Consider the following 115343-nt stretch of genomic DNA (forward strand, 5'->3'; position numbering starts at 1 on the left):
TTCAGGTAAACTTGCAAAGGCAGCAATGGGTCATAATTTCGTTTTGCTAAAAGCGGGTACAGATGTTGCGGCATTTGGTTCTAAGGCTGCTGCTGCAAGAGAAACTGAATACATTCCTAAATCAGAAGCTGCAAGCATCATCGCCCACACAAAACTTGTAGGTGGCGGCGAAAGCGATACCATTACATTTACAGCTCCTAAAAAAGGATCTTACACTTACATCTGTAGCTTTCCAGGGCATTACGCTTTGATGAAAGGTACTTTCATTGTTGAATAGTCTCAACTGGTCAAAAAGTAAAACGGCAACCGGAAGCTCCGGTTGCCGTTTTACTTTTATAATACTTAGTGATTTTATATCTCAGCAAGATTTTTATCGATCAGTTCAACGATCTCTGGTCTATCCCATTGAGACGCACCAACTTCCTGTGCCAGAATCTTTCCCTTGTAGATTATGTAAGTTCTTGGAATCGCATTTCCGTCCAGAGCGGTTGGATATGCTCCTGTGAATCGATAAAAAGGAAGCTGATAACCTTTTCTTGCAATAAACGGATTAACAGTTTCGGAGTCTTCGTCAGAAACAATATAGAAAGCTACCTTTTCATTGGTTTTATATTTGTCATAAAGTTTCTGAATCCCGGGCATTTCCATATTACATGGGCCGCACCAGGTCGCCCATACATTCAGGAAAACCAATTTTTCCTGATCCATAGCAATCTGCTCACCATCCAGAGTACTCATCCCTGAAAGATAAACGCCTTCTGGTTGCTCCGTTGCAGTTGCACTCTGTCCCTCAATCTGCTGACTATCTGTCTTGAAAAAAGCAATGTAAACAGCAAAAGCTGCTACAATGATCAATCCTGAAATCAGTACTTTCTTTGAAACATTTGCCATGATCGATACCTATTATAAATTTTGCATAAACTAATTCGTGCAAAAGTAGGGATAATTCTAAACATGCGATCTCGTCAGTTTCAGAACTATCACTGTTTGTTTTTTGATGCTCCGTCAAATTTTGGATACATTTATAGCACAATTTAAAACAAACCCAGATTTGAGGAAACGGTTTACATTCATGAAAAGTTTATTTTTGATTACCTTCATTGTGGCTTCCTTTTGCCTGCCTCATTCCAGTTTTGCCCAACGTTCTGCCGCTGAATTTTTTGAAGATGGAAATACCAAAGCCGGAAAGGGCGATTTCCCTGGGGCCGTGCAAGCCTACACTACAGTTATTTCAATGAGTCCGCAACATGCTCCAAGTTTTTTCAACCGCGGACTAGCCAAGGCCAACCTTAAGGATCATCGGGGAGCCATTGCTGATTATGACCAGGCCATTGAGCTGAGTCCTGCTTCGGCCATGTATTTCCAAAGCCGGGGTGTAAGTAAGAGTTTGCTGGAAGATTACCGATCGGCCATTCTCGACTATACCAAAGCCGTGGAACTTAACCCGGAAGACCCGAAATCTTACTACAACCGTGGTGTGAGTTACGCTAAAATCCAGAATCACCGTAATGCGCTAAACGACCTTGACCAAGCACTTTCTTTGCGTCCTGACGATCTTGCTTCATTGTACGCACGAGGAAGCTGTAAGCAGGATTTGCAGGAATATGCAGGAAGTCTTGCCGACTTTTCCAGGGTAATTGAGCTAAGTCCAAAACGCACAGGAGCTTATGTTGGACGCGGGCTTGCGAAAATCGAACTTGGAGATTTCCAGGGAGCTTCCGCAGACTTTACCCGTGCCATTGAGTTGAACCCCGACGATCCGACTTTTTATAACAAAAGGGGATTTGCAAAAAATAAAATTGAAGACTTCAAAGGGGCTATTTTCGATTTTGACAAAACGATACAATTAGATCCAGAAAGCTACGAAGCATATTACGGCAGAGGTTTTTCAAAAGGTAAACTTAATGATCAACGTGGTGCAATTGCCGATCTTACGAAAGCAATTGAAGTTAAAAATCTGTATGTAGGTGACCCTAAAAAGATTGTTTATGCCGGTAAAATAAACCGCGAGATTCTTGATGGTTTACGTGATCAGGTAAAAGATCGTGTTAAAATAGAAAACCTTACCAATGAGCGTGCAGAAGCTTATTTCGTAAGGGGCATCAATAAGTCTGCGATAGGCGACAGAAAAGGCGCAATTGAGGACTTTACCACTGCCGTTGAACTCAATCCTACCTATTCCAGTGCGTATTTCGCACGAGCTATGTCACGATCCTCCAATGGAGATCAAATGGGTGCTGTACTCGATTTTACAAGTTCCATTAAACTGCGCTCCGATTTTTCAGAAGCATATTATCTGAGAGGAATTTTAAAAAACAGCCTGGGAGCTATCAATGATGGCTGCCTCGATCTGAGCAAAGCGGGCGAGCTGGGCTATTTGCCAGCATACAAAGTAATAAGCAGCTACTGTACGGTTCCTGCCTCAAAAGAATGAAAATGAAAACGGCCAGGAAATATATCCCGGCCGTTCATTTTTTTATCAAGCTTTTTTAAGATTTTCGGCAACCTTATCCCAGTTTACCACATCCCAAAATGCTTTGATATAGTCAGGGCGTTTATTTTGGTAATGCAGGTAGTAAGCATGCTCCCAAACGTCCAGCGCCAAAAGCGGCGTTCCTTTAATATCAGAAACGTCCATCAACGGATTATCCTGATTTGGAGTTGAACCAATGGAAAGTTTACCTCCCTTGGCTACAAGCCAGGCCCATCCGGAGCCGAAACGCGTAGCTCCCGCTTTTGCAAATTCTTCTTTAAACTTTTCAAATGAACCGAATTGTGCTTTAATGGCATCAGCAACAGCACCTTTTGGTTCGCCGCCTTTCTTTGGCCCCATCACTTCCCAGAAGAAAGTATGATTCCAATGACCTCCACCGTTATTTCTGATTGCCGCAGGAGCTTTGCTGATCGTTTTAAGTATGTCTTCCAATGACTTCGTTTCAAAGGGTGTTCCTTTCACCGCGTCATTTAAATTCTTCACATATGCTGCATGGTGTTTTCCGTAATGGATTTCCATCGTCATTTTATCAATACTTGGCTCTAACGCTGCAAAGTCATAGGGCAATGGAGCTTGCTTAAAAGGCGCAGTCTCCACTAAAGTACCGGTTGAAGTTTCAGCAAACACCTGATTACCCAATGCACTCACGGCAAAAGTGCTGCCAGCTAGCGTGCGCAAAAAATCGGTTCTATTCATAATTTCTGCATTATTTAAATATATAAATCAATCGTAAGCCACCCGGCTCACGATGCTTCGTCCCAGTGTAATTTCATCTGCATATTCAAGATCGCCGCCAATAGGCACTCCCCTGGCAATGGTACTTACTTTAACGCCGGTTGTTTTTAATTTCTTTTGAAGATAAAAAGCAGTTGTATCTCCCTCCATTGTGGGGCTCAACGCCAGTATCACCTCCTGAACTTCGGGCTGATCCCCTTTCTTTTCAACCCTGTCTATCAGCGATTCGATCTGAAGATCAGAAGGACCTATTCCTTCCAATGGGGAGATTATCCCTCCCAAAATGTGGTATAGTCCCTTATACTGACTGGTTGCTTCTATCGCAAGTACATCACGCGTATCTACAACCACACAAATAATGGAGGCATCCCTGTTAGGATTGCTGCATATATTGCAAAGCTGATTGTCGGCAATGTTGTGACATTTGATGCAATATGAAGTTTTGATCCGCATGTTTACGATTGCTTCTGCGAGCGAACGGGATTGTTGTTCTTCTCTCTTTAGCAAATGCAATGCCAGACGTAATGCGGTTTTTTTCCCAATCCCCGGCAAACGGGAAATTTCTCCAACGGCATCCTCAATAAGGCGTGAGGGATAATTCATGTGACCTGATAAATGATGAGGCAGAAAAATGAGCAATTAGCCCCAAATCTTAATAGTAACGGAAAACTGGGTAATCCGGTTCGGACAAACTGGCGAATGTCTAATGGATTTCTGCGGAAATACCTCTGCGGCATATTTCGTTACGCATGGTGGCAAGTTCGTCAAATTCTCCTTCTTTGACAGAGCATTTACCCTTATAATGTATAATGAGCGTACATTGCTCAGCTTGTTCATTGGTATGGCGGCAAACCTCTATGAGCGTATCAATTACCCAGTCAAAAGTGTTTACATCGTCATTATAAATAACCAATCTTTTTATATCGGTTTCAATGGTTTTTTCCAGAATTTCAACCTCGGTATCTGTAAGCGCTTGCATAACAACCAAATTTCTGTTTGATTAGCAAAACTAATTAAAAAGGTACATTATCAGAAGATTTTCCCGTCTTTTGTTGTCCGTCTCTAGTTCTTTAACAAATAATCATTTTAATGAATCCGTACATATCCCTGATTATACTAATCTTTTATTTCGGAATGCTGATCACTGTTTCGATCTACACTTCCAAAGGAGCGGATACAAATACTTTTTTTACTGCAAACCGACAGTCTCCCTGGTATCTGGTGGCATTCGGGATGATCGGAACTTCGCTCTCAGGCGTTACTTTTATATCGGTTCCGGGAGCAGTAGCCAACATTCAATTCTCTTACTTTCAGGTAGTAATTGGTTATATCCTTGGTTATCTCGTCATCGGAACGGTCCTTATGCCACTGTATTACCGGCTCAACCTTATTTCGATTTACTCCTATCTGGAACAGAGATTCGGATTCTGGTCTTATAAAACCGGATCAGGATTTTTTCTATTGTCACGCACGGTAGGTTCAGCCGTAAGGCTTTATGTAGCTGCTCAGGTATTACAGCTTGCTCTCTTTAAGCCACTTGGCATACCGTTCGAAGTTTCTGTCGCGATTACAATATTCCTGATCTGGATCTATACATTTAAAGGTGGCGTTAAGACGATCATCGTTACAGATACACTCCAAACTTTTTTCCTGATCACAGCTGTAATCCTCACAATCGTACTTGTTTCTCAGGAGCTTAACCTGGATGGTATATCAGGAATATGGAAAACGGTACAGGAAAGTAAGTATTCCAAAATATTTTATTGGGAAACAAACGATCCTAAAAACTTCTTTAAACAGTTTTTAGCGGGTGTTTTCATTGCCATTGTTATGACCGGGCTGGATCAGGATCTTATGCAGAAAAACCTTACCTGCAAGAACATTGGCGAAGCACAGAAAAATATGTTTTGGTTTACGATTGTATTGGTAATTGTAAACTTCCTTTTCCTATCGCTGGGAGCCCTGCTTTACGTATATGCCGAAGCGCAAGGTATACCTGCAACTGCCAAAACGGATGAATTCTACCCGATGCTGGCTCTTAATCATTTGGGCGTTGTTGTTGGTATCACATTCTTACTGGGTATTACAGCAGCAACCTACGCTAGCTCGGACTCTGCTCTCACTGCGCTTACAACTGCTTTCTGTATTGATTTTATGAATATAGAAAAGCAGCCCGAAGAGAAACGCTCGTCAATTAAATTCTGGGTTCATGTGGGTTTTTCCGTAGTATTCTACATTGTAATACTCATATTCAACAGACTTAATAGTAAGGAAGTGATCACAGCAGTTTTTGATCTCGCTGGTTATACCTACGGTCCGTTGCTGGGACTATTCTCTTTTGGAGCCTTTACCAAACGTTCAGTAAACGACAGATTAGTACCTTTTATCTGTATCGCTGCTCCTATTATCACTTATATACTTAATGAGAATTCTGCGGAATGGTTTAATGGCTACAAATTTGGCTTTGAAAGGTTGATTATCAATGGGCTCATTACCTTCGTCGGCTTATGGCTATTGAAAGGCTCTAAATCATCTTCGTATGAAACATTGAAGTAATGCGTGAAGAACCAGGTTTCAGTGAAGCTAAGGACGATCTCATTAACATAAGGGATATTATTGCCTACTTTCTGGTGGCGGCCACAGGCGTTGTTATACAATTGCTTGTAGGTTCGCTGTCTCAGGAGTGGTTTCCTGTTACTTTCAAGGAATCGCTCATTCTTGGATATGTAATGGCATCCATTTCGGGCTTCTTTCTGACCAAATTATTTGCTTTCAGTAATAAAAGTCCCAACAAGAGCCGGAGGGAAATGGTCAAATTTACGATGGTGACCCTGCTTTCCTTTGCAATAACTGTGTATGGCTCAGATGCTCTTTTCAATATTTCCGAGTCGATATTCGGACTTCATACAATACTTCTTCCTTTTTCAGTAAAGACAATCAATGTGAATAAACTGCTCAGTCAGCTTTGCTGCATGGGCATTAGTTTCATAAGTAATTACACGCTTCATAAAAAATTCACCTTCCAGAATACCGGCTTCTACGAAAGATTAAAGAAACTTCTGTTTTAAAAAACTTTACCTCAATTATTCCCACCTCTCCGGATTTCACAGCCGGTTAAAGCCTGTGTATTTATCTTAAGATTTTTCTTTTTTAAATCCAAAAATATCTTAACTTTCTGATGAAAACAGAATGAAAATAAGTGGATTTCTTGCAAGCGTAAAATGGATGTTGGAATTAGTGATTTAACTTTTTTAAACAAACTAACCTTTTACCAATATGAAAACATTAGCATTGATTCTGATCGTTACGTTGGTTTCGTTTTCCTGCTCTAATAAAGAAGCGGACGAGAAAAAGATCGAAGCCAACATGGAAAATGAGAAAAAGGCCATCTATGCTACCATAGAAAATGAAACCAAGGCTTTTTTCGACCGTAACTACGATGCCTGGAAAAATACCTACGCACAAACAGATTACGCATTTCAGGCATGGAGCAACCGGGATGGCACTTTTGATTCGAATGTAGGCTGGGATGATATCGATAATCAAATAGGTAAATACATTACCGACAACCCCGAAAAAAGCCATCCAAAAGTCGAACGCAAAAACATCAAGTACAAGTTTTACGGTGACAATGTGGCCTATCTTACCTGGGACCAGTTTAACAGCGACGGAGCAGAAAAGAACTTCCACCACAGCAAAGAAGTGAGACTAATGGAAAAAATAAGCGGACAGTGGAAAATCGTATGTGTTTCGGCATTTTGGGATTATAAGAACATTATTCCAAGCAGCAAACTTCCTATGATTCAGAAAATAGCGAACGAAAGCCGGGGTAAAAACAAGATATAGGAGGAATGTCAATGTTCGGTTTCAAACAAATTCGTTCGCTTCTGAACATTTTCAAATAATATAAATTTCGAGGATTATTTTTAAAATTTATATAACTAACTTAAAATCAAATATTTAAAATACATATGCCAGCTCTGGAACACAAGGTTCCTGAGCTGGCATATCCTTTTTTATAATGATTAATAACCGGACAACCGGAAGTTTAAATTATAAAAACAAAATAGCCATGAAAATCGCAATCATTTCAAAATTAGCTCTGGCATTCGTGCTAACGTTCTCACTTGTATCATTTACAGCTGACAAAAAAGAATCAATGAAAAAAGTAGAGGCTGCAAGACGCGATGGATTTGACGCTTCTTTGTTCCAACTGACCAACACACACAAGGTTAAACTTGCAGTTGACAAAGGCAGCGATTCCCACTTACGAGTGATCTTACGCGACGATTCAGGTAGAACCTATTATAACGAACTGTATGGTAAAGGAAAAATTGACTACCGCAGAACCTTTGATCTGGCCGACATGATCGATGGTACTTACCACTTCGAACTTTTCTACAAGGATCACAAACTTACAAAAACAGTTCAGCTGGATACCACCAAAGACCGGGTTATCTCATTACAGTAACAAACAACAAAAGGGGGCTGAATCGTTAATTCAGCCCCCTTTTGTTGTTTTATGTCAGTTCCTTTTCAGGATCCCAGAAATATTTATTCCAGTTTTGAATTTGGTCATCCTTTACCTCTACTCCTTCTGCTTCTAACTTCTCCTGCATTGTAGTTGGCGTTTCAAACAACTGTCTCGCTGTGAGCACGCCTTCTTTGTTCACAACCCTGTGAGCGGGAATATTAGGTACATTGTAACTACTTCCCATAGCCCAACCCACCTGTCTGGCACCTCTTTTTGAGCCAAGATAACTTGCAATGGCTCCATAAGATGTAGCTCTGCCCGCTGGTATAAGCCTCACTACATCATACACATTCTGGAAAAAGTCGTTGTTACTTTCCCGCTTCTCTTCTTGCTTCCTGGCGCTCATCAATTTCATCTGTTAACTGACCATACCAATTTTCACCATAAGCGCGTATGAGCGGCTCCTTCAAAAACTTGTAAACAGGAACTCCCAATTCTTTACCAAAGTCACATGCAGGACTGCAAATATCCCAACGATCATAATTGAGGGCGTGATACTGCTCGTATTTGGTTACTCTAATCGGATACAAATGGCAGGAAATAGGCTTTTTAAATCCAATTTTTCCATCGTTATACGCTTCCTCAATTCCGCACTTTAAAATTCCTTTCCCATCGTATATTGCATAGGCACATTCACGGTTGTTAATAACGGGAGTCACATAATCACCTTCAAAATCGGTGGTGTATGTTCCTTCCTTAGCAATAACCTGTTTACCTGCCTCAGTAAGATAAGGTTCAACCATTGGGTAAATCTCATCCATAATAGCAAGCTCATCCTCATCCAAAGGAGCACCTGAATCACCTTCCACACAGCATGCTCCTTTGCACTTGTCCAGATTGCAAACGAACAACTGGTCTTCTATATCATCACTGATGCATGTATTGTCGATGAGTATCATTTTATGCCTGCCTTACTATTTTTGTGGAACTTTAAGTTTCTGCCCTACGACAACATTGTTGCCAGACATATTGTTCAATCTCTTTATTTCTTCAATCTCTACTCCGTAATTCTGAGAAATGCGGAATAGTGTTTCTCCTGATGCAACTGTATGCGTTTTAAAACCCTGTGGAGTGCTACTCGTTCCGGTCGCGTTTCTTCCCGCTCCCGTTCCAACTTTAAGCTGTTGCCCTGACACCAGACCTTTTGGAGACGTCATGTTGTTCAGCTTCATCAGTTCACTTAAACTGATACCATAAGTTCTTGCAATACCGTAATAGGTCTCGCCCGGTTGAACTGTATGGTATTTCCCTCCCGTCGAACCACTTTCATTTCGTTCAGCAGCAATTTGCTCTGCCTCTCTTTCAATACGAGTAGGTCCTGTTGGAGTAGCAGACGCCACCGGAGCCGATGTTTCAGCTATTGCTCCTGTCATATCTTTAACACGCAGTCTTTGTCCGACAAGCAGACTTTTTCTACCACCAGTGCTGTTCATTTCGCTCAGTGCAGTAACATCCATTCCGTACTTTCTTGCAATACTGAAATACGTTTCTCCCGACTTAACAATGTGAAAACCTTCCCGGCCTTCACTAACAACCGGACGGACCACCTCTTTCACAGCAGTTTCGGCGCTTGCTTTTTCACTGGCGGCCTTTTCCGCAGCAGCTCTTTCAGCAGCTTCTCTTTGCTTTCTTGCATACACGGAGTTCGCAGCTGTTGTAGTAGTTGGTTTTGTTTCCTCACTTGCTACTCTTTCCGTTTTTTTGCCCTCTGATGTGTTTCCATCACCCGATTTGAAAGTGTTTTGATTATCATCCTGAGTAATAATCACAACCCTGTCATCCGGATCACTTACAGTGGTACTCGGTTTTGTTGTAACAACAGGGATGGTTACCTGAGGCGTTACAGCCGGTTCAAATTGTTTATCTTCTTTTGCAATACTACTTTCAGCCTTGTCTACCAAAACTGGTGTGTATTTTTTACGTCCGGCCGCGTTCGCAGGAATCTCTCCGCTTGTTGCTACCGGCGTTGTTGCCGATGGAGTTGACGCAACTACCGGACTTTGTGGATCAACAGGAGCCGGAGTTGTTGGTTTTATAATTTCAATTGGTTGCTTCTTCGGACGCTTTTTTGTTAGAAATAAAACTTGTCCTGTTTGAATCGGATAGTTCCTGCTAATGGTGCGGTTATAGTTAAGCAAACTTACAAGCCTCAAACCATATTGCTGAGAAACGCTATGCCATGTGTCACCGGGTCTTGCTGTATGAAATGGTGTTGCAGCTTTTTTATTCTTTTTAGACAAATAATATACATTGCCGGGAATGAGCGGCATGTCTTTTACCATATCGTTATTACGCATGAAGCGAGGCGTTCTGAGTTTACCTGCTTTTGCCAACGTTTTTGGCTTATCACCCGGTCTTGCTTCTATACCCGGCAATCCGTTGATCTCATAAAAAGCAGGAGCATTTTTATCATTGGACTGCACTTTAGATTTCTTCAAGATTGGATAACCCGATTCGTCATAATTAGCAGCCACGGTGGTTGTCTCAACCGGCAATGCAAGTTTTTCTCTAACCGACGCCACCAGATCCAGAGGAACAGGAATTGTGATCAGGTATTCACGATCCGTTGGGATACGGCCATTTGAAACCCATTTATTGTACGATTCAAGCTCCTTTGAACTAATGCCAAGGTTTTTCGAAATGTCATCGAACGATTGCCCTTTGCCATATTCCGATTCAAACAAAACAATTTTGTTGGCACTTCTGAATCTTTCAATACCTGCCTCCAGCGCAATTTTATGAGCAAAAAAGCGAAGCATGTATCGATCCGTTTTCCCATTTAAAGTAACTTCTCTTGCATAAGCCCAATTCGCCGGAACGACTTTTTTCACGCCTCCTGCACCTAAGTAATAGGAATACAAGGAAGAGACCCAGTTATTAAACTGTTGATTATTTTTTTTGAGATACCATGCAGCTGCATGTGTAGACGAGCTAATATTCTTTCTTTCATCAATCTCATCGTCAACGCGCAAATTCAGTTCCCTTGCCGTTTCCGGTTTGAACTGCCAGTATCCAACCGCGTTGGAACTCGAAACAACGTCCGGCTTAAATGAGCTTTCCTGAACTGCCAGATATTTGAAGTCAATCGGCACTTCCTCGTCCATAAGGATACTTTCTACGATGGGAAAATAAAGAATGGCGCGCTCCATTTTCTCCTCCCAAAATTTCTTATTCGACATAAGATTTTTGACATCTTCCTCAATGAGATTCTGAGCTGTTCTGTCAAACTTTACTGTAATACCTCCAAAAGAAACACTCGTCGGTATTTCGGGATTCTGTGCCTGAGCATTAAATCCAACTGTCGCCATCACAGCCCACAGCAAAAGGGTAACCTTATATTTTTTGATGAAAATTCTGGCCATAAATGTCAAAGCTTGTCCTATTAATATATGTGTGACTTACAATTTTTGAAGAATCATTAATCCATCCCGGACCGGCAGAAGAAGATTGGAAACCCTTTGGTCCTCATGTACCATCCGATTAAATTCAATTAACAGTTGAGTGTCTTTGTCAGATTTTTTCAGTTCTGCCTGCGCTACCTTGCCGCTCCACAATACATTGTCGGCGATAATGAAGCCCCCTTTTCTTACCTTCTCCAGACAAAGATTAAAGTAAGAAATGTAGTTTATTTTATCAGCGTCAATGAAGGCGATATCAAAGGTGTCTTCTAATAACGGAACAATGTCCAGCGCATTACCTATTCTATAGTCAATATTTGAAGCATAGGGCGAATCGTCAAAGTACGCCCTGGTCATCGTCTCAAGTTCCTCGTTGATATCAATCGTGACAATCTTACCTTCATTCTGAAGACCTTCGCAAAGGCACAATGCCGAATATCCCGTGTAGGTACCGATTTCAAGAATACGCGCGGGTCGTATCATCCTGGAAATCATGGATAAAAATCTTCCCTGAAGATGACCCGAAAGCATTCTGGGATTAAGGACCTTAGCATGTGTCTCCCTGTTCAGCTTCCGAAGCAATTCACTTTCTTCTTCGGTGTGCGCCTCGGAATAGTCCTCAATACCTTCTGCCAAAAATTTCATTCAGTATCAGTGAAAGTAATTTTAAGCGGTTTTATTTCAAAAGAAATTACCGCAATTATAAATGGGCAACGATTTGTTCGAGATACGTGCCATAGCCACTTTTAACCAAAGGCTTAGCAATTTCTTTAAGCTGTTCGGCAGTGATGAAGCCCATTCGATAGGCTATTTCTTCAATGCAACCAATCTTCAAACCCTGACGCTCTTCAATAACCTGAACATACTGGCCAGCCTGCATTAAAGACTGAATTGTACCAGTATCCAACCATGCCGTTCCGCGGTTCAATACTCCTACTTTTAATTTACCGCGTTCCAGGTAAACTCTGTTCACATCTGTAATTTCCAGCTCGCCGCGTGGAGAAGGAGGAATGGTCTTGGCTATTTCAACAACATCGTTGTCATAAAAATAAAGCCCTGGAACTGCGTAGTTCGACTTGGGTTTCTGAGGTTTTTCCTCAATGGAAATAGCCGTTTTGTTTTCGTCAAATTCCACTACACCATATCTTTCAGGATCCTGAACCTGATACGCGAAGATAACACCGCCATCAGGGTCGTTATTAGATTGCAACAATTGCGAAAGTCCTGAACCGTAAAATATATTATCACCCAAAATAAGGGCTACTTTATCTTTACCAATGAATTTCTCACCAATGATAAATGCCTGAGCCAGTCCATCAGGACTTGGCTGCACTTCGTAAGTAAACGTACATCCCAAACGGCTGCCATCTCCGAGAAGCTTCTCGAAATGAGGCAGATCGTGTGGTGTAGAAATGATCAATATTTCACGAATGCCGGCAAGCATTAAAATTGAAAGTGGGTAATAGATCATTGGTTTGTCATAAACAGGCATAAGCTGCTTACTAACTGCCAATGTAAGTGGGTGTAGTCGTGTGCCAGAACCGCCGGCTAAAATAATTCCTTTCATAAATGGGATAATTGGCCGTCAGCTCCAAGCTTCCTGCCTTTATATTTGTTTGTAATGATATGTTGAAAAACAGCAGCGAATTATCTTGCTGCGTACATGTCAGCATAATATTTCTGGTAGTTTCCGGAAGTTACGTTTGCCAGCCAGTCCTGATTGTTCAGATACCAGTCTACGGTTCTTTCCAGACCCTCTTCAAATTGCAGGGATGGTTTCCAGCCCAGTTCTTCCGAAAGTTTGGTTGCATCAATAGCATAACGAAGGTCATGCCCTGCTCTGTCAGTCACATAAGTAATCAGTTTCTCTGTTTCGCCTTCCGCACGATCTAATTTTTTGTCCATTAAGCGACAAAGCAAAAGAACCAGATCCAGGTTTTTCCATTCGTTATGACCACCAATGTTATAAGTCTCTCCATTTTTACCATCATGGAAAATAACATCAATCGCAATAGCATGATCCTCTACAAAAAGCCAGTCTCTTACATTTTCACCCTTTCCATATACGGGAAGCGGCTTATTTTCGATGATGTTGTGAATCATCAACGGGATAAGTTTTTCAGGAAAATGGTTCGGTCCGTAGTTGTTTGAGCAGTTTGAAATAACAACCGGCAAATTGTAAGTGTTCTGATATGCCCTTACAAAGTGATCAGAAGATGCCTTCGAAGCTGAATAAGGCGAACGGGGATCATAACTTGTTTCTTCTGTAAAGAATGTTCCGGGATCGTGTAACTCTCCGTACACTTCATCCGTAGAAACGTGGTAAAAACGACGTCCTGCGAAATCATCTTTCCATACTTTTCTTGCTGCATTAAGAAGATTCACCGTACCAACCACATTTGTCATCACAAATGACATTGGGTCAGAGATAGAACGGTCCACATGACTTTCAGCCGCAAGGTGAACAATGCCATGGAAATCTTCTTCACCGATCAGTTTGTCAATAAACGCTGCATCGACGATATCGCCTTTAACAAATGTGTAGTTAGGAGCATTTTCAATATCACGCAGGTTTTCAAGATTCCCGGCGTAAGTAAGCGCATCAAGATTGTAAATATGGTATTCAGGATGGTTGGTTACAAAACGTCTTACAACGTGTGATCCTATAAAACCTGCCCCTCCTGTAATTAAGATTTTTTTCATTTTTTCGGTGTGATTTTTAATTGCCAATTCCAGGCGTCGCGCAATGCTTCCGCCATCGTTTTTTCAGCTTTCCATTTCATTATATTGTTGACTTTATCGGATTGCGCATATATCTTTTCCACATCTCCTTCTCTTCTCGCCCCGATCGTATAGTTAAGCTTAACGCCATTTACTTCCTGAAAAGTATTGATGAGCTCCAGAACAGTGTAACCTTCGCCTGTTCCAACATTGAACACATCATAATAGTCGGCCTGTTTCTGTTCATCCAGAAGCTCAAGAGCTTTCACGTGTGCTTTTGCAAGGTCAACAACGTGAATGAAGTCTCTCACGCAAGTTCCGTCGGCAGTGTCATAGTCGTTTCCGAAAACCGTAAGCGACTGGCGCAAACCTGCTGCTGTTTGTGTTATAAAGGGCACCAAGTTACTCGGAACTCCATTTGGCAGCTCTCCGATCAATGCGGATTCGTGCGCGCCAATCGGATTAAAGTAACGTAAACAAATTGCTTTTATACCCGGTGCCGAATGCACATGGTCTCGGATGATATCCTCTGCAATCGCTTTGGTATTTCCATAAGGTGAAGTAGCAGGCTGCCTTGGTGTCAATTCAGTCACCGGAAGTTGCTCCGGCTGCCCGTAAACTGTGCAAGACGAAGAGAATACGAAATTTTTCACATCAAACTCCTTCATTACTCTTAGCAAAACGAGCAGTGAAATCAGGTTGTTTTCGTAGTAATCAAGCGGTTTATCTACGGATTCACCAACAGCCTTATATGCTGCGAAATGAATTACCCCGTCGAATTTTTCCGTTGCAAACAAATTCCTTACCTTTTCTATATCATTACAGTCGATGTTATAAAATGGAAAATCTTTCCCGGTAATTTCTTTTATTCCTTTAAGTACGTTGAGATCAGAATTATAAAGATTATCAACAATAACAGGTTCAAATCCGGCTCTATCCAGTTCAACTACTGTGTGGGAGCCAATGAAACCCACACCGCCAGTTACAAGAATTTTCATATAATGTGCTGTTACTTTCTCAGATTTTGTGAAACATCAATTTTAGACTGGATGATACTTTTGAAAGCTAAAAAAAGGTTTTTTTGATATTTTCGCCGGTACACAGTGACAATTCAGGTCACTTTTTTTCCCCGCAAAAGTAGAAAATTTGACGTCCATAAAAAAAAAATGTTTTTATTTATCCGTTGGTTGTAAAAAGCAGATTTGAGGAAAATGAACCAGAGAGAAATTAAAGCACTAATATCCCTACTTGATGACGATGATCATGAAGTAACTCAACACGTTGAAGATAAAATACTATCACTCGGGGGCAATGTGATTCCGTTTCTTGAATCGGAGTGGGAAGAAAGTTTCAATCCAATCATTCAACGCAAAATTGAAGAACTCATTCATGAACTTCAGTTAAGTATTATGATTGAAAGACTGCAAAGCTGGAAAAACGGAGGAGGGCTCGATTTGCTGGAAGGCATGTGGATACTCGCAACCTACCTTTACCCAGACCTTTCACTTGAAAAGCTGAAAGCTACTGTGGAGCAACTTCATTACGATATCTGGATACAGTTTCAGGACGAAATGAATGCCGTGGAGCAGGTTAAAAGGATCAACAGCCTCTTCTTTGGATCGATGAATTTTGCTGCAAATACAAAAAATTTCCATTCTCCTTCCAATTCCATGATCAACGTCGTACTGGAAAGCAAGAGAGGAAATCCCATTACACTCTGCGTAATCTATTTGTTGGTTGCAAGAAAACTAGGCATGCCCGTTTACGGCGTTAACCTGCCTAATCTTTTCGTGCTGACATATAAAGACGAATCAACCCAATTTTATATCAATGTGTTCAACAGGGGAATTATTTTTTCCAGAACCGACATTGACCATTACATTGCCCAGTTGAACATTAAATCAAAAGATATTTTTTATCAGCCGTGTACAAACCTGGAAATTATCCAGCGTGTGCTTCGGAATCTTATTCTTTCGTACGAAAAAACAAGTGATGAAGAAAAAAGTAAGGAGATAGAAAAGATCTTAAAATCAACACTGGAAGACAATCAGGAAGATTAAACAGTTATAAAGCAATAGCCAGGCAGTAGTCGTCAAACCAAAGAAGCCGGATCCGGGAAGTAACTAATTTGTCGTCGTCCAGTAACGTGCCTGCTATTTCGCTATCGGTAATTGAAAACGGTTTTATTCGTATAGAATCTTTGAAACTGATTTTCTTCTTACCATATAACTTATACAAAGCCTCCTTGGCACACCAGTACACACAGAGCGTTGCCACATCGTTTCCGGCTTCTTCGTACTCATGTCCTGACAAAAACTTCCGGGCTGTACGGAGCAATTTCTCACTTTTCTTCTCCATATCTATCCCTACGGACGATTGGAGGTTGATAACCGCGGCTACGTAATCAGCCGTATGAGTTAACGAAATATGGGAATCGTTGTTGACAAGGAACGCCTTTCCATGTTCGTCTTTATGAGTGCCTTCATAAAATATGCCGGATTCCTCGGCCAAGGTTTTGATAAGCAAGCGGCTTGCAAGCCATTCTCTTATTTTTTGAGGATGACTTATTGTTTCAAGATCAATGAAATTATATGTTGAACCCAAACTACTGCGCAGTTCGGATTCACTCTCCGTTAAGCTCCACAGCAACAGCGTACTGTTGGCATCAACCTTTCCGGAATGAACGAGGGGCATAGTTATTCTGTTTAAAAATTCCGTTCAGGATCGTAATTTAGTCTTTAGTAAAAGGGTAACCTGATTTAAACTTTTCGCTTACCCTAAAATATCACCATGAATATTCGCAAAATTGATACTTTTTCCGGTCACCGGGACAGTGTTTATACAATTATTTCTGACGGCACAGCAAGCGGATTCTATTCTGCGGGCGCAGATGGCTTTGTTATTCAATGGGATCTTGAAAAGCCCGACCTGGGAAAACTCGTTGCGCGTGCAGGAACGTCTGTATATGCTTTGTGCTTTGATGAAGTCCATAAAAAGTTGTGGGTTGGCCAGAACTTTGAAGGCATTCAACTGATTGACATTACGACAGGAACCATATCGGCTACTGCAAAAATTACCACAGCCGCCATTTTTGATATTAAAATTTGGGAAGATAAAGCATTGATTGCTCTGGGAGACGGTGTAATTGTAATTATGGATGTAAAGAACTTTGCAGTACAAAAGCATATCAAAGTATCTGAAAAAAGTATCCGTTCTATTGCCGTCAATCCACTCACAAGGGAGTTTGCTACCGGAGATAGCGGCCACAACATTCACATTTTCGGTCTGGATGATTTTCAACTGAAAAAGACAGTTCAATCTCATACTAATTCGGTATTTTCTGTTCAATATTCGCCAGACAACCGACTGCTGTTCAGCATGGGTCGCGACGCGCATCTCAAAATATGGAATGCGGACAAAAACTATGAAGCAGTAGCTGATATTGCTGCTCATATGTATGCTGTAAATCATTTAAGCCACAGCCCGGATGGACAGTATTTCGCAACCTGCAGCATGGATAAATCCATAAAGGTGTGGGACGGAGCGACCTTTAAGCTTAAGAAAATAATTGACCGGTCACGGCATGCGGGACATGGTACATCTGTGAACCGACTGCTTTGGACAGATTACCAGAATCTATTAATATCCTGCAGTGATGATCGTATGATATCGGTCTGGGAAGTGCAGGCGTAGCATACTTTTAAAATGGTAAAATTGGCAAATACTTTGAAAAGTGATTCATATATCTTTAACTTACGCCGCCATTATTCAATACATAAAAAAGCAGATATCACATCATGAAAATTTCCGCAATAGACATACGTAAGCATACGTTTGAAAAGATTTTCAGAGGTTATGACCCGGACGAGGTAGATGCTTTTCTCAACTCACTATCACAGGAATGGGAGCGTTTCTCAAGCGAAAACGGTCTGTTAAAGATGCAGTTGGAATATGCAGAAAAAGAGCTAAGTAAGCTAAAAGATATAGAATCAACACTTTTCCGCACCTTGAAAAGTGCCGAGGACGTAAGTAAGCAAATTGAGAAGGAAGCAAATGAAAATGCCGAGAAAAGGATTGCTGAGGCTCAGGAAACGGCTAACAATCTTGTAGAAGAAGCTGAGCGACGTACCACACAAGTTATTAAGGAAACCGAAGATAAACTTGAACGTTTTAAGAAGGATTTTGCAGCTGAGGTTAAATTACAGGAAAGAGATTTCAGAGCTATCGAGAATTTTAGAGATAATCTGATAGTTCAACTTGCTTCTTTGGCCAACAATACGATTGAAACCGTAGAACGCTTCGAGCAGAAATATGATAAAGAATCTGTTTTGAATAAAATGGACGAGATAAAACAGCATATTTCTGAAATTGAGATACCACGCAAACCTAGCTTCGCTTCTGAAATTAGAGAATCGGAAAATATCGAAGAAGAAGCTACGGTAATTCTGAATGATGAAAAACCAGAAGTTGCTTTTGAGGTAATTGATGTAGAAGAGGAAGACGAAGTTTTAGTAACAGAAGAGGTGGAAGAGGTCGTTGAACCAATTGCTGAAACAAAACAGGAAACCGTAGCAGAGGAAGTTCGAAGTGCTGCAGACGAAGCGAATGAAGCTTTGGCAGAATTGCAAAAATCGCGTGAGGAAGCTCCTGCAGTTAACAAACCAAGAGTTCACGAAAGTAACCAGGCTCCGAAAGGCGGAGGAGGTTCATTCTTTGATCAAATATAATTTACATTGGGAACCATTGCACTGGAAGGGCTGGAATTTTTCGCTTATCACGGTTATTATCCGGAAGAGCAGCTGATAGGAAATAAATATGCCCTGGACATCACCGTGGAAACGGATTTTCACGAAGCAGCCAGGCATGACAAGTTGAGCGAAACGGTAAATTATGCCACGCTTTATCAAATTGCAACCAAGGTGATGAAAGAGCCTGCAAAACTATTGGAACACATTGCTTTCAAAGTTATTGCAAATATTCGGGAGCATTATCCCAATGTGGCAAACATTACAGTGAGAGTATCCAAATTCAACCCTCCTGTGGGCGGCGTCTGTGCAAGATCCGTGATCACAATGCAGGGATAATGAAAAAGAGGCCACAGCGAACATGCTGCGGCCTCTTTTTCATTACATGGTCTGTTTGTTATTGCTCCTCCAATTCTCTGAAAGCCAAAATACCTCCAACCACATTTCTTGCATTGGTAAATCCGCGTGATTCCAGGAAACTTACCGCCTTACCACTTCTTGCTCCTGAACGGCAATGAATGATAATTTCTGAATCTTTAAGATCTTCAAGTTCATCCAGATGATCAGGCAACTCTGCCAATGGGATCAGGATTGCACCCAGATTATCCTCCTCGTATTCATGTTCTTCTCTTACGTCATAAAAATGAAGATCCTCTCCTTTTTCCAAACGTTCCTTTAATTCCGCTACTGTAATATCCATGACAAGTGATTTTTTATTAGAATAAGCTATTTTACGATTACTACCTTCTGTGTGAAAGATCGCCTCCCATCAGTTGATTTCAATATGTACATCCCATTAGGAACATTCAATGTTTCAGAGCGTTGCCCTGACTGAGGCACCACAGTTCTCATTAAACGCCCTTCAACAGAATACACATCAATTTTTTTCAAATTGTTACTTTTCCAATTGATCACACCATTTCCGGGATTTGGAAAAAGAACCATTCCCCAATCATCCGCCGGCTCTAACCCACCTGTTACCTTGGGACCTTTAACTCCCAAATAAGGACGAATCATAATGTTTCCTTTCAGTTCGTCCGCTGTCGCCCATGTAGTAGACAAGCTGGAAAAAATGCGCCCATTGGTAGTCGAATTCCTGTCCAAACCAATAGATACCGGCAGCTCATTCAATTGAAGCCATCCCACATAAAAGGTTTCTGGCACCAACACTCCTTCCTCGAACTTACAATCCAGAAATCCATTGCGTGAGTCTGGGTATTTTACGGCAATTGCCTGTTGTTTCAAAAGAGCGCCGGGCACGCCATTGTTGTCATCATAAAGCTGTACTACAAAACCCTGCCCTGTAACATCAGTACCAAATGGAACCAACGCCAATCGCACGCCGCCAATATAATCCGACTTAGCGATTGTGAATTTAACAGCTGCCCTGGCGAGTTTCTGGGTTATCTGAACTCCATATTCTGCACTACCATCATCATATGCATAATAATCATCTAGATTCGTAACCGCGCTCACACTGTCATTCCTGCTCAAATCCCCAATTGGATTTTGATCATCCGTTGCTAACAGTTGAAACTTATAACGTAAACTTATTCGTTTCGAAGTATCGGCAGGCAATGGCGCTATTGGAATATTAACTCTCTGCTGTTGACTCCCTTTTATATCGTCACCGGGGTAGTTTGAATCAGCAAATACCGTTTTACTTCTCTCATCCTTTACAGAAAAAGTGTAGGTGAATTTATTGGGACCCTCATTCCGGTTAATCACATCGGTAGCCACAGAAGCAGCCGTATACTTCGCTGCATCCAGCCTGTAATGCGCCAACGGCATTGCACTATATCCTTTTAAAAAGCTCGTCAACGGATTCCTAACCGTGATATCGGCCATAAATTGATCCTTCGAAGTTCGCTTAGCATTGAGGTATACATAATCCAGATGCCACATATCATACATACCCGAATTACGTCCGAAAGACCGGAAGCGAAATTGAAACTTATCATGAAAATACTTTTGCTCCGTTATTTTTACGAATTTCTGTTGAAAAGCAGTGTCAATGATGTCACCTTGCTGCTTCCAGGTTTCCTCCCAGTTTCCCTGGACATCCAAAAATTCCAGACTCATAAAATCAGATGAGTCAGGTCTTTCGCCCAATCCTCTTCCCAGCCAGTAAAAACTAATGTAAATCGAATCTTTCGCTGCTCGGGTGGATAAATTGATAGGCTGTGAAGTTAGCGTATCGTTGTAGTCTTCACGCAAAGGGCTGGTAGAATTATAAGGTCTGCCAGATGCATTCAATCCGTCAAAAGTTGCAATATTTATTGACGGATGATTGTTGGTCAGCGTATTATTAATAAACACTCCGCTACCCGACATCCAATAAGCCGTATCCGGACGAGTTCCCTTTGCAGTGGAAAAATCATCAAAAAATGGCAGGTCTAATGCCGCAGCAGTTCTCGCTGCGGATTTATGCAGTATTTGTTCGTTCTGAAAATTACGGCTTTCATTAGGTACAATTCTCAATTGAGCCCATGCTTCCCCGGACTGAATTAACACCAGCAAAAACAACAAACATAATTTTAAAGAACAAGTGAGCCCGTTGTCACTTCTATTCCGGGAGGGTACCTTCATTTTCAATAGATTCAGCTGCCTGAGGTGTTACCCACAAATCGATTACATCACCAATTCTTACATTACTGCCTCCTTCGGGATTTTGGCGGACCACTGCTCCCGCAGTCTGGCCTTCTTCCAAAGGAACTGTCATGATCTGACCAATTTTAAGACCAGCTCCGATAATCACAATTTTGGCTTCGTCCAGCGGCATATCGATTACCGAGGGTGCCTCAAATTGTGCGGTACCTAGTCCTTCTCCCAATTCCAAATCTATTCTCGAACCTTTGGCAATAGGCTGCCCTGGTTCAATTACCCGCCCGTTATACATTTGGCGTAAAACAGCATTTTGAGCCATGTCTGGCACATACGAAATATTCCCTTCTTCAAGCCCCGCACTTTTTAAGAGCTGTTGCGCACTTCGGTGCGTCATGTCTGTCAACTTGGGCATCTTGATAAGTGGAGCCGTACGCGAAACTACGGTAACATATATTTTCCTTCCCTCTTTAACCTTTTCTCCCGGCAACGGATATTGAGCCAGAATGGTTAAAGGAGCTATATTAGCCACGAAAGTACAGTCACTAACTTCATAGCGTAAATCCCTGGAGTCAAGAAAATCTTCCAACCCTTCTACACTTTTCTTTTTCAGGTCAGGAACAGTAATGGCTTCGCCGTGATTTGTTGTAAAAGGCAAATAGATAAAGAAGAAACCAAGAAAAAACACAAGGATCAGTGAAATAACGATTCCGATGTGAATAAAAAGGTCACTCCGGGATTGTGTACTAATTTTTGCCATGGAGGTTCGTGAAACAGATATTTTTTAGAAAAGTAAAAATAGAAGTAATATTTAAGTATGCCAATAGTCTGTTATTGATACCCTCCCAGAATACGCTTGATGTACTTACCTAAAATATCAAATTCGAGGTTTACCCTATCACCGACTTCCAGGTTATGAAAATTGGTAAATGAGTATGTATATGGTATAATGGCCACTCTGAAAGTATCACTGGCTGAATTGAAAACGGTAAGACTAACCCCATTGATACAAATCGATCCCTTCTCTACAGTAATATTTCCAAGTGTTGGATCATACTGAAAATCAAAAAGCCAGCTTCCATCTCTGTTTTCTTTGTTGATGCAAACAGCCGTCTGATCCACATGTCCCTGCACAATATGTCCGTCAAAACGTCCTGAGGCAGGCATGCATCGCTCCAGGTTCAGCTTATCTCCTTCTTTAACCGGGTCGAGATTGGTTTTAATCAGCGTTTCTTCAATAGCCGTAACCTTGTAAGTATCGTTATTGGTTTCTACCACGGTCAGGCAAACGCCGTTATGACTAATGCTCTGATCTATCTTAAATTCCCTGGCAATTTCAGCCTTCAAGGTAAAAGTTTTATTTGTTCCTTCGGTTTCAACTTTAATTACTTCTGCCAGTGCTTCAACAATTCCTGTAAACATTTCACTTACGTTTAAAAACAATTCTTTTGTAAAGTTACAACATCTTTAAAAACCTTTTTATTCCATTGGCTTGCCGATGCGATTTAGTTGCGTATTGGCTTTCCAAATCCATATACTTTGCGAACTTTGTGCAAATTTACTTCTTAGTCCCTACGGGAATTTTACAGCCTATTTTCCACTCAATGAAAAAAGTACTTTTTATAGACCGCGATGGTACCATTATTGTCGAGCCACCTATTGATTTCCAGATAGATTCCCTTGAAAAGCTGGAATTCATCCCAAAAGCAATCTCAAATCTTCGCAGAATATCGGAAGAAACTGATTTTGAATTTGTAATGGTTACCAATCAGGACGGACTTGGAACGGAGTCGTTTCCGGAGGATACTTTCTGGCCGGCACATAATAAAATGGTAAAGACCCTGGAAGGAGAAAACATATATTTTGCGCATACGCACATAGACCGGAGCTTTCCAGAAGACAATCTGCCAACCCGCAAACCTGGTATCGGAATGCTTGGCTCCTATTTTTCGGAAGAATATGATCTGGGTAATAGTTATGTGATCGGCGATCGGCTCACCGACGTTCAGCTTGCCGTAAATCTGGGAGCAAAAGCCATTTTTATTGGTGAAAGGTTGCCTGCCGAAGGATTAACTGCCGAAATGAATGATGCCGTTTCATTTGTTTCCAACGACTGGGATGCTATTTACGAACACTTAAAATTACCATCCAGAACGGCATTTGTAGAAAGAAATACAAAAGAAACGCGTATTAAAATTGAGTTGAATCTGGATGGAAGCGGCCGCTCTAGCATACATACAGGACTTGGATTTTACGATCATATGTTAGACCAGCTTGCGCGTCACTCTGGTGCAGATCTGACCATTCATGTTGAGGGTGATTTGCATATAGACGAGCATCACACTATTGAAGATACAGCACTCGCACTCGGAGATGCATATCGTCAGGCGCTGGGAGACAAAAGAGGAATAAGTCGTTACGGATTCTTACTACCTATGGATGAAGCACTTGCACAGGTTGCAATTGATTTTTCTGGTCGTCCGTGGCTTGTTTGGGACGCTGACTTCAAGAGGGAAAAAATTGGTGAAATGCCAACAGAAATGTTCTATCACTTTTTCAAATCGTTTTCGGACACTTCACTTTGCAACCTGAATATTAAGTCAGAAGGGCAAAATGAACATCACAAAATCGAGTCTATATTTAAAGGATTTGCCAAGGCTATAAAGATGGCCGTACGCCGTGATTTAAAGGCTCTTGACTTTATGCCATCTACAAAAGGTGTTCTATAATTTTGTACGGAGGCTTCCAATCTTGGTTTTTTTTTCTATTTTTGTTCATATTATAATCAGAGTAAATCAGATAGTTTTATGGAAATGACGATTATCATGATAGCGTTTTACGTGGTTCTGCTGGGCTCAGCTTTTGTAGTTGGGCGCTGGTTGGAAAACCACGAAAAAGGCTGGAGACCTTAAAATAACGAGAAGGGATGTATCATTACATCCCTTTTTTTAATAGCTTATGGAATAGAACGCCTTCGAAAATTCTTATCTCATTTTAATAATTGAGGCATACCAGATCAAAAAAACGAACGTTCTAACGCTGTAAACAGTTAGAAAAGCTGAATTAACCCGATTCTCATTCATTGAAAAACCTTTGTCTCATATTGCTCACGGTCTTCTTCTTCTGTAAGTCAACAGATGTTGTAAGCATACTGTTGGCTAAAGACAAAGTCGCATCCCTGTGCAAATCGGACAATTGTGACACTGAAAAAACAGAAGTTGAAAAAATAGTGGACGATCAGCAGATTGTTCACACTTCGGTACAACTACATCATAATACGGCATCAGTAATTCTTAAAACTGTATTTTCCTACGCCGTACAATGCGAAAACGAGATTTTCAAAAATCTCTTCTCTCCTCCCCCGGAACTCGCCTGATTTAATCTTCCCAACATTTTATTCCGTGCATTAGCAAATGCCTCATTCATTTCATTCATGATTTGAATTAAGGACATTTTGATGCTTCGCACGTTTTTTCATTCAGGATTTAAATCAGAAAAAATGATACGTTCATATAAAAAGTTATTTGACAATAACGAGAAGTGGGTTTCAGATACAAACAAGAATAATCCAGACTTTTTTAACAGCCTCGCACAGGGTCAAAGCCCTGAATTCTTATGGATTGGCTGTTCAGATAGTCGTGTACCAGCCAATGAATTGACCGGAACCGCGCCGGGTGACATATTTGTAACACGAAACATTGCCAACATGGTCGTGCATACCGATATGAGCATGTTGAGCGTGCTCGATTATTCCATCAATGTACTTGGCGTTAAACATGTGATGGTGGTAGGCCATTATGGTTGCGGAGGTGTGAAAGCAGCCATGGGAACCAAGCAGGTTGGTCTCATAGACAACTGGCTTCGTAACATTAAGGATGTGTACCGTTTACACGAAACCGAGCTTAATGCAATAGAAAATGAAAGCGATAGATTTAACAGACTGGTTGAACTGAACATAAAGGAGCAGGTTTTTAACCTGACCAAAACATCCATCGTGCAAAACGCATGGGCTAATGGTCAGAGTCTGCTTGTTCACGGGCTTGTCTACGATGTTCATACAGGTTTGCTTAAAGATCTGAACATCTCCATCGGAGATATAAGCAAGGTCGAGTCCGTTTACAAATTCGATCTTCAACACTCGTTGCAGTAATCATTTCATTCACTCCTGTCCTCGAATCATTTAAATTATCATACCTACAATGTCAGCTAGTAAGAATAATTTGTTATCTAATCTCAAATACGACTTCCCGTCGGGACTGGTGGTGTACCTGGTCGCCCTCCCACTATGCCTTGGGGTGGCACTTGCTTCAACAGGCAGATCGGACCTTCTATTTTCCGGTATTATTGCCGGTGTAGTAGGTGGAATTGTCGTAGGCTCACTGAGTGGTTCCGCCCTTGGGGTGTCTGGTCCGGCAGCTGGATTAGTGGTAATTGTACTAACGGCACTGGACACGCTGGGCAGTTTTGAAGCATTTTTGCTTGCCGTTGTTCTGGCAGGTTTACTCCAGATTATTGCAGGATTTCTCAAAGCCGGGATCATTGGCTACTATTTTCCATCTGCGGTAATTAAAGGAATGCTGGCAGCCATCGGGATCACCCTCGTGTTGAAAGAAATACCGCATGCTTTCGGTTATGATGCTGATTTCATGGGAGACGAAGCATTTGCTCAAAAAGACGGGCAGAACACTTTTAGTGAGCTTTTTAATGCTGTAAAATATAGCAGCGTAGGTGCCATTGTCATTTCATTGGTGTCATTGGCTTTGCTCATTCTGTTCGATAAGCCCTTCATGAAAAGGATACAACTCTTTAAATTTCTACCGGGAGCTCTTTTTGTTGTAATGGTTGGAACGACACTCAACATGCTCTTCGGAAGCGTAGCTCCTCAGTGGGTGTTGTCTGGAGAACATCTGGTTCAGTTACCGGTAGCTTCTAATGCGAGTGAGTTTTTCAGCTTTTTCAAAACACCGGACTTCTCTGCGTTCCAGAAAGTGGAGGTTTACACGGTCGCAATTACAATCGCTATCGTTGCCAGTTTGGAATCACTGCTCTCCGTAGAGGCCACAGATAAACTGGATCCCTATAAAAGGAACACGCCGACCAACCGCGAGCTGATAGCTCAGGGGGCAGGAAATATGGTTTCGGGATTAATAGGCGGGCTTCCAATTACCCAGGTAATCGTGCGTAGTTCGGCCAATATTGAGTCAGGTGCCAGAAGTAAAATGGCAACCATCATCCACGGCAGTATCCTATTGCTATCTGCGATCTTTATTCCAAAGTATCTCAACTTTGTGCCATTGTCGTGCCTTGCTGTGATATTGTTGATGGTGGGTTATAAACTATCCAAATTCTCCCTGTACAAAGGCATGTACAAACTTGGGAAAGATCAGTTCATTCCGTTTATCGTTACGGTTATTGCTATTTTAAGTACAGATCTTTTAAAGGGGATCGCCATTGGTATGGTGGTTGCGATTTACTTTATACTAAGAAAAAACTACAAGCACTCTTATCACTATAAGAAGGAAGAACACCGTGATGGAGATGTGATTACGCTTATTCTTTCTGAGGAAGTTACATTCCTTAATAAGGGAAGCATTGGTCTTACACTCGATAACCTGCCCGAAAACTCAACCGTGATTATTGATGGTACCAAGTCTGTCAACATTGACTACGACGTACTTGAAATTATTCAGGATTTTAAAGAGCACACAGCTCAGCAAAAGAACATTACAGTTGAGACCAGAGGTATCAAAGGTGTATCGGCCGTAGGTGGCCATTAGGAACTTTGTATGAATCAAATAAGCAGCGGCCGGATCAATTCAGATTCGGCCGCTGCTATAATAGAAAATCCCGCAAAAGATAAATTCCATTGCGGGATAAAAATTAAATGTAATAAGTCGATTTACTAGTTAGAACTTCCTTCTGGTCTTTGCTTTAGACGTTGAAGCAACATATCGTTAAATGTTTTTTCCGCCTTATAAAGCTCAATTACCTGATTAGCCGTAATTACCTTTAAAAAACGGTTCTGGTATTCTTTTTCCAGATCCAGTTCACGTTGTTTCAGCTCCTGGACTTCCTTCAAATTGCCGAGTACCTGTTCATCTGTTTTTCCTTCCGCTTTTTTATCATTGATAATTTTGCGTTGTGCGCGATGAATATCTCTGCGTTTCTGGCTGTATTCATTATACACCGGCCAAAATCCGGTCGACTGCTCAGCCGTTAAACTCAATCGATTGGTGATGATCGCAACCTTTGCATCCTGTATCTTTTTCATTTCATCTTCCGAACGGCGCTGAGCATTAACTGCTGTAACCGAAATGAAGAGCAAAATAACCGGAAGTACACCGTGTTTCAATTTCTTTAATAGTTCTGATTTCATCTTTATCATTGTTAGGGTCAAATAGTTTCTCCGGAAGCTGATTCTAATAATTGCTGACGGATAAAATCACTGTCCATATCGTCCAAATAATTCAAAATTGTTGAGTCCGTATCAAAAGCTTTCTGAACGACTTTATGCTCGCTTAAATCGTAATAGCTGATATCCTGATCTTCCAGATAAGCCACAATAGAAGCATCGCTAATGTCTGTCAACGGACCTTCTCCCAGTGCACCCTGACGCTCCGGAACCGTAACCCATACCAGCACCAGTATCAGCGCCATTGCCGAAACCAAAGATACCGAACGTTGCCACGACCACCCTACCAAAGGTTTCCGCGCAGGTTCCGAAACAATTCTTGACTGAATGATCTGTGGTAACTTGTCAAAATAACCATCCGGTACAGAAAAAGGCGTTTCCTTTTTCAAATCATCCAACCGTATGCGTTTGTTGTCCATGACTTTTTAAATTTCTTTATTAACGGAGGTTTGACTTATTAAAATCGTAATGGTTTAATCGGTCTCGTTTAAAAAATCTTCAATTTTTTTTGTAGCCCAGTGATACGAAGCTTTCAGAGCACCAACTGACGTTCCTGTGATTTCAGAAATTTCTTCATATGGCAACTCTTCATAATACTTCAAATTGAATACTAAGCGCTGTTTTTCAGGGAGTTTCAGAAGTGCTTTTTGCAATTTCAATTGTATAACGTCACCGCTAAGCTCCGGATCCGCTTCCAGCTTTTCACTCAATTCATTCTCAACATCGTAGATCGGAATGAAGAAACGTTTTCTTTTTTTATTCAAAAAATTGATTGCTTCGTTGCTCGCAATGCGATACAACCATGTATAAAACTTAGCGTCACCACGGAAATTTTCCAGTGCTGTCCATGCTTTGATAAATACATCCTGCGTAATATCATTGGCGTCGTCATGATCAACAACCATTTTGCGAACCAGCCAATAGACCTTTTGCTGGTACTTACGTACCAGTTGATTGAAAGCGTTTCGACGCGTTTCGGGATTCTGAAACAGAGCTAATAATTCTTCGTCAGACATTTACAAAAATAAACCTGTTTGTCGATTACAGGCTAAACCGGAGGAAATTAAATCCTATACCTGACTAATAAGAGTTCAGGTGCTTCAATTATACATTATTTTACTAATACGGACAAATATAACAGAGTCTTGCAAAAAGCGAAATGATGATCTGCTTTCTACAAGACTCTGCAAAACTGCTACTTAGCAGCAACTTTATAAATACTATTGTTTACGGGCGATAGCACGCTTCGCGGCAGCAACAATATCTTTGGCAGTCAAGCCATATTTTTCCATCAATTGTGCAGGCGTTCCGCTCTCTCCAAAGCTGTCGTTTACGGCTACATATTCCTGAGGAACCAATTTGTTCTTAACCAAAACCTGTGCAACGCTGTCACCCAAACCACCCAGACGGTTGTGTTCTTCGGCAGTTACTGCACAGCCAGTTTTCTCAACAGATTTCAGAATTGCTTCTTCATCCAAAGGTTTGATGGTGTGAATATTGATAATTTCAGCATTGATACCTTCTGCTTCAAGTTGTTCGCCAGCCTGAATTGCTTCCCAAACCATGTGACCCGTTGCAAAAATACTTACGTCAGTACCTTCGTTCACCATCCATGCTTTACCAATCTCAAACTTCTGGTCCGCATCTGTAAATACAGGAATTACCGGACGGCCGAAACGCAGATAAACAGGACCTTCGTAATCAGCGATTGCGATCGTTGCTGCTTTTGTCTGGTTGTAGTCGCAAGGATTGATAACCGTCATGCCCGGAAGCATTTTCATCATTCCCAAATCTTCAAGAATCTGGTGTGTTGCACCATCTTCTCCCAAAGTAAGACCGGCGTGAGAAGCACAGATTTTTACGTTTTTATTAGAATAAGCAACACTCTGACGGATCTGATCGTAAACACGACCAGTCGCGAAGTTTGCGAATGTAGTTGCAAAAGGAATTTTACCTCCGATTGTTAAGCCGGCAGAAACACCAATCATGTTGGCTTCCGAAATTCCGCACTGAACAAAACGATCCGGATTTTCTTTAATGAATGGTTCAAGTTTTAGAGAACCAACAAGGTCAGCACAAAGTGCAACCACATTTGGGTTCTGCTGTCCGAGAACATGCATCCCGGCTCCAAAACCAGAGCGGGTGTCTTTCTTTTCAGTGAAAGTGTATTTTTTCATTATAACTTAATGTCTATATCTGTTAACCAATCAGGCTGTATCTATTAATAATCTCCCAACGTCTCTTCCAACTGTGCCAATGCAACAGCCAACTGATCATCGTTAGGTGCAGTTCCGTGCCATTTGTGCGTGCCCATCATGTAGTCCACACCAAAGCCCATTCCTGTATGAAGAAGAATCATAATCGGACGACCGTGTCCCAGTCTGCTTTTCGCTTCATAAAGGCCTTTAACAACAGCAGCCATATCGTTACCTTCTTCAATAGAAATTACTTCCCATCCAAAAGCTTCGTATTTTTTACCAAGATCGCGGTTGTTCATTACTTTTAATGTAGGACCGTCGATCTGTTGTCCGTTCAAATCGATGATCGCAATCAGGTTGTCTACCTCGTGGTGTGGTGCAAACATAGCTGCCTCCCAAACCTGGCCTTCCTGCTGCTCTCCGTCACCCATCAAAACAAATACCGAACGATCGTCCTTATTCAGTTTCTTAGCAAGTGCAGATCCAATTGCCGCCGACATTCCCTGTCCAAGTGAACCAGATGCGATTCTGATTCCTTCAAGATGTTCGTGCGTCGTTGGGTGACCTTGCAAACGTGAATCCAGCTTTCTGAATGTAGCAAGTTCACTCTTCTCAAAATATCCTCTATGTGCTAATACGCTATACCAAACCGGAGAAATGTGGCCATTGGATAAGAAGAACAAATCTTCCCCTTCTCCGTTCATATCGAAAACAGGTTTGCCATTTTCTTCTTTAAGCTTCATTTGCTCAAAATACAGCGCTACCAAAATCTCCGTACATCCCAAAGATCCTCCCGGATGGCCCGACTGACAGCCATGCACCATGCGGACAATATCCCTGCGAACCTGGGATGCTACTTTTTCTAATTTTTCAATTTCCATTTCTATTAATTTTTCTTGCGGATTGGCTCCTTTTAAAAGATTGTAAATTTGGTACTAATCAGACTTAGAATATGACTATTTATTATTCAGTTTTACTAAGAATTTGATCTGTATGATTTTTTGTATCGACTTTTTGGATAATCTCTTCAATCACACCCTTTTCGTTTATCACAAATGTCGTTCTCGCCGTGCCCATGTAAGTTCTGCCATACATGCTTTTTTCCACCCAAACACCATACGCTTCTACAATTGCATGATCAGTATCTGCAAGCAAAGGAAAAGGCAAATCAAATTTTTTGATAAATTTCACATGAGACTTTTCTGTATCAACACTTACTCCGAGCACTACATAACCTTTGTTTAAAATGGCGTCATAGTTGTCGCGCAGATTGCATGCCTGTGCGGTACATCCGGGCGTGTCATCTTTGGGATAAAAATAAAGAATTACCTTCTTACCTTCAAAATCAGATAGCTTTACTTCTTTTCCATCCTGATCTTTCGCTGCAAACTTTGGAGCAGCATCACCCACTTGAAGTGCCATAACGTTCTATTTTTTTCGTTTAGCCGATTTTACAACCGGTTCTTTCAGTTCAGTTTGCAAGATAGTACTATTTCCCGCCCTATCCGTAACTTCAAGCGTTAGTTCTCCTTCAAAAGGAAGGCTTTCATCAAGCTTTTCTGACCATACATATCCTGTCTTACTATCAAAATTCATCAAAACCCATTCCCCTCCAATTAAAGCTCTGGAACGGGAAATTCCGGAAGATGTATCCCAGACATAGCCTCTTATCCTCGTTTTGCTGTGTTCTAAAAGCCTCACCTTAGGTGGTATGGTATCTGTCTGAATCACAAATGTCCCCAGTTCTTTTGTATCAAAGCTGACCTTATCGCCCAGCCACTCCCCTCCTATAAACCGATATTCACCATCCAGATACCTGTATACTTGCGTCCTTTCCTTGTTTTCGGGTGCGTTTCCGGGAGTAAACGAGATCGACACAACATCTTTTAGCGCAGTTCCTTTTGTATTCACTGTCAGATAATTCATATTCTGCTGTCCTGTCACAAATAATGTATCAAACAAGCTCGTTGGTTTAAAGTCAACCGACCAATTTTTGCCGTTAAATGCCGCCTTAGTACCTGGCAGAATCTGCGTCCGCAGATAAGTTCTTGCGACAGAATTCCCAATCTTAACCGAATCCGGCATCAGTTTACGCAAATCCGTCAAAAAAACGGCGGACTCTTTGTCGTAAAAATCAGGCTCTTTATTCACCTCTTTCCCTGCTATATAATAAGTAGCTGACGGAACTGCACTCCTGAAATTTTTAGCCCTCACCATCAGCGTATTTTCCTGGATATCTGTTTGTATCCATTCCGGATTCACTTCTGTATCAAATACCGGCAGTTCAGTACTTCGTTCTTCACCCTTGATCGTAAAAACCAGTTCAGAAAAATTCTCGTAAGAATCTGAAATACGAATTTTTACTTCATGTGACAATGTATCTGTAATATTCAGTTTGCCTTTCAGCAAATCTGTTTTATACAAATTGAATGTATTGCCATCAGGAACGTAACACCTCAAATACCGTTGCCCTGTTTCCTGCTCCGTTTCGTAGTCGATCAGGTTGTTGTAATCCCTGGTAGATGCATTCGGAAAAATTTCCATGTTATATGAAAATACCTCCTGTCCATCCATTTTGATTTCAATACACTGCAATCCGTAGCGGAAGCCAGTTCCTGTCATCTGGTCATGCGCCACCAGGTCAATACCGATTAGTCCGGTTGCTCTGACTGGCTGGGCAATACGGTAAGATCCGTCTTTCAACTTAACAGGGCTATATACCCGACGATCAAACTGCCCGTTCACCCTTCCGTTGATATCCAACGGTCGTATGGCCAGATTGACAAACTTTGGAGGAGTTATATCCTTAATTTCCCTAAAACCGAAATACAAAGGATTCAGATAGTTGTCCTGCGAATCCCTGATCTCAAAATGAAGATGCGGCCCGGCTGATCCGCCTGTGTTTCCGGAAAGTGCTATCACTTCGCCTTTGCTAAAACTAAACTGACCGGCAGCGGGGAACAGATCAATTTCAAAACTCTGCTTTTTGTATTGCTCCTCTCTCACATACGCTGCAAGTTTAGAACTGAATTTGAGCAAATGGCCGTAAACAGTAGTCTGACCGTTCGGATGTTTCAGGTAAATTACATTTCCGTAGCCGCTTCGCTGCACAGCTACTTTGTAGACATATCCTTCCGCAGCAGCATAAACCGATAATCCTTCCCTCTGCTGGGTGCGAATATCCAACCCTGCATGAAAATGGTTTGTCCGCAAATCACCCAGCCCGCCAGCCAGCGTATTGGTCAAGCCTGGCATAATCGGAAATTGGTAATAATTCTTAGGATAAGATTCCTTTTGAGCCGAAGCAGGAGATACTAAACCTATAAATCCTGTCAAAAAGAACCCGAAGCGGACAAGTGTCCGAAAAACATTTTGCATGAAAAGAAGTGTATGATAATAGACTGTTAAGTCTTGGAGAAATTTAAGATGACACAATTATCTAACGAATAATTCCAGCATCTTCTTGCCTTCTATTGAAGCGGTTAGCTTGTCTCCTATTTTAACAGACGACACACCTTTAGGCGTTCCTGTGAATATCAGATCTCCTTTTTTCAACATAAAGTACTTGGAAACAAAGGATATCAGGTAATTGATGCGGTATAACATCATGGAAGAATTGCCATTCTGACGCGTTTCGCCATTTACATCAAGACTAAAATTCAGGTTTTGAATATCTTCAAAATCGCTAACCGGAACAAAATCCGACACAGGCGCCGATCCGTTGAATGCTTTTGCCAGTTCCCAGGGTAAACCTTTACTTTTAAGTTCTGATTGTAAATCACGGGCAGTGAAGTCTATACCTACTCCGATCTCGTCGTAATATTTGTGTGCAAATCGTTCTTCAATGTTTTTACCAACCTTATTGATCTTCACCACAAGTTCCACTTCATGATGGATATCATTCGAAAAATCAGGGTAAAAAAATGGTTCGCCAAGACGAATCTGAGCAGTTTCCGGCTTTAAAAATATAACTGGGGCATCAGGACGTTCGTTGTTAAGCTCGGCTATATGATCGGCGTAATTGCGACCTACACAAATAATTTTCATCTTGAAATACTGGACAATATGGTTATAACTGCTGACTAACCCGCCAATGCGGCTTAGCCCAACAACAAAACTACTGACAAAGCAGCCAGAGACATAATATTTATTCCGATTTTTAATAATGTATCATTCTTTAAATTTCGGTTGACAAAAGTTGCGCATTCTTTTAAGACACATTTGACAATTTTTAAAAGAAGTGACGTTATTTGTATGACAAAAAAATACTGCCGGCCAAAATTTTGCGCATGACCAAGTACATTACCAAATATCTCTTCCCCATATTCTTTTTAGTGTTATCAATTTCTTCTTGCGATACGCTCAAGAAGGGACCTTCAACTGCATCAAGCTCAAAATCAAAGAATTCAGGATATCGATCTGGTCCGTCAAGATCGGCTTCCCGCACACCTGCAGGAAGGACCCCTGCAAGGAAACCCGCATCCAATACCGGCAGAGCAACTGCTGCTCGCCCGACCTATACCCGTCCTTCCGGATCTTACAGCGCTGAAATTCCAAAAGTTGTTGAAGTAGCCCGCACGTATTACGGCACGCCCTATCGTTCTGGCGGAAATGATAAAAATGGAATTGACTGCTCAGGTTTGATCTGTTCGGTATATTCTGAAATAGGTGTTAAAGTTCCACGGATTTCATGGCAGCAATCTGAGTTTGGGGCAGAAGTAGCCGGTATCAACGAACTAAAACCAGGCGACTGGGTCTTTTTTGTTCCGGAAGCAGGAAAAGAAGGTTATGTTTCCCATGCAGGGATTGTAACGGATGTAAGAAATAATGACGAAATCATGTTCATTCACGCCTCCACTTCTAAAGGCGTAAGAGAAGACAATCTGTTTTCCAACTATTTTAAAGGAAGATTTGTAAAGGCAATACGCCCATTTTGAGGCATTTACAGTATATTATCTGTAATACAGCTCTTTTTAATAGCATTACACAGTAACTGTTACCAAACATTTATAGGGGAAATAACCCCCTGAAATGTCTGTAGTTAGTGTACTGAGACGTTGAACCTGATTCTCTCTATTCAAGTTATGGAAACTACTTTTACGCCATCGCCTTCCGACACAGGACGAGTGACTGCCGCGCAACGGAATGAGCAAATTCCTATTTACATTCTGGCGACCGTTTTTTCGTCTTTTTGTGTAATCACCGGTCTGATCTGGGACATTTGCTGGCACATTTCCATCGGCCGCGACGGGTTGCTTTCACCGCCACACCTGGTCATCTATCTTGGTGCAGTTGTTGCCGGATTATTTTCCGGATATGAAATTCTGAGAAAAACGTTTTGGGGATCTGATTCAGAAAAATCCCGAAGCGTCAAAATATGGGGGTTCTTTTACAGCACACTCGGAGCTTTGTTTTGTGTTTGGGGTGCTCTTGCTATGCTTACTTCCGCTCCATTCGACGACTGGTGGCATAACACCTACGGACTGGATGTCACCATTCTTTCGCCACCACATACGGTGTTGTTACTCGGAATGATCGGTATACAGTTTGGAGCGATGATCAGCGTTATCGCTTTAAAAAACCAGATAAAAACAAAAGGTTTTCTGCGTCCGGATACATTAAAGAAAACGGACAACAAACTATTTATTCTCTTCGCGCTTTCCGGTGGATTCCTGCTTACAATTTGGTTTACTTTACTCTCGGAAGAATTAGGCAGAATGGAATCTCACCGTTCGAGTTATTACATTTATGCAGCTGCGGGCTTTCCTATATTACTTATGGCGGCGGGCAAAGCTGTCAGTCATAAATGGACGATAACTGCCATAACCGCAGTGTATACCATATTCATGTTGGGTACGCTCTGGATCATTCCGCTTTTTCCTGCCGAACCAAAGTTAGGCCCGATCCTGAATCACATTGATCATTACCAGGCATTCCAATTCCCTTTGTTGCTTATTGTTCCAGCTATTGCACTCGATATACTTCGAAACAGATTTGCCTATTGGAACGACTGGAAACTTACATTCCTCCTCGGAACCACATTCCTTGTCATTTTCTTTGGCGTACAATGGTTTTCAGGAGGTTTTTTAATGGAATCACCTTATGCCAGAAACTGGTTCTTTGGCTCCGAATCCTGGTATTTTGGCAACAGCCCTGACTGGGAGTTCCGTTACAAATTTGCACCCTGGATGCTTGAAAGCACACCCGAGCTATTAAAGGGTTTAGGGATAGCATTGGTCGCTAGTATTATCTCTACCAAAATCGGACTATCATGGGGTAACTGGATGCATAAAATTCAAAGATGAAAAAACTATTATTCCTTCTCTTCCTGATTTCAATCAGCCAATTTGCACTCGCTCACATTGGCAGTTCCGGTGTACAAATGCAGGGACAAGCCGGACCATATAAGGTATTGGTCAGTGTACAACCTCCTGACGTAATTCCCGGAACTGCAAAAGTTTCTGTTTATATTGAAACAGGTAGTGCCTCGTCAGTAGAAGCACGCCCGATTTATTTTCGGTCGGGGGACAAAGGAGCGCCCTCACCGGACAAACTTCAAATTGTCCCCGGTCAGTTGGGACAATTTGAAGGCGAAATCTGGCTAATGGAAAATGGATCATCCAGTGCTCAGATTCTGATTGACGGAGACAAAGGAAAAGGTGAATTGATTGTGCCGGTAATGGCTATGTCAACGGCTCAGCGGGAAATGCCGGAGGGATTGGGTATAGGACTTGGAATTCTCGGTGTACTTCTTTTCACTCTGATGATCACCACAATTGGAGCCAGTGTGAGCGATGGATTACTTCCGGCAGGTGAAAGTTTATCTAAACCCAGACAGAGAAAAAAGTATATCAACATGGGCATTGCCAGTGTTGTATGCGCGGTTATCTTGTATGGAGGAAGCAGCTGGTGGAACAGCTGGGCAGCGGAATACAAGCAATATTTGTACAAACCTTTGCAGGGCAACGCATCCATAATTAATAAGGAAAACCTAAGTGTTTTTCAACTTAAAATTGACACTACCGGTTGGGCTGCGCAGGAAAGGGGTAGCATGCTAAGTACACTCATTCCTGACCACGGAAAGCTGATGCACGCATTCCTGATTCGTACTCCGGGTCTCGACGCGTTTGCACACATTCATCCCGAAAGAAAAGACAGTACCACTTTTGAGGCTTTACTGCCCAGTCTACCTCCGGGCAAGTATTTGGTTTATGCTGATATAGTACGGTACTCCGGTTTTGCTGAAACCATTACTGACACCATTGTTATTGGAGAACAGCCAAAACGCATTGCAGAAATTGAGACTACAACAAATGAAGATACCTATGTAATTACAGATCCAATAAATGCTCCGGGAAATGTGGCACTGGATGCGGATGTTGTCATTTGCGGCAAACCAGGAACCAAAACCGTTTTTCAGGATGGTTCCTATGCTGTTTGGGAAGGCAAACAAGATCAGGCGCTGGAAGCGGGAAAAGCACATCAGCTGACTTTCGGACTTTTCAACCCTGATGGGAGCGAATGTCTGCCGGAACCCTATCTGGGCATGATGGGCCATGCCGTGGTGGTAAGCGCGGATGGTTCGGTTTACATTCACCTGCATCCATCCGGTTCTTTCCCGATGGCAGCTGAAAACATCTTCAAAAACCGCCTGGCCGATACGACCAAACTCATAAAACGACCAGCCTCAGCAATATTCAGAGATAGCGTCGACAGCTATCTGAGTAGACTAAAAGCCATGACCACATTGGAAAGAGAGGAATTTCTGATGACTGAAATGGGGATGTATGAGCCCAACGAAAATGGAATGGTTGGAATGGATCACGGCAGCATGATCTCATTCCCATATTCTTTCCCTAAAGAGGGTCGCTACCGGATTTTCTTACAGGTAAAAAGAAACGAAAAGGTATTGACTGGCGCATTTGACGTCAAAGTAAAAGGTCCGGTACAACTTTAAATCACACCGGAACTGTTCTCATTTTGCACCACTATTTGGCGAATAATCCTTTTATCGCTTCAAAAGATAGCTCATTGTAGTTTGCAACGTACAAATTGCAAGGAGGCAATTCTTCTATTGTATGAGAACTTAATACGCCAACGACAAGCATCCCCGCGTTGATTGCTGCACTTACGCCGGAGAATGAATCTTCAAAAACCACGCATTGATCTGGCGTTACACCAAGATTCGCTGCCGATTTAAGATATACCTCGGGATCGGGCTTATGTTTGGTAACATTTTCACTTGCCAGGATGGAGCCAAGTTTTTCCTGAATTTCAACCTTGCTCATGATCAGATCCAGGTTGGCACGGGGTGCGGACGTGGCAACACCAAGTTTAACATCATGGCTATGCAAATCGACTATAAAGTCGACTATCCCCTCAATGGGTTCTATGTATGGCTCATATATTTCTCTAAACAGACTTTCTTTCTCGTTTTCCAACTCCAATAATTCTTCGCCTGCTATCACTCTTTGCAAAAAATGGCTTAGAATATAGCTATTGCTTTTTCCGAACATGTGCTGAGCAAAGTCCTCGTCAGTAGGAGCAAGATTACGCTTGGCAAAAAAACTACGAAAGGCTTTCGAGTGGTATGGATTGGTATGGCAAATGACGCCATCCATGTCAAAAATTACTGCTATTTTATTATTCATCCGGCAAAGTTAAGAAATGTGTTGGAGTGCTATATTAAAAGAAAGGTGAAGATTAAACGTACTATAAAATTATTACAAACATTAGAGAAATAATTCTTATTTTAGCATTAGACTATCGAATAAATATAGGATTTTGTATAAATCCATCTAGTCGTCCTTAACTTTACTGGCATACCATTTTCTTATAGCTTACATAGCTAAAACATACCCCAAGACTTACCCTAACACAGTATTTGTTTTAATTAAGTTGCTTTTATGAATGAATTAGAACGAATGAACAATGGGGTGGATCTTCATCCTGTTACCAAAGTCGCGCCGCTCACACCACTGGAAGTTTATGATAAGTTCGGAGCAATGGCTTATGGCATTATTCTACAAATTGTGCCACAACCGCATCTTGCACAGGAAATACTAGTCAATGTTTTTGCATCTCCGCAACTACAAGCTTGTAATAGCTACCCGTTCACTTTTGCTGTTTGTGTGATAAAGCTAGCCAGAGCCAAAGCAGTGGAAGCAAAGAAAAAACTGATGGCGATTGGTACTGATGATGTTGAAAATACACTTGAAAACCTTGATTTGTCCCCTCAACGTATTTTTGATCTTTCCTTTCGTCAGGGATTTACGCCTGATGAAGTAGCTCAAAAGCTAAAGATATCCAAATCTGAGGTACTTAAAGCGCTTCACGATTTTTTCAAGTCCTACCGCAACTCTTAATTTCATCACAAATTGGAAACAAAAGATTTCATAGAAAGTGGAATTCTGGAAGCATACCTACTCGGCTTCACAGCCGAAGATGAGAAGGAATACGTGCAAAACAGAATTCTGACCGACCAACAAATTACCGATTACGTACTGGACCTGGAAACTGATATACGATTATACTTTGATCAGCATACAATACCTCCGCCACCAGAAATTAGAGAGATAATACAGCTAAGGACTACTAAAAGAGATATTCAGAAAAAGAAGCATGTCTTTGAACAGAAATCAGCAGAAGAACCTAAGAAGAAAGATGAATATCTGGAAATTGAGGTCAACGATACATATATCAAAGTGCACAAGTTCTGGCGCCCTGCATTTATAGCTGTTTTTATCTTATCCAAGATATTTCTGATTGCCGGGTTGTATTATTACTTTAAAACCACCAGCCTGGAACAGGAAAACGAAAAACTAAAATTAGAAATACAAAATATAAAGTAATGAAAACAGCCTGGTCCACAAGTGAGCCAGGCTGTTTTCATTATTGCTTGGTTGGTACATCCCACCACTTTTTGTCGGGATAAATCGTGTCCAGTACAATCTGTTCTCCTATCATCGGCGTTGTCAGTTTTAAACCCAATTCCGCCGCTCGTTTGCTGATACGCTTTGGTGACTCATTCCAGGGATGCAAGCCCAGCGTGAATTTACCCCAGTGAACCGGCCAAACCACTTTTGCACCAAGTTCTACACCAACCTGAGCCGTTTCTTCGGGCATCATATGTATGTAAGGCCACATTTCATTATACTGCCCGCATTCCAGAATAGCCAGGTCAAATGGTCCGAATTTACGACCAATCTCTCCAAAATGTTTTTCATATCCTGAATCTCCGCCAAGGAAAATCTTGTGTTCAGCAGATTGAAGTACGTAAGAAGCCCATAATGATTTTCCTCTCCTAAAACTTCTTCCCGAAAAATGTCGGGCAGGTGTAGCAGTTAACCGCATTCCACCGCCAAGCGCATTGGTTTCTTCCCACCAGTCGAGCTCGGTGATGTTGCCGGATGCAATTCCCCAGTGAACCAAGTGTGCCCCTACACCAAGAGGAACAATGAATTTGGTTGGCATGCCTGCAAATTGTTTCAGGGTTTCATAATCCATGTGATCGTAATGATCATGTGAGAGAATTACAAAATGGATGGTCGGCAGATCTTTAAATTCAAAAACATGTGTTCCGTCGTAATTCTTGGTTCCGGCCCATTGCACGGGAGAAGTCCTTTCGCTCAAAACGGGATCCATCAGAATGTTTTTCCCATTGATTTGCAACATATAAGCAGAATGCCCGAAATACGTAATCGTTGGTTTTGCAGCTGGCGCAAGCTTCAAATCTGTTTTTACGGATGGTAATTTAAAATCCGGATCGGTTTTGCTTTTATCGTTAAACAAAAACTGAATTGCTAACTTGAACATGCTGGCGTTCGGGGCGCTCACCGGTGTATCAACCAGATTAACGAAACTTCCATCCTTGTAATTGGGCGATTTCCTGATGCGTTCCAGTCTCGGGCCGTCCGGGTCTTTGCCAAAAGATGCCTGCTGCATAAAAAGGAATAAGGCGACTCCGCCCAAAATTAAAATCCAGAGGAGTATAGCCATTGTTTTTTTTAAAATACGTATTGGTTTGTTGTTCATGGATTCCTGATCCTATAATGAATGAAATGCCCGTAAACAAAATTACCGGCCTCATATAAAGCCGGTAAAAATAGTTTATTAAAATCAGATTTTGCATTATCGGTGTACTTGCATCACCTGGATTTTCGATATGCTATAAATCGTCTCGCAATTATTTCTCTTCAAATGCCGGCCTTCCCCTGATTTTTTCGACAGGCCATGTTTCAATCCACAAGATTTCACTCAACTTATTATCATAGTAACCTGCCAAATCGCCTTTCAATAAAATGATATTCTTGATCTCTTCGCGTAAAGGTTCCTGCCCGAAACCTACTTTTTTGGCGTTACGAAATCCATTCACTAAGCATGGCTCCTTATCTAATCGTTTCAAATCAAATGCATTTACATCCAAATACTCATAGTTATTTTCAAGCAAATCCGTTGGAGGCGCCTGGGACACCAGCTTGTATGTATAATAGAGAATTGTGCTTTGTGTCTGATCATAAGCTTGGGCATTTTGATTAATACCAAAAACCTCATAGAATTTTTTATCTTTAAATGCTTCATTTACTACTCTATAATCTACTTCAAGATCATTCAAATAAACCTTTAGCACCCCATCATAACCCACCAGTTTACCGTATCCATCAAAATAGGCGTTTTTGAACTTTGTAAGAATTTCTTTGGGCTGAGGATATGCTTCCGCAAATGCCACTTTCAAATCGTACTCCGTTCTGAATTCCGATTCTTTCCTGTCCAGATATTGTTTAATATCATTGCGGATGTTTTTAAACTTTCCGGAGTTGAAAAAACTATCCTTGGGTACATAGTACGGAAAAGTAGTATGCCGCTTAAATATTTTATTGCCTATTTCATCATCTCTTGTCAGGAACGAAACCAAAAATTCTCCATCCCCCGGAACATCTTTTTTTAGTGACGACCCCATCGCGAACTTTTCATACTCTCCTTGCCCTGAAAGCCCATAGTATACCACCGAATCCTGAAACTTCTGTGTATCAAGTTCGTAATAGTAGAATCCGTCCCCATCACTTTTGATTATCTTTTTCAGTAATTTATTCTCACTCGAAATTTCCAGTTTTAAAGGCATATTGGAAACTCTTTTGCCTGTTTCTCCGTCTACCAGCAGTCCTGCGATGTAAATTGTGTTCTTGTTCTGTACAAACTGCTGTTCAATATTGCTTCTGAATGCAACGAGTAACACAGAAATCAGAGGCAAAACAAACAGAAATCGTATCAGCTGTATTTTTGCCGTTTTCATTTTGTTCATCATAATAATGCGCTGTTTAAGTGATGAAAAATTAAATTGGTTGGCTATCCGAAATTCGGGCACACCAACGACTTTGAGAAGAAGATACTGGTAAGATTTCGCGTCAACGCCGTTTTCCAAAACGGCACGGTCGGCTATATACTCAAGGTTCTGGCGAATGGCTGAACGGAGCATCCAGGCAAACGGATTATACCAGTTCAGAATACAAAGTACTTCCGACCAGATGATGTCAATCGTATGCTTTTGTTTCACATGAATAAATTCGTGCAGCATAATTTCTTTGAGATCGCTGTCGCCATGCAGGTTTCGGTTGAGGAAAATGGAATTACCAAAAGAAAATGGCGCAATGTTCTTCTCAACCTGAAACACTTTTACTCCAGCATCGGAGATCAGCCGGGACCGGCTCCTTATTTTGTAAAAAGAGAACAGGGAAATTATTCTCGTCATGAACACGACAGCTGCTCCTGTAACGAGTAAATACAACAGCATATCCGTATAGCTCACTTGCGACATACCCGGGTTGATAACGGGTGCGGAAGCAGACTTTACCGTCAGGTCCTGCACAACCGGGACAAATTTAACGATTCCACTTTCTGAAAGTTTTGTCTCCCGAAGTTGGTATTCCACATCAATAAACGGAATTATAAAAGCAAGCAGACTGTATCCCAGCAAATACCATCTGTTCCAGTTGAAGAACGTGTATTTCCTTAAAACAAAATGATAAAAAACCGTTATCAGGGTCAGGCTGATCGACAATTTGACGACGTACTCAAGCAGAGGTGACATAACAATTCGGTTAAAGATTCACAGAATGCACTTCAATTTGTTAATCAGAATGTATAGTGTCGGAGAAACAGCGTCTGCCTTCCACGGAATGAAACTTAATTGCTCGCAAATGCTGGTCGCTCAAAAACCTCATCCACTGGCCTGGTTTCAATCCAGAGTACTTTGTCCAGTTTTTTGTCATAATATCGGGCGAGTTTACCTTTAAAAACTGCAACCCTTTTTATCTCTTCTTTGAGCGGCTTCATATTACTCCCTACACCATATGTCTGGCGGAATCCATCCAGAAAATAGGCTTCATTATCTAACCTACTGAGATCAAACGAACTCGCATCAATCCATTCGACATTTTTATCCTTAACCAGAGATGTTGGAGGCGCGTCTTTGTTTGTAGAAAAGGTATAATAAAATAGGTCTCTGGAAGGCATCTCAGTATTGAAAAATATATCTGCATTATGTAATGAAACCAGCCCATCCCTACGCGCACGATTTATTTCATTGTAGGCAACTTCCTTTCCATCCAGGTGAAACTTTAATCTGCCCTCATAACCGATCAATGCTTGCTGCTGATTAAAATAAGCATTTTCAAATTTCGTGATCACTTGTTGCGGCCTTTTGTAGGCTTTTTGAAAGGCAATAATCAAATTCTGCTCTTTAAGTGGTTGTATACTTTCCTGTTGTAAAAAAGATTTTAGCGCATTTTTAATGTCAGAAGATTTATTCGAGTCAAAAAAGTTGTCCTGACTAACGTGATAATATGGGTAATGTGAATTCAGCACCCTTGGAGAGTTCGTTTTTCGTACGAAAGTTATTGGAAAATCAGCTTGCCCCAATCGGGCATTTCCAGCAGCTCGCCCTAATGCAAGAATTTCACCAATCGGCTTGCCATTTAAGGTAGATGTTGAACCAAAAGCAAAACCAGTGTACTCACCGTCCTCGTACAATATCCCATAGTACAAAACCGAGTCCAATGGATAATTGCTCGTGTCAAATTCATAGAAATAAAACCCGTCTGAGTCTGTTGAAATGCTTATAGCGGTTTGGCGATTTCCCAATTTTAGTTCCAACGGCAAATTCTCTATGGGATTACCAGTTCCTATTTCCAAGACAAGCCCAGATATGTAAATTGTCTTGTTTTCTTTACCTGATTTCACCCCCTCTGAATTAACCTGATTTTCAATATCCTGCCTGAACGCAACAAGTAAAACCGATATCAATGGTAATACAAACAGAAACCGTATCAACTGTATTCTTGCTGTTTTCATCTTGTTCATCATGATAATCCGTTCTTTAAGTGATGAAAAATTAAACTGATTGGCTATACGGAATTCTGGCACGCCTACAACTTTTAAAAGAAGATATTGATAAGACTTTGCGTCAACGCCGTTTTCTAAAACAGCACGGTCGGCTATATACTCAAGGTTCTGGCGAATGGCTGAACGGAGCATCCAGGCAAACGGATTGTACCAGTTCAGAATACAGAGTACTTCCGACCAGATGATGTCAACGGTATGCTTTTGTTTTACATGAACAATTTCATGAAGCATAATTTCTTTGAGATCGCTGTCGTCATGAAGGTTTTTGTTGAGAAAAATGGAGTTACCAAACGAGAACGGTGTAATATTCTTTTCAACCTGAAATACCTTCACGTCACCATCGGAAATGAGCTGTGCGTTACTCCTCAGCTTGTAATAGGAAAATAAAGCCAGAATAACCCTCACAAACATAAGCAAACCGCCCACGAGCAAAATAGCAGTTAAAACCTCCGAACCGGTTACCGGAATTTCCTCAACCGATACAGGTTGTAAATGCGCCTGTGATACTGCAAAATTCTGAACAACCGGAATGACTTTAACCACCTCATGCTCCGAAAGTGCTACTTGCTTTAACGCCGGATCAATATTGATAAACGGGATAAAAAACGTCAGCAACGAATAGCCCAGCAAATACCATCTGTTCCAATTGAAGAAGGTGTATTTTCTTAAAACAAAATGATAGAAAACACTGATGACCATCATTCCGATGGAAACTTTTACGACATATTCGATGTAAGGCGACATAACTATCCCGTTTTAAATGTCTCTACTTTTTTCCCTCAATTAAACCTATAATCTCCTTCAATTCATCCGCCGATATCTTGTTTTTCTCCACAAAAAAGTTCACCATTTCTTTGTAAGAATTTTCAAAATAGTCTTTCACCACATTTCCCATGAACTTCTGTTTGTAAGCCTCTTCGGTAATCGCAGGCGAATACAGATAGGCGTTACCGATCAGTCTGCTTTGCACGTAACCCTTCTTTTCAAGATTCTTAATCGTAGAAGCCAGCGTGGTGTATGGTGGCAATGGCTCTGCAAGTGCTGCCATAAACGACTTGATATTTCCCTCTCCTATTTTCCAGACTGCCTGCATGGCGTCTTCTTCCTGTTGTGTTAGCTTTTCCATATCTACGAACTTTTCGTAAATCTACGATAAGTTCGTAGATTGTTGCAAGAGTTTTGAAAAATAAATTACGTCATGGCAAAAAATCATTACTTGTCATTCCCGCTTACAATCGCCAAATTGCAGTTAAGCTTTAAATAACTAAGACAAATATGTTCCCCTTCCGAATAGGACAAGGCTACGACGTACATCAAATGGTAGAAGGCCGGCCTTTCTGGCTTGGCGGTATTTTAATCCCTCACACTCATGGGGCAAAAGGACATTCCGACGCCGACGTTGTTTGCCATGTATTGTGTGACGCTCTTCTCGGTGCCGCCAACATGCGAAACATTGGTTATCATTTTTCGGATAAAGATCCGCAGTGGAAAGGTGTCGACAGCAAACTACTTTTGTCAAAAGTGCTGGAAATGATTCGTGAAAAAGGATTTGAAGTCGGTAATGTAGATGTTACAATTGTGCTTCAAAACCCAAAGCTCAATCCCCACATTCCTGAAATGAAATCCTGCTTGTCCGAGGTCATGGGTGTTTCAGAAGAAGATATTTCTATAAAAGCGACAACTTCTGAACATCTGGGTTTTGTGGGTCGGGAGGAAGGTATTGCCGCACATTGCGTTGCGCTAATTTACAACACTAGTTTAGCAACAAATTTTGGTACGAAATAAAACGATATACCTTTCAAATTTCCAAAAATGAAATTGATAAAACTTCTCCCCTTTGCCCTTGCTATTGGTTTTACTTATCAATCACTTGCCCAGCAAACCCAACCTAACATCACCCAACCACTGGGTTTCGAAGAATATGATCCCATTTCAACACTAAAAGTTGAAGAACACCCAGTTAAAAGAGCCAAGTTTCCATTTATTGATGTTCACAATCATCAGTATCAGATGCCTACACAGGATTTGAAAGCGCTGACAAAACAAATGGACAGCCTGAATATGGGTATCATGGTTAATCTGAGCGGTCGTGGCTGGACACAGGAGTGGGCAGAAGGAACTGCAACGTTGAAAGGTTCGCTTGAAAATGTAGCTAAAAATGAGCCCAAGCGAATTGCCATTTTTACCAATCTTCAATTTAAAGGATTTGGAGAAAAAGACTGGTCAGCAAAGGCTGTGAAGCAGCTGGAAGAGGATGTAAAAATGGGTGCGAAAGGCCTCAAAATATATAAAAGTCTTGGTTTTAGTGGCATAAAAGACGACAAAGGTAACCGCGTTCCGGTGAGCGCGGCGGGACTTCAACCGATTTGGCAGAAATGTGGAGAACTGGGTATTCCTGTGATTATCCATACGGCGGACGTCCCGTCTTTCTGGGATCCGATGGATCGATACAACGAGCGCTGGCTGGAACTCAAAACACACCCTGGGCGCCGTCGCGGTCCGAATGATCCTGTTCCGTTTGATTCGCTTATAGCAGAACAGCATCACATTTTCCGAAACAATCCTAAAACGACTTTTATCAATGCGCACATGGGTTGGTATCCCAACAACCTCAAAAAACTGGATAGTCTCATGACTGTGTTTCCAAATATGTATGTCGAGATTGGAGCAGTAATTGCTGAGCTTGGCCGCCAGCCACGTGCTGCAAAAAAGTTTTTTGACAAATATCAGGATCGCGTTTTATTTGGAAAAGACAGCTGGGTGCCTGCCGAATATGCCACTTACTTCCGAGTGCTTGAAACCGAGGACGAATATTTTCCTTACCACAAAAAATATCACGCGTTCTGGCGCATGTACGGAATGGGGGTATCGGACGAAGTGCTGAAAAAGCTTTATTACAAAAACGCGCTGAGGATCATTCCGGGACTGGATAAGAGTTTGTTCCCGAATTGATAACAGTTTTCAAACCCAATACCTATTTCATGAAACAAATAACCCCATATAGAACTGTTGATGAAGCACTTACCTCACTGGACAACGGCGGGCGGTTTTATAATATTTTCACCCGGGAGGAAGATGGGACTATTGCCCAGGCAGAATTAGCTAAAGTGGCTGGTTTATTTAACGAAAAGCAAAAGCTAATCCTTTTCCTTGACCTGTCTTTATCTCAGCTGGATACACAATCCAGAGAGTCAGTCATTTCCAAACTTGATGATCAGTTACGGGTTACTTACAAGAAGTATAAACCAATCGAGATGACCCCATCTGAGGTAAATGTGGTTGGGACAAAATCTTCAAATATAATTGTCACCGGCATCCCGGAAATGAAGGAATCAAAGAATTACTTTTCCGGAATGATATTGGTGCCGATAGGAAAAGCCTTTGTTCCGATTCCGATCAGCGACATGTATACTGTTTACGAAATTAAAGATGAGCAATCTTCTGAAATGATCCTGATTGCTCACGCCAAAGGTTCGGAAAAATTACCCGAAAAGAGAATTAAGGTTGGTGGTGTTTTAAAAGAGGTGAAGCCGAAAAAGAATGAAAAAGTAGTTGTTGAACAGTTTCTGGAAATTAACTATTTTCTGGATTTGGATTGATCGGGTGATGCGATTGAAAGTACCAAAAACACTTTTTAATAAATCGCGTTACAAACCCTTAACCACTACCACCCCGATTGCGAATCGGGGTGAGCGCTATATAAGGGAAACTGTTACTTAAACGCCTTCGCCTCTTTTATCAAAGACTTATACTCCGATTTTTCAAGACACTTTTTGTAATACTCTTTCGCTTTGGTTTTGTTACCTGCCCGATTCGCAATACGGGCCAGTCCGGCATAAGCCATCGCATGATACTCCTTGGTGTACTGGGCGTCATGAGGAATTTTCAGGGCCAGCAAATATTCCTTTTGCGCTGCCGCATCACTTTTTGTATCCTTTTCATAACCTATCCCCTGAAATGTATGAAGCGCAATCGGGAAAAATCCACTGGTATATTTGCGTAAAGTCGTGGTATGTTTCGCAGCCTGATCATATTCTCCGGCCAGAAGTAAAGCCTCTGCATTTTTCATTACAAACACAGGGTTTTTAGGATACCAGTCCGTCAATTTGTTGAGATAAGGAACGGCTTTGTCCGGTTTCATTTCATATTTGATGTACAAATGAGCCAGGTAAAAGCAAGCCTCAGCACGTGTGATCACTCCTTGTCTTGTGGCGATATCCACCTGTTTCAATCCCAATTCTTTATTCCCGTCTTTGAAAAATATCAGCAAAGGTTTCACCATGGGATGCAGCTCGGGATATACCTCAACGTAATAATTATACATGCCCGATGTAAAATAAAACTCCGGGTTTTTGTCCATCAGTTTCATCCCTTCCACAAATGCGTTATAGGCTTTTTTTCCTTCTCCTGCCGCATTCAGCATTTCGCCACGGTAGTTGTACATCATGGCCATATATCCACGCGCTACCATGATGTAAAAAATCCCTTCCGGGTCCTTGGTATCCTTGCCAAATTTTTTATCCGTAGCACTCAGAGCCAGATTCAACTTTTGAATGTATTCCTTCGATTTTGTTGGGTTGTCCTTGATCGGCAAGTGTTTCCAGTAAAGAATGAATGAGTCCAGAATATGCGTAACCGGATGATTGGGATACTTTTTCTCAACCTGATTGATAACGGCTTCGGCCTCGTCAAATTCGTAGTTGTAGATGTGATCCAGGCTTTTCTGAACTGTCTTTATTGACGCCGGGTCATTTAATAACTGTGCTTTCAGTATAAAAGGACAACAAATCAGAAGTGTAATAATATAAAATACTCTTAAAGTAAATTTCATGGCTTTTAGTATAAAAACGAAATGGTTTGGTGGAATCCCACCGGAACATTAGCTTTGTTTATAACCCCAAAATATACAACGTGGTTTCTAGGCGGATGTATATTTTATGACCTTAGATTATTACAATAAATTACTGATTCATAATATGATTCGTTACGAGCAGTTTACACTCGAAAATGGCCTGAAAGTTTTTGTTCATGAAGATTTTTCGACCCCGATGGCGGCGGTCAATATTCTATACAATGTTGGTTCGAGGGACGAAGATGAAGAACGGACGGGTTTTGCTCACCTCTTTGAGCACCTGATGTTTGGGGGATCCAAAAACATTCCGAGCTACGATATTCCTGTTCAAAACGTGGGTGGAGAAAACAACGCATTCACTTCTCCTGACATTACCAATTACTACATTACCTTGCCCGCAGAAAATGTGGAAACAGCGTTCTGGCTTGAATCGGACCGCATGATGAGCCTTTCGTTTGATCCAAATGTACTGGAAGTACAACGAAAAGTGGTGATTGAAGAATTCAAACAACGTTATTTAAATCAGCCGTATGGAGATATATGGTTGAAATTACGTCCACTTGCATATCAAAAGCACCCATATCGGTGGGCAACAATTGGCAAAGACATTGAGCATATTGAACGTGCTACAATGGAAGATGTTAAGGCATTCTTCTTTAAATTTTACAGACCTAACAACGCGGTGATGGTGGTTGCCGGTGCGGTAACATTTGCACGTGTACAGGAATTGGCACAAAAATGGTTCGCCGAGATACCAGCCGGCGAACCTTATATTAGAAATGTCCATAAAGAACCGGCACAAACAGAAGCACGACATCTTGAAACCTCGGCGGCAGTGCCGCTCAATTCGTTGATCAAAGTTTTTCACACGCCTGGTCGTTACGAAGACGGATTTTATGCGACTGATCTTGTAAGTGATATTTTGGGCAGAGGAAAATCGTCTCGTCTTTATCAGGCACTATTGAAAGAAAAACCACTTTTCAATAGCATCAGTGCAAGTGTAACCTCATCATTGGATCCGGGTCTGTTGTTAATTAAAGGAAACCTGAATCCCGGTGTGACGCTTGAAGAAGCAGACGAAGCGGTTAAAGAAATACTGCTTGAGTTTGTTCAAAACGGAGCTACGGATGACGAAATAACCAAAGTAAAAAACCAAACTGAGGCAACCCTTGCGTTTTCAGAAGTGGAATTGCTTAATCGCGCCATGAACCTGGCTTTCGCAGCCAACGCCGGAAACCCCGACTGGGCAAATGATGATGCCGAAATCATCCGAAATCTCACCAAAGAAGAAATCAACGAAGCCGCTGCAAAAGTGTTGAGGCCAGAAAATGGGTCGACTTTGTATTATCGGGCGGAGAATAACTAGGATTGCAGTCTACCACCATTTCTTAATCCCATAGGGATGAAATATTGGTAGATAGAAATATAACACAATGCCATCCACAGTGCCGTAGGTACGCAATGTTGCGTACCTACGGCACTTAATGTAATATGTGTATTTTTAATTCCTACCAATATTGCATCCCTAACGGGATTAAGTTATTGAAAATTCCATTTGGTCTCTCCCAACGAATCGCTTTAACAACTACTTCGTCGGAACAAACACCCTCACCTCCGGATGCATGGTATACAGCCTGTTCGCTTTACCATCGTTTACGATAATACCACTAGAAGTGTTGTCCTTGACAATCGGGTTATTTGCGTACTTTTTCCAGTGAATTAAATCTTTTGACACCGCAATGTTGGTTGACCATTCCCGCCAGTCTTTGAAGGCGGACGCATGATAATAGGCGTAGTAAAGACCGTCGTGCTTAACGATCTGATTGAAGGCTACTGCGAACTTGTCGTATTCCTCAGGTCCGCAATTGAGCACCGGCTCGTCCTGAACATGGGTCCAGATTTTCAAATCTTTGGAGGTTGCCAACCAAACGGCGGCATCATTTCTTTCATAAAATAAGTACCAGGTGTCCCCTTCTTTCCAGACTGTTGGTGTGCCATAGGGTCCTTTATCAATGGGTTTCCCATTTTTCGTCCAGATGTCCAAAGCACCTTTATCATGCCAGTTTATACGATCTGATGAAGTCAGCAAATGTGCAGAATCGCCCCTGCTTTCTGCAAACATGTAATAGAGACTGTCTTGTTTTGTCACAAATACATCTTCAACCCAGATCGAGCGATGAATGGGATTGCCTGCATATCTTGTCCAGGTCAAACCGTCGGGTGAAGTAGCCAGACCAAGATATTTCATATTCTTTCCAGTCTTGCGGTCATAACCTGTATACCAGAGATAATAGGTGCTATCTTCTTTTATGATGTATCCCCGTTCGCGAATCTTCTCATCCCAGAGGGTAGAATCTCCCGTTCCTTCAAAAACCGGATTGCCTTCGTAGGGTTTAAACGAAACCAACTCCTCCGGAAACTCATCGGCAGTCTGGTCGCCAGCCTTATCTGATTTACCACAACCTGCCAAAATCAGGCAGTTTAGTAATAGAAACCAATATATTTTAGTCATATAAATAGTGAGACAAGTTTATCTTTTTTCAGGCACGTTTTGTGGGATCTTATCAATCACTTTATTGATTTTACCTTTTTGTTTAACCAGATCAAAAGCATCATACAACTCCCCGGTCGCAGTATATGCCTTAAATTCCAATAGATCATTGTCTACCGTAATCACATGGTAAAGCTGGGTATACAGCGCCGAACGATCCATCCATGTCGCTTTTTCAACATTTGAGGCCGTCATTTTGGGGCCGCTTACAGAGACTACATACATCGTTGGCGAAACCGCTCCCTTTTGCTGCATCGGAATTTTCGCCATGCCTCTGGCGTAAGTATGGTCATGTCCCTGCAATACCAGATCCACTTTGTATTTATCAAAAAGTGGCTTAAAAGTTTCACGCATCCGCTTGTTATCCCGCGTTGATTTTGGAGAATATATCGGATGATGAAAAGTGACGCAAGTCCATTTATTGGGATTGTCTTTCAATACCTTTTCCATCCAGATACGTTGCTTTTCCAGATATTCATCTGACTCTTCGGCCTGATCAGAATTGAGTGAAATAAAACGCATTCCCTGAATGTCGGAGTAGTAGCAGGTTTCTTCAAGACCGGCAGGCCCGTTTTCAGGCAAAGTAAATTGTGGACGCCAGAATACCGAAGTTGTATTTTTCCCATTCGGACCATCATAATGATCGTGATTGCCGGGTGTAGGAAAACCGGGAATCATACTGTGAATAAAACCTCCGGCTTCAAACCAATCTCCCCATTCTACATCTCTGTTTGCTTTGTTGATCAAATCTCCTGCGTACATCATCAACACGGCATCCGGTGCCTTTGCATAGGCATCACGCACCACACGAGACCACATGGAACGGATATTGGTTTGTACATCGCCATGATAGATAAAGGAAAACTTGCTGCCTGTTTTCCCTGCGGTGTTAAAATGTATCCATTCGCTCCACTGATCTCCCTGCCCTACCCGATATGCGTATTTTGTATTTGGTGTCAGATTGTCAAACACCAGAGAATGATAAGTGGCAGTTGGTGTATCTTCCCATTCCAGCTTTTCTGATTTCGCCTTGATCCTTTTCACTTCATCTGTAAACCTTGGATCGGCGCTTGCAACGGCAATTTCAGCAAAACTTTCTGTTACCAATTCCGAAGTTCGCCAGTTTACCGCCATGGATGTGGATGGATCGGCAGTCACGTTCAGGATAATCCTGTCGGGCATTAACGAAGGCAAATATGGGTTTGCAGCCGACTGAGCGTGTAGATCCGCAAAAAACAGAGAGACAAAATAAACGGTAAGAACTTTGGAACAAACTTTAAATACTGACATACCAACTGAATAAATGACCTTGATATTTTTCACAAAAAGTGATACATGTTTTACTATCCAAAAGCTGATAAAGGCTATTCCCAGGCCTGATTCGACACAAAAAAACCGGTCAGCGTTGACTGAACCGGTTTTCTAAAAAGCTTCAAATCCTTCTTATTCTGGCAGGAAAGTGAGGTAGCTAAAATTGTCAGGATTGAACATTTCCTGTGCAATCTCCTGTAAGTGAGCCGAGGTGATGGCATGTATTTCAGTGAATATTTCAGGAAGAGAATCTACCTTTCCGGTATCCAGCAAACTTTTCGCCATCATGAGCATAAAACTCATATTACTTTCTTCCGACATCGCCAATTGCCCCATCAGCTGTACTTTGGTCTGGTGAAGCTGCATGGTCGTAAGCGGCACTTCACGCACTTTTTTCAATTCTTTATTGATCAAAGCAATGCTTTTTGACAATTGCTTTGGTTCAGTGCCAAAGAAAATACCCATAAAGCCAGTGTCCAGATATGGTGTGTAATTCCCCTCAATCGAATATACATATCCATTCTTCTCCCGCAGCGACAGGTTGAATCTTGAATTCATGCCCGGTCCGCCAAGTAAATTGATCAACATAAAAAACGGAAGTCTTTTATCGTTATGCAACGCGTAGGCCGGCTGACCCATAGCGCATTGTGCCTGTGATATAGCCCGTTCCTTTTGCTGAATTATAGGCGTATACAGTCCCGGTGCACTTCGTTGCCTCACCGTGGTTTTGGCAGGAATATCTCCCAGGTATTTTTCTGCAACCCTGATCACTTTTGAAAACGGCAACCGACTTACAGACGACACCACAATTCTTTCGGTATCAATATTATCGTTGATAAACTGATGCAGTTGATCACGGTCAAAAGAATTGACGGTTTCCGCAGTCCCCAAAATGTTGCTTCCCAACGCATGATTGGCAAAAACCAATTGGTCAAAATCGTCCTGAATGGCATCTTCCGGAGAATCGACATACATCGACATCTCTTCCAGAATTACATTTTTCTCCCTTTCTATCTGCTTTTCAGGAAATACGGAATGAAAAGTAATATCCGCCAGCAGTTCCAGTGCCTTATCGAAATGGTCGTCCAGAACGGAGGCGTGAAAGCATATTTTTTCTTTGGTGGTATAGGCATTCAGCTCCCCGCCTACATTTTCGAGCCGATTGATGATATGGAAAGAACTGCGCTTTTCGGTGCCTTTAAAGGCCATATGTTCCCAAAAGTGTGCAAGCCCTTGCTGGTGAGGCAACTCGTCACGGCTACCAATGTCCAGCATAATACCGCAATGAGCAATTTGAGTATAAGGAACCTGTTTATGCGCAATACGAATTCCGTTGGAAAGCGTATGTAACTGATATTCTTCGGTAAGCGGTAAAGATGTTGCTTTGGAGTTTCCTCTTTTGCGAATGTTATTTCTCTTCATTTCTGGTAAACACAAAATCCCCGCCAATAATTTTCGGCGGTCTGCACAAAATTACGGACTTTTGCCCAAAACCCTTATATTGTATCATTTATGCGTATTGGATTTGACGCCAAAAGAGCGTTTGCGAACAAAACAGGGCTTGGAAATTACAGCCGCTTTGTACTCGACACATTGCTTAAAAATGAAAAGGGCAATGAATATCTGGCTTACACCCCCAAAAACAATCAAAATCTCTTTCCTGAATTTCCTGAAAATCTGATCAGAAAGCCGACTTCGTTTCTTGATAAAAAACTTTCGGCATACTGGCGTTACGCTTCGGTTACCAGTCAGCTCAAAAAGGACAAGGTCGATGTATTTCATGGTCTCAGTCACGAGATACCACAAGGACTTGAAAGCGCAGGAATAGCATCGGTAGTGACCATTCATGATCTGATATTTGAAAAACTCCCTTCACACTTCAAAGCAATAGACAGGGTTATTTACAGGCACAAGTTTAAATCGGCCTGTAAAAGGTCGGATCTGGTAATCGCAATTAGCGAACAAACCAAACGCGACCTTGTTGATCTGTATACGGTCGATCCGGATAAAATAAAAGTGGTTTACCAGGATTGCAATCCTATTTTCAAACAGCGGGTTGACCAAAATCTGCAACATGAAATTTTGAAGCAATATGGAATTGATGGTCCTTACATTCTTTGTGTAGGAACCATTGAGGAGCGCAAAAATCAGCTCAAACTTGTGGAGGCTTTTTCGCTGATGAGAAAGGGCGATTTCAAACTGGTTCTTGTGGGCAAACAGACGCCTTATACCAGCAAAATTCTGGATTTCGTTCAGCTAAATAAACTTCAAAGTCAGGTTATTTTACTTCAAAATGTACCTACCGAACATTTACCTGCTCTGTACCAGGCAGCTGAAATATTTGCGTACATCTCTGTTTATGAAGGTTTTGGAATCCCTATTCTCGAATCTCTTCATAGCGGGACACCGGTGGTAGCAGCCAAAGGGTCATGTCTTGAAGAAGCAGGCGGGCCGGGTGGTTTATATGGAAATCCTGACGACGCCGAAGACATTGCTACTCAGCTGGAAAAGATACTTTATGATTCAGAGCTGCAACAATCCCTCATTAGTGCCGGAAAAATACACGCGGAAAAGTTTGAAGGAAAACATATTGCCTCCGAACTTGTCGCTCTATATCAGGAAGTAAAAAGGCTGCATCGTTAAATGCAGCCTCGTCTTATTTCTCTCTGTATTGTTCGATAATTCTATACAGTGCTTTTTGCTTTTCCAGATCAGGAAAGAAGTCAAAAAGCTGAACATGGGAGTCGTAATCAAGCGTGAGTGCTACTTCCAGATTTATTAAAGCCTCGCGATAGTCACCGGAATGGATTTGATACACCGCCATTCTATAATACAGATCAGCCTCCTCTGGCATTTCATCAATAGCGGCCTGAAGCAAATCGCAGGCACGCGCATAATTGCCCTGATCGAAGAGTACGTGTGACCATTTCAGCCAGATATCCGGATTAGAAGGCTCTATCTCAGCAGATTTCTCAAAGGCCTCGAAGGCAGATACGATATTTCCTATACGGAACTCAACTTCCGCCAATGCGAGCCAGTAATCCGGATTTAGTTCTGTGATCTGTATTGCCTTACGCAAAAAACCAGCGGCTTCATACCAACGCCCAAGCTCGCTGAAACAAATTCCCATACCATACCAACCATCGTCCCACTGGTTATCCAGCTTCACGGTCTGCCGGTAATATTTGATGGCAGTTTCAAACTCACCCAGTTTTTCATAGCAGGTCGCCAGACAGCAGCATGTTTCTGGTTGCTCACCTTCCAGCTCTATTGCTCTGATATACTGCGTTTTGGCATCATCATATTTTTCGAGGTTCATGTAAGAACTTCCCAGCTGAAAAAATGCAGACGCAAAATCGTCTTTTACCAGCGTTGCGTATTCATAGGCATTCACGGCATCCTCGTATCTTTCAAGTTTACTGAAAGCAATACCAAGATTATACCAGGCATGATGCGAAAACGGATCCCTGTCCACCAGTTCATGGTAATAGTCGAGGTGGTCTTCAAGCTGCCCTACCAGGTCCAGGCAATGCGCCAGTTCGTACAGCGCACTTTCATTATTGAGATTTCTTCGGAGTGAGCGTTTGTAATTTACAATCGCCTCATCATATTTCCCCCAGTTTTGGTAAGTCTGACCGATCTGAAAATAAATCTCATCCTGATCTTCAACCCGGTTTAGTAAACCTTCCAGAATAGAAATGGCTTCTTCATACTCACCCATCATGTTGGAAATCCCAACCTGCATAAAGGTAATTTCAAGATCTCCCGGATGAAAAAGTGAAGCACGTTCAAGAATTTCCATGGCCAGATCGTGTTCGCCACGGTTGGCATGTAACTGAACTTTACTAAGAAGCAGATCCAACGAATAAGGAAAGTCGGCCAGGCCTCTTTCGCACGCCTGAAATGCCTTGTCCCAATCACCTTTCTCTATATAATGTGCAGTTACCTTTTCGTATGTTTCCAAATCAAAAAAGGTCTGCTCATTGGTTTTAATCATTCTTTCAAACCGAAGCAGGGTTTCTTTCATGTAATCTTTTCTTTCCCCGAAATTTTTCTCCATCACACGAACAATTAAGTTAGAGGTTGGTATTACTCTGAACAAGCAAAATGCTGTATACCATCTGTACGAACGGATTCTCTCGAAGTTAACTGTAATTCAAACCTCAAAATCCCCTATTCGATGATTGTTTATTCAGACGGAATACAACCTTGATAATGAAAGAAAGTTAAAAATAATTCCTTGCTTATCAAATCTTGCCCAGCAAACTTTCGCTTACACGCGCCACCGTTTTCTCAATGGGTTGAAAGTTAAATCCTAAGGCATTTTTTATTTTTGAATTATCGTAACGAATCTTCCGCCCTGCCGACTGCGCAGTTTCCCGGGTAATCAATGGCTTGGTTCCAAGCAGGAATGTCCGTACTGCTTCTATCCGCCAGATAGCGCCGGCGAGTCCCGCTCCCACCTTGTACGAAGGTCGCTTTTTTTTCATCGCATCGGCCATCAGATTGAAGAGGTTTTGATACGAAATACTTGCTCCGTTCAGTAAAAACCGCTCTCCCGAAATGTCAGAAAAGAGCAAGCGTACCACCGCTTCCGATACATCCTTTACGTCCACGCAATTGGCAACACCTTCGGTATAAAATGGCTTTTCTCTGTATACATACCGAAAAAGCTGTGTGCTGCTCTTGCCCCAGTCGCCCTCTCCCAGTACAATCGTTGGATTCACAATCACAGCATTCAAACCTTCGGCGATCCCGCGCCAAACTTCCAGTTCGGACAGGTATTTGGTCTTCGCATATTCGGAATTTTCAGGAGAATCTTCCCAGCGTTGGGTTTCATCCAACACCAGCTCTTGCCCGGGAGTAGTCTTTCGGGAATCAGGTCTTCCAATGGCTGCAATACTGCTTACATGGCATAGTTTACCAATGCCGTGCTTCAGACAGGCATTTACAACGTTCGCGGTTCCTTCTACATTTACTTTATACATCATTTTGCGATCGCGGGGCACAAAAGATACAACAGCAGCAGTGTGAACGACATAATCTATTCCGTTCAGTGCTTTTTCAAGGGAAGAAATATCCAGGATGTCACCTTCAACCCACTGTATCTGATTTTCAATATCAGCAAGCAGACTTCTGTCAGATCCGATGCGAAACAATGCATACACAGAATGATTTTCAGAAAGAAGCTGGCGTGTTACCGTACTTCCAACAAGGCCAGTAGCTCCTGTAATGAGGATTTTCATGCAAGCTGTAATCTAATGAAATCCAAAGTTCGGGGTTAAAGTCGGATCAGACAACAGCTATGTCGTTATTAAAAGGTTATTCCAGTAACTATTTGAAATGTTCTTGTTTTTAAATCGGAGTAACTTTGCGCATTTGGGAAAGGATCTTTTATCTTGTATGTTCCAACAGCTTCATCTACCCTTATACTTATAGGAACACTTAGTTTCCAAAGGTTCACTTCGGCACCCACACCGGCAATTAAACCAACTCTATCTTGTGAAGTGGTTGACTGCAGATTGATATCCGAAGCGAAAGGGGTACAACCTATAACACCGCAAACGGCTCCACTCCTTCGGTTTCTCAAAGAAGTCCTAAACTTAAAAGAAGATCCAATTTCTACATAAGGACGAATACGACCATTCCCTATGGTGTAGCGAATCAAAAGCGGAATATGGATAGATTCTGATTCCCACTTACCTTCTACACTTCCCCAACTGTGGGGGCCATCACTATACATTTGACTAAGCTCGCTCCAATGTGGTTGAAGTAATACAGAAGCTCCCTTCAATTTTCCTCCCACCTGATATTGCAAGCTCAAACCACCTAGAAATCCAGAAGTAGACTTCCACTTATTCGTATCAAAAACTTTTCCATAGGGCTGGATTCCTGCAATTACACCAAAGTGCCATTTTCTGGTATCTCGACTTTCTTGTGCGAAATTGTCAAGAGAAACCAAACTAAGAAGGATCGAAAGTAGAGTTATGTTTTTCATCCTGAAAATTTGAAAGGTCCTCTCTCTAAGACACCAAAATACTAAATTGGTTGTAACTCACTAATCCTCCTCTTCCAATTCAAATACCTCATTCACCGTTTTGTCAAATTCTCGGGCGATTTTCATACCCAAAGCAAGTGTAGGAGAATATTTTCCGGCTTCAATGGCATTGATAGTCTGCCTGGAAACGGAGAGCCTGTCTGCCAGATCGGCTTGTGTTATATTCAGTATTGCACGTTCTATTCTGATTCTATTTTTCATACCAAACTCTTTTCACTTTTATCTTCAATCGACTGATTTATAAACAACAACCAGTAAAACCGTGCTACAAAAATGAGTAGTGGCGTAAAAATATTGTAGATCATCACCGTAAAAAACCAGGAGCCATAAACAAAGAGTATACACAAAGCCATGATGATAAAATTGGCATAAATACCCCATTGCAGAGATTCCAGCCTAATTTGAGCTATACGTTCGTCTTCAATTTTAAGTTTGGCAAAGCCAACAATAAATAGCCCGGTGATCATTCCAAAGCCGAGTAACTCATCGATGATTTGTAAACTAATGGTTCCGTCTTCACTCCTTGAAAAGATATTTTCGGAATAAGACCAATCAGGAATTTCAAAACGAAAAGGCGTAGGAATTGAATCTAAAACGAACGGAAACTGATCTCCGAAAATCAATATACATAGCGTCAGGGGAACGGTGATTAATGTTAGAGCAATTCCAAACGGGCGCCAGGAATTCGGCAGCAAATACTTTGTTTTCATGACTGCTAAATGTTTTAGTGAAATTAACCTCTCAAATGTAAATCAAAATTAAATAAATGTAAAATATATTTTACATAAAGTAAATTTAAATAAACAATATGACGTGTTTGATTTCCATTCCAGCTCAGCTTAGAGTATTTGACTGGAATTTAATTCAAACCAACTGCCTTAAAACTTCTCGAATCGCCCCTTAAACTGCATTCCTCTCATTTCGATTTTGCTAACTTTGCGCGAATATTAATTACAGAATAAATTTAGATGGCAATCACCGACCCTAAAAGATATACCGTTACAGCAGCGCTGATTTACGCAAATGGTCCCATACATATTGGTCACCTGGCGGGCTGTTACGTTCCGGCAGATATATATGTACGATATCTTCGTTCCAACGGGAAAGATGTCGCTTTCATTAGCGGAACGGATGAACACGGAGTACCGATCACAATTCGTGCAAAAAAGGAAGGACTAACACCGCAGCAGGTGGTAGATAAATATTACACGCAGATTGACGATTCTTTCAAGAAACTCGGAATCTCATTTGATGTTTATTCCCGTACCAGTAAGCCTATTCATCATCAGACTTCGCAGGAGATATTTAAGGATTTATACGATAAAGGTGTTTTCATCGAAGAAACCACCGAGCAATATTATGATGAAACGGCACAGCAATTTCTGGCCGACCGTTACATTGTTGGTACCTGCCCCGTTTGCGCGAACACCAATGCATATGGCGATCAGTGCGAACGCTGTGGATCGGCGCTTAGTCCAACGGAGCTGATTGAACCACATTCCATGCTTTCCGGTGCCAAGCCGGTTTTGAAACCAACAACGAACTGGTTTTTGCCTCTTGATAAATTACAACCACAGGTTGAAGAGTTTGTTAACAGCCATCCGGAATGGAAAACCAATGTTTTGGGTCAATGCCAATCATGGCTGAAAGAAGGTCTGAAACCACGTGCAATGACCCGGGATCTGGATTGGGGTATACCTGTTCCCGTTCCGGGAACAGAAGGAAAAGTGCTTTACGTATGGTTTGAAGCTCCAATAGGATACATTTCTGCTACTAAAGACTGGCTCATTCAGAAAAATGGCACAGACGAAGGCTGGAAAAAATGGTGGGAGAAAAGCGAAAATAAAGACGATCAGACCAAACTGGTTCATTTTATTGGGAAAGACAACATCGTTTTCCACTGCATCATTTTCCCGGCTACGATTATAGCCGAAGGCAATCTGGTGCTACCGGATAATGTTCCTGCCAATGAATTTATGAATCTGGAAGGCGACAAAATATCTACATCCCGTAACTGGGCGGTTTGGCTTCATGAGTATCTTGAAGAATTGCCCGACAAACAGGATGTACTTCGTTATGTATTGACAGCAAGCGCTCCTGAAACAAAAGACAGCGAGTTTACCTGGAAAGATTTCCAGACCCGTAACAACAGCGAACTCGTTGGTATATATGGCAACTTCATCAACCGCGCCGTTGTACTTACGCAGAAGTTTTGCGACAGTAAAGTACCTGCTCAGGGTGAATTAACAGAACTTGATCAGGCAACACTTGCCGAACTTGCTGCTTTCCCTGCACGCATTGGCGACGCCATGGAAAATTACCGTTTCCGCGAGGCGCTTACATTGATCATGGACCTGGCAAGACTTGGGAATAAATACCTGGCAGATACACAGCCATGGCATGCGATAAAAACAGATCCTGAGCGAGTGAATACGATCATGAATATTGCCTTGCAAATATCTGCTGCGTTGTCAATCGTGTCGGAACCTGTGCTTCCTTTTACTGCTGAAAAGATCCGCAAACAACTGGGTCTGGAAACTTACAACTGGCAGGATGCAGGTAAAGCAGATTTACTTCCAACCGGACAAGCAATTAGCGAAGCGGGACTTCTCTTTGAAAAAATAGAAGATCATGTGATCGAAAAACAAGTCCAAAAACTTCATGACGCCAAAAGAATGAATGAACTGGAAGGAAAAGTGGTAAGTCCCGTCAAACCTGAAATCCAATATGACGATTTTGCCAAAATGGATATTCGCGTGGCTACCATTACGGAGGCTGAAAGTGTACCGAAAAGCAAAAAGCTATTGAAACTTAAAGTGGATATCGGTACCGAACAAAGAACCGTTTTAAGCGGAATATCCGAGCATTTCAAACCAGAAGATATTATTGGTAAAAGGGTCCTATACCTAGCCAACCTTGCACCACGTAAAATGATGGGAATGGAAAGTCACGGCATGATCCTGATGGCAGAAGACCGCGACGGCAGCCTGGCATTTGTTCAACCAGGAAAAGAAATTTGGAATGGCGGTACGGTAAATTGATAACCGTCAATAGATATCGAAGACCTGTTTCCGAAACGAAGCAGGTCTTTTTTTATCAGTAACTATTGAAATTCATTTTTCACTTTTTCGAACAGCACGTTCAAACGCTCCACCAGTGTTTGGCAATCAGATATTGACAGACTGTCTATCGAATTGGATGCAGCATTGGAGATCACATTTCCGTCCTCATCAACCCTGGCTCCCTTCTGTTTTGTAAAAGAAACAATCCCCTCCCATTCATGTACCAGTGCATCAGAAAAGTACCTCGGCTCGATGATATTGAAGTAGGCTGCCTGGGCTTTCAATTTTTCTTTAAGCTTGTCGGAAGTGGCAGACTGCCTGAGTTCTTCTACTAATTTGGAAAGTTCGATGTACGCGAAAATATTGGACTTTTTCATAAACGTTGAGTTGGAGGTATGAGGATTCTTATCTTAACCCCTAAATTACGAATTGCAAAGCCCATTCTGAACTGCAAACCAAAGGTTTACAATATTTTAATATATTCTATTGGCAGAAGATAATTTCCGAAAAGAGAAAGTGCGCCTTTGAACGAAGTTTGACTTAAAAAGCAGTCAAAAGACATAAAAAACCTGTAACAGCCACGATACAGGTCTTAAACAAAATTTCACTAAGTGGTTACCAGCGATCAATATCTACTTTTCTTCGGTATTCGCCCTCTTCATCACCATAAGGTAAATGCAGCACCAGATGCCTGAAAGTATCGTCATATCTGGCTGATATATTTTCAACGTTTACACCATCCGGTATAACGAAGGTATTGATGAAACGTATGGTTCTCCACTGCTCCTCTTCGGGAAGGGTTTCTTGCGAAAAAATGGGCAACAAATGATACAATTTCAAGTTGGTCGAATTTTTCTTTCCTCTCACAACTTCAAGCTGAAGATCATCCACTTCGATGCCCGGAACTTTCACAACTACCTCAAAGCCATCCGATCCTCTTTCGAGCTGAATGGCTGGCTCACTCATTCCACCGTTCACTGTGTTAATGAAATCTATGTTCATCAACATCTCATGCGGTATTTTTAGTTTGCTTTCCATGGCAATCGTATGTTTAGGTTAACAATTTTACCTAATAAACGATAAACAATGTGCCATAGATTCATTGCTAACTGTTAATATTTAATACAATAGCCAAAATTAACAAGTCAACAAACTGAATACTAATACATTAATACAAAATACACTGCAAACTAATATTAAACCGAATAAAATGAGAGTGTCAAATTTTCAGTATAACATTTGGTCTTAGTGACAATTTGTCTACAAAACTGGTAGATAATTCCAGCAATCATCAATTTACCTCTCATTATGACCTAAATCTCGTTCAGGGGCAATGACATCCCGCACCCGTTGCTTCATTTCCTTAGGTTCTGGAAAACCTCCTTCACGTTTCCGATCCCACAGCAAAGTATCATTAATATGAATGGTATATCTTCCCGCTATTTCCGAAGGTACAAGTGTGACCCCGTGCAAATCTTCCACAAAAGTGTTGAGCAGCTCCTGTGCCATCCAAGCCGACCGCAACAGCCAGTTGCATTTGGGGCAGTATTCAATGGTTATGATTGGTTTCATACTGCTAAAAACTTTAAAAAGTAGGTTGCCGTTAAATCGCATCCTGTAATTTCTGAAATTAAAAATAGCTTATTTAAAAATCAAATCAACGTTCATTTTGTCCATTTAAAGGTACTATCGTAATTATCCCCTTTGTAGTAAGTAATTCTACGTGTTTTTTCGAAAACAGATTACAACTATTCTCTCATTACCAAAAAGTTATACAAAAACCGTTAAATCAGTTATCAGTCACATCTTTGGGTTTGATTTAACTTCAATCTATTTTTATGAAGCGTAAAACTTATTCACAACCAATCCAACATCCTTACAATCATGGCCATCCCTTTTGACAAAAAAGAAGTATTTACAGGTAACGAAGGAACAATTATTCTATCTTCCGAATCTAAAAAACAAAAAGAAGCTCACAAAAAGATCAACAACGGCAATGGTCGGAGCGAATCAGAAAATTTTGTTGAGGCTGAGTTTTTTGGAATAAAGCAATTTAATAACCTTATCGCACCTTACGGAGATCAATGTGTAGGTTTTCGTGTTTATCATGGTGTGACCTGGGAAAATCATAAGGGTAAGGATGTGGAGGTTGCAGCGGAAGGCAAAGGAAAAAAAACTGCAAGAGTCATCATTGTTCCTGTTGATAAATACGGTAACGATCTGAAACCAGAACTGGCGCATAAGGACCCTACTCCTTCTGAATTGTCAAAGGGACCGCTTTGCCCGAGTAATTGTAAGTCCGACACCAATTAATATCTAAAACAAAAGCTCTTTAATGCTGGAAAAATATCTTTCTTATTTCCAATACGATTTACTTGCGAGTATGCCAGTGGTAGTTACAGTACTACCACTGATCTTAATCTTTTACAGACAAGCGTACGTAGACCCAACATTTAAGTTGCTTTTGTTTTTTTTAATTTCAAAGTTGCTCATTGATCTGATTATGTTTCACTTGGCAGCACAACGAGTAAACAATCTACTCTTCTTTAATATTTTAATAGTAATTCGATACAGCCTGCTAAGTGGAATGTTCTACTACAAATTTGAGAGCAGATTTGTAAAAAGTCTAATTTTTCCAGTAGCAGTGATTTTTAGTGTAGTTACATTTTGGGATATATGGTATTGCAACGAGGATTTGATAAATCTGCACATACATCGAATAGTAAAATATGCGTTAACAATAGAATCATTATTAATGATTTTCCTGACTCTATTATATTTTTACGAAGTGATTAAATCTTTAAAGATACCAAATCTGCTAACGTTCCCATTTTTTTGGGTATGCTCTGGATTATTACTTTATTATTCAAGTTTGATATTCATATCTCCGGCACTACATTATTCTGCGCAATGGAAAAAGCTTATTGATCTCGGACTACTAGATCGGATACCTTATTCATTCGAAATAATTAGCTTGCTTCTATTCAGTATAGGAATCTCGTTTTTCTCAGCACGATATTATGCAAGACACTGAACAAATGAAATGGGCGTTGCTTATTGGGACTCTTGCAATGTTGATGATGGCATTTTTTGTCATCTCATTTGTTTTGTTTTACCAAAAAAGAAGATTTGAGGAAGAAAAAAAACTAAGCGAAATAGAGAAAAACCACAGTCGTCTGCTTCTTGACACAGCTCTTAACTCCGAAGAAACGGAACGCAGAAGGATTGCGCAGGACTTGCATGATGACATTGGCACAATGCTCTCTCTCACCAAGCTGAGTCTGAACCAATTGGGAAAATCAATTGGAGAAAATAGTGAAAAGGACGAGCTGATTATGAAAAAGACCCAGTCGCTGGTGGAAGAAACAATCCTGCATGTAAGACGTATTACGCGTGAACTGGTTCCAACTACATTAGAACGTTTTGGCTTGACTGAGGCGATTGATGAATTTATTCATAAACTTGAAGAAGGGAACAATCTTACCATAACGTTTCAACCTGGTTCGGAGGAGCTCCCACGACAAGGACAGAAGATTGAACTAACCATTTACCGCATTATGCAGGAGCTGGTTAACAATGCGATTAAACATGCTAACTGTACCAAAATCGATATCAGTTTGGAAATGAACGAAGAGTTCATAGGATTACGGGTTTCAGATAATGGAATTGGATTTGATCCCGAAGCTGTGAAGGACGGACATCTGGCTGGATTAGGCCTGCTTGGGATAGAAAGCCGGCTGGCTATTGTGAACGGTTCTGTACAATACAGCAAAACAGGAAACGGAGGCTCAACTGCGCTGACACTCATACCGGTAGTGTCGGAGATGTCTAACAGTAAACCGGAACCATTGCATCCTTTTCGTCGTGAACGAGTGAATCTATAAATCAATATGGCAACCCTTAAATTAGGTATCGCTGACGATCATGAGCTTTTCCGCAAGGGCTTCATTTCCATGCTCAGCGGAATACCCGACTTCGAGTTTGTGCTCGAAGCAGCCAACGGACAGGAGTTACTCGACAAACTTGCCGGCAATACGCCTGACATTATTTTTATGGACTTGCAAATGCCGGTAATGGATGGCATTCAGGCAACGGAAGCTACATTTGAACGTTATCCGGATATCAAGATCATTGTGGTTTCGATGTATAATGAAGACAGGTTTGTGATTCACATGCTTGAAAAAGGTGTGCAGGGATATCTGCTCAAAGATACCAGTCCGGACGAGGTGGAAAAGGCAATACGTCGTGTTGCGGATGAGGGTTTCTATTACAACGATTTTGTATCCAAAGCCATGCACCGGAAAATGGTGAATCGGCATCCTAACAAACATCCGTTTTTCCCTAATGCTTGTAATGTAGCGCTTTCGGCAAGAGAGCAGGAAGTACTTCAACTAATATGTGACGGTCTGTCAACAGCAGAGATTAGCGAAAAACTCTTTATCAGTATTCGTACTGTGGAAGGACACCGTTTACGGGTTCTGGAAAAAACAGGCACTAAAACAACCGCGGCGGCCGTAGCCTTCGCCTATAAAAACCAGCTTCTTTACGTGTAACGAGATACTTTCCTTGTTTACAAATATTTTCGTCTCCTAACTATGATGTTTGTCAGGTGGAAATTTCTATGATTTTATGGTATCTTTCCCGAAGTATACTTCCGAAACGACGCCATGAAAGTTCTAATCGTTTGTACCAATCATGATACCTACCCTACCAAATCCGGAAAGACCGGCCTGTGGTTAAGCGAACTCACGCATTTTTATGATGTAATGGTGAGGCGAAAAGTGTTGGTTGATATTGTAAGTCCAGTAGGAGGCAAAATTCCCATTGACGAACGTAGCTTTGATCTGAAAGAAGAGACCAACCACAAATATTGGGAGGATAGCGTTTTTCAATCGAAGATCAGTAACTCGCTTACACCCGATCAGATTGATGCCAGAGATTACCGACTGATCTACTTCGCGGGGGGGCACGGGGCAATGTGGGATTTGACGGACAACCTCGCATTGCAGGAAATCACAAAACGTGTGTATGAAAATGGCGGAACAGTAACAGCAGTATGCCATGGGGTATGCGGCTTGTTGAATGTAAAGCTGTCGGACGACTCATTGCTTGTCCAAGACAAGTACATTACAGGTTTTTCCAACATGGAAGAAGCACTGAACAGCTTTGTTAGCGAAGTACCGTTTTATCTGGAAGACAAACTGAAAGAACAGGGAGCGCATTACACCAAATCCATGATTCCCTTCATTGAATTTATAGAGCTGGATGAGAGGATCATTACCGGACAAAACCCTCACTCGGCACGAAAAGTGGCTTCCAAGGCGCTGGAAGAACTGTTCGAAAAATAGAAATTTGCTTTATTAAAATCAGGAATAGCGCAAAGATCAATCTCTGCGCTATTCCTGACTTTATAATATTGTTGTTTGGTTGATCAACTTTTGATCTCCCCGAACAGAACTTTCAAAGTTGGCAAAATAATATCCTTTTCTGACACAATCGGATTTTCAATTCCCCAATCAATTCCCAGCTCAGGATCGTTCCATAACAAACCAGACTCCGACTCTTTGTTATACACATTGGTGCATTTGTAACTAAAAATGGAATCTTCCAGAGCTACAAAACCATGTGCAAAACCTTCCGGCACATAAGCCATGTTGTTAAGATCCGCTCTCAGGTCAAATATCTCATGTTTCCCGAAAGTTGGTGATTCAGGACGAATATCTACTGCAACATCCAATACTCTTCCGGAAATAACCCGAACCAACTTACCCTGTGCAAACGGAGCTTTTTGAAAATGTAATCCTCTTACTACTCCTTTAATAGAAAAAGACTGATTATCCTGCACAAAGTTGGTAGGAAGTCCCAGTTTTTTAAACAATCCTTCATTGTAGGATTCAAAAAAAAGACCACGTTCGTCTTCAAATACGCGTGGAGTTATTTCAACTAAACCCTTGATGGATGTTTCCCTGATCTGCATAGGTGCTTCGAATTACTGATTGTTATTATGTTAATTACTGATATCTCTCCGCAAATTTATGAATCTATTGTCATAGGTTGTAATTTCGGCGCAATATTTCGAGAATCATGACTTATAAAACACTGTTTGACCACATTTCCAGTAAGAAATCGTACTTGTGCGTAGGCCTGGACACCGACATCCGTAAGATACCATCCCATTTATTAAAGGAAGCGGATCCTGTATTTGCCTTTAACAAACAAATTATTGACGCCACTGTTGACTACTGCGTTTCTTATAAACCAAACATTGCTTTTTACGAAGCAATGGGAGGAAAAGGCTGGGAAAGCTTGCAGAAAACAATGGAATATATTCCTGCTTCTCACTTCACCATTGCAGATGCCAAACGTGGTGATATAGGAAATACATCTGGTTTGTATGCACGCACTTTTTTCGATCCGTCTTCATCAGGGCTCGATTTCGATTCGGTAACCGTTGCTCCTTACATGGGAAGTGATTCGGTGTTACCATTTCTTGAATTCGAAGACAAATGGGTCATCTTGTTAGCACTTACTTCAAACTCCGGTGGAAGTGATTTCCAACGGATTGAATCGGATGGCAAACCCTTGTACGAGCACGTACTCCGGAAGTCGCAGGAATGGGCCGGAGCAGATCGTATGATGTATGTGGTAGGTGCTACTCAGGCAAAAGATCTTGCACATATCCGGACAATTGTACCTGAGCATTTTCTGCTTGTACCAGGCGTGGGCGCTCAGGGCGGGAACCTGGAAGAAGTATCCAAATACGGCATGAACAGCCACTGTGGCTTGCTGATCAATGCATCCAGAAGCATTATTTATGCAGGAAACGGCACCGATTTTGCAAAAAAAGCAGAAGAAGAAGCCAAAAGTATACAACAGGAAATGGCTGTTTATCTAGACAAATACTGTATCTAATATTAGAAGCTGAACCAAATTCTCTCATTCAATACCCATTCATTTTCGATGCAACTTTCTGACCAGAATCAATATACAATCCAGGGAATAGACCCAACTCAGCTTACAGAAAAATTTGGAAGTCCGCTTTATGTTTATGACGGCGCCACCATTCGCCGCAAAACAGAAGCATTGCAACACGCGTTTGCGGGTGTGAACATGAAAATTAAGTTCGCCTGTAAATCCAATACAAATCTTGCTGTTCTTCGTCTGATGAAGGAAATCGGCGTGGAGCTTGACGTCGTTTCGCCAGGTGAATTTGAAATGGGCAAGCTGGCAGGATATGATGCGAGTCAGATTACATTTACGCCAAGCGGTGTTCCTTTCTATGAAGTGAAAGAAGCGGTGGAAGCAGGTGCGCTTGTGAATGTGGACAGCCTGCCATTACTTGAATGGTTCGGACAAACATTTGGCAATACCAAGCCTTGTCTTATTCGTATCAAACCCAACGTTGCAGCCGGAGGGCATGAAAAGATCATGACGGCTCATGCTGATTCCAAATTCGGAATTTCAGTATTGTTACTTGATGATATTCTGGAAATTGTAAAGAAGTACGATATCAAAATCATCGGCTTACATCAGCATACTGGTTCTGACATCAAAGATGCTGAGCCATTTCTGCAAGTAGCCGATATACTTTTTGAAACTGCGAAACATTTCCCCGATCTTGAAATCGTTGATTTGGGTGGTGGCTTTAAGGTTTCCTATATGCCTGGCGATGCCGTGACAGATATGACATTACTTGGAAACAAAATTTCAGAACGTTTCAAAAAATTCTGTTCAGAATATGGAAGAGAGTTACAGCTTTGGTTTGAGCCAGGCAAATTCCTGGTCAGTGAATCAGGGTATTTGCTGGTAACCACAACAGTTGTGAAAGAAGATCCTGCGAGAAATTTCGTGCATGTGGATTCAGGATTGAATCATTTGATCCGTCCGATGATGTACGGTTCTTACCACCACATCCTGAACGTATCCAATCCGACTGGCGAGGAAAAGCCGTATAACGTGGTTGGTTATATATGCGAAACAGATACGTTTGCCTCTGACAGAAACCTGCCCGAAGTAAGACAGGGAGACACGCTTGCGTTCCTCAATGCCGGAGCCTACGGATTCACAATGAGTTCTAACTACAATGCACGTTTCCGTCCGGCCGAGGTTTTGGTTGATAACGGCGAAGCCCGCCTGGTACGCCGCCGCGAAACCCTGGAAGATCTTTTGCTGACGCAGCAGGGATTATAAATAGTTAGCCACAGATACACGGATTCGTGTGCATCAATGACCAAAAAATTAGCCACGAATACACTAATTAACACGGATAAATATTCGCGTTAATTAGTGCATCAGTGGCAAAATACCTCAAAAACCTTACTTCGCAGCCGTCAGACTTTTAATCAAATCCACTTCTGCCTGGCGGTATGGCGTTCCGTCTTTGCGGAAAATATCATGGAACCAAAGGTCTGGCTCCTTGGTATATGTTTTCTTCCAGCTATCCCATGGATATATCGTTTGCGATTTACCATCAACTAATCCCCAGTTGATAGCTCCTACGTTGTACTTTTTAGCAATGGGTAAAAAGCCTTCGAAAAAGCTTCCGTTTCCACGAGACATGTATTCGGTGCAAATCAGCGGACGATCATATTGCTGCAATTGCTTGATACGTTTTTCAAAATCCTCCGGTTTGTCATAATTGTGGAAAGTAATCACATCAGATTCATCAATACTAGCCTTTTCAATCGGTTTCAAACCTTCGTAAGTCGCCCAGTCACCTGCCCATATTCCGGCAGTTAATGGTTGAGACGGATCAGCAGCGCGCGCCCATACGAACGCATCTTTCATTAAAGGCAACACATAATCCACCTTGTTTGGAAGTTCCACTTTACCATAAGAGCTGGTGTTTGGATTATCGGGCTCGTTCCAGATATCCCAAGCCAATATACGGTCATCATTTGCGAATTTCTTCACAGTTCCGTTAACATATCTTGCCAAACGAGGATATTGCGTACTGTCTTTCAAAGCTTCCAATCCCGGACTTTGTACCCATCCTGAATTGTGCACGCCCGGCTTAGGAGCACGTTGTGTACCCAACTTTGGAAACGGATCCCAGCAAGAGTCGAATAATACAAACATAGGTTTGATGTTATGCTTTTTCGCAATATCGAGAAACACATCTACTCTTTTGAAAAAACCGGCTGAATCCTGCTCGTAAAGCAGGTCATGCAAATAAACACGCATGGTATTCATTCCTATGCCAGCCGCCCAACCGAGTTCGCGATTAATGGTTGCTGTATCGAAAGAAGCTTCCTGAAACATTTCCAGCTGATTGATTGCAGTACTCGGCAGAAAGTCGGCACCAACTACCCAGCCTTGCTTTCCGTACCATTCTTTCGCCTGTTCTTTAGTCCATATTTCACGGGTAGCTGCGGTGGCTTCCTCTTTTTTCTCCTCCTTTTTTGCACAATTCTGAAAGGTTAACCCAATCAGCAATGCACCCATTGTTAGTTTTAAAAATTTCATTGATTAAAGGTTAAAATGGTAATTTGACTTTTTTATAAAAGGTACCCGCCCCTGTTTTCTATCATATCGGGTCTTAAAAAGTTATCAATCCAGCCACACAATCTGCGTGAAAGCACCGTTGGCAGCTACATCCCAAACTTCAATCCGAAGCCATTTCCGATCTTTCATATTTTTGGTAAAGGAAAAAGTCTTTTGTCCAAAAGCCTGGGTATCGTTCAGGTTGATCACATCATGAAAAACCTCTTTTCCATCACCCGAAATGATCTCAGCACGATTCAGCGGGAAAGTCCAGTTGGCACCCAGCGAAATTTCGACATTACCTTTTTTATCCACTTGTGTAGATTCTCCTGCACCGACACCGTTTACCGTGAAAGACGGCAAAAGAACTTCACCGGTCGACACAAAAAATTTCCCTTTCTCCAAAACGTCCAAAACCGGTTGCCAACCCTCCTTAAATTGCGGCAACTGATCCATCTGTAAATAATTGACATTCAGATGTCCATACAGCTCGTAATTTGGTTCAATCCGGAAAAGGTCTGCCTCGGCGATCACGTATTTCTTTTGTCCCCAATTGGCCATATCGTCCATCAGGTCAAGTACACGTTTACCAAGTTTTGGTTGTGACAAATCTGCCGGCATGGCCTTCCAGGCGGCTCCTAAAAACCTGTCGGATTTATAAAACGCCTCTTCCTTATACTTATCAGGGTAACCGGTTGAGCCTTTTGTACGGGCATGAGCAGTCCAGGCAAGTCCTTTTTCCAATTCAAGCAGTTTCAGCATTTCTTCTTTATTGCCAATCCTATATAGTTTCCCATATTCAGGATGATCTTCAACAAAAGGCTGATCTTTCTCCCTTGACATAAGCCAGTAAACCGGCTTTGGAAAAATATTCATCCAGTGCCCGCCAAAGAAATTGTTGGGCTCTTCACCCGGTAGTAATAGAAAATTACCACCTGATAGCCGCTCGCATTCATCAAACATCGTCTTCAACTCAGGCCATCTTTTGGCTTCCGGTCCACGCGGACTGCCCGGACCGTGAAACTCGCCCAGGTGAACAATGTTGACACCTGTGTTACGGAATGCTTTCACGAAACCCGGCATTTCTGGCAAAGGTTTTCTGGTGAGTACATCGTCCGAATGTTCCTGATGAAAATGACTGGACATGGTGTAGTAACCCGGCAACGGCGCGTAAGTATCGTTGTGCGTAAATGCCTTCACATTTTCCAATACTTTCCCATCCTTCTCTGCACTTAGCAAGCAAAAGAAATTGTAGCGCTGCTGTGTGTTTGGTGGAGCGTTGAACCAGGGAACCCACCGCCTGTCGCCCAGCAAATCGTGTCGAATACCTATTCCAAATCCTGGAATCAACGTCCGATAATTTTCTCCATACCATACGTGTTCCAGATTATAGCAGTTGTCTAACGGATAAAAATACTGATGCGGAGCTGGGAAAATGGCAAGACTTCCTTCCTTTCCCTCGCCAATAATGGTGCGGTATTTAACCGCCATCATTTCCACGGTATCCATTTTTACAGCTTCCGTATTTCTGATGTAACTGTCAGTATCTGACCAAAATATTTTCTTCCACGGCACTTGTTTCCCCACCAGTGCGGCATCGTAAATGACTGCCAGTGAGTCCACCTTGGTGTTCATCACAGCGGCTACATTCATCAATGGACTACCGTTGTAAAGCGTTACGTTGTATGAACCCGAAAAAGGCCCTGCTGTTGCTCCGGATACAATAATTTCAGTTTGAGAACCGGAGGTTACCACTTTGAGCCCAGACTTATCCAGCTTTACCGGATAACTCGAATATTTCTGATAGGCTGTTTTATCAAAGAAAATATTCCAACCGTTTTGGGAGATCAGATCCCGTTTCCCTACGGTAAGAATGACTGCCGGATCCAGCTTCTCAGCAATGGTTTTGTATTTACTTTTTGTGCCAATCTGAAGACTGCTGAATAGTGGTTCAGTCTTTCGTAAATCCACCACTATTTTTCCAGATTCCAACTCGCCCGTTGGCCATTCAATAGTAAAAAGGTTTTCATTCTGCGAAATTACAACGCCTGATTTTTTGTCGAATCCTTTTGTATCAACCGGAATCTGAGCGTTGCAAACATTCGCAAACAAGAGAAGCAAAACTAATATTCTCATAAATGGTCATTGTTAACAGCTTGCCGTAACCTGGCTCACTTGATGAATACGATTCGCTTTAAAACGTTTTTAAAATATCTGCTTGTAAAAAGCAAGTCCTTCACTAGCTAACTCGTCAGCACTATTGGCCAAAGGCCGCCAGATACACGCGGCCCTTGCAAGTTCTTTGGAAGGCTGGCCGAATGTTTCGATTACCACTGCGCCGTCGTAACCAATTTCTTTCAACGCTTCACTGATGCCCTCCCATTCCAAATGACCCGTTCCCGGCGTTCCGCGGTCGCTTTCATTTCCTTGTACGTGACAAAGTAAATCCTTGCCTATTTTGCGGATTGATGTCGGAATATCCTTTTCTTCTATGTTGGAATGGAAGGTATCCAACACGATTTTCAGGTTAGGACTAGCAACTTCCTGCACAATAGACAGTGCCTGATCGACCGTATTGATCATGTCCGTTTCAAACCTGTTGAGCGGCTCCAATCCTACCACCACACCGTGATCCGCGGCTATTTGCCCGATCTCAACGAGTGTATTCACACACCATTCTCTTTCCTGTTTTTTTTGTTCGTCCGAAACCAGTCTTGTTTTCCCGACAGCAGAATAAACCGGCCCGCCGAAAATTGGGCTGCCTACATCCTGCGCAATTTTAATGCAGTCGATAATATATTGTTTCCCAAGTTGCCGGAATTGCGGTTCGGTGCTGGAAATGTCCCGTTCCGTACCAAAAGCTCCGCTGATCGTAATTTTAAGGTCGAGATCCCGGGCAATCTCTTTGATCAGTTTCCAATCGATGATACTGGTATTTTCGACGGCTATTTCAATAATGTCATAGCCCATGTTTTTAACCTTAGTCAACAAATCAATATTCTCCGTTGAGAATGGAGATACCCAAATGAATGTACTTGCTCCGAATAACATGGTTTGGTATAATTAATAGCCATGGGCGATGCCCATGGCTAAAGAGATGGAAGCCTTTCAGGCTAATACTTTATTAGACTTGCCAGGTCTTAAAGGGATGCACAGACTTTGTAAGCCCATACTGCAAGTCTTTACTCTTCAAAACTTGGTACATCTACACGAATACCGCCGTTCATAGCCGACTCGTGTGCACAAATTCCGGCGCAGGTATAGTTGGCAGCAAGCGCCGCGTCCACAGCTGAGTCACGTCCTTCGACAATGGCCGCTACGAACTCCTGAACCAAATGCGGGTGTGAACCACCGTGACCTGCTCCCTGCAAGAACGACACGTGATTTGGATCGTCAATTTTTTCTCTTCTTGTAAAATGTTTGATCGGCTCAATGAGCAAGTCATCTGTATCAGGAATTGCAACACGTTTAGCATTTTCGCCTCCGTCAAAAATGATGTGCTCTTCGTCCTGCAGCTGTTCCCATTCAAACGACATTTTGGTCCCGTAAACATCGTAGCTTTCGCGGTATTGACGTACCACGTCGAACAATGAGCGTGTCGCTTCTGCAACCACATCCGAATTTTTAAGGGTGAACGTGGCCGTTTCAACAGCAAACGGAGAGCCATAACGGCTTGCCAAATCCTCAGAAAGTCTTCCTGAGCCGTGGCAAACCACCGTTTCAGCAATGGTATTATTGATTTTTAAAAGCGGCGAAATAGCATGTGTACCGTTCAGCATTGGCGGGTATCCCTTCCAGTATTCTCCCCATCCGTCCATGCTCATATCCTGAATGTGTGAACCGCGTACAAACTGGATGCGTCCTAATTCGCCCGTTTCAACCAGTTTCAGACCGTACAGAAACTCGCGTGTGTATAATGCAGTTTCCATCATCATGTATACCTTTTTAGCGCGACGTTTTGCATCTACAATAGCAATGCAGTCTTCTTTCGTCATCGCCATTGGAATGGTACATGCTGTGTGCTTCCCGGCGTTCAGCGAGGCTAATGTCATTTTAGCGTGTTCAGGAACCGGCGTCACAATGTGAATTGCATCCACGTCTTCTCTTTTAGGAACATCTTCAAAATGTTCAAATACCAGATCAGGATCCAGATTAAATTTGGCAGTCAGTTCATCCCGGGTTTCTTTGCTGCGGGTACAAATTCCCACTGCTTTGATATTGGGGTGACTTTGATAAATGGGTATAAATTCTTTTCCAAAACCCATACCAACGATTACGACTGTGATTTGCTTCTGACTCATGTTTTTTATTTTTATTGGAATGATAATATTTCGAACGAATTCCATGGGTGTTGCCACAATTCTATGGTAACTACTCATGGTTCCATGGGCGTTGCCCATGGCTCAGGGATTTCACCCTTTCAGGGCTGTTATGTTAACTGTAAACTAAAAACTCAGAGCTTACTTTCCCGCCGCCCACTTCACTGCATTGCGTAGTATAGTTTTGTAAGGCTCTATGGTATGCGACTCAGCATCATGACCCAGAGCAATCCCTACAATACGGGCTTTGGGATATTTGATGATTGTAATGCTTGGAAACACGTCATCCGCTTCCTTAGCCTTTGCTGTCGCCAACACTTCAACAGGTGTACCGGAAGGGTCAGTTTTCAGATAGTACAACTCATCTTTCAAATTGAAAGTGGCCGGCACCCCTTTCATCACAGGATGTTTTTTGTTAACCACGGTCACATCAAAAGCACCGTATTTATTGTGACCTCTTGATCCGCCTCCAACCAGTTTTTGGTTGTATTCCGGCCAGTCTTTCCAGTTGTACCAAAGTGCCGGATGTGCCAGTATAAGTCCTTTTCCGGCATCTGCAAAAGCGAAAATTGCCTTTCTTGTTGCCTCATCTTTGATCGGTTGATTATTGCTCAGAAGAAGTACATCTACACCACCCAATTTTGACAATATGGTTGTTGGATCGCTGGTGTATTCCACCGTAGCAAAGCCATCTTTTTGAAGCGTGGCCACGTCTTCCTGCTTATACCAGCGATCGAAATCGTGCGATTCTCCACCACCTACAAGAAGTACCCTGATGGTCTTCTTTTTATCCGGACGATCTGCCTCTGCTTTCGTTTCAGCTATACCAAATGCGAACAGAACAACCAGGCAAACTTTGAAAATTGAATTGATCATTAAAAAAGAAGTTAAGTAGTTATAGTAGTTAAGAAGTTAGGGCTTGAATTCTCCCAAATTATTTGGTTACCCGGATAATTCCGTTCATTCCACGCCAGTGACCCGGGAATGTACATACAAACGGATAGTCGCCAGGTGTGTTTGGAACTGTAAATTCCAGTGTTGCAGTTTCTCCGGTACTGATCAGTTTGGTGTTAAACAAAACCTCAGGAATTGAAGGAACGTATTGCTTATCGGCAGCTTTCGGATCTCTCAACATATCATCCGCAGCTTTCCCTACTTTTTGCAAAGAACCCGGTTTGATGATCAAAAGATTGTGCTGCATTCCATCCGGGTTTTCCAGATTGATTACCACTTTCTGACCTGCTTTCAACGTAATGAGCTTTTTGTCAAATTGCAGCATTTCAGGCACCACTTTCAGTTCGATAACTGCTGCATCAGACGAAGTTCTAGCTGGTTTTTCCTTTTTGACCTCTGCCGCAGCCGAGTTATTGCTATCCGGACGGTTTAGTTCCAGCGATGCCTTTTGAAAATTACCTGCAAAGCCGAATCTTCCTTCGTAATCGCCCAATTTGTCTTCTCCTTCAACATCTTCACCTGTTCTGAAAGAATTGGAAAGCCGAGCAGCGAACAACATGTGTGCTTTCCCTTCGGCAACCTGTTTGCCATCAATATCAATGGTGATTTTACCTGATTTCAATAGACGTGCAACCACATCAAACTTTTCCGGAAGCGGCTCACTGGTAGCAGCCTTGCTTATCATGCCATGTTGTTTTACAGACATAATCAGTTTTCCGTTCTGAATATACAATGCGTATCCGCCATCTTTTCCACCTTGTCCGGCGACGAAACCCTGCAAGTCTCTGTTCTTATCTTTGGTAACGCTTGCCTTGATCGTTATTTCTTTTCCTGAAACATCAGGCGGGAATTGAAGCGTGTTTCTTCTTCCCAACGGATAAACTTCTTTGTATAAGGCAGCGGCAATTTGCTCACTGAATTTCGACTTCAGTGTATTCTTTTCAGCAGCAGCCAAAAATCCTTTTTCATGTGTAATTGCAGCGGCTAGCAAAGCCTTAGACAACCAACCGTCTTTTGCATTTTGCTCATCCAATGAAGCCTGATACACTGCTTCACCAATTTTCTCTGACGCCGGTAATTCTACCAAAGCAAGAAAAGCAGAAAGTCTGGTATTCAGATTCGGATCTTTCATCAGCTGTTGTAATGCACCGAAACTCTGATCGTTTTTCGGCAGAACAGTCGCAGCCGCTTTACGTACACCTGCAGCCGGATGCGATAGTGCTTTGTTCACAACCTGCAAAGCTTCCGCATTGGAACCATCTAGTACACCCAGTCCATGTAAAGTCCACAATGCATGCACAGCCGGACCATTCAGTCCTATTTCATCTACTTTCGGATTCGCAATGATTTTGTACAGATCAGGAAGAACAGATAATTTCTTAGACTCAACCAAGAGACGCTGAGCCGTCATTCGCCAGAACATATTATCGTTTTCAAGCGCAGCAACTAATCCCGGCAGATCATCCTTCGAAAGTTTTAAAGCAGGCGCTTTTTTAGCATTCTTGTAAACAACTCTATAAACACGACCGTGATTCAAATCGCGCATTGGACTACTAAATGCGTTTCCTGGTCCGTGAGGCTGATCTTTAAACGGAAGAATGAATTCCGCAGGCGATTGAGCTGGAACAAAAACGTTATGCTGAATGATGAAGTTATACCAGTCGGCAACCCAGATAGCTCCGTCAGGACCAACTTCTGCCTGCACAGGACCAAACCACTCATCAGAACTAGCCATAAAATTCCAGCCGTCTTTTTCCTTAAATCCGGCACCGTCTGGCTCGATGATGGATTGGTGTACCAAACGAATTGTAGGTTCAGACACAAAAGCAATGCGATTCCAATACTCTTTCGGGAAATTTCTTGCAGTATAAAAATGATGTCCGGCAGCAGAAGTAAAACCTCCTACCACATCCACCTGACGTAAATTCGGCGTCATGGAATGGGCATCATAATGTCCGTCAATTTTTTGTACAGCCTGTATGGATGATTCTTCTCCTGCAACGGCACGTTGTAAATATTTGGCCGGCATCGAATAATAGGCACTATGCGTATTGTTGGCGGTAGACAAGAAAACGTTGTTGTCTTCAGTCACGCCAAGTCCCCAGGTATTATTGCTGCTGCTTCCAAGGTAAGCAAAGTCTTTTCCATCAGGTCTGAAATGGTAAACACCCTGACCGAAATTATATGGTTTACCTTCGATTGTTCCCTTAAAACCTGAATAACCATTTACACCCCATATTTTGTTGTCAAAGCCGTAAAGCAAATTGGACGGCCCAGCGTGGGTATCGTTTTTACCCCAGCCTGTCATGATCACTTCGCGCACATCGGCAACATCATCCCCGTTGGTATCCTTCATGAAAACAAAATCAGGAGCCATGGAAACTATAATCCCGCCGTTTGAGAAAACCATACTGGTTGGGATATTCAGTTTGTCGGCAAAAACAGTGAATTTATCAGCCTTGCCATCACCATCTGTATCTTCACAAATCTTGATACGGTCATTGGCTGCACCGTCGGTTTCCTTGAAGGTATTTGGATAATCAACCGATTCAACCACCCAAAGTCTGCCCCTTTCGTCCCAAGCCATGGCAATAGGATTTGTAATGTCCGGCTCTTTTGCAAAAAGCTGAATTTCGAAATCAGCAGGAACCTGAGTCAACTTATTGGATTCGGCAGGTGAAAGTGCATCTTGCATTTTGGGCACTACATGGCGCTTTGTGTATTGAGCAATCGTATCTGAGTTGTATATATCAGGATTCGGAATATTCAGGGCTTTAATCTCATTCTGAACCTTGTCGCCCATCGCCCACAATACACCATTTCTTACCAGATCCAGGAACCCACGATTGGTCCACGTGGCATCATCATGACCATAAGCTGTGTAAAAAACACGTCCTTTCCCTTCGTTTCTCACCCATGTGTAAGGTTCGTGGTGATCGCCTTCCACACGTTCACCCAAAACGGTCTTGTCCGGATTCAAATTCTTATGAACATAGGTTTCGTCAAACGTTTCGAAATCCGTAATTCCTTTCATCACAGGATGATCAGGTTTCAGGATTGTATTTTTAAATGTACCTACTTTATGCGATTCAAACTGCCCACCGATTGTTTTGATATACCAATCTGAATTTTTGAAACATCCTGCCGCAGAATGCAACGGAATGAGACCTTTACCTCCCTGCACAAATGCTTTCAAAGCACTTTCCTGAGACGCAGACAAGGTGTCGTGATTGGCATAAATGATCAGACCGTCGTATTTTTTCAGATTTTCAGGATTGAGATCTTTCAGGTCGACGGTGTAAGTCATATTTATTCCGCTCTGGAACAACTTAATCGCCATCCACGGCGCATACTTACCAGAATCGTGGTGTTTGCTATTGTGTCCCAGAAACAAGACCTCCGCCCGGCGACCCTCCTGTTTGGCATTTCCTGTCTTTCCACCCGCGTTACTCATTTTATTATGAGCACAACCTATCGCAAGCAACCCTAAAAATAAAACGGCGATGTACTTCCTCATTAAAACATTCATTTATATCAACAATTTTTGGCATGAAAAACCTTACTGTCCACGGAGCAAAACATATCTAACAAAGTGCAACCAAGGCAAATATTACTTGTTTAAAAACCATCACCGGACTTGTTAAAGAACAGTCGGCTGCAAGTTTGCATTTTACAACCGACTGCTTTAAAGACACTTATTAAAGATCAATTTTTTGAACCGGGGAAAAGATCATATCCTCGACATCCTTAATTTTTACCCCAACCCTTGCATATACGTAATCCTGAGTTGGTACTATTGCGGGTACGTTTGTAGAGATGATAATATTATTAAGGTCCTTGATAGTAGCCCCGTCCACATCAGTAACTCCAATGTTGACAGCTCTCGAAACGTGTTGGGTTTTACTGATATACAGTGAAACTCTTTCCACGTCTTTGGCATTGGCATCCGTTATAATTTTTTCCAGCTTGGCCAAAACTCCTACTTTGTTTTCGCTGCCGCTGAAATTTGCTGTTCTGATCATATAGTAGGGCAACACCTCCACGTCCAGTTTTTGATCTCCTCCAAGGCTCAAATAAAGCGTATCCTTAGAAGTTGCATCCTTTTCAATGGTCCTGAACGGCCCCCTTCCCTTAGGAAAAACCACCTTATAGTTTCCATTAAACAATATTGCCGAATACGATCCCTTCGGATCAACGAAAACGTTGATAGCTCCCAGCTTACCGAAGCCCGGTTGCCATAACTGCATTCCCAAGCCACTTTCCATTCCGATTGGCTCTCCTTTGTAAAGAATCTGTCCGGAGAGTGTTGATTTGGGTTCGGTAAAATTATCTTTTGCACAGGAGAACATGAGCGCAGACAATGCCATTAAATATATAAAATGAGACTTCATCTTCATGATATTTTATCGTTTGAATTGGATCACTTAATGATTTGGATTTCTAACAATCTTAGGATTGTTGTTCACCACCTCATCATTTATGAAAGCATAATAATTCCCCATTTGGAAGCGACCTGCACCAGTTACGCGGCTCAGCTTTGTGACCTTGTAAATCCATTTTCCATTGTTTGGAGAGGCAGGATCATACACTTTGTAAGACCACAGACCCCATGGCTGCGTATTTCTTTTTGTAGCTTTCCCCAGGTCCGTTGAAAGATTAGCTGCGGTAATAGCGTTCCCATCCAAAATCTGATGCGCAATCCTCCATCTTTTCATGTCATAGATGTAGTGACCTTCAAACGCCAGTTCCACACGACGCTCATGCACAATGCGATCGAAAGTAATTTCAGCAGCCTTCAATGGTGTTACCAAACCGGCACGTGCCCGAACCTGGTTCATGTAACCTGCCGCATCAGCCGCCTGACCTAGCTCAAAAGCAGCTTCTGCTGCATTCAGCAATACTTCGGCATAGCGGTAGCGTACAAACCAAACTTCGCTCTGAACACCTCGCTGCCCGGATCCCACAACCGGATCAAGATATTTACGCAGGTAGAAACCAGTTTGCGCTGTAAACTCGAATCCGTCAATTGGTCCGTCAAAACCGACAACCTGTTCAGGTACTGTTTTGCCTGGCAGAGTTTTTTGCGCACCACGGTCATCACCACTCAATATAGTACCGTTTGCTAGCTGGAAACCAGCCCAGATATCCACGTTTCTCCCTTTAAAGGCGGTACCAGGCAACATAACCGTACCAGCCAGACGTGCATCACGGTTTGCAAAAATGTCAATCTGATTATTGTAGTAAATTGGCGCTCCTGCTGCGTTAACCGTTGGGATTGGAGCGAAGGTATTGTCCAGTTTTTCGAATGCCTCTACAAAATTGAGCGATGGATTCAGACGTCCACCTTCCTCTTCTTCTGCCCCATAGCGCGGCTGATTGGAAATTGTAAAACCATGTACCTTACCACTTTTCAATTTAAAATCATCTACAAAAATGACTTCTGAATTGTTGGTCTTGTCATAAAAAATGCTCGAAAAGTTTTCTGACAGATCAGGCTTTTTGGTATACAATACGTACGCTCCGGCATTTCCGTTAATAATTTCCTTCGCCGCTGCCAACGCTTTGGTGTAGTAACCCGTAGCCAGATTAGCAGGAATACCCACTTCGCCACCCGGAAGAGTTACTGCTGGGGTAGTCGTTCCATATTTCGCAATTGATCCCGCGTACAGTGCTGCTCTTGACTGCATGGCCAACACAGCTGCTTTGGTTACCCTCGACTTTTCGCCAACGTTAGCCGGAACAAGTGTTTTGATAGCCTCCGCCTCGCTGATTACAAAGTCATAGATTTCCGATTCCTTGGCACGTGGATGTCTTAAGTACGAAGGATCTCCACTAAAATCGTAGGTCATTGGTTCCAGAATTAATGGAACTCCACCTTCACGTTTCACCATTTCAAAGTAATAGGATGCACGTAAAAAGCGAGCTTCGGCAAGAAACCTTTCTTTTACTTCCGCACTTAGCTTATCCGCCGCAGTACATTTCTGAATGAACAAATTCATTTCGCGGATATAGCCGTAATCCCAGGTAAACTCGTTTCCGTAACCCCAGCCGTTAGACTGAAACATACCATAACTTCCTGCATTGGAGTAAAAGGCTTCATTGTACATGCCCAGGCTCTCCCAGTTTTTGACAGAAGCTATATCGTAATAACGATTGTACAAATTCCCAAGCAACGACAACACCTGACCTTCATCCCCCCAAACCTGTTCCTCCGAGAGCAAGCCTGTTGGTGGTCTGTCTAGGAATGAATCATCATTACATCCGCTGCTCAGGGCGAGCATGATCGTTGTAATTATATAAAATATCTTTTTCATTTCTACGTCGTTAAATATTTTAGATTGAAAGACTTATCCCAACGTTAACAAACTTGTTCTGAGGATATTGAAGACCATTGCCTTCCATAATTTCAGGATCAACGCCAAATTCTTTCAGGTTGTCAATCGTGAACAGGTTATATCCATTGATGTAAACCCTGGCACGCTGCATCTTGATTTTCTCTAAGACCGATTTTGGTAAAGAATAGCCGAACTCGATTGTTCTCGCACGGATGTATTTCACGTTGTGCAGCCAGAAAGTTGAGTTTCTGTTGTAATTACTATGTCCTCCATCGTTGTAACGAAGAGCCGGATATTTACCAGGAACCCACTCACTATTGAGATCATAAATATCTTTACGATGCCATCTGTCAAGGAAAATACTATTCAATGCACCGTCATTCTGGTACGCCCATCTTTGCTCCCAGTTCTGGTTCCATGAATACATGCCAGCTCCCGAAAAATCTGCATTGAATGAAAACCCTTTCCAGCTTACAGCAAAATTCAATCCAAAATTGATATTAGGCTGACCAGTTTCTGTATAACCTATCGGTCTTTCATCCTCACCACTAATTACATTATCACCATTGATATCCTTGTAAATCAGATCACCAGGTAACAACGTCCGGTTTCCCTGTCCATCAATGTTCACAGGGTATTCGTTAATTTGCTGCTGTGACTGGAACTGACCTATTGTTTCGTATCCCCAGAAAATATTGTTATATCTACCTTCGGAAGAATTACGATATTGATTCAGTGAATTGTTGAATACCGGTTTGTATGATTCTTCAAACTTGCTTCTGGTAAAGGATACATTACCACCAACAGAATAGGATACATCTCCTGCTTTTCCATTGTACGTTAGAGATCCTTCCCAACCGCGTTGAGAATCGCTATTCACGTTTTCCTCAGGAAGAGCATAGCCCAATTCACTTGGAACCAACAAATCATACTTTCTGCCAAGCAGACCAGTTCTTAAACGATGGAAGTAATCCACAGTTCCAACAAGCTTGGTGCCTAGCAAAGAGAAATCCGCCCCAACATCAAATATTTTACTTTTAAACCAGGAAATGTTATTGATAATCTGTCCTTTATCACGAGTAGTAACTACTGCATTTCCACTCAAAATTGCATTACCCTGATTGTAATTATATCCGGGAAGGTAAGCATATGGGCTTAATGGTTGATTTGGATCGTTATTGAATAGGATATTATCATCTCCAAGTATTCCATACGAAGCACGTATTTTAAGATCATCCAATATGCTGCGTTCGCCAATTATATTCTTAATAAACTGCTCTTCTGTAACCCGCCATCCGGCAGATGCAGATGGAAAATAACCTACACGACGATCTGGAGCAAATTTCCAGGATGCATCGCGACGGGCAGATGCTTCAAAATAATACTTACCGGCATAGTCGTAATTAACCCTACCGATATAGCCTATACGTGCCAACTGATTATCGGAATCGTTATACGTATCCATATTGGCAAAGTACATGAGAGGCAGCACGTTTGTAGACGGTACCGAGTGAGCCCATTGTTCCTGATCACGCTCTTCCTGACGCTCAGCCACGAAAGTGGCGCCGAAAGTATTTTTACCAAAAGTGTTGTTGTAATTCAACTGTCCCTGATAAACATTTCTGATGATTTTCCTAGTGCGACGTTCCCGCCAAGGGTTTGTACTTCCGCCCGTTACGTTGTAGGTATCGTCCTGTGCATTATAGGTATATGCTTTATAGGTGTACTCATGCCCGTTCATTACCTGATCGGCTATGTAATAGGAATACATCCCCTTAGCAACCAATCCTTTCACACCCGGAATTTTGTATTCAGCATTCATATTGCTTTGCAATACACGCCAAATGTCCGTCTGATATCCGCCCAGTTTTTTATTGTTGTAAGCCCAGTTGGTCTCATTGTGCTTGATATCATTGAGGTAGTCGGGATTATCATTTGCGTAGGGACGTTCAAAAGGACGGTTTCTTAAAATGGCAAAACGCGGCAGCCAGTAATCATCTCCTCCGGGAATCCCCGGCTGGTCACGGATCTCAATACGGCCATTAATCTGAACTCCAATTTTAAGGTTGTCCGTTATCTTGGCATCCACATTGCTTTGAATGTTACTTCTTTCAAAAGTGAACTCGCGACCTAACACTGAATTCTGGCTCAAACGTGTTGCAGAGATGTAGTAAGAAATTTTATCCGAACCTCCGGTCATATTCAGGTTGAGCGAATACAATGGGGAATTACCCTTAACGATAAAATCCTTCCAGTTAAAACTCTGGTAACCAGGCTCAGTTCCTGCCTGATACTTATCAAGTTCCGACTGCGTAATATTGGTCTTACCATACTGGTTCATTTCAGCCTCTGCCCTGCCTGCCATCCATTGATAAGAATCATTTACCACTTTGGGAAAACGTGACCAGTTTTGCCAGCCCGTATACGCATCCAGATTCACCGTATTTTTTGTGCCGTTTTTACCTCTTTTAGTAGTTACAACCACTACCCCATTTGCAGCCCTAACACCATAAATCGCAGCAGATGCGTCTTTCAATACAGTAATACTCTCCACATCATTGGGTGCAATGTTGTTAAACTGGCCTGCATCCTGCTGTATACCATCAATTACATAAAGGGGATTTCCCATATTACGTATCTGAATGTTGGCACTAGCTCCCGGGCGTCCGTCAGGCATACGAAAAGTGACACCCGGTATTTTTCCTGCAAGTCCTGAACTTACGGTTGATCCTCCATGAACACGTTCCAGGTCTTTGCTCGTAACAGTTGCGATAGCACCAGTTAATGACTCTTTTTTCTGGGTTCCGTAACCGACAACCACAACTTCTTCCAACGCTTTATCGTCCACTTTCAGTGTTACATTTACCAAACTTTGAGTTGACGGAATAACGATCTCTGCCGACAAAAACCCTACAAATGAGCACACAACAGTTACTTCTCCGTTTGGAAGTGTAAGAGAGAATTTTCCCTCTGAATCAGATGAAGCACCAATTTGTGTTCCTTTTACCACAATACTCACACCAGGTAATGGCGTTCCGGACTCTTCCTTCACGGTTCCTGTTATCGTCCTGTCAACTATTTTAATTTCAGTTTGTTCTTGCGAAACAATTTCATTCAGCCCTACATCCTTGTTATCTGGTGTAGCGCGACTTGGCTTAATAACAATCAGGTCATCTGTTGCTTTGTACTCCAGTTGTAAAGGATGAAGCAACTCGTCCAGAACAGATGAAAGCGAGCCGTTTTGTATTTTCACGGAAGCTTTTCGCTCCGCTTGAATCAGTTTTGAACTGAAAACAAATTTAACACTCGTCTGCTTTTCTAAATTTCTGAGAATTTTCTTAATATCTTGATTTTCAACATTAATAGTAACCTTCTGACTAAGAGCCGCCTGCCCCTTCCCTACATGTGCCATCGACATACCAACGAATAGATATGCCATGAAACATTGAATGACTGTTATACGCATAAGTGTAAATAGTAAGCCATCAATTGGTCGATTTTTTTTCATATTTTTGAACAGATTTGTTGGTTAGGAGATTTATTCAACAAAATGCTCCCCTGCATCTATTTACGAATAGATGTGAAGTATCTTAACTACTTTACCGGGGGGAATCTTCCGGATCAGTCATGCTCGAACATGACTGATCTTTTTCATTTGTAAAATGTGTTTATACCATAGGCTAAAACGGTTTAGTTTTTTTTAAAATTAAGGGTTTAGGAATATGATTCTTATTTACATCCGTTTCCGGTTATAGTTACCTGATTTTCTCTGATCTCGTATTGCACACCCAGCGCATTACAAATCACTTCCAGTTTTTTACTGAAAGGCTGCCCGACCAATGTAGCATTCAGTGAGCAGTTCCCAACAAGTTCTTTATCGTACGTAATCTTCACGTTATAAGCAGCTTCCATAGCTTCAAACACCTGAGAAACGGGTGTTTCGTCAAAGAAAAAGTTTTGTCTGGAAACATCCCGAACATTCAACACAAGCGGAATGCCCTGCTCCAACTTCAATATCTTACCATTATCCCTTGAAAAGGCGATCTTCTCATCTTTGTTCAGGGTTACTTCTTCGTATTTGGAGTCCTTAGAGCCACCTTTCATTTCGTCAGACATATTGTTGATCGAAAATACAGAAACTGTTCCCGTCTTCACTTCAACTTTAATGTCATCATTGCTTTCAGATGCATCTATCAGGAAACTCGTACCAAGCACCTTTGTTGCGAGCCCGTAGCTATATACCAAAAATGGTTTCTCTTTGTCCTTTGTAATTTCAAAAAATGCTTTCCCTGTCAAAGTTACCTCCCGCCTGTTACGTTTAGATACTTTTGTAAAGCTCAGGTGTGCACCAGGTTGCAATACAACCGAACTCCCATCCGGAAGTATTACCGTCATGGGCTTTTGTGTATCGTTATACTTCTGGACGAACCCTTCTGATTGCTCAGTTTGAGTAACCGCTAAATTGTGCATTCTTCCGGCATCAGTACTTTTATAATAGAACCAGTAGCTGACAGAACCTATACTCAATATCAGAGCAGCCGAAGCTGCTACGCGTACCCATCGCCAATGTGAATCCACCGGCATCTCTAACTCCGCTTGTTTTGCTTCCTCCTGCATAGTGCTCTCCACCATCTTCCACATCTTTTCACTTTGCTGAGGAGCCGGAACGTTCCTTCCTGTATCTTTTGCCAACAGAATTACGTATTCACGCGCTGACTCAACCGTTTTTTTCTTTCCAGGATTGTTTGCCAGAAAAAGCTGCCATTGAATATCACTTTCAGCATCGGGATGTAATACCCATGCAATAAAGTCATCATTTCTGATCAGCTCCGTTAAAGAATACGCGTCATGCTTCATGCCAGTGGGGGTACAGTTCTTCGGTCTTTCAAATATAAAGAGTGAGGAACTTCTGATATGACCCCTTTAAAATGAAATTATTTTCAAGAAAATTTCTAAAATACCAATAACAAGCAGAAAATCAGGCTCAACAGGCTGAGCGAATGGCTATGGGAACGCAGGGAGGTAAGTGCCTTGTACATAAAATTACGCACAGACTTCTCGCTCACACCCATAATTTGAGCAATCTCTTCTGTACTAAATTCTTCGAAGTAGCGTAAAGTAAGCGCTTCAATCTGACGTTCGGGAAGATTGGATAACAACTCCTGCACCTGTCGCGATCGAATCGCAGATGATTCTGTCTCGATCAGTATAGTTTCGGAATTTGAGTCATTGACAAAAAAACGATCTTCACTTGTAAGATCAATATCCTCTGTTACAGGAAACTTATCAATACCAACATGGATCCTGCGTCTAAGCGCGCGATATAGATAAAATTTAATGGAGGTGATATTTTCTGTCAACCCGCTTCTGAGCCGCCAAATGTCAATAAAGACATCCTGGACTGCATCCTCTACAATTGCAGAGTTGGAACAGAGCTTGGTGCCATAGTTATAAAGCGTAGCGTGGTACAAATCGAATACCGAAGTAAAGGCGGACTCGTCGCCACGCCGTATCCCAGCCCACAATTCCTGATCGGTTTTGTTTTTGTTAAACGTTTCGAAAGTGAAGTCCACTTAGTGCGATTTTTTTCTATCGGCTATAAAGCTAGATATATATTCTCTAAATGTTATTTAGTGAAGAAAATAATGAACAAAAAAAGTTTATTTAAGATCAATTTTCACTCATAAACATATGACAAATCAGCAACTAATATCGCATCCATTTCGAGTTAATGGCTTGTTTGGCACACAGACAAAAACTAAAAGAAGCGCAAAGTCCGGAGATTTTGCGCTTCTTCAATATCAAGTAATCATCACAATGCTCCCAACACGCTGATCAATTCTTCAACCTGAGCGACGCTCGTAGCAGGGAAGTTAGCGATTCGAAGCTGAGAATTTTTGAATTGTCCGTAACCACTGCCAATCACCATTCCTTTTTCCTTCACCGCTTTGATGATATCAGCAGATGGTAATTCTGTATTGGTCACGATTACTGTTTGCGAACGCTGTGATTTTTCTTTCACAAAAAGAGAGTAACCGCTTTGTTTTTCTATAAATTTATAAAGCAAAGCTGCCTTTTGTTCAGTTTCTTTACGAATAGTCTTCACACCAATTGTGTTCAGATCTTCGGCTATTTTACCCAACAAATAAATTGCCATTACGTTTGGCGTAGCAGGTGTTTCGTTGGTCAAACTGTTTTTCCAAAGCGTAGGCAAGTCGTTGTGCGCACCTATGGAATATTGCTGACGAATAGTCTCCGCCTTTTTGAGGCATTTCTCGTTCACAATCCAAACACCCAATCCTGCCGGCAAGCCAAAAGCCTTTTGAATAGAGAAAAAAGCGGTATCGATCAGCTTGTAATCCAGATCAGGATACGGAGCCGACGAAACCATGTCTACGGCGATCAGTTTATCTGGATTTTTTTGTTTCAGTTTATGAATTTCCGCAACATTCATCTGCACACCAGAACTGGTTTCGTTGTGTGTTGTACAGATCAGTTCGGCATACTCCGGTACCACTACTTCCGAAGCAGTGAAGCCTTCACCCATCGACTTTTCCTGCTTGTGGGCATATTTGTTCAATGCGTTGGAATAGTCGTAAAACTTCTTTGAAAACGACCCGTTCACAAGATGAAAACTTTCCAACTCAACGCAACTGAACAGAATACGTTCCCAGGCTTCGGATGCCGACCCCAGGAACAGAATTGCGTGCGTATCCGGTACATTCAGCAATGTCCTCAACTGGTCCACTGTAAACTTATGTAAATCTCTGTATTGCTGGCTTCTGTGCGAGATCGAACCAAGCTGATTGCTCACAAAAGTCTGCAAATGTTTCTCAAAAGTCGGATAAAGCGCAGCTGGTCCGGGGGTAAAAAAAGTAAGCATTAAAAAAGAAGTTAAAGTAGTTAAGTAGTTAGTAGAAGGTAGCTTGGGTTTTGGTAGTTAAGAAGTTAAAGTAGTTAGAGGGAGCTAGTCACTCGGGCTAGAAGGAGTTAGACTTTCTGGGAAAATTAAAAAAATCACTTCCCTGATACTTTTGCGGCGTAGCTGTTGAGCAAACGGCTAACTTCTTCAAGCAATAATTTATTTTCTTGGTACACATTTTCTGTTATATAATTCAGGTCTTTGCTCAGTCTTAGGTAATAACGACATTCTTCAAGAGAGCCTTGTGCTATATTGTAGAACCGTGCCTTGTCGGCACGGCCCAATCTTTTGTAACCTTCTGCAATATTTGCAGGAATTGAAATTCCGGCTCGTCTAAACTGCGAAGTAAGACCGTAGATTTCAGAGTTTGGAAACACAGCAGTTAGTTTGTAAGCAGCTAAAACGAAAGCATGCGCTTTCTGCCATACAATCAGGTCCTCAAAAGATTGACTCATTTTCGTTTATGATTAAGATGAAGCGATACCTCAAATCTATCATAATTGAATCAAAAAAACAGACTTCCCCAGAAGTAACTTCTTAACTACTGTAACTCCTTACTTCCCCTAACTTCTTTAACTACTCCTAATACAACATCCTGAACCGGATCGTACCTTCTACCTCTTTCACTTCCTGAATGAACTCTTCGGTATATCCTTTGGCGATATCTACGATTACATAACCTATGCTTTCGTTTGTTTTCAAATACTGCCCTGTGATGTTGATATTGTTGTTGGCAAAGATCTGGTTCAACTTCGCAAGTACACCCGGCACGTTGGCATGGATGTGCAGCAATCGATGCGAATCTTTGAGTTTTGGCAATTGCACCTCGGGGAAGTTTACGCTTCCATAAGAGCTGCCGTTGTTCATAAATTCCAGCAATTTGGCAGGAACAAAATGACCTATATTTTCCTGAGCTTCCTCGGTACTCCCTCCAATGTGTGGTGTAAGAATCACATTCGGCAATCCACGCAATTCGCTTTCAAAAGACTCAGCATTTGTTTTCGGTTCATAAGGAAATACATCCACACTGGCTCCGGCAACTTTTCCACTTTTCACAGCATCAGCAAGGGCTGCAATATCTACCACATGTCCGCGAGACAGGTTCATAAATATTACCCCGTCCTTCATCAGATCAAATTCTCTTTTGCCAATCAGATTCTTATTTTCCTTTCGTCCGTCCACGTGCATACTGATCACGTCGGAAATCGCCAGGAGTTCTTCAAGCGTATTCAGTTTGCGTGCATTTCCAAGAGATAGTTTTTCAACTCCGTCGTAGAAATAGACTTCCATACCCAAAGCCTCAGCCACCACCGACAATTGTGTACCGATACTTCCGTATCCAACCATTCCCAGTTTTTTACCACGAACTTCGAAACTTCCGTTAGCCGATTTATCCCAGACACCAGCGTGCATTTGGTTACTTTTGGTGACGATGTTACGGATCAGCAAAATCATTTCACCTACCGCAAGTTCCACAACAGAACGCGTGTTGCTATATGGCGCATTGAAAACCGCGATACCCCGGCTTGCTGCTTCTTCAAGGTCAATCTGATTGGTACCAATACAGAATGCCCCGATTGCCATCAAACGATTGGCATTTTCAAGCACACGTTTGGTAATATTTGTTTTGGAACGAATACCAATGATCGACACATCTTTAATACGCTCGCAAAGCTCGTCCTCATCCAAAGCACCTTTTACAAACTCTACATTAAAGCCTTGTTCTTCAAAGGCACGAAGTGCAACCGGATGCACGTTTTCAAGCAAAAGAACTTTAATACGGCTTTTAGGATACGACTGGCTTCTGCTCAGTTTGTTATCATATAAAAAGTCATCAAAAGATGTAGCGATATGATCTGCAACAGCCATTACTTTCGGACGTTCCACGTTTTCGGTAAACGCATAAAAGCGGCTTGCAAGACCGGACTCTTTTAATTGATAGTCGGTGTATCCGTCACCAATTGCAAAAACTTCCCCTTCAAGTTTCAGGCTTTCAAGAAGTTTAATTTTACCGCCATCAGTTGACAATACATTGTTTTCATCAATTCCGATGATATTGTCGTCTTCGTCAAACCTGAATTCATTGGCATATACATGATCCGCACGAATACCAAGCTCAGTTGCAATTGGTACAATAAACTCTTTAAAACCGCTTGAAACGATAAATATATGGTCGGTATTCTCCGTAAGAAAGTGTTGGTTTCTTTTAAAAGAATCCGAAACCTTGGTTCTCAGGAATATAATAAGTTCATCAATATGCGAACGTTTTGCTTTTAAAAGATCTATTCGCTGACGTAATCCATCGGCAAACGACATCTCTCCGTTCATGCCTTTATTTGTAAGATCCACAATCTCCTGAACGATTCTCTCACGTTCCGGATGCCCTGTAAGAGCAATGGCAGCTAATTCATCCAGACCTTCAACCTTGGTGAAGGTGCTGTCGAAATCGATAATAATGTACGGGTTGCTAAGTGTTAATGTGGGCATGAAGCGGCAGATAACTTATTAATTATCAATTTAAAAGTAAACAAATCAATACGACTGAATCCGGTAGCTTGCTGATTGAGGCACAAAATTACAAATCTGTTTCCTATGTCTAACAAATTTTATAGCTGTTGTGTTTTATTATTTGTCATTTCTGGTTTTTTTCACACAAAACCATTTTATTGTATAAAATTCAATGCTTTACGTTCCGACCAATACACACCGTCAGCGACATGAGCTGGCCGGAATCCGCAATGACCACCATGGCTGCTCAGTTCCAGATGAACATTTTCCAGTGTAGCAATTAAATCCAGAGGCAGACTAGAACCTGGCACAATCGGATCGTTATCTGCGTTTACAATCAGCGTCGGTATTTCAATGTTTTGGACAAAAAACTGAGAACTGCACTGCTCGTAATAATGGCTCGCATCACTAAATCCGTGCAACGGAGCTGTGTATATATCGTCAAAATCATAAAGGGTTTTCACCAAATGATCTTTTTCCAGACTGATCCTGTCCGGAAACAAACGGGATTTTTCGGTCACTTTTGGTCTGAGCGTATTGAGAAACCGATGCATGTAAACGCGGTTTTCTCTTTTTATAATTGAAAGACTACATGCTTTCAAATCCATGGGAACACTAAAAACAACAGCTTTTTTTATGCTGACGTGTCTTTTGCGTGACTTCTCTCCAAGATACTTTAAAGTAAGGTTTCCTCCCAGACTAAAACCCATCAGATGTATTTCGGTATATCCTTTGCTGATTCCCTTTTCAACTATCAGATCCAGATCATCGGTAGCACCGCTGTGATAAAAACCGGATGTCCGGTTCATTTCTCCGCTGCAACTTCGGAAATTCCAGGCCAGACAATCGAATCCATTCTGATTGAGCAGCTTCACCATGCCAACAATATATTGTTTGTTGCTATTCCCTTCAAGCCCATGCGAAAGTATAACCAGCTTTTCAGATTTACCAGATGAGAATGACCAATCCAGATCCAGGAAATCCTGATCGGGTGTTACAATCCTTTCTCTTTGGTAAACCACTCCCGATATTTTCCTGAAAAGTGCGGGATAAATGGTTTGAAGATGTCCGTTGGGAAGCCAGAATGGTGGAATATGATCCTTAATATTTACAAGCGGCATAACTCTTACTTAATTTCCCGACAAAGTTAGGAATAATAAAACCGGGCTCCACAAATGATGAAACATCCATAAAACCCGGCTTCACCGATAATGATCTTCTTTGGGGCTTGGAGGAATATTTAAATGAGCATAAAATGGAGCGGTCAGAGATATATGTAATTTACTAACCGTCATCATTGCTTTCTTCTTAACACCTGCAGCTATTTTACCGAAATGAAGAGATAGCGTCATGTAACTTAATCCTGATATCAGTAAGAAAGTGTACCTGGAGTTGCAAAATTTTAGTAGTTACAAAAATTAAATTTTGCTGGAGTCCGGACTCTTCGAAGCCTTAATCCAGAATTCACTCAAATGTTATTTTGATTGGGCAAGAATAGCAATACATATCGTATTCCACCCAAAAAATATAACTATTACAATATTACATGTTATCAAAAAACAAAGAAACTTTCTCAGACTTGTCTAATGATCTGGTTCTTAATGGGTAACTAAATGGAATAATTCTAAACCTTTTTAAATATTTGTGTTGTATATCTGCATTTTCTATCTACATTTGGTTTTTAAAAAAATAAGATCAATACCAATGGCAGAAGGCACAGTTAAGTTTTTCAATGATTCCAAAGGATTTGGATTCATCCAACCATCAAATGGTGAAAAAGACATTTTCGTACACGTTTCAGGTCTACAAGACGATATCCGTGAAAACGACAAAGTGTCTTACGACGTAGAAAATGGAAAAAAAGGTCTAAATGCAGTTAACGTAAGAGTTATCTAAGTTTAAGTCATAATAAGACATTTCGAAAGCATTCAACCTGAGGTTGGATGCTTTTTTTGATTTCGGTGATACCGCATTCACTCTAAGCCCGCCAACTCCTTCGCCAGCCATCTTCCATCGATTGTTGCTGACCGCCAATCCTTATGAAGTTCGCTGTTAGCCTTCATTTTCATTCCCAATAGCTTAAACTTGTGCTGTTCTACCCTTGGATCTTTATTTCTGACCAGTTCGGCAAGATAAGGAAGCTTTGTACTACCCAGATTATCAAAAATGTAGGCCATATCAACCTCCTTCGCATAATTCGGGTTGTACCAGGTTATCAGCCGGTCCCAATCCACGAGTACGTAAAACGTCATCACGAAGTACAACACCCAACTATTCTGACGAATCAGATACCAATTCGTTTTCAAATGTTTTATCTTAAACAGGGTAAGTACAAGACCCGCACCTGTGAGAAGCATTCCGATAAACACCCAGATTCTTTTGTAAGTCAAACCAAAAGAATCAACGTAAAGAATATTTTTATAACAGGTAAACAGAGCGAGCAATCCGTTCAGAAAAATCCATATCGTCGCTAGTTGCACAAGTCGGTTCTTTCGTTCATAAAAATTCTGGTTTGCACGAAAATAGTACATGATCAGCAGAATCGCCGATATGAGGCTTATCACCAAAGCGTCAAACCCCTGATGAACCTGTTCTGAAAACCCTCTGGTTACGTCACTTAAAGATGGGACAAAAATCTGAAGAACATTAAAGCATAAAAACAGGATGATGAGAGTGTTCAACATTGCGAACATTATGACGCCCTGACGGTTTTCTTCAACCAGACCCAACTTCCTGGAAACTTTGGTTTTAGAACGCACTCTTTTTAAGTCTCCCGGTTGGGCCAAATCCCATTCCGTAACTTTTTGTAGTCCCCAAGGGAAAAATAACGGAGACAGGAATACCAGTCCAAACATGATATAGGCCATTAAGGAAAAGTCAGGCTCCAAATCTGGAAAAGCATTTTTCAGCCAAAAGTCAGGATTTGCTGAACTATACAGGGAATAAAAAATGAGTGTGACAGTTATTGGTGCAACATATAAATAGGCCTTTTTATAAGCAGCCTGAGGCAGGAAAAATTGAACAAAGCCTATGCTCCTGATTTCCCTTGCATAAGCACTCAGCATTTTTACAAAGCTCATCCCGAAGCTTGCAAGGATTCCGTTTAAAAGCGCCACAGAGGGACTACTGCGAGCGGCAAAGACAAATCCAGCGAGCAGAAATGACGACACATGATACAACAAACCTGCATCCCCGGTAACATGCCAGAAAACAGCGAAAGCAGAAAGTAGATGCAACCCCGCACCCAACTGCCACATTCTTTCATTCCAAAGCCGGTGATGCCAGGTGATTAAAACCACAGAGGCTAGTGAAAAAACCAGGGCATTAAAGCCCATCTGCTGGTCAAAAAACAACCAGGTGTGAAGTCCAGTCAGGGATAACCACAAATAACTGGTACGAGATTTTATCATGTCAATTAATTTAAAAGTACTTTGTGTTACAAAGTAAATAATAAAATATCTACTTACACAAGTTTTTAAAATCTATTTTAACCGTTAATCTTAATTATTCTCCTGACATCAGGAATTAGGATAAGTTTTGTTGGAAGTAATTAATTTTGACTTGTAAGATTCTTTGCTTTAATTGAAAGTAAATCAAACCTTTAACCCTATTCCTTTTATGACAAATTTTACGCTTGCAGGCTTCGGTGCCCGGTTAGTCGCTCAAATCATTGACAGTTTCATTGTTGGCTTCGCCATGTCACTAATTATTATTCCAATATTTGGCATTGGAGCCTTAACAGGCGCCATGGGTGATAGCGACACGGCAGGGCTAATTGCAGGCCTGGCCATTTTACCAATTATACTAATGGCATTTGTTGGTCCCGTTATCTATGAAGTATTCATGCTAAGCTCTTCCCGCCAGGCTACCTTTGGTAAGGTAATCATGAAAATTAAAGTGATTGATGAGCAGGGACAAAGACTCACCCTAGGTGCTGCCGTCGGCAGAACGCTGATTAAATATTTAACTGTAAATTTTTGCTTTTTACTTTGGCTATGGCCGCTATTCAACAAAGAAGAGCAGGCGCTACACGATCTCATTGTGCGTGACCTGGTAATTCGCGACTGAACACTTTGCCATGCTGCAAATTCCTTTCCCGGCAGTTAAAAAAACTGTTATTGTCATCGCCGCAATAAGCGTTGTCTCGTTCTATTATTTGTCGGATCCCGAAAAAAGTCATGTTGGATTTGCATGTCTTCTGCATCATTCAACAGGTTTTCTTTGCTGGGGTTGCGGAGGACAAAGAGCGTTCCATGAGCTGCTACATGGCAATTTGCAGAAAGCCTTTGAGCTTAATGCACTGGTTTTTCCAGTAGTTGGTTTACTCGCTCACGTACTGGTATGCGAATTAACAAAACAAAACCCTTCTTATCCGCTTATACGGAAAAGAAGGGTTTCGCTTGGTATTCTAATCCTGGTTATCGGTTTTACGATCTTTCGCAATTTACCTACCTGACGATCAATACCTTATCTTGCTACTTCAATTTTGAATTTTTTACCTTTCATTTTTTCCTCGCCTATCAGCGAAAGCATAGCTTTCACTTTACTCCTGTTCACTGCCGCAAATGAGATGGTGTCTTTCACCTCAATCAAACCCAGATCCTGCTTTTCAAGCTTGCCCTTTTGAAGAAGGAACCCCACAATATCCATCTTATTCAACTTATTCTTTTTCCCTCCACTGATGTAGATCGTAGTCCAAACAGAAGTTGGCGGAGCTTTAAAAGTTGCTGACAATGCCAAAACTTTGGGCTTGATGGTGATGTAATCAGGAAGTTTTTCATCGACATTGGTCAAAATGTAAGCAGTTCCCTCCGCTTCCATTCGCGCAGTACGTCCGTTTCTATGCCTGAATTCATCCCCTTTCATCGGAAGCTCGAAATGGATCACATGCTTCATATCCGGAATATCCAAACCCCGTGCAGCCAGATCCGTTGCTGCAAGATACAGTACCGAACCATTCCGGAAACGCATCAATGTACGTTCGCGGTCTTCCTGCTCCAACTTCCCGTGAAAAAATGCACAATCCACGCCCTCTTCCTTCAACACTGCGCTGATTCTTTCCACAGAATCTCTTTGATTACAGAAAATCATGGTTGATTCAGAACCTAAATCACCTAATAACCGTAACAAACTATCCATTTTGTCGTTTTTCTCCGAGACAACCTGGACAACAGTAAGTCCGCTTGCCTGGTTGCGATTGGAAATAAAATCGATCTCAACCGGATTCTTAAAACTGACAAATGACGGTATTTTGGACCCGGCAGTAGCTGATACAAGTATCTTTTTCTTAACATTTCTCAGATTTCGCACGATTTCAGTCATCTCTTCCTGAAAACCCATTTCAAGTGATTTGTCAAATTCATCTAGAATAAGCGTGAATATGCTCCTATATGAAAATGACTGACGATGCATGTGGTCAAGCAACCTGCCAGGAGTACCAATTAATAATGCTGGCGGCTCGGTGAGGCTCCTCACTTCGGTCTGCATGTCGTGCCCTCCATAACAACAGGTCACTTTAAAACCTGTAGACATCTTTCTCCAAACCTGCTCGATTTGTAGTGCAAGTTCTCTTGTAGGAACGATGACAAGGCATTGTACCTGATCCACTTCCTTTTGAAGGAGTGACATAATGGGAAGAAGAAAAGCGAGGGTTTTCCCTGAACCTGTGGGAGACAGAAGCAATACCTCGTTGCTTTCCAAAATTGCACTTTGAGCGGCTTCCTGCATTTCATTTAATGCGGACACACCCAGGCCGGCAATAGCGGCTGTTATATTTTCCTGATCTGACATGCTGCAAAGGTACTGGTTCCCGCAGGCATATCATGAACAATAGGTTGAATCATTTTATATGACCAGTAAATTGCTTAGGTTCAGAGTACAGAGTAAGCCCTAAAAATTTCCATTCATGCGTTCCCGAAACAGAATAATTTAATTTCCCATTTTCAAACCACAGCCTTGACAATGTAGGCTTCCAGCCATGACCGATCACCAGTCCGCTCTGCGAAACATCTCCCCTGGCTTCCCCAGTAAGTGAATCCTTTGGGTAGGCATAGAACAGGCTGGTATTGTACCAAAGTTGCTCATCTATCATTTGCACACCCAGCGTCATTTGCTCATTATACGAAGGTTGTGGTTTTTCATTGGTGAGTGTTCCCTGACTAAATGACAGACTACCCAATATAAATATGATCAGAGAAGGAACACCTAAATGCTCTTTGATCAGTTTTAAAACGGAAAAAGCAATGTACAAAAACCAGCACAGCGCTGCCAGATTTATTAGGGACCAAAGAAGATAAACCATAAATATCAAATTTTCGGATAAATAAAAAAGCAGTCCGGATAAGACTGCCTTTTATAAAACTCTTGGATTAATACAGATCCTCTGAACGTTCCAGCATCAGTATAGAAGCCTGTGGAACAATTACGTATTTTTCACCGTCATATTCCAGATCAATCGCGTTGCGCTGCAAGTATATCGCGACATCACCTTCTATGGATTGCAAAGGCATATATTTCACCTTTTCTTCCGTTTCCTTCCACGGCTCATCGTCGGTAGCGGCAGGAATAGGATAACCAGGCCCAACCTTAATCACATAACCACTCTGAACCTGTTCTTTTTCTGTCACAGTTGGAGGAAGATAAAGCCCGCTGTTGGTTCTATCCGACGGGCTTTTCGGTTTTATCAAAACACGATCTCCTACGATAATCAGTTTTTTCAATCGGTTATCAGCTGTCACTTCGTACATATTATTGAACTAAATAGAATTATAGATACTAAAAAGATGCCTGCGTAAAACATTAGCTAATTTAGAGAACAGCAAAACATTCAGAATTGTTTGCCGCCGTTTGTACAATTGGATCAGAATTGGAAATAGATAAACTGATTTTCGGTAACAACACCCAGGAAATAGGTTAAAAAGGCAATTATTCCAAACAGCAGATAAAATACCAGCGAATTCTTTGTCGGAATTTTCTGAACAAAATGCTCTTTGATTAACAAAAAGAAAATCAGAAAAATACAGAACCACATTTCCACCGAATTGAAAGGAGTATGTAGTTTTTCACTCCACGACAAGGTTGATATTCTATGCAAAATGGTAAATGATCTACCCACAGGAGAAGTATGATTCCGGAAGAACACCCATGCTATGGTCACCAGAATAAAAGTAAAAATAACACCCAAAACTTTGGTAAAAGAATTTTTAGGTATTGAAATCCCCACCTTTTTCATCCACTTATCCCTAAGCAAAGCACTTACCTGATAAGTGCCGTGAAGAGCACCCCAAATCACATAATTCCAGCTCGCTCCATGCCACAAACCACTCACTAAGAATACAATAAACAGATTTCGATATTTGACAAGCTCTCCGTTACGATTTCCTCCAAGCGGAATGTAGAGGTAGTCGCGAAACCAGGTGGAAAGCGAAATATGCCATCTTCCCCAAAATTCCGATATGGATGAGGATTCATACGGAGACCGGAAGTTGTCCATCAATGTGAAGCCCATCACACGGGCCGCACCAATGGCAATGTCGGAATAGCCGCTGAAATCACAATAAATCTGAAATGCAAAAAAAACGGTTGCTACAAGTAATGACAGACCGTTTTGCTCAGCAGGATTGTCATATACAAAATTCACTACCTCAGCCAGACGATCCGCAATGACAATCTTTTTAAACAAACCGAAGGCCATTTGCATCAATCCCGACTTAACCAGCTCAAAGTCATACTTGAAATAAGAATGAAACTGATGCAGCATATTTTGCGGCCTTTCGATCGGACCGGCCACCAGCTGCGGATAAAACATTACATATAGGGCGTAAATACCAAAATGTTTTTCAGGCTGCTGGTTACCGCGGTACACCTCAATGGTATAACTCATGGCCTGAAATGTGTGAAAAGACAGCCCGATGGGTAAAATAACCTGTCCGCCGCCATCCACCATCCACTGTGCTATCCCGGCAGGTAACAAACGTTCGAGCGGCGGGATAATAGCACGAAGATCGAATAACCCGAGCAGGTCGTTTACTGAGCCGCGACCAAAATCGTAGTACTTAAAAAAGGCAAGTATCCCTATATTTGAAATCAGGCTTATGATAAGCAATAGTGTCTTCCGCTTCTTATCCTGCGCCTGGGCAATCCATATACCTGCATAATAGTCGATTACAATGGTACCAAACAGGATCAGAATAAAGACCGGCTTGAAAACCATGTAAAAATAGCAACTGACTGCCAAAAGCAACATCCAGCGCCCACGCCACGACAAGCTGAAATAAGCCAGCGTAACGACTATAAAAAATATGATAAACTGAATTGAATTAAATAGCATCCGATTAAATATACTCGCAATTAACTATTTCATCTTTAACTATATAAAGAGGCCGCCCTTTGGATTGGAAAAAGATTCTCAGAACATACTCACCTATAATTCCCAGAGCTAATAATTGTACCCCACTGAAAAGGATGATCACAAATAGCAGGGAAGTGAATCCTTCGATAACATGGGCAAAAAAGAGTTTTTTGGCAACGACAATAAAAAAATAAACAAGCGCGATAAGAATGGCGAAAATACCCGTTCTGCTCATGAATTTGATAGGAAACTCGCTAAAATTAAATATCCCATTATAGGCCAGGGCAAACAATTGCTTAAAAGAATACTTAGACTCTCCCGCCACACGCGCATCACGCTCATATTCAAATCCCGTTTGTTTAAATCCGATCCATGAACGCATTCCCCTCAGATATCTGCTCTCTTCCGGCATTTTGTTCATAACATCTACTACACGTCGGCTTATGAGCGCAAAATCTCCACTATCCAGTGGAATTTCTACATATGAAATTGAGCGGAGCAAACGATAGAAAACATAATAACCCATCCTCTTTACGGCACCCTCCTTTCTCTTTTTTCTTACTGCATACACCACATCATTTCCCTCCTTGTACAGTTTGTAAAATTCAGGAAGTAATTCTGGTGGGTCCTGAAGGTCACCATCAATAACAAATAAAGCTTCGGTCCCCCTCGCACGTGCCATCCCAGCAGTTAATGCCAGCTGATGACCATGATTCCGGGACAGCAATACACCGTGATAACGATCATCAGTAAGCGCCAATTGGCGAATACGTGTGGCGGTATCATCTTTACTACCGTCATCAATCAGCACTACTTCAATAGCGAGTGGGCTGGAATCCATTAATGCATTGATTCGCTCGACAAGCAATGGAAACGATTCAGATTCATTATAAAGCGGTGCAACAATAGATATTTGCGGGATTTTCAAAATACTGAATTTAAACTATTAAATCTGTAATGGCAAAAATACATTTTTCACATTACAGATGTATCTTCCTTATTACGGAACCTCAATATTATTGAGGATACCTCCGGTAAAAACATAGTTTTCAACTTTAATAATACCGAGTTGATAAGCTCCTGGTTCAACAGAAGAAAAAGGAATTTCAACAAAGGATCCTTTGTCATACTGTTTGAGTGGATTACGCCCGGTGTAGCTCCGCTGTGTAAGCTTAAAAACATAAACCTTAGAGCCACGTCTCAAAAAGGCATATTGTCCGGTACCCTTGTTCAAACTTAATGGAGCGTTGGTGTCTTCAACCCGCACGGTACTTCCTTCAATTTTATACTTAACGCCAAGCTCGCTGGTAACAGGTTTATCTATTTTTTTTATCTCCAACGCCAACCATTCTGACTCGGATGGATAACGATAAATTCCTGCACCGACCATTTCTTTCATCAACTTATCAACATACTTGGCCGAAGTTGAAAAAGGAACATGACCTAGCCCAAATCCATTATGTTCCTGATTGTAGGCGTTGATCATCAAAAACTTTCTCCGTTCGTTGATTGCCGGCAGATAGGTATAAATGGAGATGCCCCAAATCAGCACACTAATAACAGCGGCAGACCTGAATACTTTGTTTTGCACTGCTGCATTTGTGGATGACAGGAAAGACAAATAAGTGACAATCAGGAAAAGAGCCGGATACAGTTTATAATTGCTAACTATCATCACAAAAAAACCAAAGCGGGGTCTTAACAAACCGATAATCAAAGCATTGGCAAGTAAGAAGATCATTATGCCAAGCAAAAATTCCTGAAACGATTCTTTTTCTGACCTTTGCCGATCCGACGGATTAACAAATCCGGGCCTTTTTAAAGTAATACCCCAAGTACGTTTCAGCCAGGGAAGTGAAGCTGTGTACAGCCAGATTGATACCCAAATCATCGCAACAAAACCCATTATTACAGGCATTACAGATCGGGTTACGATATCCTTTTCAGGAAAAAGATCGAAAAGACCTCCCAGGAAAGCAAAAAAGCCAAGTACTGACAAGTGAGGATTTTTTATCAAGAATGCAATACTAGCCTCATTGCCCTGGGGCGACATACCTGCAAAATAAAATCCGATGGCAGTCGCCGCCACAAGAATCCAGATGATCAACTGCCGGTAATTGGAACGTAAAATCAAAATTACAGCTCCTGCTACCCACACAAATATACCACTGCTCATTGCAAAAGTGGCACAAACAGCTGCCGCAACGGACCAGACAAAACGATGTCGGGAAAGCAAAAACATCGAAAGTATAACAAAGAAAACCACTGTTTGATGTTGCATGCTACAAATCGCCCACAGAAACACGAGGTGATATTGAAGCTGAAACAACAGAAAAGGAACAGGCAAAAAATACCAGACATTGAAATTCTGCTTTCGAAAAGCTGACCAGATCAGTGCCAATGTTCCCAGAGTGAAACAACCTCCTGCAATATGAATGAAAGTAATATTGAGAGTTCCGGTTAGCTGAAAGTACAGGAGCGTTATCAGTTTGCCGATAACCATCCGATGCTCGTTATTGGGCTGAAAAAGAAGAGATATCTTTTCACCAGCGGCTCCTGCCTCTGTCCAGTTCCTCAGGAAATCGGGAAAGGGATCAAAATCATCGAACCACGGCACATTTACTGAATAGCTCAGAATAACGAATACCCATAGCATTACAGGTATGAACATGGCAAGACCGAATATCTTATTATTTCTCTCCAACTCCATTCTCTTTCAAGTAAACCGCTTTCTTGCCAAAATACCCAGCCAGACATTTGTTCCACCAATGGTCTTTATCCGTTTTTATGTCATCATCGTAAAATATAGACAACGGCTTGGATTCAATGGCTGGCAGATAAACCACATCCTCCTTAGAAACACGCAGCATTTCATAACGGCTATTCATTTCCCTGTTGAAAGCGGCAGCCTTCCCTTTGATCAGATCGGTATAGATAAGACGTACATTGTCGCTGCTGTAAAAGGCAAGAAAAGATGAAACAACCAACAGTACATATAACAATGAATACCTTAAACCTGAAAAGCTGAATCGGGAAACGTCGCCTTTCTTAAAATAATGAAATATTACACCGATAATATAAAACCACCCGATCAGAAAATAGAAGTAAACGCAGTTGATCACCCGTGGCGTCGGTTCAATCCCTACACCGTAGTATGAAGGGAAAAGTTGTGCGGCAAGTACGCCAATATATAACAACAGCGCATACCAAACGGGTACAGAAAAGTAATTTCTTGCTCCAACGGAAAGTCTCGAAAGTACGATTAACCACGCAAAAGAAAAGAAAAGAAGAGGTGTCCGGAAGATCCAGTCAAAACTCAGTGAGCCAAGTTTTTTAAATGAACTGACAAATGAGAAGACAACGTCGCCGCCAAGGGGATTTCCCCCTATACGCGCCTGATTGCCCGGAGAACTAAAATACAAATAACCCGAAAGGATAGTCACCGTTAGCATGGCGATCATAAATCCATCTACTTTCCTGTGGAAAAGTAAACGGTAAACCCACCATGCTCCCACCAGAAGGATCATAATCAAGAGGTTTGTTTCACTGCTGCCGATCACTGCGAAAATTAAAAAACCGGAGAGCGTTGCTAGCAAAATTTTAGCCGTTGGCGTGTCTTGCCGGTAATAACGTAAAACCAGCACAAGCCACAGTAGGGTAAAAATATTGGGAACCGTGTATGTAACAAAGGCAGCCATCCAGTAAAATGCTTCTGAGATACTTGCCATTTTTAACATGTACAGGAAAAATACAACCCCGGCAAAACCAATGTGGGCCAAACGCGATAACGTTGGTGTGAGATGGCGGAACAGACTGTATAGTGCAAAAACCACTCCACTCAACAGAATAACCGGCAGCACTTTAAAGCCTGCTACGGAGTGAAACAACAATGGATTGGAATGATTAAGAAAGATACCAAAATACCGGCCTGTCCATCCGGAATAGTAATAATTCATTGCTTCAAGCCACCCAAACTTAAAAACTGTATCGATATAGCAGTAATCGTCGGCAGGTGAAGGATGGTTATAATAAGAAAGCACAAGTAATGGCAGCAATACACTGACCATCAACAAAATATTTATCCAATTTCCAAAAACCCTGTATTTCCTATAAAATCTATTCATTGACAATTTTTTCAATAATGTATCGGGGGCGACCTTTCACCTCCTCGTAAATCTTGCCGATATATTCACCTATCAGACCCAATGCCATCATGTTTGAGCCACTGAAAAAGGTTAAGGGCAACATGGTAGAAGTCCAGCCAGGAACGGTATATCCGATCAGATACGAAAGCATGATGTAAATCACGATCGCCATCGCAACAATAAAATTAAATACGCCGAAGTAAAGCACCAGCCTCATCGGAAACGTAGAAAAAGAGGTAATCCCGTTCCAGGCAAAAAGCAGCATTTTACTCAGCGGATATTTCGTTTCGCCTGCCTGCCTTTCCAGACGATTATATACTACTTTGTCGTTTCTAAAACCGATCAAAGGTACGATCCCACGCAGAAAAAGGTTTATTTCTCTAAAATTTCCAAGTTCTTTCAGCACTCGCCGATCCATAAGCCGGAAATCGGCATGGTTAAATACAACGGGCACCCCCATTTTTTGCATCAGTACGTAAAAGCCTTCTGCTGTTGACCGTTTAAACCAACTATCTGAACTCCTGTCACCTCTCACGCCATACACCACCATGGCACCTTCGTGGTGTTTTTCAATCATTCCTGTAATGGCGTTGATATCGTCCTGTAAATCGGCATCGATGGTGATAAAGCAGTCAAAGGCATCAATATTATTTTCCAGACCGGCCATAATAGCACTTTGATGCCCGAAATTTCTAGAAAGCTTAACACCCATTACATCAGCATCTTTCAAACTCAGCTCTTCAATAATGTCCCAGGTTTTGTCGCGGCTACCATCGTTCACGAAACACAGTTTGCTGTCTGCCGCTATAAACCCTTTCGCTTTTATCTCGTCGTAATAACGCTTTAATGCAGAATAGGTTAAATGCAATATGGCTTCCTCATTGTAACAAGGTATTACTAAGAGCAGGCGGGCTAACTTCATTTAGTTTCAATTTGATTGATTCGACAAAAATAGCGGTTATTATTTGATTTCGGGCTCCATCGTATTGGCAAGTGAGTATTCCACTGTTTAAATCACCGGGGCAGGGTTTTATACAAAATGAGACCGATAAAAGAAAAAATAATGTTTGGCAGCCAAACCGCAAGCAATGTATTAATGGTGCCCGCCTCCGCCACTCCTTTTGAGAGCAGGAAGAAAAGTATGTATATAAATGCCAGCATGAAACCCAGCGCGATTTGCCAGCCAACCCCTTTTCTGCTCTTTCTTGCCGATACAATCACACCAATAGCCGTGAGTATCAGAATAGCAAACGGCTGGGTGAAACGGATGTATTTTTCGATGAGATAAACTTCCAGACCATCGGCTCCCCTGCTTTTCAGAAGATCGATATAGGCATTTAATTCAGGGAGTGTAAAAGTTTCGAAAAGATTGTAATCACTTTCGAAGTCCCGGGGAAAGAGATTAATGGTTGTATCAATTTCAACTCCCGTTTTTATTTTTTCACCCAAACTATCCAGCGTTCGTATCTGGTAGTTCTGTAAAGTCCATTTCCCTTTTTTAGGTTGCCATACAATTTTGTCCGCGGAGAATTTTTGAACGAGCGTGTTCCCTTTCACCGTCTCCATTGTGAACTTGTTACCCGTTTTGGAAGATGTATTGTAGCTCTCCAGATATGCGTAAACATCTGGTGCAATGGTAATATGTACATTCCGACCACTAAAATAGAACTCACTTTTTACATAAGTTTTCTCAAAGTTGTTGCGAATCTTGTTTGCAAGAGGTAAAACCCAGCCTACCTGCAAAAATGTAAGCAAGCCAAGAACCGAAGCACCGAGCATATATGGTAAAAGCATTCGACCAAAGCTGATTCCGCTACTCAGCATGGCAACAATCTCGGTTCTGGCAGCAATCCTTGATGTAAAGAAAACCGTAGCGATGAATACCATCAAAGGACTGATGTAGTTGATCCAGTACGGAATCAGATTGAAGTAGTAATCAATTACGATTTCTTTAAGTGGTGCTTTTTTGTCAAGAAAGTCGTCCACTTTTTCTGTGTAATCGATCATACAAATGATGAGCACGATTACAAACGCGACGAAAACGTAGGTGATCAGGAAATTTTTGATCAGATAGCGATCCAGTATTTTTAGTCTCATGGCTGGTTTAGTCTCATCGGCGCTGCACTAATAAATTTTTAGATACCTCAAGACTAATGAATAACGTATTAGTACCATTGATCCGTACAGATGCGGACTTGTCATATTCGTTAATTTCTGTTATTTCGAGCACAGATCCTAAAGTGATGCCTGACCGGTCGAGATGCTGCAAAAACGACGGAGCATGGTCCAGCACGCCCATCATTAATACTTTTTCTCCCACGTTCACATCCGTCAAAATCAAATAGTCGGGATCAGTCAAATTTCCTTTGGCGTCGGGAATAGGATCTCCGTGTGGATCAAATCGCGGATGTCCCAAAAAAGCATCCAGCCTTTCCACCAGTTCGTCAGAGGGTATATGTTCCAGCTCCTCGGCAATTTCGTGTACCTCATCCCATCCAAACCCCAGCTTTTCTACCAAAAAAACCTCCCAAAGCCTGTGCTTACGGATCACACTTATCGCGACCTTTTCCCCGGCACCGGTGAGCCGTACCCCCTGATACTTTTTGTAATGAATAAGCCCTTTCTCGGCCAGCTTACGCAACATATCGGTTACCGAAGCCGCGCGTGTCGCCGTACTTTCGGCTAGCGCATTGGTACTCACTTCAACACCTTCGCGGCCTGATAATGCGTGAATGATTTTCAGATAGTTTTCCTCTGTAAAAGAATTTTGCATATGATCTGCCTCAGCAGCCGGCACATTGCCATGAGCTGAAATTGTTCTTAACTGTGAATTGATATACCTGCGGAAGGTACCTCAGTTCTGAATGATTAAACTGTAATTGGCAAAAGTACAATTTTCAAATCATAATTAAAAAAATTTAGACTAACCTAAAAATATATTTACATTGTTATTTATATTTGTTTTCAGTTAATCGAATAAGTCGAATTCAGCATGTTTGAGAAGTATAAAATCGCCCCAACGTCCGACGATAAATCCCGCCAACCCGAATTACTTGCCTCACTGTCGGAAGTAAATTCATCCATAACAGTCCCGGAAGGAGCAGGTTTCTGGAAAAAAATGATGGCTTTTACGGGTCCGGGGCTTCTTGTTGCAGTTGGTTACATCGATCCGGGCAACTGGGCAACGGACATTGAAGGTGGCTCCCGATTTGGTTACACACTACTTTCCGTGATTCTGATCTCCAACTTGTTTGCTATGCTTTTACAGCATTTGTCGCTCAAACTGGGGATTGCAACAGGAAGAGATCTCGCTCAGGCTTGCCGCGACTATTATTCAAGACCCGTTTCTTTTGTGCTCTGGATAATATCTGAAATCGCCATTGCCGCAACTGATCTTGCAGAGGTGATTGGCTCAGCCATTGCATTAAATCTTTTATTTGGTCTGCCACTTCCCGTCGGAGTCGTATTTACGGCATTTGACGTGCTTCTTGTTTTGTATTTTCAACAAAAAGGATTTCGCATTATCGAAAGTATAGTGGCCGCGTTAATGGGCATCATCCTTTTATGTTTTGCCTACGAAATGATTGTTTCTCAACCCTCAGTTTCGGGCATGCTTAACGGATTGATACCCAGAACTGAAATTGTAACCAACCCAGGGATGTTATACATCGCCATCGGAATACTGGGTGCTACGGTCATGCCGCACAATCTTTACCTGCATTCCAGCATTGTACAGACCCGCGCCTTCAAAAGAGATGAGGTTGGCAAAAAAACGGCGATCAAATTTGCCACCATTGACTCTACGGTGTCACTTGGACTGGCATTTTTCATTAACGGGTCTATTTTGATTCTTGCCGCAACTGCTTTTCACCAAAATGGTCATTTTACAGTTGCCGACATTACTGACGCCTATCATTTACTGGACCCCGTTCTTGGTGTAAGTCTGGCAGGTATCTTTTTTGCGCTTGCGCTTCTTGCTTCCGGCCAGAGTTCGACACTCACCGGCACCTTAGCCGGACAGATTGTTATGGAAGGTTTTCTTAATATCAGGCTAAAACCATGGCTTCGCAGATTGATAACCCGAGGAATAGCCATTATACCGGCACTGATCGTGGCCACACTGTATGGAGAAAAAGGCACAGCCGAACTGCTCGTTCTCAGCCAGGTTATACTTTCACTTCAACTCAGTTTTGCAGTAGTACCCCTGGTTTTTTTTACTTCCAATAAGAAAATAATGGGAAGTTTTGCCAACTCAAAAGCCATCAGAATCCTGAGCTGGATTATCACCCTGGTCATTATTAATTTGAATATTTTTCTATTATACCGAACGCTTTTTTAGGCACTAATCAATCCTTCGATATTAATTTTCTTTGTGCCTGTTTATTGTTTGCTTCCCGTTTCCTACCTTTCGCCGGTTTTTTAAAAAAGGTAAATGGAATCCAAACATAATTTAGACAAAATCTCTGCCGCTGGGGTGCTAATCGCTTTTGGGATTATTTATGGTGACATAGGCACCTCCCCCCTGTATGCGATGCAGGCTATTTTGTTGAACGAGATCATTACAGAAGAATTAATTTATGGTTCTATCTCCTGCGTATTCTGGACTTTAACACTTCTCACAACAATCAAATATGTTATTCTTATTCTCCGGGCTGACAACAGGGGTGAGGGAGGTATTTTTGCTTTGTACGCTTTGGTGAGAAAACATGCCAAATGGCTTACCGTTCCGGCGGTGATTGGCGGTAGCACCTTGCTGGCCGATGGCATCATCACACCCCCTATTTCAGTTTCCTCTGCAGTGGAAGGATTGCAGCTTATTTATCCAGAAATTCAAACCATTCCTATTGTAATAACTATACTTACTATAATTTTTGTCATCCAAGCCTTTGGTACCAAGGTAGTTGGCCGTGCTTTTGGCCCTATTATGGTTACATGGTTTCTAATGCTGGGAACATTGGGCCTGTTTCAGGTAATGAAACATCCTGAGATTTTGAAAGCTCTCAATCCCATGTACGGAATTCGCCTGCTCACACAGCATCCTGGCGGTTTCTGGATGCTTGGGGCCGTATTTTTATGTACTACCGGAGCTGAGGCACTATACTCAGATCTGGGACATTGTGGAAGAGATAATATACGTATCAGTTGGATCTTTGTTAAAATATGCCTCGTTCTTAACTATTTCGGACAAGGTGCGTGGTTAATATCAGAGCTCGGAAACAGACTTGAAGGTCGTAAGCCGTTCTATGAAATTATGCCCGAATGGTGGCTCCTTCCAGGTGTTGCCATCGCCACATTAGCCGCAGTGATTGCAAGTCAGGCCGTTATTACCGGCTCGTTCACCTTAATTTCCGAAGCGATCCGCCTCAATTTCTGGCCCAAGGTTAGGTTGGTTTATCCCAGCGATCAAAAGGGGCAACTGTACGTTCCCAGCATTAACTGGCTTTTGTGGTTAGGCTGCACCGGTGTGGTGTTGTACTTTGAAAAATCATCGAATATGGAAGCTGCTTATGGTCTGGCCATTACGCTCACGATGATTATGACTACCATCTTATTCTCCTATTACTTGTATCTGAAACGCGTCAATCTTTACGTTGTGATCGGGTTCATGCTATTTTATCTGTGTATTGAAATTAGCTTTCTTGGAGCAAACCTGCTTAAATTCACTCATGGCGGCTGGTTTACCATTCTTATTGGTGCCATCGTTGCGGGTTTAATGACGGTATGGCTAAGAGCATTTTACATTAAACTGCGACTTACGGAATATACCAAGCTCGACAAATTCCTTCCCGCATTGCATGAGCTAAGCCGGGATATCAGTATTCCAAAATATGCGACGCATCTTGTGTTCATGACCAACGCTTCCAGAGCGACGGAGATTGAAACGAAGGTGATTTATTCCATATTTCAAAAGCGGCCGAAACGGGCAGATATCTATTGGTTCCTGCACGTTGACACGACCGATGATCCGTATACAATGGAATATAAAGTAATGGCCGATGATGACGATGACGACAATGTGATCAAAATCAATTTCCGTCTTGGATTCCGGGTAGAACAGCGTATCAACCTGTTCTTCAGGAAAGTAGTAGAAGATATGGTAATGAACAAAGAAGTGGATATTACCAGCCGTTACGAATCTCTGAACCGCCAGAACATTACAGGTGATTTCAGGTTTGTTGTATTGGAAAGATTCCTCTCCTTTGAAAATGATTTGCCGTTTTTTGAACAAATGGTCATGAAGACCTATTTCTTTGTCAAGGATTTTACGACATCAGAAGACAAATGGTTTGGACTCGACAGCAGCTCGGTGAAAATCGAAAAAGTCCCGCTGATTATTCGTCCGGTGGAGAACGTCAAGCTTCGGCGCGTGTATAGCTAGGTGATTTTAAGTTTAATAAAAATGCCCTCTTCGCTAAACAGCAAGGAGGGCATTTTTACATTTAAACAAATATAAGATCAGTCAAAAGTCATTTCAAATAAACCCCTTCTTCATCCGGCGTACTCAATACCACCTGCACATGTTCACTGATTGTGGTGCTCAGAGAATAACCTACATAATCGGCATGAACGGGAAACAAATGATGGCTTCTATCGACCACAACTGCGACCTGCACTTTTTTCATCCTCACTTTCAAAAACGGCTCCAAGGCGAATGCAAGTGTTCTGCCTGTATTTAAAACATCATCGGTAACCACCACGACCTTCCCTTCCACATCAGTTTCATTATCGAAATGAATCGTACTTTGGTAATGAATGTTTTTGTCGAAACGAAGCTCGATCAACTGAACATGAAGAGGCGAAATACTTTCCAGCTCAACAGTGAGACGTTTTGCAAATTCATACCCCTGCCCCGCAATGCCGGCCAGTATAATACCAGTTTCTTCAAAATTTTGCTCGTAAATTTCAAATGCGATACGACGAATCTTCTGGTTTGTCTGATGCGAACTAAGTATCTGGCGTTTTGATTCAGTGCTAATTTCGGTCATGGAAAGTACTGGTATATGGAAAAATATATAGTGGTAAAATTAACAATACATCCGATAACTACTTCATTGCATTCAAGACAAATTTCCTGATCCATTCAGCCACTAGCAATTGATCTGTCTGTATTTTGAGGCTTGCAACTCCGGCTGCAACCTTCTCCGCTCCTATTCTGTCAACACGGATTTCCATCAAAGCTTTGTCGTAATCTTTCGGAAATTCAGGATGCGCCTGAATACCCAGCATATTATTTCCAACTCTGAACATCGCATTCGGACAATCGGCTGTTTGCGCTAACAGTACGCTTTCCGGAGGCAAATGAAGCACCTGATCCTGACACATCATCAGAAGGTTAAAAGGCGATATTTGCGGACTCATCCATTCCTCCTGTTTTATGAGATCAAAAGAATGGACACCGACACACCAGCCAACAGATGATTTCTGAACCTTTCCACCCAATGCTTCTCCCAATGACTGATGCCCGAAACATACACCAATAAAGACTTTACCGGAAGAATGAATTTGGCGGATAAACTCTTTCAATTCATGAATCCAGGACTCATCGTCATAGACAGAACTTTTAGATCCTGTACAAATGTATACATCGCATTCATTAACGTACTCAGGAAATTGTCCCTGGCAAACATCATAAAATTCGAACTCCCAGTCCGGCGCGACCTGCAAAAAAAGGGCAGGAAACATATTGCGGTAGTCGCCGGCAATGTGTTGTAATTCTTCCCGAACATGATCGCATTCTAATAGTCCGACTTTCATGGGTTGACTTTATGCTATTGGCTGTTAGCCTGGATTGATGGTTGAATAATTAGGCAAAATTCAAATGGCTTGTTATTCCATTTGAATTTGGGTCAGAAAAGCCAACAGCTATTAGTTCACGGCTATTTTCAAATGAAAAGACTTAGGCCGAGTCAAAGCTTCGTAACCAACCGTCGAAAGTGTACATCCTCTTCCCGAATTTTTCACTCCCGTCCATGCCAAAGCAGGATCCAGGTAATCACACCGATTCATGAAAAAAGTACCTGTTTCGACCTGCTGCCCGAGTTCCATCGCAGTATCAATATCTTTAGTCCAGATCGAAGCAGTCAGACCATATTGGCTGTCGTTCATAAGCCGGATGGCTTCTTCATCACTTTTTACGGACATAATCCCCACCACCGGGCCAAATGTCTCTTCGGTCATTATTTTCATCGAATGATCTACATCAACCAAAACCTGCGGGGCCAGATAGGGCGTACCTGGATTGTTGGCGGGAAATAAATCCGGATCGATTAATGCCTTTGCTCCTTGCGCCACGGCTTCGTCAATTTGTTTTTGAGCAAAAGTCGCCGCCGAAGTTTTAACCATCGGCCCCAAAGTCGTTTCCTGATTCAATGGATCCCCCAAAGTATATGTTTTGGTAAGTGCAATAAAACCATGTACAAACTTGTCGTACACATCTTCATGCACATAAATACGCTCTATACCGCAGCACGATTGTCCGGAATTAAAGAATGAACCATCTACCAGGTTTTCCACCGCATCCGCAATGTCAGCATCAGCCCGCACGTAGGCAGGATCTTTCCCTCCAAGTTCCAGTCCACCTACAATAAAACGCTTGTTAATTGCGTCCTGTACAGCATGCCCGCCCTCCACTGATCCTGTAAAAGCAACGTAATCAATTCGTTCATCGGCAATGATACCGGCAACCTGATCGTGGCTAAGATGCAGATACTGAAAGACCCCGGACGGCAAACCTGCATATTTAAATGCAGCCGCATATCTTTCGGCACATAACGGTGTTTGCTGAGCATGTTTTAGAATAACGGCATTGCCTGCCATGATAGCCGGAATGACCGAATTAACCGAGGTCAGATATGGATAATTCCAGGGTGCTATCACAAAGACGACACCCAATGGATCCCTTCTGATAAATCTTTTGAAGCCGTCAATTTCTTCAACCGCCACATCAGCAAGTGCCTTTTCGGCGACGGATATCATATACTTGGCCCGCTCCTGGAAACCCTTCCGGATCTCATTTGCCGTGTAACGGATAGGCCTGCCCATCTGCCAGGTAAGTTCAAGCCCGATTTCATCCGCATGATCTAAAAAGTATTCAACCGCTTTCCGGCAAATCATTTCGCGTTCGGCCAGCGTAGTTTTGCGCCATTCCTTTTGTGCCAAAGCCGCTTTGGTCAAAGCAGTTTCTATGGAAACGTCATCGGCCACATTCCGCTCTACAAATACGGATCCGTCAATGGGACTTATAGTTTTTTGAGTTGACATGGATTTTCAGGAGAAAGGGGGAACGGAGGATGAAGCAAAGTGGATGGAACTGTAACTCCGTCTCCCTTTCGTTCATCTTCCATTTCCAAAAATTAAACAGGTGTTACATAAGCAGAGGTAATTCCTCCGTCAACAAGAAAATCGGTTCCGGTGACAAATGATGATTCGTCCGAAGCAAGGAAAAGTGCTGCGTAAGCCATCTCTTTGGCTTCACCAAAACGACCCATTGGGATATGAACCAAACGACGTTGTTTTTTCTCTTCTGTATTTAAAAACTTCATCAGCAGTTCAGTGCGTAACGGTCCGGGACACAACGCATTGACGCGAATGTTTTCTCTTGCGTGAATAACAGCCAGTTCCCGCGTTAAAGCTAAAACAGCACCTTTACTCGCCGTGTAGGCGATTTGTGGTGTTGCAGCTCCTAAAATAGCTACAAATGAGGCTGTATTGATAATTGATCCGCCACCTGCCCGCTGCAAGGCTGGAATCCCATATTTACATCCCAGAAAAACCCCTTTCGCATTGATGTTCATGGTCAGGTCCCAAATCGATTCTTCGGTAGACATCGCATTGTCATCATCGCTATGCATAATACCTGCATTGTTGAAGATGATGTTGAGCTTGCCGAACTTCTCTTCGGTGAAGACAACAGCTGCTTCGCAGTCGGCCGCTTTGGATACGTCTGAGTGGATAAAAAAAGCTTCACCACCATTGGCATTAACCTCATCGGCAGTTGCCTGTCCCGCTTCGTCATTTACATCCGTGACTACAATTTTGGCTCCTTCTTTCGCGAACAGCAAAGCAGTTTCCCGGCCAATTCCACCGCTGCCACCAGTAATAAGAGCAACTTTATTTTCTAGACGCATTTTTTGTTATGTGTTAAATATGTGATGTTCCTGTTTCATATAAGGTTACACAGAGGTGCACAGAGATTATTAGAGGGACACAGAGGTTAACTCTCTGAATTTCCGCGTCTAAAATATTTTATCTC

General features: G+C 42.0%; 107 protein-coding genes (1 of these 107 only partly in view). 35 read left to right on the forward strand and 72 right to left on the reverse strand.

Going from position 1 to position 115343, the window contains the following annotated elements:
- Positions 1-277, forward strand: the 3' portion of a protein-coding gene (azu, locus tag LZG71_RS23570; protein ID WP_233824588.1) for an azurin. It extends 209 nt beyond the left edge of the window; only the last 277 of its 486 coding nucleotides appear in the window; its start codon lies off the left edge, out of view; the stop codon is at positions 275-277.
- A gap of 74 nt (positions 278-351) precedes the next feature.
- On the opposite strand, the gene LZG71_RS23575 is transcribed toward azu, so the two are convergent.
- A complete protein-coding gene (locus LZG71_RS23575; RefSeq protein ID WP_233824590.1) occupies positions 352-891 on the reverse strand; it encodes a TlpA disulfide reductase family protein in 540 nt (179 codons plus the stop codon).
- A gap of 181 nt (positions 892-1072) precedes the next feature.
- On the opposite strand from LZG71_RS23575, the gene LZG71_RS23580 reads away from it, so the two are divergent.
- Positions 1073-2434, forward strand: a complete 1362-nt coding sequence (locus LZG71_RS23580) for a tetratricopeptide repeat protein (RefSeq protein ID WP_233824592.1) — start codon at positions 1073-1075, stop codon at positions 2432-2434.
- A 45-nt stretch (positions 2435-2479) separates the two neighbouring features.
- Here LZG71_RS23580 and LZG71_RS23585 read toward each other — a convergent pair whose 3' ends face one another.
- The 3 genes from LZG71_RS23585 to LZG71_RS23595 all read right to left on the reverse strand — a co-directional run bounded on the left by LZG71_RS23585 (position 2480) and on the right by LZG71_RS23595 (position 4208).
- Positions 2480-3190, reverse strand: coding sequence for a superoxide dismutase (locus LZG71_RS23585; protein ID WP_233824594.1), 711 nt, complete (start codon positions 3188-3190; stop codon positions 2480-2482).
- A 27-nt stretch (positions 3191-3217) separates the two neighbouring features.
- Complete coding sequence (recR, locus tag LZG71_RS23590) at positions 3218-3832, reverse strand: recombination mediator RecR (protein ID WP_233824596.1); 615 nt, start codon at positions 3830-3832, stop codon at positions 3218-3220.
- 100 nt (positions 3833-3932) lie between these two features.
- Positions 3933-4208, reverse strand: a complete 276-nt coding sequence (locus tag LZG71_RS23595) for an ATP-dependent Clp protease adaptor ClpS (protein ID WP_233824598.1) — start codon at positions 4206-4208, stop codon at positions 3933-3935.
- A gap of 110 nt (positions 4209-4318) precedes the next feature.
- Between LZG71_RS23595 and LZG71_RS23600 the strand changes: the two genes are divergently transcribed.
- From LZG71_RS23600 to LZG71_RS23615, 4 genes are all read left to right on the forward strand, one after another.
- Entirely contained in the window at positions 4319-5785 is a 1467-nt protein-coding gene (locus LZG71_RS23600; RefSeq protein WP_233824600.1) for a sodium:solute symporter, read from the forward strand.
- The gene (locus LZG71_RS23605) at positions 5785-6297 is read left to right on the forward strand and encodes a GtrA family protein (protein ID WP_233824602.1); all 513 of its coding nucleotides are present in this window, start codon (positions 5785-5787) and stop codon (positions 6295-6297) included. Before LZG71_RS23600 ends, LZG71_RS23605 begins: the two co-directional genes overlap by 1 nt.
- 208 nt (positions 6298-6505) lie before the next feature.
- Positions 6506-7075 carry a hypothetical protein gene (locus tag LZG71_RS23610; RefSeq protein WP_233824604.1) on the forward strand — a complete coding sequence of 190 codons (570 nt, stop codon included), beginning with the start codon at positions 6506-6508 and terminating at the stop codon, positions 7073-7075.
- Between the two features lie 226 nt (positions 7076-7301).
- Entirely contained in the window at positions 7302-7700 is a 399-nt protein-coding gene (locus tag LZG71_RS23615) for a hypothetical protein (protein ID WP_233824605.1), read from the forward strand.
- Positions 7701-7749: 49 nt separating this feature from the next.
- On the opposite strand, the gene LZG71_RS23620 is transcribed toward LZG71_RS23615, so the two are convergent.
- The 7 genes from LZG71_RS23620 to galE all read right to left on the reverse strand — a co-directional run bounded on the left by LZG71_RS23620 (position 7750) and on the right by galE (position 14880).
- Entirely contained in the window at positions 7750-8109 is a 360-nt protein-coding gene (locus LZG71_RS23620; protein ID WP_233824607.1) for an MGMT family protein, read from the reverse strand.
- Entirely contained in the window at positions 8072-8662 is a 591-nt protein-coding gene (locus LZG71_RS23625) for a DUF3109 family protein (RefSeq protein WP_233824609.1), read from the reverse strand. Before LZG71_RS23625 ends, LZG71_RS23620 begins: the two co-directional genes overlap by 38 nt.
- 15 nt (positions 8663-8677) lie before the next feature.
- Positions 8678-11125: a LysM peptidoglycan-binding domain-containing protein gene (locus tag LZG71_RS23630; protein ID WP_233824611.1), complete on the reverse strand. Its 2448-nt coding sequence runs from the start codon at positions 11123-11125 to the stop codon at positions 8678-8680.
- Between the two features lie 36 nt (positions 11126-11161).
- Positions 11162-11806, reverse strand: a complete 645-nt coding sequence (locus tag LZG71_RS23635; protein WP_233824613.1) for an O-methyltransferase — start codon at positions 11804-11806, stop codon at positions 11162-11164.
- A gap of 55 nt (positions 11807-11861) precedes the next feature.
- On the reverse strand, positions 11862-12728 hold the full coding sequence (gene rfbA, locus LZG71_RS23640; RefSeq protein ID WP_233824614.1) for a glucose-1-phosphate thymidylyltransferase RfbA: 867 nt from the start codon (positions 12726-12728) through the stop codon (positions 11862-11864).
- 80 nt (positions 12729-12808) lie between these two features.
- Positions 12809-13864, reverse strand: a complete 1056-nt coding sequence (rfbB, locus tag LZG71_RS23645) for a dTDP-glucose 4,6-dehydratase (protein WP_233824615.1) — start codon at positions 13862-13864, stop codon at positions 12809-12811.
- Entirely contained in the window at positions 13861-14880 is a 1020-nt protein-coding gene (gene galE / locus LZG71_RS23650) for a UDP-glucose 4-epimerase GalE (protein WP_233824616.1), read from the reverse strand. The genes rfbB and galE overlap by 4 nt, the downstream gene beginning before the upstream one ends.
- Positions 14881-15093: 213 nt before the next feature.
- Between galE and LZG71_RS23655 the strand changes: the two genes are divergently transcribed.
- Positions 15094-15942, forward strand: coding sequence for a transglutaminase-like domain-containing protein (locus LZG71_RS23655; RefSeq protein ID WP_233824617.1), 849 nt, complete (start codon positions 15094-15096; stop codon positions 15940-15942).
- Positions 15943-15946: 4 nt separating this feature from the next.
- Here the strand turns inward: LZG71_RS23655 and LZG71_RS23660 are convergent, their stop codons facing one another.
- On the reverse strand, positions 15947-16576 hold the full coding sequence (locus LZG71_RS23660; protein WP_233824618.1) for a 4'-phosphopantetheinyl transferase superfamily protein: 630 nt from the start codon (positions 16574-16576) through the stop codon (positions 15947-15949).
- Between the two features lie 96 nt (positions 16577-16672).
- Here LZG71_RS23660 and LZG71_RS23665 point away from each other — a divergent pair, with 96 nt between their 5' ends.
- The 3 genes from LZG71_RS23665 to folB all read left to right on the forward strand — a co-directional run bounded on the left by LZG71_RS23665 (position 16673) and on the right by folB (position 18966).
- Positions 16673-17575 (forward strand): WD40 repeat domain-containing protein, encoded by a 903-nt coding sequence (locus tag LZG71_RS23665; RefSeq protein ID WP_233824619.1) that lies wholly within the window; start codon positions 16673-16675, stop codon positions 17573-17575.
- 104 nt (positions 17576-17679) lie between these two features.
- Positions 17680-18609 (forward strand): DivIVA domain-containing protein, encoded by a 930-nt coding sequence (locus tag LZG71_RS23670; RefSeq protein ID WP_233824620.1) that lies wholly within the window; start codon positions 17680-17682, stop codon positions 18607-18609.
- Between the two features lie 6 nt (positions 18610-18615).
- Positions 18616-18966 carry a dihydroneopterin aldolase gene (gene folB / locus LZG71_RS23675; RefSeq protein ID WP_233824621.1) on the forward strand — a complete coding sequence of 117 codons (351 nt, stop codon included), beginning with the start codon at positions 18616-18618 and terminating at the stop codon, positions 18964-18966.
- Between the two features lie 58 nt (positions 18967-19024).
- Here the strand turns inward: folB and LZG71_RS23680 are convergent, their stop codons facing one another.
- The 4 genes from LZG71_RS23680 to LZG71_RS23695 all read right to left on the reverse strand — a co-directional run bounded on the left by LZG71_RS23680 (position 19025) and on the right by LZG71_RS23695 (position 22653).
- Positions 19025-19327, reverse strand: a complete 303-nt coding sequence (locus LZG71_RS23680) for a rhodanese-like domain-containing protein (protein WP_233824622.1) — start codon at positions 19325-19327, stop codon at positions 19025-19027.
- Positions 19328-19353: 26 nt separating this feature from the next.
- Complete coding sequence (locus LZG71_RS23685; protein WP_233824623.1) at positions 19354-21216, reverse strand: T9SS type A sorting domain-containing protein; 1863 nt, start codon at positions 21214-21216, stop codon at positions 19354-19356.
- Entirely contained in the window at positions 21194-21991 is a 798-nt protein-coding gene (locus LZG71_RS23690) for a PASTA domain-containing protein (RefSeq protein ID WP_233824624.1), read from the reverse strand. Before LZG71_RS23690 ends, LZG71_RS23685 begins: the two co-directional genes overlap by 23 nt.
- 71 nt (positions 21992-22062) lie before the next feature.
- Positions 22063-22653 (reverse strand): riboflavin synthase, encoded by a 591-nt coding sequence (locus tag LZG71_RS23695; RefSeq protein ID WP_233824625.1) that lies wholly within the window; start codon positions 22651-22653, stop codon positions 22063-22065.
- 182 nt (positions 22654-22835) lie between these two features.
- Between LZG71_RS23695 and hisB the strand changes: the two genes are divergently transcribed.
- The 3 genes from hisB (at position 22836) to LZG71_RS23710 (ending at position 27008) form a co-directional block, all read left to right on the forward strand.
- Entirely contained in the window at positions 22836-23960 is a 1125-nt protein-coding gene (gene hisB / locus LZG71_RS23700) for a bifunctional histidinol-phosphatase/imidazoleglycerol-phosphate dehydratase HisB (protein ID WP_233824626.1), read from the forward strand.
- Between the two features lie 770 nt (positions 23961-24730).
- Complete coding sequence (locus LZG71_RS23705) at positions 24731-25381, forward strand: carbonic anhydrase (RefSeq protein WP_233824627.1); 651 nt, start codon at positions 24731-24733, stop codon at positions 25379-25381.
- A 49-nt stretch (positions 25382-25430) separates the two neighbouring features.
- Complete coding sequence (locus LZG71_RS23710; RefSeq protein ID WP_233824628.1) at positions 25431-27008, forward strand: SulP family inorganic anion transporter; 1578 nt, start codon at positions 25431-25433, stop codon at positions 27006-27008.
- Between the two features lie 125 nt (positions 27009-27133).
- On the opposite strand, the gene LZG71_RS23715 is transcribed toward LZG71_RS23710, so the two are convergent.
- The 8 genes from LZG71_RS23715 to LZG71_RS23750 all read right to left on the reverse strand — a co-directional run bounded on the left by LZG71_RS23715 (position 27134) and on the right by LZG71_RS23750 (position 33906).
- Positions 27134-27607 carry a hypothetical protein gene (locus LZG71_RS23715; protein WP_233824630.1) on the reverse strand — a complete coding sequence of 158 codons (474 nt, stop codon included), beginning with the start codon at positions 27605-27607 and terminating at the stop codon, positions 27134-27136.
- 17 nt (positions 27608-27624) lie between these two features.
- Positions 27625-28062: an ash family protein gene (locus LZG71_RS23720; protein WP_233824632.1), complete on the reverse strand. Its 438-nt coding sequence runs from the start codon at positions 28060-28062 to the stop codon at positions 27625-27627.
- A gap of 54 nt (positions 28063-28116) precedes the next feature.
- Complete coding sequence (locus LZG71_RS23725) at positions 28117-28659, reverse strand: RNA polymerase sigma factor (RefSeq protein ID WP_233824633.1); 543 nt, start codon at positions 28657-28659, stop codon at positions 28117-28119.
- Positions 28660-28863: 204 nt separating this feature from the next.
- Positions 28864-29820, reverse strand: a complete 957-nt coding sequence (locus tag LZG71_RS23730; RefSeq protein WP_233824635.1) for a transketolase family protein — start codon at positions 29818-29820, stop codon at positions 28864-28866.
- A 44-nt stretch (positions 29821-29864) separates the two neighbouring features.
- Positions 29865-30770 (reverse strand): transketolase, encoded by a 906-nt coding sequence (locus LZG71_RS23735; RefSeq protein WP_310587783.1) that lies wholly within the window; start codon positions 30768-30770, stop codon positions 29865-29867.
- 34 nt (positions 30771-30804) lie between these two features.
- Complete coding sequence (bcp, locus tag LZG71_RS23740; protein ID WP_233824639.1) at positions 30805-31263, reverse strand: thioredoxin-dependent thiol peroxidase; 459 nt, start codon at positions 31261-31263, stop codon at positions 30805-30807.
- 6 nt (positions 31264-31269) lie between these two features.
- Positions 31270-33219: a M23 family metallopeptidase gene (locus LZG71_RS23745; RefSeq protein WP_233824641.1), complete on the reverse strand. Its 1950-nt coding sequence runs from the start codon at positions 33217-33219 to the stop codon at positions 31270-31272.
- Between the two features lie 57 nt (positions 33220-33276).
- Entirely contained in the window at positions 33277-33906 is a 630-nt protein-coding gene (locus LZG71_RS23750; RefSeq protein WP_310587784.1) for a fumarylacetoacetate hydrolase family protein, read from the reverse strand.
- A gap of 224 nt (positions 33907-34130) precedes the next feature.
- On the opposite strand from LZG71_RS23750, the gene LZG71_RS23755 reads away from it, so the two are divergent.
- From LZG71_RS23755 to LZG71_RS23765, 3 genes are all read left to right on the forward strand, one after another.
- Positions 34131-34778, forward strand: coding sequence for a C40 family peptidase (locus LZG71_RS23755; protein ID WP_233824646.1), 648 nt, complete (start codon positions 34131-34133; stop codon positions 34776-34778).
- A gap of 147 nt (positions 34779-34925) precedes the next feature.
- Positions 34926-36146: a hypothetical protein gene (locus LZG71_RS23760; RefSeq protein ID WP_233824648.1), complete on the forward strand. Its 1221-nt coding sequence runs from the start codon at positions 34926-34928 to the stop codon at positions 36144-36146.
- The gene (locus LZG71_RS23765) at positions 36143-37798 is read left to right on the forward strand and encodes a hypothetical protein (protein ID WP_233824650.1); all 1656 of its coding nucleotides are present in this window, start codon (positions 36143-36145) and stop codon (positions 37796-37798) included. Before LZG71_RS23760 ends, LZG71_RS23765 begins: the two co-directional genes overlap by 4 nt.
- A 31-nt stretch (positions 37799-37829) precedes the next feature.
- Here the strand turns inward: LZG71_RS23765 and LZG71_RS23770 are convergent, their stop codons facing one another.
- Entirely contained in the window at positions 37830-38492 is a 663-nt protein-coding gene (locus LZG71_RS23770) for an HAD family phosphatase (protein ID WP_233824652.1), read from the reverse strand.
- A gap of 255 nt (positions 38493-38747) precedes the next feature.
- Between LZG71_RS23770 and LZG71_RS23775 the strand changes: the two genes are divergently transcribed.
- Together LZG71_RS23775 and LZG71_RS23780 are read left to right on the forward strand one after the other, a co-directional pair.
- Positions 38748-39206 carry a hypothetical protein gene (locus LZG71_RS23775; protein WP_233824654.1) on the forward strand — a complete coding sequence of 153 codons (459 nt, stop codon included), beginning with the start codon at positions 38748-38750 and terminating at the stop codon, positions 39204-39206.
- A 12-nt stretch (positions 39207-39218) separates the two neighbouring features.
- Positions 39219-39692, forward strand: coding sequence for a hypothetical protein (locus tag LZG71_RS23780; protein ID WP_233824656.1), 474 nt, complete (start codon positions 39219-39221; stop codon positions 39690-39692).
- 40 nt (positions 39693-39732) lie between these two features.
- Here the strand turns inward: LZG71_RS23780 and LZG71_RS23785 are convergent, their stop codons facing one another.
- The 4 genes from LZG71_RS23785 to LZG71_RS23800 all read right to left on the reverse strand — a co-directional run bounded on the left by LZG71_RS23785 (position 39733) and on the right by LZG71_RS23800 (position 45367).
- Positions 39733-40839 (reverse strand): MBL fold metallo-hydrolase, encoded by a 1107-nt coding sequence (locus LZG71_RS23785; RefSeq protein ID WP_233824658.1) that lies wholly within the window; start codon positions 40837-40839, stop codon positions 39733-39735.
- A 187-nt stretch (positions 40840-41026) separates the two neighbouring features.
- Entirely contained in the window at positions 41027-42928 is a 1902-nt protein-coding gene (locus LZG71_RS23790; RefSeq protein ID WP_233824660.1) for a M56 family metallopeptidase, read from the reverse strand.
- Positions 42929-43023: 95 nt separating this feature from the next.
- On the reverse strand, positions 43024-44985 hold the full coding sequence (locus LZG71_RS23795) for a M56 family metallopeptidase (protein WP_233824662.1): 1962 nt from the start codon (positions 44983-44985) through the stop codon (positions 43024-43026).
- Positions 44986-45007: 22 nt separating this feature from the next.
- Positions 45008-45367 carry a BlaI/MecI/CopY family transcriptional regulator gene (locus tag LZG71_RS23800; protein ID WP_233824664.1) on the reverse strand — a complete coding sequence of 120 codons (360 nt, stop codon included), beginning with the start codon at positions 45365-45367 and terminating at the stop codon, positions 45008-45010.
- Between the two features lie 149 nt (positions 45368-45516).
- Here LZG71_RS23800 and ispF point away from each other — a divergent pair, with 149 nt between their 5' ends.
- The 3 genes from ispF to LZG71_RS23815 are packed head-to-tail and all read left to right on the forward strand — an operon-like array spanning position 45517 to position 47840.
- Positions 45517-46026, forward strand: coding sequence for a 2-C-methyl-D-erythritol 2,4-cyclodiphosphate synthase (ispF, locus tag LZG71_RS23805; protein ID WP_233824666.1), 510 nt, complete (start codon positions 45517-45519; stop codon positions 46024-46026).
- Positions 46027-46053: 27 nt separating this feature from the next.
- The gene (locus LZG71_RS23810; RefSeq protein ID WP_233824668.1) at positions 46054-47193 is read left to right on the forward strand and encodes an amidohydrolase family protein; all 1140 of its coding nucleotides are present in this window, start codon (positions 46054-46056) and stop codon (positions 47191-47193) included.
- Between the two features lie 29 nt (positions 47194-47222).
- Positions 47223-47840 (forward strand): hypothetical protein, encoded by a 618-nt coding sequence (locus tag LZG71_RS23815; protein WP_233824670.1) that lies wholly within the window; start codon positions 47223-47225, stop codon positions 47838-47840.
- 113 nt (positions 47841-47953) lie between these two features.
- Here LZG71_RS23815 and LZG71_RS23820 read toward each other — a convergent pair whose 3' ends face one another.
- A complete protein-coding gene (locus LZG71_RS23820) occupies positions 47954-49072 on the reverse strand; it encodes a lipopolysaccharide assembly protein LapB (protein ID WP_233824672.1) in 1119 nt (372 codons plus the stop codon).
- 145 nt (positions 49073-49217) lie between these two features.
- Here LZG71_RS23820 and LZG71_RS23825 point away from each other — a divergent pair, with 145 nt between their 5' ends.
- Complete coding sequence (locus LZG71_RS23825) at positions 49218-50459, forward strand: pitrilysin family protein (RefSeq protein WP_233824674.1); 1242 nt, start codon at positions 49218-49220, stop codon at positions 50457-50459.
- A gap of 219 nt (positions 50460-50678) precedes the next feature.
- Here the strand turns inward: LZG71_RS23825 and LZG71_RS23830 are convergent, their stop codons facing one another.
- The 3 genes from LZG71_RS23830 to LZG71_RS23840 all read right to left on the reverse strand — a co-directional run bounded on the left by LZG71_RS23830 (position 50679) and on the right by LZG71_RS23840 (position 54377).
- Positions 50679-51605 carry a glycosylase gene (locus tag LZG71_RS23830; RefSeq protein WP_233824675.1) on the reverse strand — a complete coding sequence of 309 codons (927 nt, stop codon included), beginning with the start codon at positions 51603-51605 and terminating at the stop codon, positions 50679-50681.
- Positions 51606-51623: 18 nt separating this feature from the next.
- Positions 51624-52967, reverse strand: a complete 1344-nt coding sequence (locus LZG71_RS23835) for a metallophosphoesterase family protein (protein WP_233824677.1) — start codon at positions 52965-52967, stop codon at positions 51624-51626.
- 120 nt (positions 52968-53087) lie between these two features.
- Positions 53088-54377, reverse strand: coding sequence for a pitrilysin family protein (locus tag LZG71_RS23840; protein ID WP_233824679.1), 1290 nt, complete (start codon positions 54375-54377; stop codon positions 53088-53090).
- 90 nt (positions 54378-54467) lie between these two features.
- Here LZG71_RS23840 and LZG71_RS23845 point away from each other — a divergent pair, with 90 nt between their 5' ends.
- Complete coding sequence (locus tag LZG71_RS23845) at positions 54468-55598, forward strand: glycosyltransferase family 1 protein (protein WP_233824681.1); 1131 nt, start codon at positions 54468-54470, stop codon at positions 55596-55598.
- A gap of 13 nt (positions 55599-55611) precedes the next feature.
- Here LZG71_RS23845 and LZG71_RS23850 read toward each other — a convergent pair whose 3' ends face one another.
- The 5 genes from LZG71_RS23850 to LZG71_RS23870 all read right to left on the reverse strand — a co-directional run bounded on the left by LZG71_RS23850 (position 55612) and on the right by LZG71_RS23870 (position 59723).
- Complete coding sequence (locus tag LZG71_RS23850) at positions 55612-57018, reverse strand: lipopolysaccharide assembly protein LapB (protein ID WP_233824683.1); 1407 nt, start codon at positions 57016-57018, stop codon at positions 55612-55614.
- 184 nt (positions 57019-57202) lie between these two features.
- A complete protein-coding gene (locus tag LZG71_RS23855) occupies positions 57203-58201 on the reverse strand; it encodes an NAD-dependent epimerase/dehydratase family protein (RefSeq protein WP_233824685.1) in 999 nt (332 codons plus the stop codon).
- 68 nt (positions 58202-58269) lie between these two features.
- Positions 58270-58953, reverse strand: coding sequence for an outer membrane beta-barrel protein (locus tag LZG71_RS23860; protein WP_233824687.1), 684 nt, complete (start codon positions 58951-58953; stop codon positions 58270-58272).
- A gap of 60 nt (positions 58954-59013) precedes the next feature.
- Entirely contained in the window at positions 59014-59214 is a 201-nt protein-coding gene (locus tag LZG71_RS23865) for a helix-turn-helix transcriptional regulator (protein WP_233824689.1), read from the reverse strand.
- Entirely contained in the window at positions 59211-59723 is a 513-nt protein-coding gene (locus LZG71_RS23870) for a hypothetical protein (RefSeq protein WP_233824691.1), read from the reverse strand. Before LZG71_RS23870 ends, LZG71_RS23865 begins: the two co-directional genes overlap by 4 nt.
- A gap of 258 nt (positions 59724-59981) precedes the next feature.
- Here LZG71_RS23870 and metG point away from each other — a divergent pair, with 258 nt between their 5' ends.
- Positions 59982-62054 (forward strand): methionine--tRNA ligase, encoded by a 2073-nt coding sequence (gene metG, locus LZG71_RS23875; RefSeq protein WP_233824693.1) that lies wholly within the window; start codon positions 59982-59984, stop codon positions 62052-62054.
- Positions 62055-62116: 62 nt separating this feature from the next.
- On the opposite strand, the gene LZG71_RS23880 is transcribed toward metG, so the two are convergent.
- From LZG71_RS23880 to LZG71_RS23890, 3 genes are all read right to left on the reverse strand, one after another.
- Positions 62117-62452, reverse strand: a complete 336-nt coding sequence (locus LZG71_RS23880; RefSeq protein ID WP_233824695.1) for a hypothetical protein — start codon at positions 62450-62452, stop codon at positions 62117-62119.
- 238 nt (positions 62453-62690) lie between these two features.
- Positions 62691-63113 carry an Hsp20/alpha crystallin family protein gene (locus tag LZG71_RS23885; protein ID WP_233824697.1) on the reverse strand — a complete coding sequence of 141 codons (423 nt, stop codon included), beginning with the start codon at positions 63111-63113 and terminating at the stop codon, positions 62691-62693.
- Positions 63114-63371: 258 nt separating this feature from the next.
- Complete coding sequence (locus LZG71_RS23890) at positions 63372-63647, reverse strand: SelT/SelW/SelH family protein (RefSeq protein WP_233824699.1); 276 nt, start codon at positions 63645-63647, stop codon at positions 63372-63374.
- A 312-nt stretch (positions 63648-63959) separates the two neighbouring features.
- Between LZG71_RS23890 and LZG71_RS23895 the strand changes: the two genes are divergently transcribed.
- The 4 genes from LZG71_RS23895 (at position 63960) to LZG71_RS23910 (ending at position 67423) form a co-directional block, all read left to right on the forward strand.
- On the forward strand, positions 63960-64388 hold the full coding sequence (locus tag LZG71_RS23895; protein WP_233824701.1) for a hypothetical protein: 429 nt from the start codon (positions 63960-63962) through the stop codon (positions 64386-64388).
- Positions 64389-65095: 707 nt separating this feature from the next.
- Entirely contained in the window at positions 65096-65959 is an 864-nt protein-coding gene (locus tag LZG71_RS23900) for a sensor histidine kinase (RefSeq protein WP_233824703.1), read from the forward strand.
- 6 nt (positions 65960-65965) lie between these two features.
- Positions 65966-66628: a response regulator transcription factor gene (locus LZG71_RS23905; RefSeq protein ID WP_233824705.1), complete on the forward strand. Its 663-nt coding sequence runs from the start codon at positions 65966-65968 to the stop codon at positions 66626-66628.
- 114 nt (positions 66629-66742) lie between these two features.
- A complete protein-coding gene (locus LZG71_RS23910) occupies positions 66743-67423 on the forward strand; it encodes a type 1 glutamine amidotransferase domain-containing protein (protein ID WP_233824707.1) in 681 nt (226 codons plus the stop codon).
- Positions 67424-67506: 83 nt separating this feature from the next.
- On the opposite strand, the gene rfbC is transcribed toward LZG71_RS23910, so the two are convergent.
- Positions 67507-68052 carry a dTDP-4-dehydrorhamnose 3,5-epimerase gene (gene rfbC / locus LZG71_RS23915; protein ID WP_233824709.1) on the reverse strand — a complete coding sequence of 182 codons (546 nt, stop codon included), beginning with the start codon at positions 68050-68052 and terminating at the stop codon, positions 67507-67509.
- Between the two features lie 107 nt (positions 68053-68159).
- Here rfbC and pyrF point away from each other — a divergent pair, with 107 nt between their 5' ends.
- Together pyrF and lysA are read left to right on the forward strand one after the other, a co-directional pair.
- Positions 68160-68987, forward strand: a complete 828-nt coding sequence (gene pyrF, locus LZG71_RS23920) for an orotidine-5'-phosphate decarboxylase (RefSeq protein WP_233824711.1) — start codon at positions 68160-68162, stop codon at positions 68985-68987.
- A gap of 48 nt (positions 68988-69035) precedes the next feature.
- Entirely contained in the window at positions 69036-70265 is a 1230-nt protein-coding gene (gene lysA, locus LZG71_RS23925) for a diaminopimelate decarboxylase (protein WP_233824713.1), read from the forward strand.
- 126 nt (positions 70266-70391) lie between these two features.
- Here lysA and LZG71_RS23930 read toward each other — a convergent pair whose 3' ends face one another.
- The 15 genes from LZG71_RS23930 to LZG71_RS24000 form a co-directional block, all read right to left on the reverse strand.
- On the reverse strand, positions 70392-71540 hold the full coding sequence (locus LZG71_RS23930) for a cellulase family glycosylhydrolase (RefSeq protein ID WP_233824715.1): 1149 nt from the start codon (positions 71538-71540) through the stop codon (positions 70392-70394).
- Positions 71541-71624: 84 nt separating this feature from the next.
- Positions 71625-73694 (reverse strand): hypothetical protein, encoded by a 2070-nt coding sequence (locus LZG71_RS23935; protein WP_233824717.1) that lies wholly within the window; start codon positions 73692-73694, stop codon positions 71625-71627.
- A gap of 69 nt (positions 73695-73763) precedes the next feature.
- Positions 73764-74609, reverse strand: a complete 846-nt coding sequence (locus LZG71_RS23940; protein ID WP_233824719.1) for a sugar phosphate isomerase/epimerase — start codon at positions 74607-74609, stop codon at positions 73764-73766.
- Positions 74610-74740: 131 nt separating this feature from the next.
- A complete protein-coding gene (locus LZG71_RS23945) occupies positions 74741-75859 on the reverse strand; it encodes a Gfo/Idh/MocA family protein (RefSeq protein ID WP_233824721.1) in 1119 nt (372 codons plus the stop codon).
- A gap of 159 nt (positions 75860-76018) precedes the next feature.
- Complete coding sequence (locus LZG71_RS23950) at positions 76019-76753, reverse strand: ThuA domain-containing protein (RefSeq protein WP_233824723.1); 735 nt, start codon at positions 76751-76753, stop codon at positions 76019-76021.
- A gap of 58 nt (positions 76754-76811) precedes the next feature.
- A complete protein-coding gene (locus tag LZG71_RS23955) occupies positions 76812-80348 on the reverse strand; it encodes a PVC-type heme-binding CxxCH protein (RefSeq protein ID WP_233824725.1) in 3537 nt (1178 codons plus the stop codon).
- Positions 80349-80529: 181 nt separating this feature from the next.
- Complete coding sequence (locus tag LZG71_RS23960; RefSeq protein WP_233824727.1) at positions 80530-81228, reverse strand: DUF3823 domain-containing protein; 699 nt, start codon at positions 81226-81228, stop codon at positions 80530-80532.
- A gap of 27 nt (positions 81229-81255) precedes the next feature.
- Entirely contained in the window at positions 81256-83145 is a 1890-nt protein-coding gene (locus tag LZG71_RS23965) for a RagB/SusD family nutrient uptake outer membrane protein (protein ID WP_233824729.1), read from the reverse strand.
- A gap of 19 nt (positions 83146-83164) precedes the next feature.
- Positions 83165-86674, reverse strand: a complete 3510-nt coding sequence (locus LZG71_RS23970) for a TonB-dependent receptor (protein WP_233824731.1) — start codon at positions 86672-86674, stop codon at positions 83165-83167.
- A 221-nt stretch (positions 86675-86895) separates the two neighbouring features.
- Positions 86896-88023: a FecR family protein gene (locus LZG71_RS23975; RefSeq protein ID WP_233824733.1), complete on the reverse strand. Its 1128-nt coding sequence runs from the start codon at positions 88021-88023 to the stop codon at positions 86896-86898.
- Positions 88024-88118: 95 nt separating this feature from the next.
- On the reverse strand, positions 88119-88739 hold the full coding sequence (locus tag LZG71_RS23980) for an RNA polymerase sigma factor (RefSeq protein WP_233824735.1): 621 nt from the start codon (positions 88737-88739) through the stop codon (positions 88119-88121).
- A 239-nt stretch (positions 88740-88978) separates the two neighbouring features.
- Positions 88979-90049 carry an aminotransferase class V-fold PLP-dependent enzyme gene (locus LZG71_RS23985; RefSeq protein WP_233824736.1) on the reverse strand — a complete coding sequence of 357 codons (1071 nt, stop codon included), beginning with the start codon at positions 90047-90049 and terminating at the stop codon, positions 88979-88981.
- A gap of 134 nt (positions 90050-90183) precedes the next feature.
- Entirely contained in the window at positions 90184-90543 is a 360-nt protein-coding gene (locus tag LZG71_RS23990) for a four helix bundle protein (RefSeq protein WP_233824738.1), read from the reverse strand.
- 127 nt (positions 90544-90670) lie between these two features.
- Complete coding sequence (serA, locus tag LZG71_RS23995) at positions 90671-92575, reverse strand: phosphoglycerate dehydrogenase (RefSeq protein ID WP_233824740.1); 1905 nt, start codon at positions 92573-92575, stop codon at positions 90671-90673.
- Positions 92576-92751: 176 nt separating this feature from the next.
- A complete protein-coding gene (locus LZG71_RS24000) occupies positions 92752-93717 on the reverse strand; it encodes a YheT family hydrolase (protein ID WP_233824742.1) in 966 nt (321 codons plus the stop codon).
- Positions 93718-94300: 583 nt separating this feature from the next.
- Between LZG71_RS24000 and LZG71_RS24005 the strand changes: the two genes are divergently transcribed.
- Positions 94301-94492 (forward strand): cold-shock protein, encoded by a 192-nt coding sequence (locus tag LZG71_RS24005; protein WP_131958299.1) that lies wholly within the window; start codon positions 94301-94303, stop codon positions 94490-94492.
- Between the two features lie 77 nt (positions 94493-94569).
- On the opposite strand, the gene LZG71_RS24010 is transcribed toward LZG71_RS24005, so the two are convergent.
- A complete protein-coding gene (locus LZG71_RS24010) occupies positions 94570-96006 on the reverse strand; it encodes a DUF4173 domain-containing protein (protein WP_233824744.1) in 1437 nt (478 codons plus the stop codon).
- A gap of 208 nt (positions 96007-96214) precedes the next feature.
- Between LZG71_RS24010 and LZG71_RS24015 the strand changes: the two genes are divergently transcribed.
- Both LZG71_RS24015 and LZG71_RS24020 read left to right on the forward strand, forming a co-directional pair.
- Positions 96215-96664 (forward strand): RDD family protein, encoded by a 450-nt coding sequence (locus LZG71_RS24015; RefSeq protein ID WP_233824746.1) that lies wholly within the window; start codon positions 96215-96217, stop codon positions 96662-96664.
- Positions 96665-96674: 10 nt separating this feature from the next.
- A complete protein-coding gene (locus LZG71_RS24020; RefSeq protein ID WP_233824748.1) occupies positions 96675-97052 on the forward strand; it encodes a DUF2752 domain-containing protein in 378 nt (125 codons plus the stop codon).
- An 11-nt stretch (positions 97053-97063) separates the two neighbouring features.
- On the opposite strand, the gene LZG71_RS24025 is transcribed toward LZG71_RS24020, so the two are convergent.
- From LZG71_RS24025 to LZG71_RS24070, 10 genes are all read right to left on the reverse strand, one after another.
- Positions 97064-98386: a DEAD/DEAH box helicase gene (locus tag LZG71_RS24025; RefSeq protein WP_233824749.1), complete on the reverse strand. Its 1323-nt coding sequence runs from the start codon at positions 98384-98386 to the stop codon at positions 97064-97066.
- Positions 98387-98435: 49 nt separating this feature from the next.
- Positions 98436-98897: a hypothetical protein gene (locus LZG71_RS24030; RefSeq protein ID WP_233824751.1), complete on the reverse strand. Its 462-nt coding sequence runs from the start codon at positions 98895-98897 to the stop codon at positions 98436-98438.
- A gap of 67 nt (positions 98898-98964) precedes the next feature.
- The gene (locus LZG71_RS24035) at positions 98965-99342 is read right to left on the reverse strand and encodes a co-chaperone GroES family protein (protein WP_233824753.1); all 378 of its coding nucleotides are present in this window, start codon (positions 99340-99342) and stop codon (positions 98965-98967) included.
- 113 nt (positions 99343-99455) lie between these two features.
- Complete coding sequence (locus LZG71_RS24040) at positions 99456-100925, reverse strand: MBOAT family protein (protein WP_233824755.1); 1470 nt, start codon at positions 100923-100925, stop codon at positions 99456-99458.
- A 4-nt stretch (positions 100926-100929) separates the two neighbouring features.
- Entirely contained in the window at positions 100930-101874 is a 945-nt protein-coding gene (locus LZG71_RS24045; protein ID WP_233824757.1) for a glycosyltransferase family 2 protein, read from the reverse strand.
- 72 nt (positions 101875-101946) lie between these two features.
- A complete protein-coding gene (locus LZG71_RS24050) occupies positions 101947-103656 on the reverse strand; it encodes a hypothetical protein (protein ID WP_233824759.1) in 1710 nt (569 codons plus the stop codon).
- Positions 103637-105070: a DUF6056 family protein gene (locus LZG71_RS24055; RefSeq protein WP_233824761.1), complete on the reverse strand. Its 1434-nt coding sequence runs from the start codon at positions 105068-105070 to the stop codon at positions 103637-103639. The genes LZG71_RS24050 and LZG71_RS24055 overlap by 20 nt, the downstream gene beginning before the upstream one ends.
- A complete protein-coding gene (locus tag LZG71_RS24060; RefSeq protein ID WP_233824763.1) occupies positions 105063-106013 on the reverse strand; it encodes a glycosyltransferase family 2 protein in 951 nt (316 codons plus the stop codon). Before LZG71_RS24060 ends, LZG71_RS24055 begins: the two co-directional genes overlap by 8 nt.
- A 92-nt stretch (positions 106014-106105) precedes the next feature.
- Complete coding sequence (locus tag LZG71_RS24065; protein ID WP_233824765.1) at positions 106106-107188, reverse strand: LptF/LptG family permease; 1083 nt, start codon at positions 107186-107188, stop codon at positions 106106-106108.
- 13 nt (positions 107189-107201) lie between these two features.
- Positions 107202-107864, reverse strand: coding sequence for a metal-dependent transcriptional regulator (locus tag LZG71_RS24070; RefSeq protein ID WP_233824767.1), 663 nt, complete (start codon positions 107862-107864; stop codon positions 107202-107204).
- 219 nt (positions 107865-108083) lie between these two features.
- Between LZG71_RS24070 and LZG71_RS24075 the strand changes: the two genes are divergently transcribed.
- Positions 108084-109430, forward strand: a complete 1347-nt coding sequence (locus LZG71_RS24075) for an Nramp family divalent metal transporter (protein ID WP_233824769.1) — start codon at positions 108084-108086, stop codon at positions 109428-109430.
- Between the two features lie 93 nt (positions 109431-109523).
- Positions 109524-111470, forward strand: a complete 1947-nt coding sequence (locus tag LZG71_RS24080) for a KUP/HAK/KT family potassium transporter (protein ID WP_233824771.1) — start codon at positions 109524-109526, stop codon at positions 111468-111470.
- Positions 111471-111558: 88 nt separating this feature from the next.
- On the opposite strand, the gene LZG71_RS24085 is transcribed toward LZG71_RS24080, so the two are convergent.
- The 4 genes from LZG71_RS24085 to LZG71_RS24100 form a co-directional block, all read right to left on the reverse strand.
- On the reverse strand, positions 111559-112077 hold the full coding sequence (locus tag LZG71_RS24085) for a phosphoribosyltransferase family protein (RefSeq protein WP_233824773.1): 519 nt from the start codon (positions 112075-112077) through the stop codon (positions 111559-111561).
- A gap of 58 nt (positions 112078-112135) precedes the next feature.
- Entirely contained in the window at positions 112136-112846 is a 711-nt protein-coding gene (locus LZG71_RS24090) for a glutamine amidotransferase-related protein (protein WP_233824775.1), read from the reverse strand.
- Between the two features lie 111 nt (positions 112847-112957).
- Positions 112958-114352, reverse strand: coding sequence for an aldehyde dehydrogenase family protein (locus LZG71_RS24095; RefSeq protein ID WP_233824777.1), 1395 nt, complete (start codon positions 114350-114352; stop codon positions 112958-112960).
- 92 nt (positions 114353-114444) lie between these two features.
- Positions 114445-115218: a glucose 1-dehydrogenase gene (locus tag LZG71_RS24100; protein ID WP_233824779.1), complete on the reverse strand. Its 774-nt coding sequence runs from the start codon at positions 115216-115218 to the stop codon at positions 114445-114447.
- Positions 115219-115343 lie beyond the last annotated feature (125 nt).

This window comes from Dyadobacter sp. CY312 (assembly GCF_021390535.1).
Taxonomy (GTDB): domain Bacteria; phylum Bacteroidota; class Bacteroidia; order Cytophagales; family Spirosomataceae; genus Dyadobacter.

Coding starts and splice junctions, on each gene's coding strand:
- LZG71_RS23575 (WP_233824590.1), bottom strand. CDS start 891: ATGGCAAATGTTTCAAAGAAAGTACTGATTTCAGGATTGATCATTGTA.
- LZG71_RS23580 (WP_233824592.1), top strand. CDS start 1,073: ATGAAAAGTTTATTTTTGATTACCTTCATTGTGGCTTCCTTTTGCCTG.
- LZG71_RS23585 (WP_233824594.1), bottom strand. CDS start 3,190: ATGAATAGAACCGATTTTTTGCGCACGCTAGCTGGCAGCACTTTTGCC.
- recR (WP_233824596.1), bottom strand. CDS start 3,832: ATGAATTATCCCTCACGCCTTATTGAGGATGCCGTTGGAGAAATTTCC.
- LZG71_RS23595 (WP_233824598.1), bottom strand. CDS start 4,208: ATGCAAGCGCTTACAGATACCGAGGTTGAAATTCTGGAAAAAACCATT.
- LZG71_RS23600 (WP_233824600.1), top strand. CDS start 4,319: ATGAATCCGTACATATCCCTGATTATACTAATCTTTTATTTCGGAATG.
- LZG71_RS23605 (WP_233824602.1), top strand. CDS start 5,785: ATGCGTGAAGAACCAGGTTTCAGTGAAGCTAAGGACGATCTCATTAAC.
- LZG71_RS23610 (WP_233824604.1), top strand. CDS start 6,506: ATGAAAACATTAGCATTGATTCTGATCGTTACGTTGGTTTCGTTTTCC.
- LZG71_RS23615 (WP_233824605.1), top strand. CDS start 7,302: ATGAAAATCGCAATCATTTCAAAATTAGCTCTGGCATTCGTGCTAACG.
- LZG71_RS23620 (WP_233824607.1), bottom strand. CDS start 8,109: ATGAGCGCCAGGAAGCAAGAAGAGAAGCGGGAAAGTAACAACGACTTT.
- LZG71_RS23625 (WP_233824609.1), bottom strand. CDS start 8,662: ATGATACTCATCGACAATACATGCATCAGTGATGATATAGAAGACCAG.
- LZG71_RS23630 (WP_233824611.1), bottom strand. CDS start 11,125: ATGGCCAGAATTTTCATCAAAAAATATAAGGTTACCCTTTTGCTGTGG.
- LZG71_RS23635 (WP_233824613.1), bottom strand. CDS start 11,806: ATGAAATTTTTGGCAGAAGGTATTGAGGACTATTCCGAGGCGCACACC.
- rfbA (WP_233824614.1), bottom strand. CDS start 12,728: ATGAAAGGAATTATTTTAGCCGGCGGTTCTGGCACACGACTACACCCA.
- rfbB (WP_233824615.1), bottom strand. CDS start 13,864: ATGAAAAAAATCTTAATTACAGGAGGGGCAGGTTTTATAGGATCACAC.
- galE (WP_233824616.1), bottom strand. CDS start 14,880: ATGAAAATTCTTGTAACTGGCGGTGTGGGTTTCATTGGCTCCCACACA.
- LZG71_RS23655 (WP_233824617.1), top strand. CDS start 15,094: ATGAACCAGAGAGAAATTAAAGCACTAATATCCCTACTTGATGACGAT.
- LZG71_RS23660 (WP_233824618.1), bottom strand. CDS start 16,576: ATGCCCCTCGTTCATTCCGGAAAGGTTGATGCCAACAGTACGCTGTTG.
- LZG71_RS23665 (WP_233824619.1), top strand. CDS start 16,673: ATGAATATTCGCAAAATTGATACTTTTTCCGGTCACCGGGACAGTGTT.
- LZG71_RS23670 (WP_233824620.1), top strand. CDS start 17,680: ATGAAAATTTCCGCAATAGACATACGTAAGCATACGTTTGAAAAGATT.
- LZG71_RS23680 (WP_233824622.1), bottom strand. CDS start 19,327: ATGGATATTACAGTAGCGGAATTAAAGGAACGTTTGGAAAAAGGAGAG.
- LZG71_RS23685 (WP_233824623.1), bottom strand. CDS start 21,216: ATGAAGGTACCCTCCCGGAATAGAAGTGACAACGGGCTCACTTGTTCT.
- LZG71_RS23690 (WP_233824624.1), bottom strand. CDS start 21,991: ATGGCAAAAATTAGTACACAATCCCGGAGTGACCTTTTTATTCACATC.
- LZG71_RS23695 (WP_233824625.1), bottom strand. CDS start 22,653: ATGTTTACAGGAATTGTTGAAGCACTGGCAGAAGTAATTAAAGTTGAA.
- hisB (WP_233824626.1), top strand. CDS start 22,836: ATGAAAAAAGTACTTTTTATAGACCGCGATGGTACCATTATTGTCGAG.
- LZG71_RS23705 (WP_233824627.1), top strand. CDS start 24,731: ATGATACGTTCATATAAAAAGTTATTTGACAATAACGAGAAGTGGGTT.
- LZG71_RS23710 (WP_233824628.1), top strand. CDS start 25,431: ATGTCAGCTAGTAAGAATAATTTGTTATCTAATCTCAAATACGACTTC.
- LZG71_RS23715 (WP_233824630.1), bottom strand. CDS start 27,607: ATGAAATCAGAACTATTAAAGAAATTGAAACACGGTGTACTTCCGGTT.
- LZG71_RS23720 (WP_233824632.1), bottom strand. CDS start 28,062: ATGGACAACAAACGCATACGGTTGGATGATTTGAAAAAGGAAACGCCT.
- LZG71_RS23725 (WP_233824633.1), bottom strand. CDS start 28,659: ATGTCTGACGAAGAATTATTAGCTCTGTTTCAGAATCCCGAAACGCGT.
- LZG71_RS23730 (WP_233824635.1), bottom strand. CDS start 29,820: ATGAAAAAATACACTTTCACTGAAAAGAAAGACACCCGCTCTGGTTTT.
- bcp (WP_233824639.1), bottom strand. CDS start 31,263: ATGGCACTTCAAGTGGGTGATGCTGCTCCAAAGTTTGCAGCGAAAGAT.
- LZG71_RS23745 (WP_233824641.1), bottom strand. CDS start 33,219: ATGCAAAATGTTTTTCGGACACTTGTCCGCTTCGGGTTCTTTTTGACA.
- LZG71_RS23755 (WP_233824646.1), top strand. CDS start 34,131: ATGACCAAGTACATTACCAAATATCTCTTCCCCATATTCTTTTTAGTG.
- LZG71_RS23760 (WP_233824648.1), top strand. CDS start 34,926: ATGGAAACTACTTTTACGCCATCGCCTTCCGACACAGGACGAGTGACT.
- LZG71_RS23765 (WP_233824650.1), top strand. CDS start 36,143: ATGAAAAAACTATTATTCCTTCTCTTCCTGATTTCAATCAGCCAATTT.
- LZG71_RS23770 (WP_233824652.1), bottom strand. CDS start 38,492: ATGAATAATAAAATAGCAGTAATTTTTGACATGGATGGCGTCATTTGC.
- LZG71_RS23775 (WP_233824654.1), top strand. CDS start 38,748: ATGAATGAATTAGAACGAATGAACAATGGGGTGGATCTTCATCCTGTT.
- LZG71_RS23785 (WP_233824658.1), bottom strand. CDS start 40,839: ATGGCTATACTCCTCTGGATTTTAATTTTGGGCGGAGTCGCCTTATTC.
- LZG71_RS23790 (WP_233824660.1), bottom strand. CDS start 42,928: ATGTCACCTCTGCTTGAGTACGTCGTCAAATTGTCGATCAGCCTGACC.
- LZG71_RS23795 (WP_233824662.1), bottom strand. CDS start 44,985: ATGTCGCCTTACATCGAATATGTCGTAAAAGTTTCCATCGGAATGATG.
- LZG71_RS23800 (WP_233824664.1), bottom strand. CDS start 45,367: ATGGAAAAGCTAACACAACAGGAAGAAGACGCCATGCAGGCAGTCTGG.
- ispF (WP_233824666.1), top strand. CDS start 45,517: ATGTTCCCCTTCCGAATAGGACAAGGCTACGACGTACATCAAATGGTA.
- LZG71_RS23810 (WP_233824668.1), top strand. CDS start 46,054: ATGAAATTGATAAAACTTCTCCCCTTTGCCCTTGCTATTGGTTTTACT.
- LZG71_RS23815 (WP_233824670.1), top strand. CDS start 47,223: ATGAAACAAATAACCCCATATAGAACTGTTGATGAAGCACTTACCTCA.
- LZG71_RS23820 (WP_233824672.1), bottom strand. CDS start 49,072: ATGAAATTTACTTTAAGAGTATTTTATATTATTACACTTCTGATTTGT.
- LZG71_RS23825 (WP_233824674.1), top strand. CDS start 49,218: ATGATTCGTTACGAGCAGTTTACACTCGAAAATGGCCTGAAAGTTTTT.
- LZG71_RS23830 (WP_233824675.1), bottom strand. CDS start 51,605: ATGACTAAAATATATTGGTTTCTATTACTAAACTGCCTGATTTTGGCA.
- LZG71_RS23840 (WP_233824679.1), bottom strand. CDS start 54,377: ATGAAGAGAAATAACATTCGCAAAAGAGGAAACTCCAAAGCAACATCT.
- LZG71_RS23845 (WP_233824681.1), top strand. CDS start 54,468: ATGCGTATTGGATTTGACGCCAAAAGAGCGTTTGCGAACAAAACAGGG.
- LZG71_RS23855 (WP_233824685.1), bottom strand. CDS start 58,201: ATGAAAATCCTCATTACAGGAGCTACTGGCCTTGTTGGAAGTACGGTA.
- LZG71_RS23860 (WP_233824687.1), bottom strand. CDS start 58,953: ATGAAAAACATAACTCTACTTTCGATCCTTCTTAGTTTGGTTTCTCTT.
- LZG71_RS23865 (WP_233824689.1), bottom strand. CDS start 59,214: ATGAAAAATAGAATCAGAATAGAACGTGCAATACTGAATATAACACAA.
- LZG71_RS23870 (WP_233824691.1), bottom strand. CDS start 59,723: ATGAAAACAAAGTATTTGCTGCCGAATTCCTGGCGCCCGTTTGGAATT.
- metG (WP_233824693.1), top strand. CDS start 59,982: ATGGCAATCACCGACCCTAAAAGATATACCGTTACAGCAGCGCTGATT.
- LZG71_RS23880 (WP_233824695.1), bottom strand. CDS start 62,452: ATGAAAAAGTCCAATATTTTCGCGTACATCGAACTTTCCAAATTAGTA.
- LZG71_RS23885 (WP_233824697.1), bottom strand. CDS start 63,113: ATGGAAAGCAAACTAAAAATACCGCATGAGATGTTGATGAACATAGAT.
- LZG71_RS23890 (WP_233824699.1), bottom strand. CDS start 63,647: ATGAAACCAATCATAACCATTGAATACTGCCCCAAATGCAACTGGCTG.
- LZG71_RS23895 (WP_233824701.1), top strand. CDS start 63,960: ATGGCCATCCCTTTTGACAAAAAAGAAGTATTTACAGGTAACGAAGGA.
- LZG71_RS23900 (WP_233824703.1), top strand. CDS start 65,096: ATGCAAGACACTGAACAAATGAAATGGGCGTTGCTTATTGGGACTCTT.
- LZG71_RS23905 (WP_233824705.1), top strand. CDS start 65,966: ATGGCAACCCTTAAATTAGGTATCGCTGACGATCATGAGCTTTTCCGC.
- LZG71_RS23910 (WP_233824707.1), top strand. CDS start 66,743: ATGAAAGTTCTAATCGTTTGTACCAATCATGATACCTACCCTACCAAA.
- rfbC (WP_233824709.1), bottom strand. CDS start 68,052: ATGCAGATCAGGGAAACATCCATCAAGGGTTTAGTTGAAATAACTCCA.
- pyrF (WP_233824711.1), top strand. CDS start 68,160: ATGACTTATAAAACACTGTTTGACCACATTTCCAGTAAGAAATCGTAC.
- lysA (WP_233824713.1), top strand. CDS start 69,036: ATGCAACTTTCTGACCAGAATCAATATACAATCCAGGGAATAGACCCA.
- LZG71_RS23930 (WP_233824715.1), bottom strand. CDS start 71,540: ATGAAATTTTTAAAACTAACAATGGGTGCATTGCTGATTGGGTTAACC.
- LZG71_RS23935 (WP_233824717.1), bottom strand. CDS start 73,694: ATGAGAATATTAGTTTTGCTTCTCTTGTTTGCGAATGTTTGCAACGCT.
- LZG71_RS23940 (WP_233824719.1), bottom strand. CDS start 74,609: ATGTTATTCGGAGCAAGTACATTCATTTGGGTATCTCCATTCTCAACG.
- LZG71_RS23945 (WP_233824721.1), bottom strand. CDS start 75,859: ATGAGTCAGAAGCAAATCACAGTCGTAATCGTTGGTATGGGTTTTGGA.
- LZG71_RS23950 (WP_233824723.1), bottom strand. CDS start 76,753: ATGATCAATTCAATTTTCAAAGTTTGCCTGGTTGTTCTGTTCGCATTT.
- LZG71_RS23955 (WP_233824725.1), bottom strand. CDS start 80,348: ATGAGGAAGTACATCGCCGTTTTATTTTTAGGGTTGCTTGCGATAGGT.
- LZG71_RS23960 (WP_233824727.1), bottom strand. CDS start 81,228: ATGAAGATGAAGTCTCATTTTATATATTTAATGGCATTGTCTGCGCTC.
- LZG71_RS23965 (WP_233824729.1), bottom strand. CDS start 83,145: ATGAAAAAGATATTTTATATAATTACAACGATCATGCTCGCCCTGAGC.
- LZG71_RS23970 (WP_233824731.1), bottom strand. CDS start 86,674: ATGAAAAAAAATCGACCAATTGATGGCTTACTATTTACACTTATGCGT.
- LZG71_RS23975 (WP_233824733.1), bottom strand. CDS start 88,023: ATGAAGCATGACGCGTATTCTTTAACGGAGCTGATCAGAAATGATGAC.
- LZG71_RS23985 (WP_233824736.1), bottom strand. CDS start 90,049: ATGCTTACTTTTTTTACCCCCGGACCAGCTGCGCTTTATCCGACTTTT.
- LZG71_RS23990 (WP_233824738.1), bottom strand. CDS start 90,543: ATGAGTCAATCTTTTGAGGACCTGATTGTATGGCAGAAAGCGCATGCT.
- serA (WP_233824740.1), bottom strand. CDS start 92,575: ATGCCCACATTAACACTTAGCAACCCGTACATTATTATCGATTTCGAC.
- LZG71_RS24000 (WP_233824742.1), bottom strand. CDS start 93,717: ATGCCGCTTGTAAATATTAAGGATCATATTCCACCATTCTGGCTTCCC.
- LZG71_RS24005 (WP_131958299.1), top strand. CDS start 94,301: ATGGCAGAAGGCACAGTTAAGTTTTTCAATGATTCCAAAGGATTTGGA.
- LZG71_RS24010 (WP_233824744.1), bottom strand. CDS start 96,006: ATGATAAAATCTCGTACCAGTTATTTGTGGTTATCCCTGACTGGACTT.
- LZG71_RS24015 (WP_233824746.1), top strand. CDS start 96,215: ATGACAAATTTTACGCTTGCAGGCTTCGGTGCCCGGTTAGTCGCTCAA.
- LZG71_RS24020 (WP_233824748.1), top strand. CDS start 96,675: ATGCTGCAAATTCCTTTCCCGGCAGTTAAAAAAACTGTTATTGTCATC.
- LZG71_RS24025 (WP_233824749.1), bottom strand. CDS start 98,386: ATGTCAGATCAGGAAAATATAACAGCCGCTATTGCCGGCCTGGGTGTG.
- LZG71_RS24030 (WP_233824751.1), bottom strand. CDS start 98,897: ATGGTTTATCTTCTTTGGTCCCTAATAAATCTGGCAGCGCTGTGCTGG.
- LZG71_RS24035 (WP_233824753.1), bottom strand. CDS start 99,342: ATGTACGAAGTGACAGCTGATAACCGATTGAAAAAACTGATTATCGTA.
- LZG71_RS24040 (WP_233824755.1), bottom strand. CDS start 100,925: ATGCTATTTAATTCAATTCAGTTTATCATATTTTTTATAGTCGTTACG.
- LZG71_RS24050 (WP_233824759.1), bottom strand. CDS start 103,656: ATGGAGTTGGAGAGAAATAATAAGATATTCGGTCTTGCCATGTTCATA.
- LZG71_RS24055 (WP_233824761.1), bottom strand. CDS start 105,070: ATGAATAGATTTTATAGGAAATACAGGGTTTTTGGAAATTGGATAAAT.
- LZG71_RS24060 (WP_233824763.1), bottom strand. CDS start 106,013: ATGAAGTTAGCCCGCCTGCTCTTAGTAATACCTTGTTACAATGAGGAA.
- LZG71_RS24065 (WP_233824765.1), bottom strand. CDS start 107,188: ATGAGACTAAAAATACTGGATCGCTATCTGATCAAAAATTTCCTGATC.
- LZG71_RS24070 (WP_233824767.1), bottom strand. CDS start 107,864: ATGCAAAATTCTTTTACAGAGGAAAACTATCTGAAAATCATTCACGCA.
- LZG71_RS24075 (WP_233824769.1), top strand. CDS start 108,084: ATGTTTGAGAAGTATAAAATCGCCCCAACGTCCGACGATAAATCCCGC.
- LZG71_RS24080 (WP_233824771.1), top strand. CDS start 109,524: ATGGAATCCAAACATAATTTAGACAAAATCTCTGCCGCTGGGGTGCTA.
- LZG71_RS24085 (WP_233824773.1), bottom strand. CDS start 112,077: ATGACCGAAATTAGCACTGAATCAAAACGCCAGATACTTAGTTCGCAT.
- LZG71_RS24090 (WP_233824775.1), bottom strand. CDS start 112,846: ATGAAAGTCGGACTATTAGAATGCGATCATGTTCGGGAAGAATTACAA.
- LZG71_RS24095 (WP_233824777.1), bottom strand. CDS start 114,352: ATGTCAACTCAAAAAACTATAAGTCCCATTGACGGATCCGTATTTGTA.
- LZG71_RS24100 (WP_233824779.1), bottom strand. CDS start 115,218: ATGCGTCTAGAAAATAAAGTTGCTCTTATTACTGGTGGCAGCGGTGGA.